Origin of the sequence: Micromonospora sp. NPDC053740, assembly GCF_040677775.1 — a bacterium.
Taxonomy (GTDB): Bacteria; Actinomycetota; Actinomycetes; order Mycobacteriales; family Micromonosporaceae; genus Micromonospora; species Micromonospora alfalfae.
This window is the reverse complement of the sequence record NZ_JBFASO010000002.1, coordinates 654,580-767,101: the sequence shown is the minus strand read 5'-3', so window position 1 is coordinate 767,101 and position 112,522 is coordinate 654,580. Positions and strand designations below refer to the sequence as shown.

General features: G+C 71.6%; 108 protein-coding genes, 1 tRNA gene and 1 pseudogene (2 of these 110 running past the window's edge). 72 read left to right on the top strand and 38 right to left on the bottom strand.

Features of this window, described 5'->3' with window-relative positions:
* Window positions 1-1,209: the 3' portion of an ATP-dependent zinc metalloprotease FtsH gene (gene ftsH / locus AB0K35_RS08215; RefSeq protein ID WP_238667228.1), read on the top strand. Its footprint begins 810 nt before the window's first position; 1,209 of the gene's 2,019 nt are visible here — the last part of the coding sequence; its start codon lies off the left edge, out of view; it ends in the stop codon at window positions 1,207-1,209.
* 35 nt (window positions 1,210-1,244) lie between these two features.
* Entirely contained in the window at window positions 1,245-1,910 is a 666-nt protein-coding gene (gene folE / locus AB0K35_RS08210; protein WP_091403265.1) for a GTP cyclohydrolase I FolE, read from the top strand.
* A gap of 107 nt (window positions 1,911-2,017) precedes the next feature.
* On the opposite strand, the gene AB0K35_RS08205 is transcribed toward folE, so the two are convergent.
* Window positions 2,018-2,662: a hypothetical protein gene (locus AB0K35_RS08205; RefSeq protein WP_363884516.1), complete on the bottom strand. Its 645-nt coding sequence runs from the start codon at window positions 2,660-2,662 to the stop codon at window positions 2,018-2,020.
* Window positions 2,663-2,765: 103 nt separating this feature from the next.
* Entirely contained in the window at window positions 2,766-5,327 is a 2,562-nt protein-coding gene (locus tag AB0K35_RS08200) for an FtsK/SpoIIIE domain-containing protein (protein ID WP_363884369.1), read from the bottom strand.
* Between the two features lie 195 nt (window positions 5,328-5,522).
* Here AB0K35_RS08200 and AB0K35_RS08195 point away from each other — a divergent pair, with 195 nt between their 5' ends.
* Window positions 5,523-6,077 carry a hypothetical protein gene (locus AB0K35_RS08195; RefSeq protein ID WP_363884514.1) on the top strand — a complete coding sequence of 185 codons (555 nt, stop codon included), beginning with the start codon at window positions 5,523-5,525 and terminating at the stop codon, window positions 6,075-6,077.
* Between the two features lie 6 nt (window positions 6,078-6,083).
* On the opposite strand, the gene AB0K35_RS08190 is transcribed toward AB0K35_RS08195, so the two are convergent.
* The 7 genes from AB0K35_RS08190 to AB0K35_RS08160 all read right to left on the bottom strand — a co-directional run bounded on the left by AB0K35_RS08190 (window position 6,084) and on the right by AB0K35_RS08160 (window position 14,572).
* Window positions 6,084-6,683 carry a hypothetical protein gene (locus AB0K35_RS08190; protein WP_238667226.1) on the bottom strand — a complete coding sequence of 200 codons (600 nt, stop codon included), beginning with the start codon at window positions 6,681-6,683 and terminating at the stop codon, window positions 6,084-6,086.
* 13 nt (window positions 6,684-6,696) lie between these two features.
* Window positions 6,697-7,875, bottom strand: a complete 1,179-nt coding sequence (locus AB0K35_RS08185; protein WP_363884367.1) for a M23 family metallopeptidase — start codon at window positions 7,873-7,875, stop codon at window positions 6,697-6,699.
* Window positions 7,872-8,429, bottom strand: a complete 558-nt coding sequence (locus tag AB0K35_RS08180) for a hypothetical protein (RefSeq protein ID WP_357363171.1) — start codon at window positions 8,427-8,429, stop codon at window positions 7,872-7,874. Before AB0K35_RS08180 ends, AB0K35_RS08185 begins: the two co-directional genes overlap by 4 nt.
* On the bottom strand, window positions 8,426-10,381 hold the full coding sequence (locus AB0K35_RS08175) for an MFS transporter (protein ID WP_363884365.1): 1,956 nt from the start codon (window positions 10,379-10,381) through the stop codon (window positions 8,426-8,428). Before AB0K35_RS08175 ends, AB0K35_RS08180 begins: the two co-directional genes overlap by 4 nt.
* 1 nt (window position 10,382) lies before the next feature.
* A complete protein-coding gene (locus tag AB0K35_RS08170) occupies window positions 10,383-13,811 on the bottom strand; it encodes an ATP-binding protein (RefSeq protein WP_363884363.1) in 3,429 nt (1,142 codons plus the stop codon).
* Window positions 13,812-13,881: 70 nt separating this feature from the next.
* Window positions 13,882-14,244 carry a hypothetical protein gene (locus tag AB0K35_RS08165; RefSeq protein ID WP_053654782.1) on the bottom strand — a complete coding sequence of 121 codons (363 nt, stop codon included), beginning with the start codon at window positions 14,242-14,244 and terminating at the stop codon, window positions 13,882-13,884.
* Between the two features lie 13 nt (window positions 14,245-14,257).
* On the bottom strand, window positions 14,258-14,572 hold the full coding sequence (locus AB0K35_RS08160; RefSeq protein WP_030327982.1) for a hypothetical protein: 315 nt from the start codon (window positions 14,570-14,572) through the stop codon (window positions 14,258-14,260).
* A gap of 356 nt (window positions 14,573-14,928) precedes the next feature.
* Between AB0K35_RS08160 and folP the strand changes: the two genes are divergently transcribed.
* The 7 genes from folP to AB0K35_RS08125 all read left to right on the top strand — a co-directional run bounded on the left by folP (window position 14,929) and on the right by AB0K35_RS08125 (window position 19,523).
* On the top strand, window positions 14,929-15,825 hold the full coding sequence (gene folP, locus AB0K35_RS08155; RefSeq protein ID WP_363884361.1) for a dihydropteroate synthase: 897 nt from the start codon (window positions 14,929-14,931) through the stop codon (window positions 15,823-15,825).
* A complete protein-coding gene (gene folB / locus AB0K35_RS08150; RefSeq protein ID WP_363884359.1) occupies window positions 15,822-16,190 on the top strand; it encodes a dihydroneopterin aldolase in 369 nt (122 codons plus the stop codon). The genes folP and folB overlap by 4 nt, the downstream gene beginning before the upstream one ends.
* Window positions 16,187-16,714, top strand: coding sequence for a 2-amino-4-hydroxy-6-hydroxymethyldihydropteridine diphosphokinase (gene folK / locus AB0K35_RS08145; RefSeq protein WP_238667219.1), 528 nt, complete (start codon window positions 16,187-16,189; stop codon window positions 16,712-16,714). Before folB ends, folK begins: the two co-directional genes overlap by 4 nt.
* A 19-nt stretch (window positions 16,715-16,733) precedes the next feature.
* Window positions 16,734-17,270, top strand: coding sequence for a DUF3180 domain-containing protein (locus AB0K35_RS08140; RefSeq protein WP_357363180.1), 537 nt, complete (start codon window positions 16,734-16,736; stop codon window positions 17,268-17,270).
* Between the two features lie 119 nt (window positions 17,271-17,389).
* Window positions 17,390-18,604, top strand: coding sequence for an ABC transporter permease (locus tag AB0K35_RS08135; protein ID WP_238667217.1), 1,215 nt, complete (start codon window positions 17,390-17,392; stop codon window positions 18,602-18,604).
* Between the two features lie 53 nt (window positions 18,605-18,657).
* Window positions 18,658-18,966: a hypothetical protein gene (locus AB0K35_RS08130; protein WP_091403607.1), complete on the top strand. Its 309-nt coding sequence runs from the start codon at window positions 18,658-18,660 to the stop codon at window positions 18,964-18,966.
* A gap of 53 nt (window positions 18,967-19,019) precedes the next feature.
* Window positions 19,020-19,523 carry a hypothetical protein gene (locus AB0K35_RS08125; RefSeq protein WP_363884512.1) on the top strand — a complete coding sequence of 168 codons (504 nt, stop codon included), beginning with the start codon at window positions 19,020-19,022 and terminating at the stop codon, window positions 19,521-19,523.
* A 52-nt stretch (window positions 19,524-19,575) separates the two neighbouring features.
* On the opposite strand, the gene AB0K35_RS08120 is transcribed toward AB0K35_RS08125, so the two are convergent.
* Window positions 19,576-20,553, bottom strand: coding sequence for an ATP-binding cassette domain-containing protein (locus AB0K35_RS08120; protein WP_238667216.1), 978 nt, complete (start codon window positions 20,551-20,553; stop codon window positions 19,576-19,578).
* 29 nt (window positions 20,554-20,582) lie between these two features.
* Between AB0K35_RS08120 and AB0K35_RS08115 the strand changes: the two genes are divergently transcribed.
* From AB0K35_RS08115 to AB0K35_RS08100, 4 genes are all read left to right on the top strand, one after another.
* Entirely contained in the window at window positions 20,583-21,269 is a 687-nt protein-coding gene (locus AB0K35_RS08115) for an ABC transporter permease (protein ID WP_091403225.1), read from the top strand.
* Entirely contained in the window at window positions 21,266-22,006 is a 741-nt protein-coding gene (locus AB0K35_RS08110) for an ABC transporter permease (protein ID WP_210780819.1), read from the top strand. The genes AB0K35_RS08115 and AB0K35_RS08110 overlap by 4 nt, the downstream gene beginning before the upstream one ends.
* Window positions 22,007-22,206: 200 nt before the next feature.
* Window positions 22,207-23,211 carry a glycine betaine ABC transporter substrate-binding protein gene (locus AB0K35_RS08105; RefSeq protein ID WP_238667215.1) on the top strand — a complete coding sequence of 335 codons (1,005 nt, stop codon included), beginning with the start codon at window positions 22,207-22,209 and terminating at the stop codon, window positions 23,209-23,211.
* 110 nt (window positions 23,212-23,321) lie between these two features.
* Complete coding sequence (locus tag AB0K35_RS08100; RefSeq protein WP_363884355.1) at window positions 23,322-24,986, top strand: hypothetical protein; 1,665 nt, start codon at window positions 23,322-23,324, stop codon at window positions 24,984-24,986.
* Between the two features lie 19 nt (window positions 24,987-25,005).
* Here the strand turns inward: AB0K35_RS08100 and AB0K35_RS08095 are convergent, their stop codons facing one another.
* From AB0K35_RS08095 to AB0K35_RS08085, 3 genes are all read right to left on the bottom strand, one after another.
* Window positions 25,006-26,193: an NADH-quinone oxidoreductase subunit D gene (locus AB0K35_RS08095; protein ID WP_181539454.1), complete on the bottom strand. Its 1,188-nt coding sequence runs from the start codon at window positions 26,191-26,193 to the stop codon at window positions 25,006-25,008.
* Window positions 26,190-27,467 (bottom strand): SAM-dependent methyltransferase, encoded by a 1,278-nt coding sequence (locus AB0K35_RS08090; RefSeq protein WP_363884353.1) that lies wholly within the window; start codon window positions 27,465-27,467, stop codon window positions 26,190-26,192. Before AB0K35_RS08090 ends, AB0K35_RS08095 begins: the two co-directional genes overlap by 4 nt.
* 67 nt (window positions 27,468-27,534) lie before the next feature.
* Window positions 27,535-28,446 (bottom strand): SDR family oxidoreductase, encoded by a 912-nt coding sequence (locus tag AB0K35_RS08085; protein ID WP_363884351.1) that lies wholly within the window; start codon window positions 28,444-28,446, stop codon window positions 27,535-27,537.
* 118 nt (window positions 28,447-28,564) lie between these two features.
* Between AB0K35_RS08085 and AB0K35_RS08080 the strand changes: the two genes are divergently transcribed.
* The 8 genes from AB0K35_RS08080 to AB0K35_RS08045 all read left to right on the top strand — a co-directional run bounded on the left by AB0K35_RS08080 (window position 28,565) and on the right by AB0K35_RS08045 (window position 36,069).
* Window positions 28,565-29,140 (top strand): TetR family transcriptional regulator, encoded by a 576-nt coding sequence (locus AB0K35_RS08080; RefSeq protein WP_238667211.1) that lies wholly within the window; start codon window positions 28,565-28,567, stop codon window positions 29,138-29,140.
* A 111-nt stretch (window positions 29,141-29,251) separates the two neighbouring features.
* On the top strand, window positions 29,252-30,226 hold the full coding sequence (locus AB0K35_RS08075; protein WP_357363191.1) for a Rossmann-like and DUF2520 domain-containing protein: 975 nt from the start codon (window positions 29,252-29,254) through the stop codon (window positions 30,224-30,226).
* Window positions 30,227-30,281: 55 nt separating this feature from the next.
* The gene (gene panC / locus AB0K35_RS08070; protein WP_363884348.1) at window positions 30,282-31,130 is read left to right on the top strand and encodes a pantoate--beta-alanine ligase; all 849 of its coding nucleotides are present in this window, start codon (window positions 30,282-30,284) and stop codon (window positions 31,128-31,130) included.
* 45 nt (window positions 31,131-31,175) lie between these two features.
* Window positions 31,176-31,604, top strand: a complete 429-nt coding sequence (gene panD, locus AB0K35_RS08065; RefSeq protein ID WP_363884346.1) for an aspartate 1-decarboxylase — start codon at window positions 31,176-31,178, stop codon at window positions 31,602-31,604.
* Between the two features lie 96 nt (window positions 31,605-31,700).
* Window positions 31,701-32,597: a septum formation family protein gene (locus AB0K35_RS08060; RefSeq protein ID WP_363884344.1), complete on the top strand. Its 897-nt coding sequence runs from the start codon at window positions 31,701-31,703 to the stop codon at window positions 32,595-32,597.
* A gap of 108 nt (window positions 32,598-32,705) precedes the next feature.
* On the top strand, window positions 32,706-34,400 hold the full coding sequence (locus tag AB0K35_RS08055; RefSeq protein WP_363884342.1) for an L-aspartate oxidase: 1,695 nt from the start codon (window positions 32,706-32,708) through the stop codon (window positions 34,398-34,400).
* Window positions 34,397-35,293, top strand: a complete 897-nt coding sequence (gene nadC, locus AB0K35_RS08050) for a carboxylating nicotinate-nucleotide diphosphorylase (RefSeq protein ID WP_357284850.1) — start codon at window positions 34,397-34,399, stop codon at window positions 35,291-35,293. The genes AB0K35_RS08055 and nadC overlap by 4 nt, the downstream gene beginning before the upstream one ends.
* 17 nt (window positions 35,294-35,310) lie before the next feature.
* Window positions 35,311-36,069: a type III pantothenate kinase gene (locus AB0K35_RS08045; RefSeq protein ID WP_363884340.1), complete on the top strand. Its 759-nt coding sequence runs from the start codon at window positions 35,311-35,313 to the stop codon at window positions 36,067-36,069.
* A 36-nt stretch (window positions 36,070-36,105) separates the two neighbouring features.
* Here the strand turns inward: AB0K35_RS08045 and AB0K35_RS08040 are convergent, their stop codons facing one another.
* Complete coding sequence (locus AB0K35_RS08040; RefSeq protein ID WP_363884338.1) at window positions 36,106-36,846, bottom strand: class I SAM-dependent methyltransferase; 741 nt, start codon at window positions 36,844-36,846, stop codon at window positions 36,106-36,108.
* 88 nt (window positions 36,847-36,934) lie between these two features.
* Between AB0K35_RS08040 and lysS the strand changes: the two genes are divergently transcribed.
* From lysS to AB0K35_RS08025, 3 genes are all read left to right on the top strand, one after another.
* Entirely contained in the window at window positions 36,935-38,443 is a 1,509-nt protein-coding gene (gene lysS / locus AB0K35_RS08035) for a lysine--tRNA ligase (protein WP_238667203.1), read from the top strand.
* Window positions 38,444-38,555: 112 nt separating this feature from the next.
* Window positions 38,556-38,900, top strand: coding sequence for an Lsr2 family protein (locus AB0K35_RS08030; RefSeq protein ID WP_036392792.1), 345 nt, complete (start codon window positions 38,556-38,558; stop codon window positions 38,898-38,900).
* Between the two features lie 513 nt (window positions 38,901-39,413).
* Window positions 39,414-41,957 carry an ATP-dependent Clp protease ATP-binding subunit gene (locus AB0K35_RS08025; RefSeq protein ID WP_355578660.1) on the top strand — a complete coding sequence of 848 codons (2,544 nt, stop codon included), beginning with the start codon at window positions 39,414-39,416 and terminating at the stop codon, window positions 41,955-41,957.
* A gap of 353 nt (window positions 41,958-42,310) precedes the next feature.
* On the opposite strand, the gene AB0K35_RS08020 is transcribed toward AB0K35_RS08025, so the two are convergent.
* Complete coding sequence (locus AB0K35_RS08020) at window positions 42,311-43,222, bottom strand: A/G-specific adenine glycosylase (RefSeq protein ID WP_238667201.1); 912 nt, start codon at window positions 43,220-43,222, stop codon at window positions 42,311-42,313.
* 96 nt (window positions 43,223-43,318) lie between these two features.
* On the opposite strand from AB0K35_RS08020, the gene AB0K35_RS08015 reads away from it, so the two are divergent.
* From AB0K35_RS08015 to AB0K35_RS08005, 3 genes are all read left to right on the top strand, one after another.
* Window positions 43,319-43,831 (top strand): ACT domain-containing protein, encoded by a 513-nt coding sequence (locus AB0K35_RS08015; protein ID WP_238667200.1) that lies wholly within the window; start codon window positions 43,319-43,321, stop codon window positions 43,829-43,831.
* Complete coding sequence (locus AB0K35_RS08010) at window positions 43,828-44,400, top strand: peptide deformylase (protein ID WP_238667199.1); 573 nt, start codon at window positions 43,828-43,830, stop codon at window positions 44,398-44,400. The genes AB0K35_RS08015 and AB0K35_RS08010 overlap by 4 nt, the downstream gene beginning before the upstream one ends.
* Before the next feature lie 106 nt (window positions 44,401-44,506).
* Window positions 44,507-45,223 (top strand): hypothetical protein, encoded by a 717-nt coding sequence (locus AB0K35_RS08005; RefSeq protein WP_238667198.1) that lies wholly within the window; start codon window positions 44,507-44,509, stop codon window positions 45,221-45,223.
* Window positions 45,224-45,229: 6 nt separating this feature from the next.
* Here the strand turns inward: AB0K35_RS08005 and disA are convergent, their stop codons facing one another.
* From disA to AB0K35_RS07985, 4 genes are all read right to left on the bottom strand, one after another.
* Complete coding sequence (gene disA / locus AB0K35_RS08000; protein WP_030327921.1) at window positions 45,230-46,414, bottom strand: DNA integrity scanning diadenylate cyclase DisA; 1,185 nt, start codon at window positions 46,412-46,414, stop codon at window positions 45,230-45,232.
* Between the two features lie 131 nt (window positions 46,415-46,545).
* Window positions 46,546-48,003, bottom strand: a complete 1,458-nt coding sequence (gene radA, locus AB0K35_RS07995) for a DNA repair protein RadA (protein WP_091403173.1) — start codon at window positions 48,001-48,003, stop codon at window positions 46,546-46,548.
* A gap of 85 nt (window positions 48,004-48,088) precedes the next feature.
* A complete protein-coding gene (locus tag AB0K35_RS07990) occupies window positions 48,089-48,868 on the bottom strand; it encodes a hypothetical protein (protein WP_363884334.1) in 780 nt (259 codons plus the stop codon).
* A gap of 140 nt (window positions 48,869-49,008) precedes the next feature.
* A complete protein-coding gene (locus AB0K35_RS07985) occupies window positions 49,009-49,896 on the bottom strand; it encodes a UbiA family prenyltransferase (RefSeq protein ID WP_238667196.1) in 888 nt (295 codons plus the stop codon).
* Here AB0K35_RS07985 and AB0K35_RS07980 point away from each other — a divergent pair.
* From AB0K35_RS07980 to AB0K35_RS07965, 4 genes are all read left to right on the top strand, one after another.
* On the top strand, window positions 49,895-50,668 hold the full coding sequence (locus AB0K35_RS07980) for a methyltransferase domain-containing protein (RefSeq protein ID WP_363884332.1): 774 nt from the start codon (window positions 49,895-49,897) through the stop codon (window positions 50,666-50,668). The genes AB0K35_RS07985 and AB0K35_RS07980 overlap by 2 nt on opposite strands.
* A 40-nt stretch (window positions 50,669-50,708) precedes the next feature.
* Entirely contained in the window at window positions 50,709-51,875 is a 1,167-nt protein-coding gene (locus AB0K35_RS07975; protein WP_363884330.1) for an acyl-CoA dehydrogenase family protein, read from the top strand.
* Window positions 51,876-51,966: 91 nt separating this feature from the next.
* Window positions 51,967-53,016, top strand: a complete 1,050-nt coding sequence (locus AB0K35_RS07970; RefSeq protein WP_210780839.1) for a type III polyketide synthase — start codon at window positions 51,967-51,969, stop codon at window positions 53,014-53,016.
* A 31-nt stretch (window positions 53,017-53,047) separates the two neighbouring features.
* On the top strand, window positions 53,048-53,695 hold the full coding sequence (locus AB0K35_RS07965; RefSeq protein WP_238667192.1) for a hypothetical protein: 648 nt from the start codon (window positions 53,048-53,050) through the stop codon (window positions 53,693-53,695).
* An 8-nt stretch (window positions 53,696-53,703) separates the two neighbouring features.
* Here AB0K35_RS07965 and AB0K35_RS07960 read toward each other — a convergent pair whose 3' ends face one another.
* The gene (locus AB0K35_RS07960; protein WP_238667191.1) at window positions 53,704-54,396 is read right to left on the bottom strand and encodes a hypothetical protein; all 693 of its coding nucleotides are present in this window, start codon (window positions 54,394-54,396) and stop codon (window positions 53,704-53,706) included.
* A gap of 328 nt (window positions 54,397-54,724) precedes the next feature.
* Here AB0K35_RS07960 and AB0K35_RS07955 point away from each other — a divergent pair, with 328 nt between their 5' ends.
* From AB0K35_RS07955 to AB0K35_RS07940, 4 genes are read left to right on the top strand one after another with little or no spacing between them, the layout of a single operon-like run.
* Window positions 54,725-55,210 (top strand): CarD family transcriptional regulator, encoded by a 486-nt coding sequence (locus AB0K35_RS07955; protein ID WP_088950500.1) that lies wholly within the window; start codon window positions 54,725-54,727, stop codon window positions 55,208-55,210.
* Between the two features lie 56 nt (window positions 55,211-55,266).
* A complete protein-coding gene (ispD, locus tag AB0K35_RS07950) occupies window positions 55,267-55,962 on the top strand; it encodes a 2-C-methyl-D-erythritol 4-phosphate cytidylyltransferase (RefSeq protein ID WP_363884327.1) in 696 nt (231 codons plus the stop codon).
* 13 nt (window positions 55,963-55,975) lie between these two features.
* Window positions 55,976-56,461, top strand: coding sequence for a 2-C-methyl-D-erythritol 2,4-cyclodiphosphate synthase (gene ispF, locus AB0K35_RS07945; RefSeq protein ID WP_124854979.1), 486 nt, complete (start codon window positions 55,976-55,978; stop codon window positions 56,459-56,461).
* 10 nt (window positions 56,462-56,471) lie between these two features.
* On the top strand, window positions 56,472-57,500 hold the full coding sequence (locus AB0K35_RS07940) for a tetratricopeptide repeat protein (protein WP_363884325.1): 1,029 nt from the start codon (window positions 56,472-56,474) through the stop codon (window positions 57,498-57,500).
* On the opposite strand, the gene AB0K35_RS07935 is transcribed toward AB0K35_RS07940, so the two are convergent.
* Complete coding sequence (locus AB0K35_RS07935; protein ID WP_363884323.1) at window positions 57,497-58,657, bottom strand: cupin domain-containing protein; 1,161 nt, start codon at window positions 58,655-58,657, stop codon at window positions 57,497-57,499. The two genes, AB0K35_RS07940 and AB0K35_RS07935, sit on opposite strands and share 4 nt — an antisense overlap.
* A gap of 94 nt (window positions 58,658-58,751) precedes the next feature.
* Here AB0K35_RS07935 and AB0K35_RS07930 point away from each other — a divergent pair, with 94 nt between their 5' ends.
* The 6 genes from AB0K35_RS07930 (at window position 58,752) to AB0K35_RS07905 (ending at window position 63,699) form a co-directional block, all read left to right on the top strand.
* Window positions 58,752-59,621 (top strand): hypothetical protein, encoded by an 870-nt coding sequence (locus AB0K35_RS07930; protein WP_238667186.1) that lies wholly within the window; start codon window positions 58,752-58,754, stop codon window positions 59,619-59,621.
* Window positions 59,618-60,814, top strand: a complete 1,197-nt coding sequence (gene fahA / locus AB0K35_RS07925; protein ID WP_238667185.1) for a fumarylacetoacetase — start codon at window positions 59,618-59,620, stop codon at window positions 60,812-60,814. The genes AB0K35_RS07930 and fahA overlap by 4 nt, the downstream gene beginning before the upstream one ends.
* A 246-nt stretch (window positions 60,815-61,060) precedes the next feature.
* Window positions 61,061-61,270 carry a DUF397 domain-containing protein gene (locus AB0K35_RS07920; RefSeq protein WP_030327888.1) on the top strand — a complete coding sequence of 70 codons (210 nt, stop codon included), beginning with the start codon at window positions 61,061-61,063 and terminating at the stop codon, window positions 61,268-61,270.
* Between the two features lie 144 nt (window positions 61,271-61,414).
* Window positions 61,415-61,897, top strand: coding sequence for an SRPBCC family protein (locus AB0K35_RS07915; RefSeq protein ID WP_091403139.1), 483 nt, complete (start codon window positions 61,415-61,417; stop codon window positions 61,895-61,897).
* Window positions 61,898-61,978: 81 nt separating this feature from the next.
* Window positions 61,979-63,235: a PQQ-binding-like beta-propeller repeat protein gene (locus tag AB0K35_RS07910; RefSeq protein WP_363884321.1), complete on the top strand. Its 1,257-nt coding sequence runs from the start codon at window positions 61,979-61,981 to the stop codon at window positions 63,233-63,235.
* 101 nt (window positions 63,236-63,336) lie between these two features.
* Window positions 63,337-63,699 carry an LPXTG cell wall anchor domain-containing protein gene (locus AB0K35_RS07905; protein ID WP_363884319.1) on the top strand — a complete coding sequence of 121 codons (363 nt, stop codon included), beginning with the start codon at window positions 63,337-63,339 and terminating at the stop codon, window positions 63,697-63,699.
* A gap of 67 nt (window positions 63,700-63,766) precedes the next feature.
* Here AB0K35_RS07905 and AB0K35_RS07900 read toward each other — a convergent pair whose 3' ends face one another.
* Window positions 63,767-64,561: a hypothetical protein gene (locus tag AB0K35_RS07900; protein WP_363884317.1), complete on the bottom strand. Its 795-nt coding sequence runs from the start codon at window positions 64,559-64,561 to the stop codon at window positions 63,767-63,769.
* Between the two features lie 262 nt (window positions 64,562-64,823).
* A complete protein-coding gene (locus AB0K35_RS07895) occupies window positions 64,824-65,378 on the bottom strand; it encodes a hypothetical protein (RefSeq protein ID WP_238667181.1) in 555 nt (184 codons plus the stop codon).
* A gap of 307 nt (window positions 65,379-65,685) precedes the next feature.
* On the opposite strand from AB0K35_RS07895, the gene AB0K35_RS07890 reads away from it, so the two are divergent.
* On the top strand, window positions 65,686-66,141 hold the full coding sequence (locus tag AB0K35_RS07890; RefSeq protein ID WP_363884315.1) for a hypothetical protein: 456 nt from the start codon (window positions 65,686-65,688) through the stop codon (window positions 66,139-66,141).
* Between the two features lie 98 nt (window positions 66,142-66,239).
* Here the strand turns inward: AB0K35_RS07890 and hisC are convergent, their stop codons facing one another.
* The 3 genes from hisC to hppD all read right to left on the bottom strand — a co-directional run bounded on the left by hisC (window position 66,240) and on the right by hppD (window position 69,733).
* Complete coding sequence (hisC, locus tag AB0K35_RS07885; protein WP_238667179.1) at window positions 66,240-67,343, bottom strand: histidinol-phosphate transaminase; 1,104 nt, start codon at window positions 67,341-67,343, stop codon at window positions 66,240-66,242.
* Window positions 67,340-68,332 carry an RDD family protein gene (locus AB0K35_RS07880; RefSeq protein ID WP_238667178.1) on the bottom strand — a complete coding sequence of 331 codons (993 nt, stop codon included), beginning with the start codon at window positions 68,330-68,332 and terminating at the stop codon, window positions 67,340-67,342. The genes hisC and AB0K35_RS07880 overlap by 4 nt, the downstream gene beginning before the upstream one ends.
* Before the next feature lie 195 nt (window positions 68,333-68,527).
* Complete coding sequence (gene hppD / locus AB0K35_RS07875) at window positions 68,528-69,733, bottom strand: 4-hydroxyphenylpyruvate dioxygenase (RefSeq protein WP_363884313.1); 1,206 nt, start codon at window positions 69,731-69,733, stop codon at window positions 68,528-68,530.
* A gap of 139 nt (window positions 69,734-69,872) precedes the next feature.
* Between hppD and AB0K35_RS07870 the strand changes: the two genes are divergently transcribed.
* From AB0K35_RS07870 to AB0K35_RS07850, 5 genes are all read left to right on the top strand, one after another.
* The gene (locus tag AB0K35_RS07870) at window positions 69,873-70,376 is read left to right on the top strand and encodes an Lrp/AsnC family transcriptional regulator (protein ID WP_238667176.1); all 504 of its coding nucleotides are present in this window, start codon (window positions 69,873-69,875) and stop codon (window positions 70,374-70,376) included.
* A 78-nt stretch (window positions 70,377-70,454) separates the two neighbouring features.
* Window positions 70,455-71,894, top strand: a complete 1,440-nt coding sequence (locus AB0K35_RS07865) for a PQQ-binding-like beta-propeller repeat protein (RefSeq protein WP_363884311.1) — start codon at window positions 70,455-70,457, stop codon at window positions 71,892-71,894.
* Window positions 71,895-72,020: 126 nt separating this feature from the next.
* Window positions 72,021-73,688 carry a fumarate hydratase gene (locus AB0K35_RS07860; RefSeq protein WP_238667174.1) on the top strand — a complete coding sequence of 556 codons (1,668 nt, stop codon included), beginning with the start codon at window positions 72,021-72,023 and terminating at the stop codon, window positions 73,686-73,688.
* 258 nt (window positions 73,689-73,946) lie between these two features.
* Window positions 73,947-76,925, top strand: coding sequence for a BTAD domain-containing putative transcriptional regulator (locus AB0K35_RS07855; RefSeq protein WP_363884308.1), 2,979 nt, complete (start codon window positions 73,947-73,949; stop codon window positions 76,923-76,925).
* A gap of 35 nt (window positions 76,926-76,960) precedes the next feature.
* Window positions 76,961-78,370 (top strand): class II fumarate hydratase, encoded by a 1,410-nt coding sequence (locus AB0K35_RS07850; RefSeq protein WP_238672052.1) that lies wholly within the window; start codon window positions 76,961-76,963, stop codon window positions 78,368-78,370.
* Window positions 78,371-78,385: 15 nt separating this feature from the next.
* On the opposite strand, the gene AB0K35_RS07845 is transcribed toward AB0K35_RS07850, so the two are convergent.
* Window positions 78,386-78,676 (bottom strand): hypothetical protein, encoded by a 291-nt coding sequence (locus tag AB0K35_RS07845; protein ID WP_363884306.1) that lies wholly within the window; start codon window positions 78,674-78,676, stop codon window positions 78,386-78,388.
* Between the two features lie 696 nt (window positions 78,677-79,372).
* Here AB0K35_RS07845 and AB0K35_RS07840 point away from each other — a divergent pair.
* From AB0K35_RS07840 to AB0K35_RS07830, 3 genes and pseudogenes are all read left to right on the top strand, one after another.
* Entirely contained in the window at window positions 79,373-80,185 is an 813-nt protein-coding gene (locus tag AB0K35_RS07840; RefSeq protein ID WP_238667153.1) for a helix-turn-helix transcriptional regulator, read from the top strand.
* Window positions 80,176-80,358, top strand: a complete 183-nt coding sequence (locus AB0K35_RS07835) for a DUF397 domain-containing protein (RefSeq protein ID WP_238667152.1) — start codon at window positions 80,176-80,178, stop codon at window positions 80,356-80,358. The genes AB0K35_RS07840 and AB0K35_RS07835 overlap by 10 nt, the downstream gene beginning before the upstream one ends.
* 96 nt (window positions 80,359-80,454) lie before the next feature.
* A pseudogene (locus tag AB0K35_RS07830) lies at window positions 80,455-81,053 on the top strand (GNAT family N-acetyltransferase).
* Here AB0K35_RS07830 and AB0K35_RS07825 read toward each other — a convergent pair.
* Complete coding sequence (locus AB0K35_RS07825) at window positions 81,020-81,565, bottom strand: CGNR zinc finger domain-containing protein (protein ID WP_238667150.1); 546 nt, start codon at window positions 81,563-81,565, stop codon at window positions 81,020-81,022. The pseudogene AB0K35_RS07830 and the gene AB0K35_RS07825 overlap by 34 nt on opposite strands.
* Before the next feature lie 86 nt (window positions 81,566-81,651).
* On the opposite strand from AB0K35_RS07825, the gene AB0K35_RS07820 reads away from it, so the two are divergent.
* The 3 genes from AB0K35_RS07820 (at window position 81,652) to AB0K35_RS07810 (ending at window position 85,272) form a co-directional block, all read left to right on the top strand.
* Window positions 81,652-82,608: a DMT family transporter gene (locus AB0K35_RS07820; protein WP_363884303.1), complete on the top strand. Its 957-nt coding sequence runs from the start codon at window positions 81,652-81,654 to the stop codon at window positions 82,606-82,608.
* A gap of 81 nt (window positions 82,609-82,689) precedes the next feature.
* Complete coding sequence (locus tag AB0K35_RS07815; protein WP_363884510.1) at window positions 82,690-83,385, top strand: HAD family hydrolase; 696 nt, start codon at window positions 82,690-82,692, stop codon at window positions 83,383-83,385.
* Between the two features lie 192 nt (window positions 83,386-83,577).
* Window positions 83,578-85,272: a S8 family serine peptidase gene (locus AB0K35_RS07810; RefSeq protein ID WP_238667148.1), complete on the top strand. Its 1,695-nt coding sequence runs from the start codon at window positions 83,578-83,580 to the stop codon at window positions 85,270-85,272.
* Between the two features lie 277 nt (window positions 85,273-85,549).
* On the opposite strand, the gene AB0K35_RS07805 is transcribed toward AB0K35_RS07810, so the two are convergent.
* On the bottom strand, window positions 85,550-86,155 hold the full coding sequence (locus AB0K35_RS07805; protein ID WP_363884301.1) for a DUF559 domain-containing protein: 606 nt from the start codon (window positions 86,153-86,155) through the stop codon (window positions 85,550-85,552).
* Between the two features lie 441 nt (window positions 86,156-86,596).
* Between AB0K35_RS07805 and AB0K35_RS07800 the strand changes: the two genes are divergently transcribed.
* Both AB0K35_RS07800 and AB0K35_RS07795 read left to right on the top strand, forming a co-directional pair.
* Window positions 86,597-86,737, top strand: coding sequence for a hypothetical protein (locus tag AB0K35_RS07800; protein WP_363884299.1), 141 nt, complete (start codon window positions 86,597-86,599; stop codon window positions 86,735-86,737).
* A 102-nt stretch (window positions 86,738-86,839) separates the two neighbouring features.
* Complete coding sequence (locus tag AB0K35_RS07795) at window positions 86,840-87,229, top strand: hypothetical protein (RefSeq protein ID WP_363884297.1); 390 nt, start codon at window positions 86,840-86,842, stop codon at window positions 87,227-87,229.
* Here the strand turns inward: AB0K35_RS07795 and AB0K35_RS07790 are convergent.
* Window positions 87,222-87,830: a helix-turn-helix domain-containing protein gene (locus AB0K35_RS07790; protein WP_363884508.1), complete on the bottom strand. Its 609-nt coding sequence runs from the start codon at window positions 87,828-87,830 to the stop codon at window positions 87,222-87,224. The genes AB0K35_RS07795 and AB0K35_RS07790 overlap by 8 nt on opposite strands.
* Before the next feature lie 306 nt (window positions 87,831-88,136).
* Between AB0K35_RS07790 and cysS the strand changes: the two genes are divergently transcribed.
* Together cysS and rlmB are read left to right on the top strand one after the other, a co-directional pair.
* A complete protein-coding gene (gene cysS, locus AB0K35_RS07785) occupies window positions 88,137-89,552 on the top strand; it encodes a cysteine--tRNA ligase (protein WP_238667145.1) in 1,416 nt (471 codons plus the stop codon).
* A complete protein-coding gene (gene rlmB / locus AB0K35_RS07780; RefSeq protein ID WP_363884295.1) occupies window positions 89,552-90,685 on the top strand; it encodes a 23S rRNA (guanosine(2251)-2'-O)-methyltransferase RlmB in 1,134 nt (377 codons plus the stop codon). The genes cysS and rlmB overlap by 1 nt, the downstream gene beginning before the upstream one ends.
* Window positions 90,686-90,828: 143 nt before the next feature.
* Here the strand turns inward: rlmB and ugpC are convergent, their stop codons facing one another.
* Window positions 90,829-91,920, bottom strand: a complete 1,092-nt coding sequence (gene ugpC, locus AB0K35_RS07775; RefSeq protein WP_091403085.1) for a sn-glycerol-3-phosphate ABC transporter ATP-binding protein UgpC — start codon at window positions 91,918-91,920, stop codon at window positions 90,829-90,831.
* A 342-nt stretch (window positions 91,921-92,262) separates the two neighbouring features.
* Between ugpC and AB0K35_RS07770 the strand changes: the two genes are divergently transcribed.
* The 6 genes from AB0K35_RS07770 (at window position 92,263) to AB0K35_RS07745 (ending at window position 95,601) form a co-directional block, all read left to right on the top strand.
* A tRNA-Thr gene (locus tag AB0K35_RS07770) sits at window positions 92,263-92,339 on the top strand.
* 131 nt (window positions 92,340-92,470) lie between these two features.
* Entirely contained in the window at window positions 92,471-93,250 is a 780-nt protein-coding gene (locus tag AB0K35_RS07765; protein ID WP_238667064.1) for a hypothetical protein, read from the top strand.
* A 398-nt stretch (window positions 93,251-93,648) separates the two neighbouring features.
* The gene (locus AB0K35_RS07760; protein ID WP_363884293.1) at window positions 93,649-93,852 is read left to right on the top strand and encodes a hypothetical protein; all 204 of its coding nucleotides are present in this window, start codon (window positions 93,649-93,651) and stop codon (window positions 93,850-93,852) included.
* A 114-nt stretch (window positions 93,853-93,966) separates the two neighbouring features.
* Window positions 93,967-94,368, top strand: coding sequence for an AraC family transcriptional regulator (locus AB0K35_RS07755; protein ID WP_112582884.1), 402 nt, complete (start codon window positions 93,967-93,969; stop codon window positions 94,366-94,368).
* Between the two features lie 35 nt (window positions 94,369-94,403).
* Window positions 94,404-94,823 (top strand): VOC family protein, encoded by a 420-nt coding sequence (locus tag AB0K35_RS07750; RefSeq protein ID WP_088952055.1) that lies wholly within the window; start codon window positions 94,404-94,406, stop codon window positions 94,821-94,823.
* A gap of 133 nt (window positions 94,824-94,956) precedes the next feature.
* A complete protein-coding gene (locus AB0K35_RS07745) occupies window positions 94,957-95,601 on the top strand; it encodes a histidine phosphatase family protein (RefSeq protein WP_238667061.1) in 645 nt (214 codons plus the stop codon).
* Here the strand turns inward: AB0K35_RS07745 and AB0K35_RS07740 are convergent.
* Window positions 95,589-96,140: a hypothetical protein gene (locus AB0K35_RS07740; protein WP_363884290.1), complete on the bottom strand. Its 552-nt coding sequence runs from the start codon at window positions 96,138-96,140 to the stop codon at window positions 95,589-95,591. The two genes, AB0K35_RS07745 and AB0K35_RS07740, sit on opposite strands and share 13 nt — an antisense overlap.
* Window positions 96,141-96,292: 152 nt before the next feature.
* Between AB0K35_RS07740 and AB0K35_RS07735 the strand changes: the two genes are divergently transcribed.
* From AB0K35_RS07735 to AB0K35_RS07720, 4 genes are all read left to right on the top strand, one after another.
* The gene (locus AB0K35_RS07735; protein WP_238667058.1) at window positions 96,293-97,060 is read left to right on the top strand and encodes an enoyl-CoA hydratase/isomerase family protein; all 768 of its coding nucleotides are present in this window, start codon (window positions 96,293-96,295) and stop codon (window positions 97,058-97,060) included.
* Window positions 97,061-97,178: 118 nt separating this feature from the next.
* The gene (locus tag AB0K35_RS07730; protein WP_238667057.1) at window positions 97,179-97,745 is read left to right on the top strand and encodes a hypothetical protein; all 567 of its coding nucleotides are present in this window, start codon (window positions 97,179-97,181) and stop codon (window positions 97,743-97,745) included.
* Window positions 97,746-97,777: 32 nt separating this feature from the next.
* Entirely contained in the window at window positions 97,778-98,152 is a 375-nt protein-coding gene (locus tag AB0K35_RS07725) for a hypothetical protein (RefSeq protein WP_238667056.1), read from the top strand.
* A 78-nt stretch (window positions 98,153-98,230) separates the two neighbouring features.
* Complete coding sequence (locus AB0K35_RS07720) at window positions 98,231-99,868, top strand: serine/threonine-protein kinase (protein ID WP_363884287.1); 1,638 nt, start codon at window positions 98,231-98,233, stop codon at window positions 99,866-99,868.
* Window positions 99,869-99,938: 70 nt separating this feature from the next.
* Here the strand turns inward: AB0K35_RS07720 and AB0K35_RS07715 are convergent, their stop codons facing one another.
* The 4 genes from AB0K35_RS07715 to AB0K35_RS07700 all read right to left on the bottom strand — a co-directional run bounded on the left by AB0K35_RS07715 (window position 99,939) and on the right by AB0K35_RS07700 (window position 104,003).
* A complete protein-coding gene (locus AB0K35_RS07715) occupies window positions 99,939-100,382 on the bottom strand; it encodes an HNH endonuclease (RefSeq protein WP_238667054.1) in 444 nt (147 codons plus the stop codon).
* 278 nt (window positions 100,383-100,660) lie between these two features.
* Window positions 100,661-101,869 carry a hypothetical protein gene (locus tag AB0K35_RS07710; protein ID WP_363884285.1) on the bottom strand — a complete coding sequence of 403 codons (1,209 nt, stop codon included), beginning with the start codon at window positions 101,867-101,869 and terminating at the stop codon, window positions 100,661-100,663.
* A 67-nt stretch (window positions 101,870-101,936) separates the two neighbouring features.
* Window positions 101,937-103,490: an FAD-dependent oxidoreductase gene (locus tag AB0K35_RS07705; RefSeq protein ID WP_363884283.1), complete on the bottom strand. Its 1,554-nt coding sequence runs from the start codon at window positions 103,488-103,490 to the stop codon at window positions 101,937-101,939.
* A gap of 24 nt (window positions 103,491-103,514) precedes the next feature.
* Entirely contained in the window at window positions 103,515-104,003 is a 489-nt protein-coding gene (locus tag AB0K35_RS07700; RefSeq protein WP_091403045.1) for an MSMEG_6728 family protein, read from the bottom strand.
* Window positions 104,004-104,098: 95 nt separating this feature from the next.
* On the opposite strand from AB0K35_RS07700, the gene AB0K35_RS07695 reads away from it, so the two are divergent.
* Genes AB0K35_RS07695 through AB0K35_RS07680 form a run of 4 tightly spaced genes read left to right on the top strand, consistent with a single transcriptional unit; the run spans window position 104,099 to window position 110,768 of the window.
* The gene (locus AB0K35_RS07695) at window positions 104,099-106,063 is read left to right on the top strand and encodes an NAD-binding protein (RefSeq protein WP_363884281.1); all 1,965 of its coding nucleotides are present in this window, start codon (window positions 104,099-104,101) and stop codon (window positions 106,061-106,063) included.
* 50 nt (window positions 106,064-106,113) lie between these two features.
* Window positions 106,114-108,966 carry a BTAD domain-containing putative transcriptional regulator gene (locus AB0K35_RS07690; protein WP_363884279.1) on the top strand — a complete coding sequence of 951 codons (2,853 nt, stop codon included), beginning with the start codon at window positions 106,114-106,116 and terminating at the stop codon, window positions 108,964-108,966.
* A 30-nt stretch (window positions 108,967-108,996) separates the two neighbouring features.
* Window positions 108,997-109,986, top strand: coding sequence for an ATP-binding cassette domain-containing protein (locus AB0K35_RS07685; protein WP_363884277.1), 990 nt, complete (start codon window positions 108,997-108,999; stop codon window positions 109,984-109,986).
* Window positions 109,983-110,768, top strand: a complete 786-nt coding sequence (locus tag AB0K35_RS07680; RefSeq protein ID WP_363884275.1) for an ABC transporter permease — start codon at window positions 109,983-109,985, stop codon at window positions 110,766-110,768. Before AB0K35_RS07685 ends, AB0K35_RS07680 begins: the two co-directional genes overlap by 4 nt.
* Window positions 110,769-110,771: 3 nt before the next feature.
* Here AB0K35_RS07680 and AB0K35_RS07675 read toward each other — a convergent pair whose 3' ends face one another.
* Window positions 110,772-112,007, bottom strand: coding sequence for an APC family permease (locus AB0K35_RS07675; RefSeq protein ID WP_363884273.1), 1,236 nt, complete (start codon window positions 112,005-112,007; stop codon window positions 110,772-110,774).
* A 10-nt stretch (window positions 112,008-112,017) separates the two neighbouring features.
* Window positions 112,018-112,522, bottom strand: partial view of a phosphatase PAP2 family protein gene (locus AB0K35_RS07670; RefSeq protein ID WP_238667170.1) — the 3' portion only. The gene runs 233 nt beyond the window's last position; 505 of the gene's 738 nt are visible here — the last part of the coding sequence; its start codon lies off the right edge, out of view; its stop codon occupies window positions 112,018-112,020.

The window sequence follows — 112,522 nt, the reverse complement described above, 5'->3', positions numbered from 1 at the left end:
GACGAGATCGACGCCGTCGGCCGGCACCGTGGCGCCGGCATGGGCGGCGGCCACGACGAGCGGGAGCAGACGCTCAACCAGCTGCTCGTCGAGATGGACGGCTTCGACACCAAGGGCGGGGTCATCCTGATCGCGGCCACCAACCGGCCGGACATCCTCGACCCGGCGCTGCTGCGTCCGGGCCGGTTCGACCGGCAGATCCCGGTGGACGCCCCCGACATGGAGGGTCGCAAGGCCATCCTGCGGGTGCACGCCAAGGGCAAGCCGTTCACGCCGGACGTCGACCTCGACGCGGTTGCTCGTCGTACGCCGGGCTTCAGCGGCGCCGACCTGGCCAACGTGATCAACGAGTCGGCCCTGCTCACCGCTCGCAAGGAGCAGCGGGCGATCTCCAACGACTCGCTGGAAGAGTCGATCGACCGGGTGGTCGCCGGTCCGCAGCGACGCACCCGGGTGATGAGCGACAACGAAAAGAAGATCACCGCGTACCACGAGGGTGGTCACGCTCTGGTCGCCTGGGCGCTGCCGCACGCCGCGCCGGTGCACAAGGTGACGATCCTGTCCCGTGGTCGCTCGCTGGGCCACACCCTGGTGCTCCCCACCGAAGACAAGTACACCCAGACCCGCGCCGAAATGATCGACACCCTGGCGTACGCGCTGGGCGGTCGCGCCGCTGAGGAACTGGTCTTCCACGAGCCGACCACCGGTGCCGGCAACGACATCGAGAAGGCCACCCAACTGGCCCGCGCGATGATCACCCAGTACGGCATGAGCTCCAAGCTCGGCGCGATCAAGTACGGCACCAGCGGGGACGAGCCGTTCCTCGGCCGCAACATGGGCCACGAGCGGGACTACTCGGACTCGGTGGCCGCCGAGATCGACGGCGAGATGCGGGCACTGGTCGAGCTGGCGCACGACGAGGCCTGGGAGATCCTGGTGGAATACCGGGACGTCCTCGACAACATCGTGCTGGAGCTGATGGAGAAGGAAACCCTCTCCACTGCCGACATGGCGCGGATCTGCTCCCGAGTGGTCAAGCGCCCGCCGCTGGCGCCGTACAACGGCTTCGGCAAGCGTCAGCCCTCCACCGAGCCGCCCGTGCTCACCCCTGCGGAGAAGGACAAGCTCAAGGCGCAGGCCCAGGCCGACGGCGCGCAGGCGTCGGTTGGCGGCGTGGCGCCGTCCAACAACTCGGACGGCACGCACTGAGCAAGGACCCGACGGCCAGCTCCCCACACCGGGAGCTGGCCGTCTCCGCGACCGAACCCGACGGCGACGACGAGCTGGACTACGTGGCCGCGCGGCTGATCAGCGGCAAACTGACCGGACGCCCCGTCGAGGACGCTGTCGACCTCGGCCGGATCGAGAAGGCCGTCCGGGAGATCCTGATCGCGGTCGGCGAGGACCCGGACCGCGACGGACTCCAGCAGACCCCGGCCCGGGTCGCCCGTGCGTACGCCGAACTCTTCGCCGGCCTGCGGGTCGACCCGGCCCAGGTGCTCAGCACCACCTTCGAGGCCAACCACGAAGAGCTGGTCATCGTCCGGGACATCGACGTGATGAGCCTCTGTGAGCACCACCTGCTGCCCTTCAGGGGCAGCGCGCACATCGGCTACATCCCCGGCCCCGACGGGCGGATCACCGGCCTGTCCAAGTTGGCCCGACTCGTCGAGGTCTTCGCCCGTCGTCCGCAGGTGCAGGAACGGCTCACGTCGCAGGTCGCCGACCTGCTGATGAGCAAACTCGCACCACGCGGCGTCGTCGTCGTGCTCGAATGCGAACACATGTGCATGGCGATGCGCGGCATCCAGAAATCCGGTGCCAAGACCATCACGTCGGCCGTACGCGGCATCCTGCAGTCCGACTCCAAGTCGCGGGCCGAGGCGATGGCGCTGATCATCCCCCGCTGACACCCCGACACACCACGGCCGGCCGACACCCATCCGGGACGGCCGGCCGTTGCGTTTCCCCACCCACCCCACGTTGTTCCGGCCGGGCGGCTTTCCGGCCCGGCCTGTCAGCCAGCGAGCAGCGCCAGCAGCAGGCCCGCCGTGGCCAGCACCGCCGGCACCAGGCACACCAACGCGCCGAAACGCACAGTACGGTCCAGCCGCTCGGCGGGGCTGACCCGGAACAACCGGCCAATGCCGATCCAACCGGCCACGAACGCGACCGCCGGCATCGGCAGCCCACAGATCAACGCCGCCACGCTGGCCGGTCCGACCCCCGTCGCCGCCAGAACCACGACCTGAATCAGCGGCACCAGCAGCGCGAACGGCCCGTACACGAGGAGGTTGCGCGCCCGCGCGGGCCAGGACCCCGGCCGGAACCGGCGGCGCGCGGCCAGCGCCGCGTCCGCCGCCTCGGCCCAACCCCGCGCGGTCCGCAGCGCCGCCAACACGGCCGCCGGTCCGCCCGCCATCGACCGGGACGCCTCGGTCAGCTCCGGCGGCGACGGCACCAGGGAGATCGCCGGTACGCCCAACTCGCGCAGTCGTTCCTGCTGACTCGCCAGCCCGGTACGGACCACCGTCAACTCCTCCCGGGCGGCTTCCGCCGACCGGGCCTGCTCACCGGCTGCGGCAGCCGCGCCCCGGCGTACCCCGTCCAGTTGGCGGGCGGCCGCAAGATACTCCGTCCAGGCCGTGCTGGGCTCGACCACCCGCGGCGTGGCATCCCCGGTCGCCGCAGCTGCCCGCTGCCGCCCCGGCCCGGTCACCGTCACGATCGGATCCACCTTGACACCCTCCACGCGCGCCACCCGATCAGCCGGCCTCGTCGGCGAACGGCACCAGGACGGTGCCCCGCTCGTCCGGCCCGTCCCAGAGCACCGCCCGGTCGGGGCGCAGCTGCCACTCGACCGGCCTACCGAAGACCGCTGTGAGCTGCGCGACCGGCACGTCCAGCACGGCCACCGCCGCCAACTTGTCGACCTCGCCCGCCGGCTCGAACAACGCGGCGAACGGCGGCACCGCACGCCACCAGCCCAGTAGATGCCGCCCCGCCGGCGGTCCGTCCCGCAGAAGCGACCGCAGCCGCTCCACCGGCAGCTCCCGCGGACCCGGCCGGTCCAACCCGAAGACCACCAGGTACGTCGGCAGGTCGTCGGCGGTGTCCGCGAGCAGTGTCGGCAGATCCACCAACTCGGCCGGATGCCGAGCCGCCAGATCCGCCGTCAACGCCTCCGCCAGGGCCCGCGCGCCCGGGTCCGGTGCCGCCACCAGGAAGCGGGCACCACCCGGCGCGTGGTGAGCCGACGTGCTCCGCGCCGCCGTCGCCAACAACCCGCCCGCCGCGGTACCCGAGCCCAGCACCGCGAGGTTGCGCCCGGCCGCCGGCCCCAGCGGCACGGCGACAGTCGAACGGGCCACGTCCACCGCCCGGCCCAGCAGAGCCGCCGGTCCGTGAGCCTGCCCCGCCAGGGCCGCCCGGTGGCGCGGATCGTTTCCCAGCAGCGGCCGGGCGTAACCCGCGAAGACCACCGGCGGCACCGACCCGGCCGGACGGGCCGCCCACAACTCGTGCCGCAGCGCCTCCACAACCTCCGGATGATCCAGCGGATCCGGGTGACGGATCAACCGTTCATGACCCCGGATCGCACCCCGTGGGCCGCCCAGCCCACCGGCCGTGTTCACCACCGCGCTGCCCACCGGCAGACCGGCTGCCGAATCGTTCGTCGGCTCCAACACCGGGCTGCCACCCGGAAGCGCCACCCGTACCGGAAACTGCCCGAGCATCGAATCCCGATGACCAGCATCCGCGCGCGCACTCAGCCCCAACTCGCCCGCGCCCGCCAGGACCAGGTGCACGCCGTACGCCCGACCCGCCCGGGCCAGCCCGTCCAACTGGGCGGCCACCTCGGCGGCCAGCCGGTCCCGTTCGGCGAAGAGCAGCGGCACATTGTCCACCACACAGACGATCCGGGGCAGCGGCTGGTGCTGACGCAGCTCCGCAAACCGTTGCCCCCCGGCCCGAGCGCCCGCCTCCGTGCGGCGCTGGACCTCGGCCGCCAACTCGTCCAGCAGATCCCGGACGTACTCCCGGTCGGCGGCCATCGCTGCCGCGCGCACCTGCGGAACCCACGATCGGTCCCGCTCGGTCTGCAAGAACTCCACGAAGGACTCGCCGTCGCCGAGATCCACCAGGTAGAAGGCCAGGTCGTCCGGCCCGTAACGGGCGGCCAGGCCGAGCAGCGCGGTGGTCAGGAACGCCGCCCGGCCCGCTGCGGACCGGCCACTCACCAGCCAGTGCGGGGTCAACTCGGTGAAGCCCAGCGGCACCGACCGGCCCCCGGCATCGCCGACGGTAGTGGTCAGCCCGTCGGCCGAATCCGACTCCCACAGTCGCTCGCCCGTCGGCGGCAGCAGAGCACCCAACGCCAACCGGGAACCCGCCTCCACCTGCTCGGCGAGCCGCCGACAGACAGCGTCGACCAGCTCGGCCGGCGGGTCCGACTCGACGAAGACCGGCGAGTTCAAACCGCCCGGCGGATCGGCGCCCGGCCCGGCGAACGACGCCCCCGGCGGATCGCCGAGCAACGCGTACGCATTCCGCAACGCCAGCGAAGTGGTGTGCGGCAGCGGTGCCCGGGCCGAGTACGGGCCCGCCGGCGGCCAACCCGCCACCACCAGGTGCAGCCCTGCGGTTGGCCCCTGCTCGGCCAACGTCTCAATGCGCGCCAGATCGCTCGGGCCGGTCGACTCCGGAAGCGCGGCCACCACGAGCAACAACGTCCGGTCGTGACGGCGTCGCCCACTCGCCCCCGGCGTCACCCACTGCTCCGCCTCGGTCAGCACCGCGCGCAGACCCGCCACGTCCACCGCCGGTGGCGGCAACAGGCCAGCATCCGCCAGTGCCCCGAACGGCGTCAGCACCGCCCCGGTGGCGTCCACCGCGCGAATCAGCAGGGCACCCGCCGGTGCCGCACCCAACAACCGCAGAAGTACGGCCCGGAGCAACCCCGCCACCCGTGGCTCCCGCGCGTCAGCGTCCACGCTGAGGTGACCGACGCCGACCAGCGGCACCAACGCGGGGAAACGAGCGTCGTCCAACGGCGCCGCAGTACCGACCCGGACGAACGGCGGCGGACCATCACCTGCCGGCGAGTCCACGGTGAGCGAATCCAGTGCCGCGCCCGACCAGCCCGGCGCCAGCAGGGCCGCAGCCGTCCGTAACCGATCGGCCACCTCGTACTGGCGGCGCTGATCGGCCGGAGCCGGCCGCGTCTCGTCCAGGATCCCGGCAGCCGCGGTCGCGACGGCCGCCGCCCGACGGTGCAGGGCTGCGGCGCGGTTCGTGCGAGCCTTCGGACCGGCCACCGCGTCCACCCCCTCTACCCGAGGTTGGCAACCCCTCCCCAAGCAGAGACGGTATCCCAGCCGACGGTCCTCCTCCGGGAGGTGCCTCGGTGCTGCGCCGGTGTTGTAGTGGATCTCACCGGTGGGGAGGGGTCCGTCACGATCCGCTGGATCTGAGGCATTGGCTCCGGAGCGTCCAGCCGATAACTTCAGGAGGTGGAATCAGTGCAGCCCCCCGCCGGTTCCCAGGTCTCCCGCGTACCGGCCCAGCGGACACCGTCCGAGCAGTTGCCGCCCGCCCCGGCAACGCCGGCACCGCAGCCGCCACGCCGCCGAATGCGGACGGTGCTCACTGTCGTCGCTGGCGTGCTCGCCCTGCTCTGCCTCGGCGGGGTCGCCACCGTTCTGATTTGGTACAACCGCGCCTCAACGCCCGACCGCAGCACACCGGACGTTGTCGTGGCTAATTATATTCAGTCATTTCTTGCAGACCGGAACGACGCGAGAGCAAGCGAATTCGTCTGTCAGAGCGGTGCAGATATCGATGCTCTGCGGCTTCTTCGGGAGGATCTGGTAGCGCGTGAACTGCGCTTCAGCGCAAAGATCTCGGCAAGTTGGGAGAATTTTGCTATTCAGCGGCAGGACGATTCAGCCAAAGTTGAGGTCGACCTTATCCTTTCGGCCTTCGTGGACGGGATCTCGCAAAGCGATCGTCAGCGGTGGCGGTTTGAGACACTGCACGAAGACGGCTGGCGGGTATGTAAGGCCGAACGATCTTGAGGAGGTTCACTCGATCCACAAGAGATGTACTGGAACCTCCAACGTGGTGGGTGACTGGCCGCGCCAGGCCCAGCGGTACCACTCCACCTCGGGTGTGACTCGCACGCAGATGTCCCCTTCGGCGCCCGAGTAGGTCTCGGTGACCGCCCGAAGGTCACGGTGTTCCAGGCCGCCCTCGACGTGCACCACCCGCCGACCGGTGACCGCGTCCGCTTCGAAGACCGGTGTGGGGGTCCGGTGTGCGGGGCCGTCCAGCGAGACCAACCGGATGCCCGTGTCCCGGGCGTCGTCCACACCCGGACGGCCGCCGACCGTCTCCACCCAGACCCGCTCCACCGGCACCAACGGCGCGAACACCTCGACCTGGTCGGCTTCGGCTCGGTACCACTCGTGCTCGGGGATCACCGGCACGTAGGTCCGGGCGCTCTGCACCACCCGGTCGTCCGCGCGCAGGTCCCCGCGCCACCCCATCCCGGGCAGCCCGACCAGCACCCGTCGACCGCGAAGCTCGACCCGCTGCGTCGCTGGGACGATGGTCAGTGGTCTCGGTGGCTGCGGTGCCCAGTCCGGCTGGTCTGCGAATGGGTCAGGTAACGGTCCGGTCATAGCCGTGATGGCCTCACCCGGCGGCGCGCAGCGGGGCACCCCGCTCGCGCATGAACGGGCCCGGGTTCACCGCCCCGGACGCGCTGCGGTCGTTGCGCAGGTGTACCTCGAAATGCAGATGCGGGCCGGAGGAGTTACCACTGCTGCCGACCTTGCCGATCACCTGACCGGCAGTCACGATCTGATCCTTCTTGACGAAGGGCTGAACCACCATGTGGCAGTACCGAGTGATGTAGCCACCGGCGTGCAGCAGGTCGACGAACCAGCCGCAGCCGCCCTTGCCGGGGAAGCCGTCCACGTTGCAGTCCTGGCGGCCGCGGCGATCCTCGTCGCAGGTGGAGACCAGCACCCGACCGGTTGCTGCCGCGCGGATCTCGGTGCCCTTGGCCGCGCCGATGTCGACTCCGTTGTGGCTGGGTCGGCTGGCGGTGCGGAAACCGGAGCCGACTCCGCCGGGGATCGGCGCGGTCCAGCCGGAGGCGGCGATCTGACCGCGTTCGGCCGCGTTGCACACCGCCTTGCCGTTGATCTCGACGGTGCGGGCCGCGCCGCCGGCCAGCGCGTCCACGATCCGGCTGGCTGCCTCTTCGTGCTTGGCGTACGCGTCCGGGTATGCGCTGACCTGCACCCGCTGCGCGACAACTGTCAGCGGTCGTTGCTGCCAGCTACCCACCTTGACGAGCTTCTCGTAGAACTTGCGGGCCGCGTAGGCGGGGTTCAACCGCTCGGCGACAGTGCCCCACCCCGGCCGCTGCTGAAAAAGGCCCAGTGAGTCGTGGTCCGCGCCTACTCCCTCGTGCGGCAGGGCCAGGGACTCGGGTACGCCGCTGTTGGCCAGGTTGCGTAGGGCGGACTCCTGCATCGCGGTGGCGAGGGCGACCACCCAACCTCGCGAAGGTACGCCCATGTCCTGGCCGACCTTGATGATGATCGAGGCATTGCGGACCTGGGTATCGCCGTACTGGGCGAATCGCGGCAGCTTGCCCGCGATGTTGACCGCTCGGACCGGCCCGCACTCCCTGCCTGCCATGGTGTCGCCGTTCTCGGCGTCGTCGCCTCCCAGCCCGGTGAGGAAGAACGCCGCAGTGCCGCCGGTGCAGCAGAGCAGAAGCAGCATTCCGGTGAGCACTGCGGCGACCACACCGAGCCGGAGGGGACCACGGCGGAGTTTGGCGCTACCAACGTCGGTCATGGCCGCTCCCAGTCCAGAACGTCGACCAGCCAACCATCATCGGAGGTGACCAGCTCCAACCGGAGCCCGCCGGCATCGAGGGGAAGCAGCAACTCGACGAACGTCTCGGTCCGCTCTCGCATGGTTGGCGGACCGGTGACCTTCTCGGCCGGCACGCTCTCTGGCTCGGCGCCGGTCAACTTGTCCCTCAGCGCCGGCGTGGAGAGTGGCCGTAGACCAGCCTGCCACTCTTCGGTGGTCATACCGGGACGGCCCAGCCAGGCCTTGGCGAAGCGGTCGGCGGTCTGTTCGGGCGTGCGGGCGCCGGGCGACGTCACGGGTGACGGTGGCGCCGCGCTGTTGAGCAGACCGTCGTCGCCGGCCGTCGGGTCCACTGTGATGATCGGCCCATCCGGACGGGTGCTCAACCCATCGGCTGAATCGCCCGGGTTGGAGATCAGCCTGGCCGCCCCGAGCACAGCGACGACCACCACTCCGATCACGAGCGCCACGCCCAGCCGGGACCGCAGCGCCCGGGTGAAGACGAATTCCAACGCCCGTCGCATCACCGTCACCTCGCCTCTGAGCGCACCCGAGGTCCGGTGCGATCCGTTACACGCTCGCTGGAGCCCGGGCGGTAGACCACGAACGACGGGTTCTCAGCCGGAACATCCGGCTCGGTCCAGGTCGCTGGCTGTCGGCGTCGGGGCTGCGGGGCCGTTGGGCGGCTCCGACCTCTGCCCTCCTCCGCCGGCGCCTCGTCGGGCCGCTCGCGACCGTCTGGGCGCACCGCGTCTGCGCGTCGGCCCTCGGCCGCGGCTGTCGGCACCGGGGCCGGGTCCTCCCGCCGCGCCTCGGGTCGTAGCCGGGTCTGCGTTGCGTCGGGCGACCGTCGACGTCCGCCCACCGGCTCGGCGGTGCCGCCCGGCTCGGCTACGTCCAGTCGTGCGGCGGTACGCATGTCGCGGAAGAACCGGCGGTGCCAGGACCCGGCCGAACTGACCGCTTCGCTGCTGTCCTTGCCGCCGAGTTGCGTGATCCGACGGTACGGCCGCAGCAACAGCCATCCGACCACCCCGCAGAGCCACACCAGCACCACCTGAAGCCAACCCGGCAGGGTGGGTGTGCTCATGATCAAATCGACCGCGAAGAGGTAGATCGCGGCACCAGTGCCGAAGATGGCGATGTTGAAGACTGCGGCAACGACCGCATTAGCCAGTCGGCGTAACCCGGCGCTGGCGGGTCGCAGTAGGCCGATCGTGCCGAGAATCGGAGCAGCGATCACCGCCCAGCGGAAGATCAGGAAGCCGAGCAGCACGAGCACCGACGCGGTGAGGTCGAACATTGCGAAGAGCACGGCCGCGAGCACCGCGATGAACCCGGAGCCAATCCGATCCATGTCGCGGGTTCCCGTTAGGAACTCATACGCCTCCGGGTCCTCGGCCTTAATCTGCTCGGCAACTGTCATCCACTGCTGTTGCTTGGCCCCGATCACTACATCACGAGTGGTGGGATTGGAGCGGATTGATTCCGCCTCACCCCAGCTAAGCGATTTGGCGTCGTAGAGTGCCCGGCCGTACTTTTTAGCGGTCTCGCTGTCGGCTGAGCCAAGCACACCACGTAGCCAGTTGCGGTAGAGCATCGATTCAGTAGCGGTGTCGCTGGCCCGGACGGCCGGTGGCCGCTTGTCGATGCAAGCGTCCGGATTGGGAAGCACGCACTTGTCGGTCGGGATATCTTTTGACGCCGGACCTAGCGCATCGTGTACGACGCCGAGCGAAGTGATCAGGGTGCCGTCGGCGATGTTCGCCGACTTGACGGGCCAGGCCGCCAGCGCGGTGACCGCCACCATCACCAGTAGCGCCCACCCTGCCGTCGTCATCGCATTGCTCATGTCCGACTGGCGGGAGCGCCAGAGCAGGTAGAGACCCACCACGCAGAGCGTGACGATTCCGAAGACGCTGAATACCTTCTCGTATACGCCTTTGGTGGCTTTCTCCACCAGCGGGTCAGCCCAATTCCACATCGAGCGGGGATCCCAGGCCCGCTCCCGCAGGGCGTTAGAGGCACCCACGACCGCCGTGGCGATCATGAGCTCACCGTTGGCGACGGTGGTGGTGAACTTGTAGTCCGGATGAAGGACGGTGGATGCACATCCACCCTCCACGTTGTAGGTGTTGAAGCTGTAACCGCCGTAGCCGTAGTCGCTGTAGATGCCCTTTGGCCCGGGCAGCTTGGACGAGTCCGGTCGGGAGGCGAACCAACCAGCCAAGCCCGAATCCGGGGCGGAAGGCACAGGTGGCTTGAGGCAATCGATCTCTGCCTTGCTGACCTGCTTCAGCTTTGCCACGCAGGCGCGGAAGTCGGCTTGCCATTCGGCGGTCGTGCAGAGGTCGGCGCGGGCCTGGGCAGTAGGCGGTGCGGCGGCTGCGGCCTCCGCACCGATCAGCGGCCAGCTGAGGGTGGCCCCGGCCAGTACGCCAAGGGCGAGCAGGAACGACACGGTCCTTGCCCAGGCCCTAGCCATGTCACGCCTCCAGATCCGGCAGGGGGATGCTCGGCAGGACTCCGGCCGCTGCGGCGATCGCGGCGGGCGTCGTGTCGAGGTGGTCCAGCAGCCCTTCGACGTACGAGACGTCGACTCGGACCTTCTGCACCCGGCCGTCGACGTCACGCATCACGAACTCCCGGAAGCCGAGGCGGGAGGCCGAGTTGGTGTCGGCGGCGGAGAGTGAGGCGAGGGTGGCCTCGTACCCGTCGTTCACCGGCACCCGCAGCAGCCGTAGCGCTTCGGAGGCGATCTCGGCGTCCTCGGCGATGCGACCGACGAAGACTGTGGAGACGAGGTTCTGTACGTCGAGGCCGAGGATGTCGCGGGGGTTCTGGGAGGCGACAAGCGCGGCAAGGTTCCACTTGCGGGAGTCGCGGGCGAGTCGGACCAGGAAGGAGCGCCCGGACCGCCAGCCCTCCATGAAGTGCGCCTCGTCGAGGCCGACGAGCTTGCGGGACGACATTGAGCCGCCGTAGCAGCGCCGGACGGCGAGCCGGTGCGCGGTGTGCAGCATCGGCAGGGCCAGTGCTTCCTCGGCTGACCAGTACTCGCGTTCGATCTTGAGGTCGGGCAGCCGTAGCCCGGCCATGGTGATCACGGTGAGTGCCGCGTCGGCACCGAGCAGCCCTTCCGGCGGTCGGCCGAAGAAGAGCATGGCCAGTGGCATCTCGGCGGTGTCCAGCAGCAGGTTGGCCAGTTCCTTGCCGGCGTCGTCGTCGAGCCGCCCGAGGCAGCTCACCACGTCGTCCAGGGTGGAGGTCTCCTCGGCGGGGACCTGGCGGACGGCGTGCCGGAAGAGGGTGGCTGTCGACGCTTCCCTGGCCACCTGCGGCGGGACGAGCATCATGCAGATGTCCTGGACCAGCATTCGCCGCTCGGCCCGGGCGTTGGAGACCGCGATCTCGAACTCCCGGTCGCCGGCGGCCCCGGTGCCGAACTCGGAGCGCAGCGGCGTCGGGATGAGCGAGTAGGGCGCCAGGGTGCCGTGCTCCGAGCCGGTCAGGTTCAACACCCGGGAGTAAGGCCGCAGCTCGGGCATCGCGCAGAGGCGGGCCAGCGGGCCGGACGGGTCGAGCAGGGTCACCTGGACACCTCGGCGGGCGGCCAGGTAGCCCAGGGCGCCGAGCAGGGTGGACTTGCCACCGCCCGGTTCGGCGACGAAGACCGCGAGCCCGGAGCGTTCCCGGACCTCCATGGGGAAGTGCAGGTCGAGGAAGACCGGGCGGCGGCAGGTGCCGGCGGTTCGGCCGATCAGGTCGCCCCGCCGGTCGCCCACGTTGGATGCGGCCTGGGGGAGCGCGGCGGCGAGCAGCGGTACCGGCATGCGACGCACGTAGCCGGTGTTGGCGATCGGCTCGCCGGGGATGAACTCGCGGGCCAGCCAGTCCTGGTTCTTCGGGTGCTGCAGTGAGATCCGTAGCTCGCGGGAGTAGAGCTGGATGAGCCGGCGGGCCCGCTCCAGGCATTCCTCCCTGGTCCGGCCGCCGACAGCGATCCGGTGCCAGCCGTGCGCACGGGCCGAGTCGACCGGCAGGCCGGTGGTCATCTCGTCGCCGATCACCAGGGCGCGCTTGGCCAGTCGCTCCAGCTCAGGGGGCGCGTCGATGCCGTGTTCGGCGTAGTCGAGCTGTTGCGAGCGGATCATCCGCAGCCGGTGTTCCAGATTGCGGAAGGAGTCGCCGGAGCCGAGGATGTCGACGCGGGTGGAGATCTCCATCGGCCACGGCAGCCGCTCGTGGAAGTGCAGCCAGGGCTCGTGTCGTTCCGGAATCTCCAGCGGTTCCATCCGGCCGACAGCGAGCACTGCCACGTGCCGTTCCTCGCCGGTCATCCGGTTGACCAGCTTGACCGTCGAGCCGTACGGGGTGCGGTAGCGCTCGACCTGCTCGGTCATGGCGAGCAGGTCGCCGCGTTCCCAGCGCCCGTCGGTGACGGGGGAGAGGGTGCTCGGCGGCGACATGCACAGCGCCACCGAGCGGTAGAGCAGCCATTCCAGCTCCTGGGCGGTGACCCGCCGGCCGCGCATGCCGAACGCCCCGAGCACCTCGTCGAACTGTTCCACTGTGCGGCCCAGCTTGCGGCGTTCCCCGTCGGCGGTGCCCCGGCCGAAGGTGCGCAGCAGCCGCTCGGTGAGCGAGTCGCCGAGGGAACGCCGGGCGAAGGTGACACCCAGGTAGGTCTGGCCCTCGGCGTGGTTGACCGCCATCAGGTGGCGTTGGGCGGCGACCAGATGATCGGCCCAGCCGGTGGTGCCGGGGACGTCGGGCAGCGGTGCCGAGGTGTGCGTGTCGATGGTGCGCGCCCACTCGTCGGCGGGGAACGGCCGGGTGGTGCGGCGCAGGTGCAGTCGGAAGCCGGCCAGGCCGGCGTACTGCTCGGAGATCGCCGACAGCAGCGCCTCACGCTCGGCGTCCGGCCGGAACGCCCAACGGACCTCGGGCAGCCAGTACCAGGCGGTGACGGTGTTCGGTGTGAAGGTGAGGTGGCCGGCGATCTCGGTGATGGCCAGTTCGACCGACGGATCCCGATCCCCGAATTTGATCTTTGGAGCGCGAACCCGGGTCGGCTTGATCGGTCGGTCCGGACGGCTCGCCGTGCGCTGTCGGGGTGCGGCCATCTCCTTGCCGGTGCTCCTGGGCCGATCCGCGTCGGTGGCCCGGCGCGCCGTACGTTCGAGAGCTGGCCGATCCGCAGCCGTGATCATGGCCGGCTGCTCCGTCGGAGCAGTGGACCGGCTGGCGGAGGCCGTCGGCTGGGGTGGCGCTTGAGCCGCCGGTCGGGCCGGCGACGTCGCTGTGGGGCGGCCGCCCGGCGCGGTGTTGGCGGGTCGGCGGACCGGGCTGGTGGTCACCGACGGCGACCCGCCGTCGGTGGGTGACTCGGACTCGTCCGGCGGACGCAGCATCGGCCGTCGATCGCCGGCCTGGTGCGGCACCCGGGACTCGTTGGTCGGGTGGCCGCCTCCGTGCCGTGGCTCGACGGGTCGGCCACCGTTGCCGGCCGGCGTCCACTGTGGCTCGACCTCGGGAACCGCGCGGGCTGGCGCCGGGCTGGCGGTGGGCGGCGGCTGGTGCGGGATCGCCGGCTGCTCGCGGGTGCTCGGGCCGGCGGTGACCGCTCGTGGCGAGGCGGGTCGCCCTCCGCCGCCGAAGAGGTCCAGGAAGGGGGAGTCGATGTCGGCGTTCTCGCCGGCCGAGACGGCGGTGGGCTCGGCCGGTGGCGTCCGGCGGGGAACGGGCCGGGGTGCCTGGAACACGCCGACGGCACCGTGGCCGGGTGACGTCACCAGCGCGGGGTCGAGGGCAACCTCATCCTCGTCCTCGGTGTAGTCGATTGAGTGCGCATGGTGACCGGCTGGTGCGCCCGGTCGGCCGGCCGGGGAGCCCGGCGTGGAGGAGCGGCTCATGCGATCGCCTCGGCGACTGTCGGCAGACCCATGCCCGCGTCCTGCGACGGACCGTTCGACGTACGTCCGGTCATGCCAGCTCCTCCCGAATCCTGATCCGGCTGCCGACCAGGCGCGGATCGCGCTGCTCGACCGCCGGCTCCCGGGTGCGTCGCCAGTCGGTCAGCGCGGTGCGGATGACCACCCGCGCCGGCCGATCGGGGTCGACGTGCCGGAAGATGAACGACGTGGTCACGATGGCGAGCGCGATCTCCCAGGCTGGGAAGAGCTCGACCGTCAACGTGAACAGCCAGTGGATGAACATGTAGAGGGGGACCAGCAGCATGAAGAGCCCGTACTGGGCGTAGGGCAGGTGAACCGGAAGGGTGTAGCCGGGCGGCCCGAGGTAGACCAGGCGGGCCCGGTAGATGTCGTCGTCGGTGCGTAGCCGCATCTGGTGAACGCGCCTATTCGAAGATCAGGTCGATCAGGTAATCGCCGACGAAGAAGAGTGTTGCCGCGCCCGCGATGAAGGCGAGCCCGACGATGGCGATCGCGGAGCTGGTCAGCACCTTGGAGATCTCGCCTCGGCTGGCGCGGCCGATGAAGATGACACCCAGGACGGCGAGCAGGATCGGCGCGATCTTGCTGGCGAAGAAGGTGACGACACTGTTCGTGTCGATCCCCTTCGGTGCCGGCTCCGCGAGTGGAGCCGACGCCAGGGTGGAGAGCGCGTGGGCGACGCCGGACGACGCCGTCTCCATGAGCTCGAAGGCGATCACTGGAACCTCCCCATAGCGCGGCCGGCGGTGCCGCGGCGGTGCAATAGGCAAGCCTGGCGGGAAAAGTGCTCCACAGGGCATGGCGTTCTTGACCCTGTGTTCGTTACTCACCACGGAGGGTGGCGAGGTTTGGGCGGTTTTCCCCCGCTTCGGCCCTCCCTCCAAGCTTCGCCATCTCGATGCTGGCCAATTCCAAAGCGTACGGGCCGCCCCGGATTGCGACAAGCCGCGAAGGGGCTGCCCGATACTGCCCAGATGACCGATCGTACACCTGTTCCAATCGGCACGTCAGGGGCAGTGGTGCGGGGCCTACCCGGGTCGCTGGGCACCGCCACCGCGACCGGTACCGTCTAGTCGTGACCGATCTGGTGCGGGCTTCGGGCCCGGTGGTGATGGGCGTCCTCAACGTCACACCGGACTCCTTCTCCGACGGCGGACGGTACGCCGACCTGGACGCCGCCGTCGGACACGGCGTCCGTCTACGGGACGCCGGTGCGCAGCTGGTCGACATCGGCGGCGAGTCGACCCGTCCGGGTGCCGAGCGGATCGACGCCGCGACCGAGGCCGAGCGGGTGTTGCCGGTCATTCGCGAGCTGACCGCCGCCGGTGTGGCGGTCAGCGTCGACACCAGCCGCGCGCGGGTCGCGGAGGCCGCCCTGGCCGCCGGCGCGGCAGTGGTCAACGACGTCTCCGGTGGCCTGGCCGACCCGGACATGGCCCGGGTGGTCCGCGACGCGCACTGCCCCTGGGTGCTGATGCACTGGCGTGGGCACTCCCGTGCCATGCGCGAGTTGGCCACCTACACGGACGTGGTGGCCGAGGTCCGGGCCGAGTTGGCCCAACGGATCGACGCGGCGCTGGCCGCCGGGGTTGCCGCCGACCGCCTCATCGTCGACCCCGGGCTCGGCTTCGCCAAGACGGCCGCGCACAACTGGGAGCTCAGCGCCCGCCTGCCGGAGTTGCTGGATCTCGGCTACCCGCTGCTCTTCGGCGCGAGCCGTAAGTCGTACCTCGGTGGGTTGCTCGCCGCCGCGGACGGTACGCCGCGACCGACCGCCGAACGGGAGGCGGCCACCGTGGCCACCAGTGTGCTGGCGGTCGCCGCGGGCGCCTGGGGCGTACGCGTGCACGACGTGCGGGCCACCGCCGACGCGCTCGCCGTCTGGGCGGCGACCGGCAGCCCCCGCCTGGCCGTGCCGCCGCACGACAGGATGCGGACGCAGGACGATCACGAGCAGGGGGTACGGCGATGACGACGGATCGGATCCAGCTGACCGGCCTGCGGGCGCGTGGTCGGCACGGGGTGTACGACTTCGAACGCGAACAGGGGCAGGACTTCGTGGTCGACGCCGTCCTGGAGCTGGACCTCGGCCCGGCCGCCGCCAGTGACGACGTCACCGCCACAGTGCACTACGGCGAGTTGGCCGAACGCCTGGTCGCGGTGGTGACCGGTGAGCCGGTCAACCTGATCGAGACCCTGGCGGACCGGCTCCTCGCGGTCTGCCTGGCAGACGTTCGGGTCGACGCCGCGACGATCACCGTGCACAAGCCGGAGGCTCCGGTGCCGCACACCTTCGCCGACGTGGCCGTCACCATGACCCGGGCGCGTTCCCGGTGACCCGGGCGGTTCTCTCGCTCGGCAGCAACCTGGGCGACCGCCTGGAGCACCTGCGCACGGCCGTCGCCACCCTCGGCGACGCGGTGCTCGTGCTCTCCGGGGTGTACGAGACTCCACCGTGGGGTGACACCGATCAGCCCGCGTACCTCAACGCGGTGGTGCTCGTGCAGGACGAGAGCGCGACAGCGCGCGACTGGCTGGAGCGGGCCCGCGACGCGGAGCGCGCGGCCGGCCGGGTCCGTGACCCGCAGCGGCGGTTCGGGCCGCGCACCCTCGACGTGGATGTGATCGCGGTCTGGGGCGACGACGACGAGCCGGTGCTCAGCGACGAGGAGGAGCTGACCCTGCCGCACCCCCGGGCGCACCTGCGCGCCTTCGTGCTGCGTCCGTGGATCGACATCCAGCCGTACGGTCGGCTGCCCGGTCACGGCTGGCTGACCGACCTGCTGACCACCGGCCCCGCCGCTGACGAGGCGTTGGAACTGCGTCCCCGGCCGGAGTTGGCGTTAGAGTCGACGGCATGACCGAGCGGAACCGGCCGGCATGACGCAGGCGAAGCCCCCACCCCGCGGGTCGGGCCCGGACGGGTCGCGGATGGGCCCCACCCGGATCTCGACCCTGGTCGTGGCAGGCCTGGCTGCGGCGGCGGTGGCCTGGCTGCTGATCAGCACCCTCTACTACAGCGGCATTCCCCGGCTGCCCTGGCTGCCGGTGGTGACGCTGGCCGGGCTCGCGGTGCTGGAGGCGTACGCCGCGATCAACACCCGGGGCCGGATCGAGCGTAAGCCGGGTCGGGAGCCGGTCAATCCGCTGTTGGTCGCCCGTTTCGTGGTGCTGGCCAAGGCGTCGGCACTGGCCGCCGCGATCTTCGCGGGCTTCTACGCGGGGCTCACCGGCTGGCTCTTCGTGGAGACCACCCGCGCCGCCCTGGACGATCGACCGGCTGCCGGCGGAGGCCTGCTCGCCTCGCTGGCACTTGTTGGTGCCGCGCTCTGGTTGGAGCGCTCCTGCCGGGTGCCGGAACGCCCTGACGACGAGCGCGAGCAGGACCAGCGGGAGAGCCGCCCCGGCCAGCGCTGAGCAGGGGGTTACGCCCGGCTGCGGTCGCGGGTACGGTGCCTGCGATCGGGGAGCAAGGGCCGCCCAGGGTCCGTCCGTGCGCCGGACTGGGGACGGTCGGCCACTGGGGAGGCGGCGTCATGGGGTACGAAGAAGCGGGCCGGGACCGGTCGGCCGAACCCTCGTCGGGGGTGCCGGCCGCCGTCCTGGACAACGTCTTCGACGATCCCGCCCACGGTGAGCCCGGCCGGGACCGGATCGGCGTACACCTGGGGTGGGAGCTGCTGCTGCTGGCCGGGCTGGCCGCCGTGAGCTGGCTGCTCTGGCGGGAGGATCCGGCCGCGGTGCGCGACGGCAACCTGCGCACGCTGCTGATCGACGCGGTCGGGCTGGGGTTGCTCGCCCTGGCCGCAGGGCTGAGCCTGCGGACGTCCGCGCCGAACCTGGCCGTTGGCCCGATCGCGGTGGCGGCCGCCCTGCACTACGCCGAGCAGGGTGACCGGGGCCTGCCGGCGTCGCTCGGCCCGGCCGTGGCGGTCGCCGCGGTGGGTGGGTTGGCGTTGGCGCTGGCAGTGGTGGTGCTGCACGTGCCGGGCTGGGCCGCCAGCCTGGCCGGCGCCGCCGCCGTGGTGGTGTACATCGAACGCCGCTCGGCGCCAGTGCTGGTGCAGGGCGACTACGACCCCACCAGCAGCGCCGGTTACCTCTTCGCCGGCTTCGCCGCGGTGGCCGTCCTGGGTGGGCTGTTCGGCGCGATCCGGGCGATCCGCAGGCTCGTCGGCAGGTACCGACCGATCGCCGACCCGGCCCGTCGGCGGGGCGCGGTGGCCGCAGTGGTGACCGCCGTCGCGCTTGTCGTCTCCACGGTGCTTGCCGCTCTGGCCGGCGTGCTGCTCGCCGCCAACGGCCCCGGGCCGGTGGCGCCCACCTCGGGGCTGGACTGGACGGTGCTGGCCATCGGGGTGGCCCTGCTCGCCGGCACCAGCGCGTACGGCCGCCGGGGCGGGGTGTTCGGCACGCTGCTGGCGGTCGGCCTGGTCACTGTCTTCCAGGTGTACGCGCCGGAGCGTGGCTGGACGCTGAGCAACTGGGTGGTCGGCGGGGCGGCGCTCGGCGTCGGGCTGCTGGCCACCCGGCTGGTCGAGACGCTCGGGCGGCCTCGACCGGGCGGCCCTGAGCGGCCCGAGCCGGTCAGCGACGGCACGATCAGCTCGGGCTGGACCACACCGCAGCCGCAGTCCGTCGACAACTGGCCTCCCACGCTGCCGACCCAGGCCGCGCCGCAACCGGTCGACCCGTGGCGGGATCCCCGGTGGGAGGACGGCCCGCGACGGTGGGACACCGATGAGCGGTGAGCCGCGTCGCGTCCGCCGAGCCGGAGCTGATCTCGACAGTTAGGCTCGGCGACATGACCGACTCACCTGCCGCCACCCCGGGCGGAACCTCGTTCGAGGAGCTTGACGCGCTGTCCACCGAGGAGTTGCGGGAGCGGGCGTTCGCCCGGGCCCGGGAGCACCGGGACGTGGGCTTCTTCTGGTCGGTGCTGCGCCACCTGCCGAACGCGGACGAGGCCACGGTGCTGGATGGCGCCCCGAACTCGATCGGCCCGACGATCGACGAAGCCAACGCGCTGTGGCGGGAGCTGACCGGTCACGGCTACGAGGAGTCGGCGCCGCTGCTGCGGGCCGCCTTCATCGACTACCTGATGAAGCACTGAGCCGCTCGGGGCAGCCCAGGTCCACCCGAGCCACCGGTTCGGGGCCTGGGCAGATCGCGTCGCTCGTCAACCGTTCCGGCCCGGTCAGCCGCTACGGCACGGCCGCCGGCACCGGCGCGCTCGCCGTGTTGCTGCTGGTCGGCATCTGCGGCAGTCCGGCGTACACCGGCTGGGCCGTCACCCTCACCAATCCGGAGTCGGCCGGGGCCTTCTACGCGCGCCTGCTCGCCTGGCCGGCCTGGCGGCTCGACGCGGACGGGCAGGCCGGCGGGTTGTTCGCCGCCGACCTGCGAGCCGTGCTGCTGGTGGTCCTCGCTGTGGCGCTGCTCTACCTGTTGCCCGCGGCCCAGGTCGCCCGGGTGCCCGGCCCGGTCAGCCAGTTCTTCTCCGGCTGGGCCGCATACGTGCTGGCTGGCGGGCTGGCCGCAGTGCTCGCGGCGCTGCTCGGCCCTGCGCCGTCGCTCCTGGGGGCACTGCAGGACGCCAGCACCGGTGCCGGTTACGGCTTCCTCACCGGGTGGATCATCGGCATCGCCAGCCTGGGCGGTCGCGCCTGACCTGGCCGAGGCGGGGTCAGGGCGCGACGGTCGTGCCTGCCCCAAACGGGGGTCAGCTGCTCGGGCGGCCGAGGTCGAGGAGGCGCTGTCGGCTCAACGCGCCCACCGGCCGGCCGGCGTCGGTCACCAGGAGCCGGTCGCGGCCCGAGGTGAGCAGGACCGCCAACGCGTCGTACGCCGAGCCGTCCACAGCGACGGTGGGCAGGTCCGGTGCGGCGTCCTCGGGCACCGGCTCCAGCGCCTCCCGGTCGAGCGGGGTGACCGCCAACCGACGGATGCCCCGGTCGGCGCCGACGAACTCGCGTACGAACGCGGTGGCGGGTGCGCCGAGCAGCGCGGCTGGGGTGTCGTACTGCTCCAGGTGCCCGCCCTCGGAGAGGACAGCGATCCGGTCACCGAGTCGGACGGCCTCGTCGAGGTCGTGGGTGACCAGCACGATCGTCTTGCGTACCTCGGCCTGGAGGCGCAGGAACTCCTCCTGGAGGCGGGCCCGGACGATCGGGTCGACGGCCGAGAACGGCTCGTCCATCAACAGCACCACCGGGTCGGCGGCGAGCGCCCGGGCCACCCCGACCCGCTGCCGCTGGCCACCCGACAGCTCGTGCGGGTAGCGACCGCCGAACTCCGCCGGGTCCAGTCCGACCAGGTCGAGCAGCTCGTCGACCCGGGCCCGGGTCTGGCTCTTGGGCCAGCGGAGCAGGCCCGGCACGGTGGCCACGTTGGCCCGCACGGTCTGGTGTGGAAAGAGACCGACGTTCTGGATCACGTACCCGATTCGACGGCGCAGTCGCACCGGGTCGACGTTCGTGACGTCCTCGTCGCCGAGCGTGATGCGACCGGCGGTCGGTTCGATCAGGCGATTGATCATCCGCAGCACCGTCGACTTGCCGCAGCCGGACGGGCCGATCAGCACCACCAGCTCGCCGGCCCGGACCTCCAGGCTGAGGTCCCGGACAGCTTCAGTGCCGTTCGGGTAGCGCTTCTGGATGCCCTCCAGGGAGATCGACGCCGCGCGAGGGGATTGGGCCACGCCGGCAGCCTCCGGGGTAACGTCCACGTATGTCCTTCCGCCTGAGCTACCGGGCCGACCCGGGTAACCCCTGGTTCTCCTGGCAGTACGTGCGGGACAACTCTGACACGATCCTCGCCGCGGTGCGCGAACACGCCTCCCTCACCGGGCGAGCGGTGCTGATCGCGGTGCTGATCGCCCTGCCGTTGTCCGTGCTGGCGTACTGGGTCCGTCCGCTTGCCGGTCCGATCCTCGCCGTCAGCGGGGTGGTCTACACGATCCCGTCGTTGGCGCTCTTCGCGTTCATCGCCCCCTACCTGGGCACCGGTGCGACCACTGTGCTGGTCGGGCTGGTCCTCTACGCGTTGCTGCTGATCGTGCGCAACGTGGTGGCCGGTCTCAACCAGGTGCCTCCGGAGGTTCGGGAGGCCGCCGAGGGCATGGGTTACGGTCGCTGGAGGCGGCTGTTCCGGATCGACCTGCCGCTGGCGCTGCCGGGCATCGTGACCGGCGTACGGCTGGCGACGGTCTCGACGGTGGCGTTGGTCACTGTCGGGGTGCTGGTCGGGCACGGCGGGCTCGGTCAGTTGATCTTCGCCGGCTTTCAGAACAACCTCTACAAGGCCGAGATCATGACCGCTGCACTGCTCTGCGTGGCGCTCGCCGTCGTGCTCGACCTGCTGCTCATCCTGGTCGCCCGACTGGTGACTCCCTGGTCCACCCGGAGGGCACGGTGACCGTGGCGGAAAACCCGATCGGGCAGGCCATCACCTGGATCAACGACCCACTGAACTGGACCAACCCCGGCGGCATGCTGGACCGGCTCGGCGAGCACCTGACGATCTCGGCCCTGGCGGTGGCGCTCGGCTGCCTCGTGGCCTGGCCGCTCGGGCTCTGGTTGGGGCACCTCGGTCGAGGTGGCGGCCTCGTGGTGCTGATCTCCAACGCCACCCTGGCCATCCCCACCCTGGCGCTGCTGACCATCCTCCCGGTCGTCTTCGCCAGCGGCTTCGGGAAGACACCGGTGGTGGTGGCACTGGCTGTCTTCGCCGTGCCGCCGCTGCTGGCCAACGCGTACACCGGGGTGCGCCAGGTGGACCCGGAGGCCCGCGACGCGGCCCGGGGGATGGGCCTGTCCGGCGGGCAACTGCTGCGCCGCGTGGAGTTGCCGCTCGCGGTGCCCTACCTGGCCGCCGGGTTCCGTACCGCTGCGGTCCAGGTGATCGCGACAGCGGCGCTGGCCTCCTTCGTCAACGGCGGCGGCCTGGGCCAGATCATCCGGACCGGCTTCGGCATCGGTATCGCGGCCGGCGGCGGACAGATCGTCGCCGGTGGTGTGCTGGTGGCCGGGCTCGCGTTGCTGGCCGAGGTGGTCCTCGGCGGCGTCGAACGGCTTGTCACCCCCAAACCGCTGCGGCGCGGGCGGCAGCGCCTCGGGCGGCCCCGGGCCGCCGACGCCACCGGCAGCGCCTGACCCGTCCGGGTGAGCCCGCGTCGAGCTGGCGACCCACGCCCGTCAAATCGGTGACGATGGGGTGACGAAGTCCATCCCAAGTTGTCGGTCGGTTCCGGAGCATGTTGGGTGGACATTCGCGGGCGGCCGACAGTCAGGATCGCCCGTCGGACACGCGGCCGGCCCGGGACGGGCCGCGCCGGGACACGGAAGGCGGGCACATGCGCGCACGTACACGTCTGGCGATCGGGGCGGTCAGCGCCGTCGCCGGGGCAGCACTCCTCACCGGCTGCGGTGACGCCGGCTCGTCCGGCACCGACGCACCCCAGACGAGCGCCTCCGGCGCCGGGTGCGCCCCGGTCGCCGGCCAGCAGCTCATCGCTCTGCAGGACGACAAGAAGCTCCAGAACTCTGACAACGTCATTCCTGCGGTCAACAGCAAGGCGGCCAACCCGCAGCTGATCGCCGCACTGGACAAGGTCTCCGCCACGCTCGACACTCCGAAGCTGATCCAGCTCAACAAGGCCGTCAACGAGGACCGCAAGACCCCCAAGGTGGCGGCCGAGGAGTTCGCCAGCGCCAACAACCTCACCGCGGGCATCGCCAAGGGCCCGGGCGGCGACATCACGGTGGGCGCCGGCAACTTCGCCGAGAGTCAGATCCTGGGCGAGCTGTACCGGATCGCGCTCACCGCCGCCGGCTACCAGGTCAAGGTGCAGCAGATCGGCAACCGGGAGCTCTACGCGCCGGCCCTGGAGAAGGGCGAGATCCAGGTCGTCCCGGAGTACGCGGCCACAATGGCCGAGTTCCTCAACACCAAGGCCAACGGCCAGAACGCCCAGCCGGTCTCCTCGCCGGACATCAACACGACGGTGACCGCGCTGAAGGCCGAGGGCGACAAGGCCGGCCTCACCTTCGGCACCCCGGCCGCCGCACAGGACCAGAACGCCTTCGCGGTGACCCAGGCCTTCGCCGACAAGTACGGCGTGCGGACCCTCTCCGAGCTGGCGGCGAAGTGCTCCGGCAGCGCGACTGTGCTGGGTGGCCCGCCGGAGTGCGAGCAGCGTCCCTTCTGCAAGCCGGGCCTGGAGAAGACCTACGGGCTGTCGTTCGGCAAGTTCTCCTCCCTTGACCAGGGCGGGCCGCTGACCAAGAGCGGGCTGCGCGACGGCTCGATCAGCGTGGGTCTGATCTTCTCCTCGGATGGCGCCTTCGCCACCAGCTGAGCGCTTTCCGCACGTGCTGCGGACGCCCTCGCCCCCGACCGGGCGGGGGCGTCCGCGCGTCCCGGGGACCCCGTTCCCTCCGGTGGATATCGTGGGTAGGCTGCACATCCATGCCAGCCCCGGCCACCTCCGACGCCCGGCGTCAACCACCGCTGCTGACCATGCTCTTCTGGGCCGGCGTCGCTCTCGCGCCGGTGGCGGCGCTGATTCTGCTGGTGGCCGACGGCAACGGCCCGTTGCGGTTCGCCGCGGTGCTCGCCATCCTCGCTGTGGTGCTGATCGGCCTCTCCATCGCGTTGCGTCCCGACGGCGAAGGCGCCTCGGCGCGGACCGACGAGTTGCTGGACGAGATCGAGGAGCTGCGTCGGGAGTTGCGCGGCGAAATCGTGGCCGCCGCCCAGCGCGGTAACCAGGCGCTCGACCAGGCCCAACGGGCCCAGGAGGGGATCGCCGCGGTGCGCCGCCGTCTCGACGCCAGTGGCGCCGCCCTCGCCGGTGCCGCCCCCGCAGTCGAGCAGGCTGGTGCCGGACGTGCGCGGGTGGCTGCCGTCGAGCCGCCGGTGGACGACACACCGGTGGCCCGTAACCGGGGCGACGCGCAGGGCGGCCGCGCCCGGGTGTCCGGCCCCGACGACGCGCCCCGGTGGGGGCGCCCCGAGCACCAGGACGACGAGCCGGCGTACGCCCGGGAAACCCCCGAGCCGCCGGCCGCCGCCGGGATGTACGGCGGGGAACGGGCGGCCGGCACCGCGTACGGCTCAGCCCGCCCCCGGGAGCACGACCGCCCCGAGGCGGCGCACCGGCCGGCCGGCGTGGTCCGACACACCGAGACCGTGCACGTCACCACCCGGCACACAGTGGTGGACGGTGGCCCGGCCGAGCCGCCCGGTCGCTACGGCGGCGGGTACGCCGGTCAGTGGACCCCACCCGCACAGGAGTGGACCCGGGGCGGCGACGCCGATCAGCCCCCGCGCCCGTCCGGCCGGGCGAGGAGCGAGCCGGAGCAGCACCCCAGAGCCGGGTACGGCGACGAGCCGGGCTGGACGGGCCGCCGCGACGAACCGGAGTGGACCGACCGGCGCGACGCGTACGCCCAGCCCGACGAGCCAGCCCCGGCAGCCCGGTCACACCGCACCCCGGAGAGGCCGGCGGAATCCTGGGACAGCCCGGACGATCGGGGCTGGTCGGAGCAGCGCGACCGGGCAGGCGTCCAGGCACCACAGGCCGGGCCGCCGCTGCGGGCCGACGACACCGGCGAGTACTGGTCGCAGCTGCGGGCCGGTGACCGGTGGGCCGCCGTCCGCGACGACGAGAACGGTCGCGAGTTGCGGGTCGGCGAACGTCGGGCCGAGGTGCACGCCGACGCCACCGGCACCGAGTACCGGGTGGCCGACCGCTGGGCCGCCGTCCGCCACGAGGAGCCGCGCCGTCACGAGGACGCGGCCCGCTACGAGGAGCCGCACCGCTACGAGGAGCCGCGCCGTCCCGAGGAGCCGCGCCGTCACGAGGACGCCGGCCGCTACGAGGACGCCGGCCGGTATGAAGAACCGCGCCGCCACGACGGTGGTCGGCGGGCCGAGCCGGGAAGGCCCGCGCTGCCGGTGGGCGGGGTGCCGGTGCCGGACGAGTGGCGTCCACCGCGCCAACGCGGCCACCAGGCGGAACCCGCCCCGGAACGGACCGGCCGGCGGCGGGTCGACGAGCGCTACGGCTACCCGCCGCAGGACGACGTTCCGCGTGCCGGCGGCGCGCCACCCACCGACCGCTGGCGGTGACCGGTCAGGCGGCCCGGGGTCACTTGTCGATGTCGCCGACCACGAAGAACATCGAGCCGAGGATCGCGATCAGATCCGGGACCAGGCAGCCGGGGAGCAGGGTTGCCAACGCCTGCACGTTCGCGTACGAGGCGGTGCGCAGCTTCAACCGCCACGGCGTCTTCTCACCCCGCGACACCAGGTAGTAGCCGTTGATGCCGAGCGGGTTCTCCGTCCAGGCGTACGTGTGCCCCTCCGGCGCCTTGAGCACCTTCGGCAGCCGGGTGTTGATCGGCCCGGTCAGCCGGTCCACCCGGTCGAGGCACTGCTCGGCGAGGTCCAGTGACGCGTACACCTGGTCGAGCAGCACCTCGAAACGGGCGTGGCAGTCGCCGGCGGTCTTGGTGACCACCGGCACGTCCAGCTCGTCGTAGGCCAGGTAGGGGTCGTCGCGGCGCAGGTCCAGGTCGAGCCCCGAGGCCCTGGCCACCGGGCCGGACGCGCCGAACGCGGCGGCGTCCGCTGCGGACAGCACGCCCACCCCGACGGTGCGGGCCAGGAAGATCTCGTTACGCCGGATCAGGTGGTCCAGGTCGGGCAACCGGCGGCGTACCTCGCCGATCGCCGCGCGGGCCCGCCCGGTCCATCCGTACGGCACCTCTTCCTTGAGGCCGCCCACCCGGTTGAACATGTAGTGGATCCGGCCACCGGAGACCTCCTCCATCACCGCCTGGATGGTCTCGCGTTCCCGGAAGGCGTAGAAGATCGGTGTGATCGCCCCGATCTCCAACGGGTACGAGCCGAGGAACATCAGGTGGTTGAGCACCCGGTTCAGCTCCGCGAGGGCCATCCGCAGCCAGGTGGCCCGCTCCGGCACCTCCATGCCCATCAGGCGTTCCACAGCGAGCACCACGCCCAGCTCGTTGGAGAACGCCGAGAGCCAGTCATGCCGGTTGGCCAGCACGATGATCTGCCGGTAGTCACGCACCTCGAAGAGCTTCTCAGCGCCCCGGTGCATGTAACCGACGATCGGTTCACAGGCGACCACCCGCTCGCCGTCGAGCACCAGCTTCAACCGCAGCACACCGTGGGTGGAGGGGTGCTGCGGGCCGATGTTCAGCACCATGTCGGTGCCGAGCTGCTGATCACCGGTGCCGGCGATCAGCCCGGCCCCGGTGCCGACGGTCAGTTCACGGAGGTCCCCGGCGTCGGTGGTCATGCCCGTCATCGTGCCACGGCCGGCCCGAGCGGGATGCCGACCGGCTGGCGCAACCACCAGTGCCCGCCGAGCCCGGCCGGGTCGGTCAGCTCGGCCACCGCCGACGCGGCGGCCAGCGCCCGCACGTAGCCGACCGGGTCGGTGCCGGCCAGGCTGAGCGGCGGTCGTCCGCCGTCGGCCCCGAGCGCCCGCAGCGCCTCCCGCTGCAGGACCAGGGAGTACGCGCACCGGGCGACCGCCGCACCGGCGGAGGCGACCGAGTCCATTGCTACGTGCGCTGTGACGTCACTCGACCCGTCCGGCACCGGGGGCACCTGCCGCCCACCCCGATACCCGGTCAACGTCCCGTCCACGGGCCGGCCCGTCTTCAGGTGCCCGTAGTCGACGGCCACCGCCAGCCCTCGGCTGATCTTCCGGACCGCGTTCGCCCAGGCTTCGTCCCTCGGTCTGCCGATCTCTGCTCGGTGGTCGCTGTGGGGGGTTTCGGGGCAGCCCGGCCGGCTCCGGGCGGTCAGGCTTGATCCCTGCGCCGGCCGGGCTGCCCCGAAACCCGACCCGCTTCCGCTGGTCGCATCGGTAGAGGTTGAACCACCGGTCAGGTCGCGGTCCGCATCGCGAGGGCTCGCGGGACCAGGCCACCAGGTGGTCAGCCAACCAAGATCGGTGGGACTGACCAGCTCACCAATCGATTCCGCGCCGCTGTCGGGGTCGACCAGCACATATCGCCAGCCATCGGCGGTGTGCACCGCCACGTCGAGTGGGACGTTGTCCAGCCATTCGGTAGCGATCAACAGTCCGGTGATCTCGTCGGGGATCTCAGACACCCAGTTGATCTCGTCAGGCAGGTTCTCGGGGCGGCTGGCGTACTCGACTGCTGTGAAACGCACCCGCTCCGCGAGCGCCGGACGATCGGCGACCAACGACGGATCGTCGGGCGACCGACGGGCGGAGGCCGTGGGAGTCAGGGTTTCCGGGAAGCCCGACCACGGAGGGATCAAGCCTGACCGCCCGGAGTGGGCGGGCTCCCCGGAAACCCCCACCGCGCCCCCGGCAAGAGAACGCAGCAGCTCCCCCCGCCCAGCCCCGACGTCGACCACGTCGAGCCGTGGCGGATGGCCGAGAGCGGCGTCGACCTGTGTGAGGAGGCGCAGCAGCGCGGTGGCGAAGGCCGGGGAGGCGTGCACGCTGGTCCGGAAGTGATCGGCCGGCCCGCTGCCGGCCACGAAGAAGCCGTCCGGCCCGTAGAGGGCGTGGCTCATCGCGTCCCGCCACCGGATCGACATCGTTCTCCTCAGGTTCAGCATGGGTAGCCGTGCCGACCCTACGGTCACCGCCGGGCGGCTTCGTGGTTCAGGCTTGGAAGTAGTGCCCTTCGTGCAGGTCCGCGATCAAGCCGGGGTGGGTCGGAGTCCAGCCCAGCAGTTCGCGGGTGAGGGCGGACGACGTGGGGTTGTCCATCTGTGCGAACGATCCGAGAAAGCCGAAGTGGTCGTTGGCCTCGGCGGGGCTGATGCTTCGGACCGGGATGCCGAGGTTGTCGCCGATGGCTGCCGCGATCTGCTGGAAGGGGACGCCCTCGTCGGCGGCTCCGTGCAGGCGCGTACCGGCTGGGGCTTTTTCGAGGGCGAGTCGGTAGAGCACTGCCGCGTCGAGCGTGTGTACGGCCGGCCACCGGTTGCTGCCGTCGCCGACGTAGGCGGCGTACCCCTTGCGGCGGGCCGCGGCGATGATGGCGGTGATGAAGCCGTAGTGGTCGAGTGAACTGTGCACTGTGGGCGCGAGCCGGACGATGGAGGAGCGCACGCCGCGGGAGGCGAGGCCGGCCACGAAGTTCTCCGCGTCGATCCGGTAGCCGCCGGACGGGAAGGTGTCGCGTTCGGTGCCGGGGCGGCCGACGATGCCACCAATCACGAGCATGGCCGTTCCGCCGGTGCCGACCAGCGGCTTGCCGGAGCCGGCCAGGCCGTCGGCGAGTGCCGTGAGGGCGTCCAGGTCAGCTCTGGCGGCGCCGGCCAGGTCGCCGTTGATCATGAGGTCGTGGCGGAACGCCAGGTGGATGACTCCGTCGGCGGCGGCTGCCTCGTCCCGGAGCACGTCGAGGTCGGACAGGTCGCCGCGGTGTGCCTGAGCACCGAGCTTCTCGATGGCGGCGGCGGACGTGTCGGAGCGGGCGAGGCCGACGACCTGGTGCCCGGCGGAGAGCAGTTCCGGGACGACCGCGGAGCCGAGGTGGCCGGAGGCGCCAGTGACGAATACGCGCATTGTGGTTCCTTCGTGAGTGCCGATGTCACCTTGCGACATAACCGTAGCTCGCGTGATGTCACACCGCGACATGTGGAACGAATTAATGTCGCGGTGTGACATCGGATACCATCGCCGCATGGCTCGCTGGCAACCTGACGCACGCGGCCGCCTGGAGGCGGCCGCCTTCGAGTTGTTCCGCGAGCGCGGCTTCGAACAGACAACTGTCGCGGACATCGCCGCCCGTGCCGGCCTCGACAAACGCACCTTCTACCGACTCTTCGGCGACAAGCGCGAGGCGCTCTTCAGCGGCAACGGGCACCTGGAGGAACTCCTGGTCCGCTCGGTGACCGAGACCGACGCCGGCCCCTTCGAGGCGGTTGTCGCCGCCTTCCGCCTGGTGGCGGAGGAGATCTTCGCCGACCGCCTGGAGCTGGTCCGAGCGCGGCAGACCATCATCGAGAGCAGCCCGGAGCTACAGGAGCGTGAACTGCGCAAGACGGGCTCACTGGTGGCCGCCGTCACCGCCGCCCTGCGCGCCAGGGGCCTCGACGAGACCACTGCCACCCTGGCCACCGAGTCGGGTGCCACGGTCTTCCGGGTCGCGTACGCCCGCTGGGTCGCGCCCGACAGCGACGCCCCGCTCAGCGACCTGATCGCCGAGGTGGCCGCCGAGCTACGCGCCATCACGTCGGCCCCGACCGAAACGCCCTGACGAGCCGTCTCGTCGGTGGTGAAGGTTTTCACACATGCTTGTCCCGGTTCGGCGGGCCGGGCGCATACTTGCGATCGACCGGTACCCCTTCTCGAGGACTGGATCATCGTCATGAGCGCACCGTTGCGCCCGCGTCCGGCCGGCCCACCCGGGCCCGCCGCCTCGTGGGATAGCGCCGTTCCCGGCGCCCGCGCCACCTCCCGTCTGCTCACCGTCGGTGTCGTTGGCGCCGGTCGGGTCGGCGCCGTGCTGGGCGCCGCGCTCGCCGCCGCCGGGCACCGGGTGGTTGCCGTCTCCGGCAGCTCCGGAGCCAGCCGCGCCCGCCTCGCCCTGCTGTTGCCCGAGGTGCCTCGCCGCCCGGTCGCCGCCGTGGCCGACGCCGCCGCCGACCTGCTGCTGATCGCCGTGCCGGACGACAGGCTGGCCGGTGTGGTGACCGGCCTCGCCGAGCAGGGCGCGCTGCACCCGGGCCAGATCGTCGCGCACACCTCGGGAGCGCACGGCCTTTCCGTGTTGGGGCCGGCCGTCGCGGCCGGCGCCCGGCCGCTCGCCCTGCACCCCGCGATGACCTTCACCGGTACGCCGGACGACCTGGCCCGGCTGGACGGCATCTCGTACGGGGTGACCGCCCCGGCCGAGTTGCGCCCGCTGGCGGCCCGGCTGGTAGCCGACCTCGGTGGCGTGCCCGAGTGGGTGGCCGAGTCGGATCGTCCGCTCTACCACGCCGCGCTGGCCCACGGCGCGAACCACCTGGTGACCCTGGTCAACGAGGCGACCGACCGGTTGCGGGACGCCGGGGTGTCCCGGCCGGAGAAGGTCCTCGCCCCGCTGCTGCGGGCCGCCCTGGAGAACGCGCTGCGGCTCGGCGACGACGCGTTGACCGGGCCGGTCTCCCGCGGCGACGCGGGCACCGTGCAGCGGCACCTGGCCCGGTTGGCGGCCACCGCACCGGAATCCGTTCCCGCGTACCTGGCGTTGGCCCGTCGTACCGCCGACCGGGCGATCGCCGCCGGCCGGCTGCGGCCGGTGGATGCGCAGTCGCTGCTCGGCGTACTGGCCGACAGTGGTCGGGAGGTGGCCGCGTGAGCATGAGGAGTGAGCCGATCCTGCGAGCCCCGCAGTCGCGAACCGAGGTGTCGCCGTGACCCAGGTGGTGCACACGCGCGCCGAGTTGGCCGAGGCCCGGGCCGGGCTGAAGGGCACCGTCGGGGTGGTGATGACGATGGGTGCGCTGCACTCCGGGCACGAGACGTTGCTGCGGGCGGCCCGGGAACAGGCCGACCACGTGGTGGTTACGGTCTTCGTGAACCCGTTGCAGTTCGGGCCGAACGAGGACTTCGACAGGTACCCGCGCACCCTCGACGCCGACCTGGAGGTGTGCCGGCGGGCGGGCGCCGATCTGGTCTTCGCCCCGTCGGTGGCGGACATGTACCCGGAGGGGCAGCCCCGCGTACGCCTCGATCCGGGCCCGCTCGGCGCCGAGCTGGAGGGGGCGAGCCGCCCCGGCTTCTTTCACGGGGTGCTCACCGTGGTGCTGAAGCTGCTCCAGCTCACCCGGCCGGGCCTGGCGTTCTTCGGCGAGAAGGACTACCAGCAGCTCACCCTGGTCCGGCGGATGACCCGCGACCTGGACGTGCCGGTCGAGGTGGTCGGCGTACCGACCGTCCGGGAGCCGGATGGGCTGGCCCTCTCCAGCCGCAACCGTTACCTGAGTGAGCCGGAGCGGGCCGCCGCGCTGAGTCTGTCCGCGGCGCTGCGGGCCGGCGCGCAAGCCGCCGACGACGGGCTGGACGCGGGCGCGGTGCTGACCGCCGCGCACGCCGCGTTCGGCGCCGGTACGCCCGGTGCCCGCCTCGACTACCTGGTGCTCACCGATCCCGAGTTGGAACCGGGGCCGGTGGCTGGGCCGGCGCGGCTGGTGATCGCCGCCTGGGTGGGTGCCACCCGGTTGATCGACAACGCGGCGATCCACCTCGCTCCGCGCCCCTGACCCGGCCGTACCACCCTCCACCGATACCCGCGAAAGGCCACTGCGATGTTGCGGACCATGCTCAAGTCGAAGATCCACCGAGCCACTGTGACCCAGGCCGACCTGCACTACGTCGGTTCGGTGACAGTGGACGAGGATCTGCTCGACGCCGCCGACCTGCTCCCCGGCGAGCAGGTGGCGATCGTGGACATCACCAACGGCGCCCGGCTGGAGACGTACGTGATCCCGGGCGAGCGGGGCAGCGGCGTGATCGGCATCAACGGCGCCGCCGCGCACCTTGTGCATCCGGGTGACCTGGTCATCCTGATCTCGTACGGGCAGATGGACGACGCCGAGGCGCGGTCGTACCGGCCACGGGTCGTGCACGTCGACGCCGACAACCGGGTGATCGAGTTGGGTGCCGACCCGGCTGCGGCTGCGCCCGGCACCGCCGGTAGCCCGGTGCCCAGCCCGTTGGCCGTGTCCGGAGTCTGATCCCGCGTACCGCGATTCCGGTCTGTTACCGGAAGGTCATTTCCGGTTACCCTGGGCGCGCTGGCGGAAGCCGGTCGGTGGCTGGGGGAGGCCGCGATGAGCCGTGCCATGACGACAGTCTTCGCCGCTGCCGTGACGGCAGTGCTGCTGGTGGGCTGCGCCGGGTCCGGCGGCCTGGACGGTGATCTGACCGACGACTGGGCGGCGTTGCCCGCGCCGTCGGCGTTCACCCCGGCCGCCGGTGTTTGTCACGCCGCCGACTTCACCGATCTGGTCAGCCTGGCCAACTATGAGCCGGTGGACTGTGCCGGGCCGCACCGTTTGGAGACCGTGCACGTCGGGGTTTTCCCGGCCGAGCGGACGGCCGCTCCGGCGGGTGGTTCGGCCGAGCTGCGGGGTGCGTTCGCCGAGTGCGACACCCGGGCGACCGGCTACGTGGGTGACGACTGGCGGTCCGGCCGGCTGCGGCTGTCAGTGGCGCTGCCCAACGGGCTGGGATGGGCGGCGGGTTCCCGGTGGTTCCGCTGCGACCTCACCGAACTGACCACCGTCGAGGCGGCGGCCACAGTTGTGGTCCGGTCGGGCAGTCTGCGGGACGCGTTGAAGGGGCCCACCGGGCTGCGCCTGGGCTGCCAGCAGACCCGCGGTGGCGCCGGCCGGGGTGTGCAGACGCTGACCCCGGTGGAGTGCGGCAAACAGCACAACGCCGAGTTCGTCGGGGTGTGGCGCGCACCGGACCTGGCGTACCCGACGCGGGACGCCGACTGGCTGCCGCTCTACACGGGTTGTCGTAGCGTCCTGGCCCGGTACGTGGGCGTACCTGACGACGCCACGCTGCGCTTCCGCAGCGGTGTGGTGGTCCGTCCGCCGGGTGCGGGGCGCTGGAGGGTCGGTGATCGGGGCGTCCGCTGCTACCTGTGGCTCAGCGACCGTACGGTGACCGCCTCGTTGAAGGGCGCGGGCCCGGCTGGTCTGCCGGTCCGGACGAAGTGACCACTGCCTGACTGTCGGCGCGGCGCGGAGCGCGCCGGACGAGGTCGCCCAAAACACTCGTCCCGCCCCCGCCGCCCCGGGCGAGGATGGTTCGGGTTGACTGGGGGGATGGACCTCCCGACCGTCGACCTGCCTGCCCTGCCCGCGCTGCTGGCCGCGCCCGCGCCCGGCTGGGTGGAGACCACCGACGTGATCGTGGTGGGCTCCGGCGTGGCCGGGTTGACCGCGGCGCTGCACCTGCGTGAGGCCGGTCTGCACGTCACGGTGGTCACCAAGGTCAACATTGACGACGGCTCGACCCGGTGGGCGCAGGGCGGCATCGCCGCGGTGCTCGACCCGGCCGACACCCCGGCGGCGCATGCCCGGGACACCGAGGTCGCCGGGGTCGGGCTGTGCGACCCGGCGGCGGTCCGGGTGCTGGTCGAGGAGGGCCCGACCCGGCTCCGTGAGCTGATCCGGATCGGCGCCGAGTTCGATCGGCACCCGGACGGCTCGTTGATGCTGACCCGCGAGGGCGGGCACCGGGCGGACCGGATCGTGCACGCTGGCGGCGACGCCACCGGCGCGGAGGTGCAGCGGGCCCTGCACGCCGCGGTGCAGCGCGATCCGTGGATCCGGCTGGTCGAGCACGCCCTCGTGCTGGATCTGCTGCGCGCGCCCGGCGACGGCCCGGACGGGCTCGGCCCGGCCTGCGGGATCACCCTGCACGTGTTGGGTGAGGGCAGCGAGGACGGCGTCGGCGCGCTGCTCGCCCGTGCCGTGGTGCTCGCCACCGGCGGCATGGGGCAGATCTTCTCGGCCACCACCAACCCGGCGGTCTCCACCGGGGACGGGGTGGCGCTGGCGCTGCGGGCCGGCGCGGCGGTGACCGATGTGGAGTTCGTCCAGTTCCACCCGACCGCCCTGATCACGCCGTCCGGCGCGGGGGTGCCCGGGGCGGGGCACGCGCAGCAGCCGCTGGTCTCGGAGGCGTTGCGCGGCGAGGGCGCGTACCTGGTGGACGCGGACGGCAAGAGGTTCATGGTGGGCCAGCACGAGTTGGCTGAGCTGGCACCCCGGGACGTGGTGGCCAAGGGCATCCACCGGGTGCTGCTGGCCACCGGCGCGGACCACGTCTTCCTCGACGCACGGCACCTGGGCGGCGATTTCCTGGCCGGTCGGTTCCCCACCATCGTGGCGTCCTGTCTGGCGATCGGCGTGGACCCGGCGACCGATCTGATCCCGGTGGCGCCGGCCGCCCACTACGCCTCCGGCGGGGTCCGGACCGATCTGCGCGGCCGCACCTCCATCCCCGGTCTGTACGCCTGCGGCGAGGTCGCCTGCACGGGCGTGCACGGCGCGAACCGGCTGGCCAGCAACTCGCTGCTGGAGGGTCTGGTCTTCTCCCGGCGGATCGCCGAGGACATCGCGGCCGGCCTGCCCGAGCAGGCCCAGCCGGCGGACACCGGCGCGTGGCGGGGCGGGACGGGCTGGGTGCTGCCCGCGGAGGTGACGCCGACCCTGCAACGGGCGATGACGCGGGGGGCCGGGGTGCTCCGATCCGCGGCGACGCTGGCTGGGACGGCCGGTACGTTGACCGACCTGGGCGTTGCCCGGGGCCGGCCGCGGACCGCCGACTGGGAGGCGACCAACCTGCTCACCGTGGCGTCGACGCTGGTTGCCGCCGCGTACGCCCGTGGTGAGACCCGGGGCTGCCACTGGCGGGAGGACTTCCCGACGGCCGACGAACGGTGGCTGGGCCATCTGGTGGGGGCGGTCGGGGCGCAGGGCCGGGTGACGCAACAGTGGGAGGGAAACTCGTGATCGAGTCGACGGAGACGGCGTTGCGGGCGGCTGGGTTGGATCCGGCGCACGTACGGCAGGTGATCGAGGGCGCGCTGGTCGAGGACCTGGGCCCGGATTTCCTTGACGTCACAAGCGTGGCCACCATTCCGGCGGAACAGACCGACACCGCCGACCTGGTGGCGCGCGCGGACGGGGTGTTGGCCGGGATGGCGGTGGCCGCCGCAGTGTTCGAGCTGGTGGGCGAGGTGACTGGCTTCGGTCGTACCGTCGAGGTGTCGGTGCTGGCCCGCGACGGCGAGCGGGTGGCCCGCGGCGACGTGCTGGCGACGGTGACCGGCCCGACCCGGCTGCTGCTGACTGCCGAGCGGACGGCGCTCAACCTGCTCTGCCGGATGTCCGGGGTGGCCACCCACACCCGCGCCTGGGCGGACGCGCTGGCCGGCTCGAAGGCGATGGTGTTGGACACCCGCAAGACGACGCCGGGCCTGCGGGCGCTGGAGAAGTACGCGGTGCGGGCCGGCGGCGGCACCAACAAGCGGATGGGCCTCTACGACGTGGCCATGATCAAGGACAATCACAAGCTGGCGGCCGGCAGCATCACTGCGGCCTACCGGCGGGTCCGGGAAGCGTTCCCGGAGGTGCCGGTGCAGGTCGAGGTGACAGGAGTCGACGAGGCGGTGGAGGCGGTGGAGGCCGGTGCGGACTTCCTGCTCTGCGACAACATGACGCCGGAGGTGCTTGCCGAGGCGGTGGCCGCGGTGGGTGACCGGGCGGAGTTGGAGGCGACCGGCGGGCTGACCCTGGAGGTGGCCGGACGGTACGCGGCCACCGGCGTGGACTTCCTCTCGGTGGGCGCGCTGACGCACTCGTCGCCGATCCTGGACATCGCGCTGGACCTGCGCGTCGACTAGTTGTCTAGGCTGCGTGCGTGCTGCTCTGCATCGACATCGGAAACACCAACACCGTGCTGGCGACCTTCGACGGCGACAAGCTGGTGCACTCCTGGCGGATCAAGACCGATGCCCGCTCGACGGCGGACGAGCTGGGTCTGATGTTCCGGGGTCTGCTCGCCGCGGACAACGTCGACATCACCGGTGTGGCCGCCTGCTCCACGGTGCCGGCCGCGCTGCGGTCGCTGCGCACCATGCTCAGTCGTTACTACGCCGACCTGCCGAGCGTGGTGGTCGAGCCGGGCGTGCGGACCGGGGTGCAGTTGGCGATCGACAACCCAAAGGAGGTCGGTGCCGACCGGGTGGTGAACACCCTGGCCGCGTACACCCTCTACGGCGGCCCGTCGATCGTTGTGGACTTCGGCACGACCACCAACTTCGACGTGATCAGCGAGCGCGGTGAGTTCCTCGGCGGCGCGTTCGCCCCGGGCATTGAGATCTCCTTCGACGCGCTGGCCGCCCGGGCCGCGCAGCTGCGCAAGGTCGAGGCCACCAAGCCCCGCTCGGTGATCGGCAAGAACACCGTGGAGTGCCTCCAGGCCGGCCTGTACTTCGGCTTCGCCGGGCAGGTGGACCGGATCGTCGAGCGGATGACCGAGGAGTTGGGCGAGGTGCGGGCGGTGATCGCCACCGGCGGCCTCGCCTCCCTGGTGATGAACGAGTGTCGCAGCATCACCCACCACGAGCCGATGATCACCCTGATCGGTCTGCGGATGGTCTACGACCGCAACCTGTGAGCCCGGCCGTCGTCGGGGCCGGCCTCCGCGCCGGTGTCAGCGCCGCCGCGTGCGCAGCACCAGCGTCCGGTACGGCAGTTCGATGGTGTCCCGGCCAACCAGGGCAGGGTGGGTGTTCAGGAGTTCGCTCAGTTCCCGCTCGACTCGTCGCCGATCGTCGGTGGAGGCGGTGAGCCAGTACGAGCGGGTGCGGACCATGCCGAGCAGCTCGTCCGGCGTGAGCGTGGTGCGGTGCGTGAACTCGCGCTTTTCGACGGCGTCGAACGCGGGACCGAAGTCGGGGCGCTCGCCGAAGACCTGGCTCGTCGACTTGTCCCCGAAGTGGGCGATGCGCCCCAGTTCGGCCACCCAGTCGACGCTGGCGTCCCGGATGTTCCAGATGGGGGCGAAGGTCCCTCCGGGGCGGAGCACCCGGACGATCTCGGCGTGCGCGGGCTCCCTGTCGAACCAGTGGTACGCCGTCCCGACCAGCACCGCGTCGACCGTCGAGTCGGGCAGCGGCATGGCCTCGGCGCTGCCCGCCAGCGCCGCCGTGCCCGGGGTGCTGGCGGCGAGCTGCGCCCGCATCCCCGGATCGGGCTCGACCGGCACGACCTCGTGACCCAGTGCCAGCACAGCACGGGTCAGGATGCCGGTGCCCGCGGCGAGGTCGACCACCCGGGCTTCGCTCAGCCCGTCGAGTGCCCAACGGACCGCAGCCTTGGGATAGCGTGGCCGAAACCGGTCGTAATCACTCGCTGCGGCACCGAACGACAGGGCGTGAGTGTGATCGACCATGACGGGCAGGTTATCCCGTAACGGCCTCCGGACCGCTTGAGTACGCTCGGGCCTGACCCCCTGTATCTCCGTGACGAGGAAGCGTGCCGTGACCGAGCAGAACCCCGTGCCAGTGGACCCCGCCGATGACCTTCCCGAGCAGATGAAGGTCCGCCGGGAGAAGCGGGACCGGATGCTCGCCGAGGGCGTCGAGCCCTACCCGGTCGGCTTTCCCCGCACCACCACCCTTGCGCAGGTCCGGGCGCGCTACGCCGACCTCCCCACCGACACCGCGACCGGCGACCAGGTGGCGGTCACCGGCCGGGTGATCTTCGTGCGCAACACGGGCAAGCTCTGCTTCGCCACCCTCCGGGACGGCGACGGCACCGAGTTGCAGGCGATGCTCTCCCTGGACCGGGTCGGGCCGGAGCGGCTGGAGGCGTGGAAGCGCCTCGTCGACCTGGGCGACCACGTCGGGGTGACCGGCGAGGTGATCACCAGCCGTCGGGGTGAGCTGTCGGTGTTGGCCCAGCAATGGGAAATGACAGCCAAGGCGCTGCGACCGTTGCCGGTTGCCCACAAGCCCCTCTCCGAGGAGGCGCGCGTCCGGCAGCGTTACGTCGACCTGATTGTCCGGCCGCAGGCACGGGAGATGGTGCGTACCCGGGCCGCCGCGGTACGCAGTCTGCGCGATTCACTGCACGGGCAGGGCTTCATCGAGGTGGAAACGCCGATGTTGCAACTGCTTCATGGCGGCGCGGCGGCCCGACCGTTCGTGACCCACAGCAATGCGTTGAACACCGATCTGTATCTGCGAATCGCTCCCGAACTGTTTCTCAAGCGCGCTGTGGTAGGCGGCGTCGATCGCGTCTTCGAGATCAACCGCAACTTCCGTAATGAGGGTGTCGACTCTTCGCACTCGCCGGAGTTCGCGATGCTGGAGACGTACCAGGCGTACGGCGACTACGGCACGATCGGCGAGTTGACCCGCAATCTCGTGCAACAGGCGGCGATCGCGGTGAGCGGCTCGACGGTGGTGACCCACGCCGACGGGCGCGAGTTCGACCTCGGTGGCGAGTGGCGGTCAGTGACGTTGTTCGGCGTGCTTTCCGAAGCGCTGGGCGAGGAGGTCACCGTCCGCACCGAACGCTCCCGCCTCGTGGAGTACGCGGACAAGGTCGGATTGGCGGTGGACCCGAAGTGGGGCCCGGGCAAGCTGGCCGAGGAGTTGTTCGAGGAACTGGTCGTTCCCGGCCTGGAGGCACCCACCTTCGTACGGGACTACCCGGAGGAGACGAGCCCGCTCACCCGGGGCCACCGCAGCGAGCCGGGGCTGGCCGAGAAGTGGGACCTCTACGTGCTCGGCTTCGAGCTGGGCACCGGATACTCCGAGCTGGTCGACCCGATCGTGCAGCGGGAACGGCTGGTGGCCCAGGCGCAGCTGGCCGCCCGGGGCGACGACGAGGCGATGCGTCTCGACGAGGACTTTCTTCGGGCGATGGAGTATGGAATGCCGCCGGCCGGCGGTATGGGAATGGGAATCGACCGGCTCTTGATGGCCCTGACCGGCCTCGGAATTCGGGAAACGATCCTCTTCCCGTTGGTCCGCCAGGAGTAGTCCCGTCCGAGCCTACGCCGAGCCGTAACCGGGTCCTATTGACGCGACGAGCGGCGCGCGGGTTATTGTGCTCTCGTTAGCAGGAGCACCCTGCTCGAAAGGAATGTGGGACGTGGCCAAGCAGATCATTCACAAGCTGGTCGATGACCTGGACGGCGGGGACGCGGACGAGACCGTCAAGTTCGCCCTCGACGGCGTTCAGTACGAGATCGACCTGTCGAGCGCCAACGCCGCGAAATTGCGCGATGCATTTGCGTCGTACGTGGGCGCCGGCACCAAGGTCGGTCGGGGTGGTGTCGTGATCGGTGGGCGGGCTGCCCGCGGTCGGGGTGGCGCGACAGCCGATCGGGAACAGAACAAGGCGATCCGGGAGTGGGCCAAGAAGGCCGGCAAGGACATCTCGGACCGGGGTCGTATCCCGCAGGAGATCGTGGACGAGTTCCACGCGAAGCGCTGATCCGTCAGCAGCTCGGTGGCCAGCCGCCACCGCAGGCGACACCGACGCCGGGCCGGAGGAGTTCTCCGGGCCGGCGTCGCCGTATCCGGACGGCGTCGTCGCGCCCGTCCGGGGTCGGGAAGCATTCCGGGCCCACCTACGTTGTCCACAACCAGTGGAACAGCTATCCACAGCCTGTGGACAACCTTCCCCAGGGGCCGGCGCAGCGCTCGTCGCGACCGCCGGTCCGCCCTCCGGGGCCTCCCGGAGCCCTTCCGGACCCCGGATCGGGCTTCCGTCGAGCCAGTCGGATTTCGCTCTGCGCGTAGCGACAGGGCTACCGGAACACCTCCTGAGCGCGGACGGTTGTTCAAAACGACGTGGAACCGACCCAGAGCAGAGACACACGACCTCAGCGGAGTCGGTCAGCGACGATAGAGTAAGGAGGCACGGACGCCCGTCCTGGACGTTCGTGCACCGGCCCCGCCAAGATCTTGACCATCAAGGCGCACGGCACGTGAGGAGCACGAGGGCATGTTCGAGCGGTTCACCGACCGAGCGCGACGGGTTGTCGTCCTGGCCCAAGAAGAGGCCCGGATGCTCAACCACAACTACATCGGTACGGAACACATCCTGCTGGGCCTGATCCACGAAGGTGAAGGCGTCGCGGCAAAGGCCCTGGAGAGCCTCGGCATCTCCCTGGAGGGCGTCCGCCAGCAGGTCGAGGAGATCATCGGCCAGGGCCAGCAGGCGCCGAGCGGGCACATCCCGTTCACGCCGCGGGCCAAGAAGGTGCTGGAGCTGTCGCTGCGCGAGGCGCTGCAGCTCGGCCACAACTACATCGGCACTGAGCACATCCTGCTCGGGCTGATCCGTGAGGGCGAGGGCGTCGCCGCCCAGGTGCTGGTGAAGCTCGGCGCCGACCTCAACCGGGTCCGCCAGCAGGTGATCCAGCTGCTCTCCGGCTACCAGGGCAAGGAGCCTGCCGCGGCGGGCGCCGCGCCGGGTGAGGCCGCGCCGTCGACCAGCCTGGTGCTGGACCAGTTCGGCCGCAACCTGACTCAGGCCGCCCGCGAGGGCAAGCTCGACCCGGTCATCGGGCGCGAGAAGGAAATCGAGCGGGTCATGCAGGTGCTCTCCCGCCGTACCAAGAACAACCCGGTCCTGATCGGTGAGCCCGGCGTCGGCAAGACCGCCGTGGTGGAGGGCCTGTCCCAGAAGATCATCAAGGGCGAGGTGCCCGAGACCCTCAAGGACAAGCAGCTCTACACGCTCGACCTGGGCGCGCTCGTCGCCGGTTCCCGCTACCGCGGTGACTTCGAGGAGCGCCTCAAGAAGGTGCTCAAGGAGATCCGCACCCGCGGCGACATCATCCTGTTCATCGACGAGATCCACACCCTGGTGGGTGCGGGTGCCGCCGAGGGCGCGATCGACGCCGCGAGCATCCTCAAGCCGATGCTGGCCCGTGGTGAGCTGCAGACCATCGGTGCCACCACGCTCGACGAGTACCGCAAGCACCTGGAGAAGGACGCCGCTCTCGAGCGCCGCTTCCAGCCGATCCAGGTGGGTGAGCCGTCGCTGGCCCACACCATCGAGATCCTCAAGGGCCTGCGGGACCGCTACGAGGCTCACCACCGCGTCTCGATCACGGATGCCGCTCTCGTGGCTGCCGCGACCCTGGCCGACCGGTACATCTCCGACCGCTTCCTCCCGGACAAGGCGATCGACCTGATCGACGAGGCCGGTGCCCGGATGCGGATCCGTCGGATGACCGCGCCGCCAGACCTGCGTGACTTCGACGAGCGCATCGCCCAGGTGCGTCGCGACAAGGAGTCCGCGATCGACGCGCAGGACTTCGAGCGCGCCGCCCAGCTGCGCGACAAGGAGAAGCAGCTCCTCGGCCAGAAGGCTCAGCGGGAGAAGGAGTGGAAGGCCGGTGACCTGGACGTCGTCAGCGAGGTTGACGACGAGCAGATCGCCGAGGTGCTCGGCAACTGGACCGGCATCCCGGTCTACAAGCTGACCGAGGAGGAGACCTCGCGCCTGCTGCGCATGGAGGACGAGCTGCACAAGCGCGTCATCGGCCAGGAGGACGCGGTCAAGGCGGTCTCGAAGGCGATCCGGCGTACCCGGGCCGGCCTGAAGGACCCGAAGCGCCCGTCGGGCTCGTTCATCTTCGCCGGCCCGTCCGGTGTCGGTAAGACCGAGCTGTCCAAGGCGCTCGCCGAGTTCCTCTTCGGCAGCGAGGATGCCCTCATCCAGCTGGACATGTCCGAGTTCCACGACCGTTACACGGTCTCCCGGCTCGTTGGTGCCCCTCCCGGCTACGTCGGCTACGACGAGGGCGGGCAGCTGACCGAGAAGGTGCGGCGTCGGCCGTTCTCGGTGGTCCTCTTCGACGAGATCGAGAAGGCCCACCCGGACGTGTTCAACACGCTCCTGCAGATCCTCGAAGACGGTCGGCTCACCGACGGTCAGGGTCGGATCGTGGACTTCAAGAACACGGTCATCATCCTGACCACCAACCTGGGCACCCGTGACGTCGCCAAGGCGGTGTCGCTGGGCTTCCAGCAGTCGGAGGACTCCGAGTCCAACTACGACCGGATGAAGCAGAAGGTCAACGACGAGCTCAAGACGCACTTCCGGCCTGAGTTCCTCAACCGGATCGACGACACCATCGTCTTCCACCAGCTGCGCCAGACCGAGATCCTCTCGATCGTGGACATCATGATCCAGCGGATCGAGGGCCAGCTGCGGAACAAGGACATGGGTCTGGAGCTGACCGACAACGCCAAGAAGTACCTGGCCGCGAAGGGCTTCGACCCGGTGCTCGGTGCCCGTCCGCTTCGTCGCACGATCCAGCGCGACATCGAGGACAACCTCTCCGAGCGGATCCTGTTCAACGAGCTGACCCCGGGTCAGATCGTCGTGGTGGACTGCGAGGGCGACCCGGACGACATCGACAAGTCCAAGCTCGTGTTCCGGGGCTCGGACAAGCCGGTCGAAGTTCCGGACGCCGTCCCGGCCGATCTCGGTGGCACTGCCGCTGGCACTGCCGCCGCGGGCGTGGACGAGTAAGACAACAAGCAAGGGGCGGGGCCCCGGTGGCGCAAGCCACCGGGGCCCCGCCTTTGTGCGCTACCCGCACGGGCCTCCGCCCGCAAGATCGCACTACATCCAGGATGTAGTGGCATCCGTCGCGCCTGACACCACTACATCCGGGATCGAGCACGATCTTGGGGTGAGCTGCGCCGAGCCCGCGCCACCGCCGCGGCGTGCGGCCAGCAGGTCGCGCGGTGTGCGGCGGCTCAGAGGACGCGGTGTGCGGCCGGCGGCGGGTTGGAGCGCGCGGCGTGCGGCCGGCGGCGGCTCAGAGCGCGCGGGTGGGCGGCCAGCGGGTCGCTGGGCGGGATGCCCGGGGTGGGGGCGGGTCAGGTGGTGAGGTCCGCGGTTGGCCGGGACGGGCCGTCACCGACCAGGCGGAAGGATTCAGTGCCGGCGGGTTCGACAAGCCCGTCCTGCACCAGCCCGGCGAGGGCGCGGGCGCGTTGCACGTCGTCGGTCCAGACCTGGTCCAACCGCTGGCGTGGGACCGGGCCGGTGCTGTCCCGGAGCACTCCGAGCAACAGACCGCGGACCTGCCGGTCGGTGCCCGCGTACCGCTGGGGTCGGCGGGTCGGCCCGGCCGGCGCCTCCTGGCCGGACGCCCGCCAGGCGCAGACCGACTCGACGGGGCAGGCGGTGCAGCGCGGTGACCGGGCCGTGCAGATCACCGCGCCCAGTTCCATGAACGCGGCGCTGGCCAGTGCCGCTGCGGCCGGTTCCGCCGGGAGTAGCTCTTCGGTGGCGACGAGGTCCGCTGGTCGGGTGACGGGCCCGGCGTCCGGTTCGCCGGCCACCGCCCGGCACACGACCCTGCGTACGTTGGTGTCGACCACCGGGTGCCGCTGCCCGTACGCGAAGGCGGCCACCGCCCGCGCGGTGTACGTGCCGACGCCGGGCAGTGCGAGCAGTTGCTCCAGCCGGTCCGGCACCTGGCCGCCATGCCGGTCGACGATCGCTACCGCGCATTCGCGCAGCCGGACCGCCCGACGGGGGTAGCCGAGGCGTCCCCACATCCTGATCGCCTCGGCTGGCGTGTCCGCCGCCAACGCGGCGGGCTCCGGCCAGCGGGCCAGCCACGCCTGCCAGGCCGGCACCACCCGGACCACTGGTGTCTGCTGGAGCATGACCTCGCTGACCAGGATGGCCCACGGGGTGACATCGGGCTCGCGCCACGGCAGGTCACGGGCGTGTTGCTGGAACCACCGGCTGACCAGGGAGGCGAAGTCGGGTTGAGTCATGGCGTGGTCGATGATGTCACGCCCGGTGTTCCCGTTGGGTGGGCGGCTCGGGCGGGGTGCCGCGTCCTCGTTCGGCGGACGGGGGAGAATGCGCGGATGAACGAGCTCGCGATCACCGTCATCGGTCGGGACCGGCCGGGCATCGTGGCCGACGTCGCGGAGGTGCTGGCCCGACTGGGTGCGAACCTCACCGACAGCACGATGACGCGGCTGCGGGGGCATTTCGCGATGACCCTCATCTGCACCGGTCCGGCCGCCGCCGAGGTCGAGGCTGCACTGGCGTCGCTGGCCGCCGAGGGTCAGCTGCTGGCGACGGTACGCGCGGTCACCCCGGACGGTGATGTTCCTCCGGCGGGTGAGCCGTACGTGATGGCTGTGCACGGTTCGGACCGGATGGGGATCGTCGCGGCGATGACGCGGGTGCTGGTGGATGCCGGGGGGAATGTCACCGACCTGAGTACCCGGTTGACCGGTGCGCTCTACGTGGTCCTGGCGGAGGTCGAGTTGCCGGCCGGTGTGGCGGACACTGTGCTCGACCGCCTGCACCGGACGGCAGCCGAGCTGGGCGTGGAGGTCACCCTCCGGCCGGCGGATCCGGATCTGTTGTGACCGGCGAGGAGCGCGGGCCGGACGTCGGCCTGGGGGAGTGGACGCCGGAGTCGCTGGACGTGCCGGGGGAGGTGCGGGCGGTGGTGTCCGCCCCGCATCCGGTGCTGAGTCGGGCCGCGGACGAGGTCGACCCAACGGCGAAGGAGACGGTCCAACTCGCGGCCGACCTGATAGCCACCATGAAGGTCTCGCCGGGCTGTGTCGGGCTGGCCGCGCCGCAGGTAGGGGTGGGCGCTCGGGTCTTCGCCGTCGACGTGACCGGCCACCCGAAGGCGGTGACGGTGCACGGCACCTTCGTGTTGTGCAACGCGCGCGTGGTCGAGGCGACGCGGTGGAAGCCGGGCCGGGAGGGCTGCATGTCGGTGCCGGACCTGACCGGTGACGTGAAGCGGGCCAGCCGGCTGGTGGTGGAGGGTGACCTGCCGGGCAGCGGCGTGCCGGTCCGGCTGGTGACCGACGGCTTCGAGGCTCGGGCGTTGCAGCACGAGATCGACCACTGCGCGGGGCTACTCTTCCTGGACCGGGTGGCCGGTGCGCACGCGGTCTATCAGCGCAAGGTCTACCTGTGATCGGGTGCCAGACTGTCCTCAATGGAGAGTGGTGCGGGCGCCTCGGAGTGGCTCCGGCGCGTCGCGCCGCACTGCCGGGTACGGCGCGGCTACGGTGGAGGGCATCATGCGTCTGACGGTCGGCCCCCTGCCACCCGCCGTGTACTGGCGGCGTCGCGCCGTCGTATTCGGAGCGGGCCTCCTTTTCCTGATTGTCCTGCTCTACTCCTGCACCGGTTCGGGCCGTTCCGGCGGGCAGCCGAAGGCGGGTGCGACACCGACGGCGACGTCCGCCGCGACGTCTGGCCCCGCTGGGCCGGTGCTGACTCCGCAGACCGGCGGTCCGTCGTCGTCCGCGTCCGCTGATTCGGGTGCGACGAGTCCGAGCCCGGCGATGACCAGTAACACGCCTCCGCTGGGCGCGGCCGCCGGTTCGGAGGACGACGGCGACACCTGCACCGACGAGGAGATCAGCGTGGTGTCGGCGGCGAGCCCTACCGCACTGCAGCGGGGGGCGGTGGCCGAGCTGCAACTCAGGATCAAGAACACGTCGGACCGGACCTGCAGTCGCAACGTGGGCGCGGACCTGCAGGAGATCTTCATCAAGTCCGGTGCCGAGAAGATCTGGTCGTCGGACACCTGCGGCAAGGTCAAGGGCTCGGAAGTGCAGTCGTTCACGCCGAACTTCGAGCGCTCCTACCAGGTGCCGTGGAACGGGCGGGACACCAGCCGCTGCGACGGCGCGTTGGCTGGCGGGCCGTTCCCGCCGGTCGGGTCGTACCAGGTGTTCGCCCGGGTCGGCACGAAGTACAGCGAGCCCGTGAAGCTCACCATCACCGGCTGAGCGGGGTCAGACGTAACGTTCCAGGATGGATGCCTCGGCGAGGCGGGACAGCCCCTCCCGGACGCCACGAGCCCGGGCGTCACCGACCCCCTCGACGGCCTGTAGGTCTTCCACTGTCGCCCCGAGCAGCCGCTGGAGGCTGCCGAAGTGCAGCACCAGGCGATCCACCACGGCCACCGGCAGCCGGGGCACCTTGGCCAGCAGTCGGAAGCCGCGCGGGCTGACCGCTGCGTCGAGCGCGTCGGAGGCGGCCGGGTAGCCGATCGCCTTGGCCACCGACACCAGGTCGATCAGCTCGGTGGCGCCGAGCAGGTCCAGCTCGACGAGTGCCTCGTCCAGCGTGCGCGACTTGCGGCCGACGGGGAGGTAGTCCCGGATGACCAGAGTCCGGTCGGCGTCCACGCCGGCCATCAGCTCGTCGAGTTGCAGGGCGAGCAGGCGGCCGTCGGTGCCCAGCTCCACCACGTAACCGGCGATCTCGTCGGCGATCCGGCGAACCATCTCCAGCCGCTGCACCACTGCCACCGCGTCCCGTACGGTGACCAGATCCTCGATCTCCAGGGCGGAGAGCGTGCCGGAGACCTCGTCCAGCCGGAGCTTGTAGCGCTCCAGGGTGGCGAGCGCCTGGTTGGCGCGGGAGAGGATGGCCGCCGAGTCGTCGAGCACGTGCCGTTGGCCGTTGACGTAGAGGCTGATGATCCGCATGGACTGGCTGACCGAGATGACTGGATAGCCGGTCTGGCGGGCCACCCGTTCGGCGGTGCGGTGCCGGGTGCCGGACTCTTCGGTCGGGATGGACGGGTCGGGCATCAGGTGCACTGCCGCCCGGACGATCCTGGTGCCGTCGCTGGAGAGCACGACAGCGCCGTCCATCTTGCACAGCTCGCGTACGCGGGTCGCGGAGAACTCCACGTCCAGCGGGAAGCCGCCGGTGCAGAGGCCCTCGACCACCTTGTCGTAGCCGAGCACGATGAGCGCGCCCGTGCGACCCCGCAGGATGCGCTCCAGACCGTCGCGCAAGGCGGTGCCCGGGGCCATCAGGGCGAGATTGGCGCGTAGCGGATCTCCGGCGCTCCCGGCGGCTCCCGCAGTCACGCTCACGCTGATCGGGCGGGCGGGCGAGCCCACGGCGCCGGTGCGGGCCTGGGGCGGCGCGCCGGCTGGCTTGGTGGTATCGCGGTCGATCGGCACGGGCACAGTCTACGGACTGCCGTGCGGTGGGTGCTGTCGTGGTTACTGTGATGTGTCACGATGCCGCCCTTTCCAACGTTTCCCGCTTGCCACGTGCTGTCCGGTTTCGCCGCCCTCGTCGGCACGGTGGGTCACTCGGCGGACGCGCGGGCCGCATGGTGCAGCGCCGAACGGACGTCGGTGACCTCGGTCACCCGCATCTGCTCGGGGCCCGCGCCGGTGCTGGCCGGGCCGCAGCCGGGCGGCACCAGGGCCACCTTGAACCCCAGCCGGGCGGCCTCGGCCAGCCGGCGCGGCACCGCCCCGACCCGACGCACCTCGCCGGTCAGTCCCACCTCACCGATCGCCACCAGGTGCGGCGCGATCGCCAGGTTGAGCCCGCCGGAGGCGACCGCCAGAGCCACCGCCAGGTCGGCGGCCGGCTCCACCACCCGGATCCCGCCCACTGTGGCGGCGAAGACCTCCCGGTCGTGCAGGGTCAGCCGCTCGGTGCGCCGTTGCAGCACCGCGAGCACCATCGCCAGTCGCGCCGAGTCGAGGCCGGAGACGGTGCGTCGGGGAGAACCCGCCACTGTCGCGCCGATCAGCGCCTGCACCTCGGTGACCAGGGCACGACGCCCCTCCATGGCCACCGTCACGCAGGTGCCCGGGACTGGTTCCGCGTAGCGGGTCAGGAACAGCCCGGACGGGTCGGCCAGGCTGCTGATGCCGCCCTCGTGCATCTCGAAGCAGCCGACCTCGTCGGCCGCGCCGAACCTGTTCTTCACGCCGCGCACCAGGCGCAGCGACGAGTGCTTGTCGCCCTCGAAGTGCAGCACCACATCGACCAGGTGCTCCAGCACCCGAGGCCCGGCCACCTGCCCGTCCTTGGTGACGTGCCCGACCAGCACCGTGGCGATGCCCCGCTCCTTGGCGACCGAGACCAGCGCGGCGGTGACCGCGCGGACCTGGGTCACCCCACCGGGCACCCCCTCGGTGCCGGTGGTCGAGATGGTCTGCACCGAGTCGAGCACCAACAGGCCCGGCTTGACCGCGTCGAGGTGACCGAGCACCGAGGCGAGGTCGCTCTCCGCGGCGAGGTAGAGCTGCTCGTGCAGCGTGCCCATCCGCTCGGCGCGCAGGCGCACCTGACTGACCGATTCTTCGCCGCTGACCACCAGCGACGGGCTGCCGGCGCCGATCGCCCAATGCTGCGCCACATCCAGCAGGAGGGTCGACTTGCCCACGCCGGGCTCGCCGGCGAGCAACACCACGGCACCGGGGACCAGGCCGCCGCCGAGCACCCGGTCGAGCTCGCTCACCCCGGTGGGCACGGCGCGGGCCGGAGCGGCGCTGATGGTGGCGATCGGTCGGGCCGGCTCGGACGGCATCCGGGAGCTGACCACCCGACCGGAGACGGTCGGGCCGGTCACCGTGTGCTCGACCACCGCCCCCCACTCGCCGCACTCCGGGCAGCGCCCCACCCACTTGGGCGGCTGGTGCCCGCAGGCGTCGCACTGGTAGGCCGGACGCGGATCGCGGGCGGCGGACCGACCACGGGCGGCACCGGCCGTGCCGCCACGCGGAGGGGTCGATCGGGAGGTGGTCACATCAGGACGCTAGCCCTCGCGTACGACGAAAACACCCCGGCGTGGTGGTCACCACGCCGGGGCGTTTGTCGATGTGCGGGTCGGGTCACTCGTGGGTCGTGCCGCCCTCGTTGCCCTCGTAGCCGCCCTCGCGCTCGATGATCGGCGGCGGAGGGGCCGCCGGGGTGAGCGGCACGGCGACCGGAGCCTGCCCGGTGACCGTGTTGCCGTTGCCGAAGTCGAAGGTCACGACGACGTTCTGGCCGGAGCGCAGCGCCTCGGTCAGGCCGATCAGCCGGAGCTGCGCGGTGGCCTTGGAGTTGAACTGGATGTAGCTCAACGGCGCCAGCTCGATCCGGGCCGGCTGGCCGGGGGCGGAGGGGCTGGCCGAACCGGACGCCCGCGCTGACTCCGGGGCGGACGGGGTGGCCGAGGACGATCCGGTCTCGGAGGGCGTCACCGACGGGCTCGGCGAACCGGACGTCGAGTTCGACGGGCTGGCCGAACCGGACGGCGACGGGCTCATGGAGGCGGACTCCGAGGCGGACGGCGACGGGCTCGCCGAGCCGCCGCTGATCACGACCTCGCGGGCGCTCTCCGTGGTGACGGTGACAGTCACCGTCTCCTTCGAGTCGTTGTAGATCACGGCTTCGAGCCCCGCGTCCTGGCCGGCCTTGTAGCCCTCGGTGCCCGGGTAGTCCACGAGCAGGCCACGCACGGAGAAGGATCCGTTGTTGGTGGTGAGGCTGACGCCCTGGACCGACGCCTCCTTGGTGGCGGTCTCGGCGATCTGACCGGTGCCGCAGCCGGACGTCAGCAGACTGGCCGCCGCAATCCCGGACAGCAACAGGGCCGCCCGCCGGGATCCCCTGATCGAGCGCGTCACGTCGGTCCTCCTCGTCACAATCCCCACCCGGGCCGTACGCCGGGCACGGTGGCCATACCCGCGCAGACCGCGCTCCAGGGTAGTTGGGACTGATCGAGGCCCGCACGCGGACCCGGCAATGCCACCTGCCCGGGTGGCGTTCACACCACCCGACCGCTCGCCACCAGCAGAACCACGTCGATGAGGGCCACCAGCATCACGGCCCGGAAGGCCGCCACCGGCCGCCGGCCGGCCCGGATCGCCGAACGCCCGGCGTACCAGCTCAGCGGCGGCACCACGGCGGCAGTGCCGACCGCCGCCCAGCCGATCGCCGACGGCGGCCCGGGTGGTCCGAGGACCAGGGTCGCGGTCGCCGCGAGGAGGAGACCCGCAGCGGCCACCCGGCTGCCGGCGGCGCCCAGCCGGTGGGGCAGGCCGCGCACGCCGGTGCGGGCGTCGTCGGCCAGGTCGGGCAGCACGTTGGCGAAGTGCGCACCGGCGCCCAGGCAGGCTGCCGCCGTCACCAGCCAGACCGGCGGGGCCGGCTGACCGGGCAGCGCCAGCACCACGAAGGCGGGCAGCGCGCCGAACGACACGGCGTAGGGCAGCACCGAGAACGCGGTGGCCTTGAGCGGCCAGTCGTAGAGCAGCGCGGAGACCAGGGCGAGCGTCAGCCAGAACGCCGCCACCGGGTTGGTGGTCAGCGCCAGCAGCGGGCAGGCCACCGCGGCCGCCGCGGCGGCCCAGGCGGTGACGCGCCGACCGACCGCGCCACTGGCCACCGGTTTGTCGGTACGCCCCACAGTGGCGTCCCGTTCGGCGTCCAGCGCGTCGTTGGTCCAGCCGACGGCGAGCTGGCTGGCCAGCACGGCGAGCACCACCGAGACGATTCCGGCCGGCCGGTGGCCCACTCCCCAGGCCAGCAGACCGGCCACCGTGGTCACCGCCGCGGCCGGTTCCGGATGGCTCGCTCTGACCAGCCCTAACACCCTCGACGACATAAGGGAAGTCTGGTCGTTACCGAGCAGTCGTGCCACGCTCGGTTCCATGCGAGACGTGGCTGCGGCCGGGGCTTCCAGCGGTCCGAGGGTGCTGCCGCGAAACGATCCGCGTCAGTACGACGATCTGGCCGGTGAGTGGTGGCGGCCGGACGGCGCGTTCGCGATGCTGCACTGGCTGGCTGAGGCCCGTGCCGCGCTGGTGCCGCCGGCCACCCGTCCGGGCGCGTTGCTTGTCGATCTGGGTTGCGGCGCCGGCCTGCTCGCGCCACACCTGGCCGGCAAGGGTTACCGCCACGTCGGGGTGGATCTGACCCGCTCGGCGCTTGTCCAGGCGGCCGAGCACGGGGTGCGGGTGGTTCAGGGCGACGCAACAGCGGTCCCGCTGCCTGACGGCTGCGCCGACGTGGTCTCGGCGGGTGAGTTGCTGGAGCACGTGCCGGCCTGGCCGCGCGCGGTGGCCGAAGCCTGCCGTCTGCTGCGCCCCGGTGGCGTGCTGGTGCTGGACACCCTGAACGACACGGCGCTGGCCCGGCTGGTCGCGGTCCGGCTCGCCGAGCGGCTGCCGACGGTGCCCCGTGGCATCCACGATCCACGGTTGTTCGTGGACGACCGGGCGCTGGTGGCCGAGTGCGCCCGACACGGCGTCGACCTGCGGCTGCGGGGCATCCGCCCGCAGGTCGGCGGCATGCTCGCCTGGCTGCTGCGCCGAGCTCGCGCGAGCCGAACGGCCGGTGCGGTGCCCGCCGGCCGCGCGCCGCGCATCGTGCCGACCCGCTCCACCGCCGTGCTCTACCAGGGCCGGGGGGTCCGCAAAGGATAGTCCGGCCGTGGCGGGGTATGGAACGCCGAGGAGGAACGAGATGACGGTGCACGCGCTCGAGGCAGCACGCCGGTTGGCGCCGCGGTTCGCCGCGCGGGCGGCCGAGCACGACCGGGACGGTTCCTTCCCAGTGGACGACTTCGCCGACCTGCGCGAGGCCGGCCTGTTCGGGCTGATGGTGCCCCGGGCGCTCGGCGGTCTGGGCGCCACCTTCGCCGAGTACGCCGCGGTGGCCACTGAGCTTGCCCGGGGCAACGGTGCGAGCGCCCTGGTGTTCAACATGCACGCCTCGGTGACCGGCGCGCTGGGCGCGGTCACCGAGGAGTTGGCCGAGGCGCTGGGCGTACCCGACGAGGCGCTGGCCGCCCGCGACCGGCTGCTCAGCGCGGCGGCGCAGGGCTCCTGGTACGCGGTGGCGATGAGCGAGCGGGGCGCGGGCGCGCGGCTGTCCCAGCTGACCACTGCGTACGAGCCGACCGACGGGGGCTGGCATCTCAAGGGCAGCAAGACCTTCTGCTCCGGCGCCGGGCACGCGGACGGCTACCTGGTGGCGGCACGCAGCACGGCCGACCAGTCGGTGGTCTCACAGTTCCTGGTGCCGGCCGGTGACGGGCTGACCGTGGAGCGGACCTGGGACTCACTCGGCATGCGCGCCACCTCCTCCCACGACCTGCACCTGGACGTCACAGTGCCCGCCGACCGGCTGCTCGGTGGGGTGGAGGGGCTTGCGCTGGTGGTCGCCCAGCTGATGCCGCACTGGTTGGTGGCCAGCTACGCGGCCGTCTACGTGGGGGTCGCCCGTGCGGCGATCGACGCGGCGGCCGAGCACCTCAACGCCCGCAACCTGGCCGGCCTGCCGGCGGTGCGGGCCCGGCTGGGTCGGGCGGACGCGGCGACGGCCGCCGCTCAGTTGGTGGTGGCCGAGGCGGCCCGCCGGGTGGACGAGGCGCCCGGTGACGAGGAGACCAACCGTTGGGTGTGGCGGGCGAAGCTGCTCGCCGGCACCACGGCCGCCGAGGTGGCGGCGTCGGTCCTGGAGGCGGCGGGCACCTCGGCGACCCGCCGTGGACATCCGCTGGAGCGGCTCTACCGCGACGCCCGCTGCGGCTCGCTGCACCCGGCCACGTCGGACGTCTGCGCCGACTGGCTCGGCATCGCCGCGCTCGGCGGCGACCCGGATCGTGACGGATCGGCACCGCGTTGGTGAGCCCGCCGCGGGCTCGCACGGAGGAACGACCAGCCGAGGTGGCTGGTGGGACGGCCAGGGGGAGGACAGCATCTGACGAGAGGTGGGGATCGTGTTCGTACCAGTGATCGCGGGGCTCGGGACAGCGCAGCCGCCGTCCGCTTCGCAGGACGAGTTGTGGGAGGGCTTCTTCTCCCGGCACTTCTCCGGCACCACCCGGTCGTTGGCCCAGCGGATCTTCGCCAACTCGGGGGTGACCCGGCGGCAGGCCGCTGTCAATCCGCTGCTGGAGGACGTCTCGGACTGGCCGACCGAGCGCCGGATGCGCCGCTACCAGGTGGAGGCGCTGCCGCTGGGCAAGGAGGCGGTGGGTCGGGCGTTGACGGCGGCCGGGCTGAGCGCCGGCGACATCGGGCTGTTCATCGTCTGCTCCTGCACCGGGTACGCCACCCCGGGGCTGGACATCCTGCTCGCCCGGGACCTGGGCATGGCCGCCGACACCCAGCGGATGTTCATCGGCCACATGGGCTGTTACGCGGCGTTGCCGGGGCTCGGCGCGGCGAGTGACTTCGTCACCGCCCGGGGGCGACCGGCGCTGCTGCTCTGTGCGGAGCTGACCAGCCTGCACATTCAACCGTCCAGCGCCCGGGTGGACACCCAGCAGATCGTCTCCCACGCGCTCTTCTCGGACGCCGCGGTCGCCGCGGTGGTCGTGCCGGGTGGCTCGGGGTACGCGGTGCGCGAGGTCACCGCCGTCACCGACACCTCGACCGCCGACCACATGACCTGGGACGTCACCGACGCGGGGTTCCGGATGGGCTTGTCGCCGAAGGTCCCGCAGGTGCTGTCGAGGCACGTACGGGGGCTGGTAGACGATCTGTTGGCCCGGCACGGCGTCACCAGCTCCGAGGTGGACGGTTGGGCGGTGCACCCGGGCGGGCCGCGGATCCTCAACGTGGTGGAGCGGGAGTTGGCGCTGCCCCCGCTGGGGCTGGCGGCGTCCCGGGCGACACTGGACGAGCACGGCAACTGCTCGTCGCCGACAGTGTTGCTGATCCTGGACCGGTTGGGTCGGGCGACACCGGCGGCTCGGCGCATCGTCATGCTGGCCTTCGGCCCCGGCCTCACCCTGTACGCCGCTCTGCTCGATCGACAGGACTGAACCTCGTCGGCCCGGCCGGTACGCTCAGGGGGTGGATGCGACAGCGGACGACCGGCTGCGCTCGGTGGTGCTGTTCGGTGCTGCAGTGGCCGTTCTGGTCGTCGGCGGCTGGTGGTGGCGTGCCGCCGCGCCAGCGTCGACGGCGGGGGCGACTGTCCCTTCGGCGGTGGCGGTGCCATCGGTCGGGCCGAGCGTCAGCACCCGGATGGAACGTCTCCTCGCGGCTGCGGAGCCTGACGAGCGGGTGACGGTGCGGATGAACCCGAGCACCGGCGAGGTCGTCCGGGTGGAGAGCGGTTCGCGGGTGGTGATCGACCCGGCGACGGGCTCGATCAGCGACATCGAGGGTGATCCCGAGGTGCTCTTCCCCGCGGGTGACCTGCCCACGTTCCGCGAGACGATCTGGCGAGAGCAGCGGGGCCTCGCTCCTGGCCAGGCACTGACCCGGCAGGCCGGCAACGACGGTGGGCGTTACCTGCTCCAGTACCGGTGCACCCGCCCGGGCACGATGGCGGTTACCAGCACCGGGGCCGAGATCGTCGGTCAGTCGCGCATCGACTGTGACGGCACGATCGCCAATGCCGAGGTGCTGCCCGGCGGCGGGCCGTTCCGGGTGTCGTTCTCGGCCGTCGACCGGCCCATCGACATTCAGGCGCAGCTCGTCGCGCTGCCGCTCTAGGCGCGGCGTCAGCCGGCCAGGACGCTCAGATCGTTCCGGTAGGTGTCGCTGGTGCCCAGCTCGGGCAGCACCCGCGTGACGAGGCCGGCCCGGTCGACGAGGAGGGCGGTCGCGGCACCGGGGCGGGCCGGCTGACCGAGGAACGAACGCAGGCCTCCGGCGGGGTCGGCCAGGGCGCGAGCCTGCCTCTCGATGGTGGGCCTGGCCGGCGGCGTCCGCCCTCCGGTGACGGTGACCACGGAGACGCCGCCGGGCGCGGCTGCCAGGGCGTCGCCGACCCGGTCCGGGCAGGGGCAGCCGTCCAACAAAATGATCATGGCGGGTAGCAGGCCGCGCAGTGGCACGGGTGCGTCGTCCGCGTCGACCAGGTCCAGTGCGGGCAGCGCCCGACCGACGAGGGTCGCGGGTGGCGACCAGGGGGCCGGGGTCGGCCGGTCGGCGCCGCGGTTGGCGCGGGGCCAGGTGACCGCCAGCAGGCCGGCCAGCGTGGTGAGGACCGCCACCAGCAGGACCACCAGCGGCAGGCCCAGGGCCTGGTGACCGCCCGGGAGGCTGCCGGCCCGGCGCAGCTCACGGCGGATCTGAGTGGCCTCGGCGGCCAGCGCGGAGGCGTCGTCGGGAACCACCACGCGGCCCCATTCGGGCGGGAGGCCGGGCAGGCCGTCGGCTGGCCCGTGCCCCTCTGCGTCCGGCTTGCCCATCGGACCTCCTGGAAGCGTCTCGAGAGCTGAGTGCGGCTCGGTCTCCAGGGTCGCGCACCAGGGGCTCCTCCCGCTACATCTGGGCGCGGTCCTGCTGGCCGGGCTACCATGGGAGGAGCGCATAGCCCTTGATCTCGACGTTCTGTTCACCCGTACCGGGCAGTCATTTGCGCGTTACGGAGCGTGTTCGAACCATCGGTTTGACCGCCTGTCAAGCTGAAGCAAGACCTCTCACAGGGCCCCTGAGCTGCGCCAACGGTCAGGACATCGGTGAGACATCGGTGCCTGAGCGTGTTACCCTAGACACAGCGAAAGGGGTTTCGAACCTATGGTTTTCAGTGTCGGCGAGACCGTTGTTTACCCCCACCACGGGGCCGCACTCATCGAGGCAATCGAGACTCGGATCATCAAGGGCGAGCCTAAGAAATATCTCGTCCTGAGGGTCGCGCAGGGTGACCTGACGGTCCGGGTGCCGGCCGAAAATGCCGAGATCGTGGGCGTCCGCGAGGTGGTCGGCGAAGAGGGCCTCGGGAAGGTCTTCGACGTTCTCCGGGCTCCGCACACCGAGGAGCCGACCAACTGGTCGCGGCGTTACAAGGCCAACCTGGAAAAGCTGGCTTCCGGCAACCCGCTGAAGGTCGCCGAGGTCGTGCGTGACCTGTGGCGCCGGGAGCGGGAGCGGGGCCTCTCTGCGGGCGAGAAGCGGATGCTCGCCAAGGCCCGTGACATTCTCGTCGGCGAGGTCGCGCTGGCCGAGAAGAGCACCAAGGACGAGGCGGAGACGCTGCTCGACAAGGTCCTCACCGAGGCCTAGTCGGCACAGCATCGTCGTACCCACTTCGTAGTGAACAAACCACCGAGGACCGCGACGTGACCGCGCAGCTCAATCCGCGCGGTGACGTCGCGGTCCTCGTGCCTGCGGCGGGTGCCGGCGTACGGCTCGGCCCCGGCCGACCCAAGGCGCTGCGCCTGCTCGCCGGTGAGCCACTGTTGGTGCACGCCGTGCGTCGACTGGCCGCCGCGCCGTCGGTGCACACCATCGTGGTGGCCGCGCCGGCGGCCGAGGTGCAGGCTGTCCGCGAGCTGTTGGCCCCGGTCGCACCGGTGATCGTGGTGCCCGGCGGTGCGGAACGGCAGGCGTCGGTGGCTGCGGCGCTGGCTGCGGTGCCCGCCGGCCCGACGATCGTCCTGGTGCACGATGCCGCCCGGGCGCTCACCCCACCTGAGCTGGTCGAATCCGTCGCGGCGGCGGTGCGTGGCGGGCGTGATGCGGTGATCCCGGTCCTGCCGGTCGTCGACACGATCAAGGAAGTCGGTGCCGACGAGGTGGTGCTCGGCACCGTCGACCGTTCCGCACTGCGCGCGGTGCAGACCCCGCAGGGTTTCCGTCGGGCAGTGCTCAGCGCCGCCCACGCCGCCGCCGGTGACTCCCTCACCGACGACGCCGGGCTGGTCGAGAAGCAGGGCGTCGCGGTGAGCTGCGTGCCCGGCTCGGAGTACGCAGTGAAAATCACCCGACCGTTCGACCTGGCTCTGGCCGAGCATCTGCTTGCCGCTGCCGGTTGACGCGTACCCTCTGATCATGATCGTTCCCCGGGTGGCCATCGGCACCGACGTGCACGCGTTCGAGCCGGGCCGGCCCTGCTGGGTGGCTGGGCTGTTCTGGCCCGATCAGGACGGTCTCGCCGGGCACTCGGACGCCGACGTGGCCGCGCACGCCGCCTGCAACGCGCTGCTCTCCGCCGCCGGTCTCGGTGATCTCGGTTCCGCCTTCGGGGTGGGCCAGCCGGAGTGGGCAGGCGCGTCCGGGGTGGCTCTGCTGACCGAGACGGCCCGTCGGGTGCGCGCCGCCGGCCTGGAGATCGGCAACGTGTCCGTGCAGGTCATCGGCAACCGCCCCAAGATCGGCCGGCGCCGCGCGGAGGCGCAGGAGGTCCTCTCCGCCGCCGTCGGCGCCCCGGTCACCGTCTCGGCGGCGACCACCGACGGGCTCGGCTTCGCCGGCCGCGAGGAAGGGTTGGCCGGGGTCGCGGTGGCCTTGGTGTACGACGCGTCGGCCGCCTAAGCTCGCCGCGATGTCCAGCGACCCCACCCCCGACCAGTCCGCCGCCGACGGCTACGTCCAGCGGGCCCAGCTCCTCGCCGAACTCGGCCGCTACGACGAGGCGGCCGGGGAGCTGGCCTACGGGTTGGCCCTCCAGCCGGATGACGTCGACGCGCTCACCATGCTGGCCCGGGTGCACCTGGCCGCCGACCGCCCGGCCGAGGCGCTCACCGCCGCCGACACGGCAGTGGCCGCCGCACCGGAGGCCCTGCCGCCGCTGGCCGCCAGGGGGATGGCCCTGGCCGACCTGGAGCGCTACAGCGAGTCGGCTGCCACCGCCGATCGGATCCTCACCCTCGGCCCGGCCGACGCGTACGCCCAGCGGAGCGCGGCGGCGATCCTGGCCGGCGCCCGCAACGGCCAGCCGGCGCTGAACGCGGCCTGGCGCGGTGTCGAGCTGGCCCCGCAGGAGCCGCAGGCGCACCTGGTGCTCAGCCTGGTCGCCGCCCGCCTGAACCTGTTCGACCTGGCCGAGCGGGCCTACCGGGAGGCGCTGCGGCTCGACCCACGGATCGGCGAGGCCGGCCACGACGTTGGCGTCATGCGGCTGGAGCAGCGCCGCTGGTCGGAGGCGTTGGAGCACGTCGCCGAGGCGGTGACGGTCAGCCCGAGCCGGATCGACTCGCCACGGACCCTCGCGTACGGGCTGCACCGCCTGGTGCTCTACGGCGCGGGGTGGTCGCTGGTCGCGGCGGTGCTGGTCGCGTTCGCGGCGTCGGCGAGCGACGGGTTCTCCCGCGTCCTGGCGGTGCTCGCCGCCCTGACCGGCGGGATCATCGTCTGGCAGCTCGCGGCTCGGCTGCCCGGGCTGACCCGGACCGTCCTGCCCGCCCTGCTGCACTCGGACCGGACGATGGCCCTGGCCATCTACGCCGTGGCCGCCGCGCCGCTGCTGCTGCTGGTGTACGCCATGGTCGGCTCCCCGTGGCCCCTGGTGCTGGCCATCGCCACCACGGCGGTGGCCGAGTTCGCCGTGTTCACGCGTACCGCCATCCGCTAGCGCGCCCAGGTCCAGGCGTACCCCTCGTCCTCGCAGGAGCTGGCGGCGTCGCAGAGATCCAGCGGGCGGAAGGTGTCGACCATGACGGCCAGCTCGTCGAAGTAGTCCGCGCCGATGGAACGCTCGGCGGCACCCGGCTGGGGGCCGTGGGTGAAACCGGACGGGTGCAGGGAGATCGAGCCCTGCTCGATGCCGGAGCCGCGCCGCGCCTCGTAGTTGCCCCCCGTGTAGAAGAGCATCTCGTCGGAGTCGACGTTGTGGTGGTTGTACGGCACCGGGATCGACTGCGGGTGATAGTCGACCTTGCGCGGCACGAACGAGCAGATGACGAAGTTGGGCCCCTGGAAGGTCTGGTGCACCGGCGGGGGCTGGTGGATGCGGCCGGTGATCGGCTCGAAGTCGTGGATGGAGAACGCCCACGGGTAGAGGTGCCCGTCCCAGCCGACCACGTCGAACGGGTGGTGGGCGTAGACGTAGCGGGTCCAGCCGCGCCGGTGCCGGACCAGCACCTCGACCTCCTCACCGTCGACGAGCAGCGGGGCGTCGGGGCCGCGTACGTCCCGCTCGCAGTACGGCGAGTGCTCCAGGAACTGGCCGCGCACGGAGAGGTAGCGCTTGGGCGGGCCGATGTGCCCGGACGCCTCGACGGCGAGCAGCCGGACGGGCTGGTCGCCGGTGGGCACCAGCCGGTGGATGGTCGAGGTGGGGATGACGACGTAGTCGCCGGCGACCGCGTCCAGCACGCCGAACGGAGACTCGACCCGAAGGGTGCCCGACTCGACGTAGAGGCAGTGGTCCCCGGTGGCGTCGCGGAACAGCGGTGAGGGTCGGTCGGCGACCACGTAACCGATCCGTACGTCGTCGTTGGCGAGCAGGTACTGCCGGCCGAGAATGGGGTCGGAACCGCCGGTGTCCAGTTTGTGGGTGCGCAGGTGGCGGGGCTTGAGCGGCAGGTTCGGCGCCCGGGTGAAGGCGGGTGGGGTGAACTCGTCGGCGGCCAGGATCGCGGTGGGCGCGTGCCGGTGGTAGAGCAGGGACGAGTCGGAGGAGAAGCCCTCCTGGCCCATCAGCTCCTCGGCGTAGAGGCTGCCGTCGGGCTGCCGGAACTGGGTGTGGCGCTTGCGCGGCACCTCGCCGACGCTGCGGTAGTACGGCATCTCGCCTCCCGATATTTCCCGTTCACCGGCCGAAGGCGTCCGATAATCGGACGCTGTTGTCCGTTCCTCGTAGCGTCCCGTACATTCTTGTTCCGTGTCAACGCAGGTGCCAGCACTCCTCCACGGCCTGGTGGACGACGCCGCCGTCTTCCCACCGGGCAGCGCCGCGCTGCACGACGCACTGGTCGCCCACCGCCAGCACCGCGCCGCCTGGTACGCCGACCTGGTCGGCCCACTGCTGATCCCCGCGTCGGACGTGGCCGCCGGTGCGCTGAGCGGTCTCGTCGACCCGGGCGAGGGCCTGGTGGTCGGGGTGATTGGCGACACCGGGATCGGGAATCTGCCGTTCGCGCTGTCGTTTCTCGCCCCCGACGGCGTCACCGCGCGTCAGGTCGAGGTGGCGGTCGCCAAGCGCGGCGAGGACCCGCTGCCCGGCATCGCCGAGTTGCTGCGCCTGACCGACGCGCTACCGGGCGTGGAAACCGTCTACGCCGAACTGCCGCTGACCTTCGGGCTGATGGGCGCACTGGACGCGCTCGTCGCCGCACGGGCCGACGGGGTGCCGATCGCTGCCAAGTTCCGCACCGGCGGCCTGGCCGCCGAACTCTTCCCCACCCCGACCGAGCTGGCCACTGTGATCTGCGCCTGCCGGGACCGGGGCCTGCCGTTCAAGCTCACCGCCGGACTGCACCAGGCGATCCGACACCTGGACCCGGAGACCGGGTTCACCCACCACGGCTACGCCAACGTACTGGCCGCGACACTGGCCGCCGCCGACGGTGACGGTGTGCGCTCGGTCGCCGAACTGCTCACAGTGGTCGACCCGCGCCCACTGGTGGAGCGCACGACGGCACGACTGGACGGGCCTCGCCCCCTGTGGGTGGGCTTCGGCTCGTGCAGCATCCTGGAACCACTGACCGATCTGATCCGGCTTGGGCTGGTGAACGGGGGCTACGACGCATGACCTGGGTGACCGGCGCCGACGGTTCGCCGTACGGGGTGACGAACCTGCCGTACGGGGTGTTCCGGCAGAACGGGGGCCCGTCGCGGATCGGCGTACGGATCGGGTCGTGGGTCTTCGACCTCGCGGCGGCCGAGGCCGCCGAGCTGGTGCTGGCCGCCGGCACGCTGTGCCGGCCCGTGCTCAACGACTTCATGGCCCTGGGGCGTCCGCAGTGGACGGCGGCACGGCAGCGGATCGCCGAGCTGCTGACCGACCCGGCGCACCGGGAGGCGGTGGAGCCGCTGCTGGTGCCCCTCGACGACGTGGAGTTGCTGCTCCCCATCGAGGTGGCCGACTACGTCGACTTCTACTCATCCGTTCACCACGCGTCGAACGTCGGGCAGATCTTCCGCCCCGGTCAGCCGCCGCTGCTGCCCAACTGGAAGCACCTGCCGATCGGCTACCACGGCCGGGCCGGCACCGTGGTCGTCTCCGGCACGCCGGTGACCCGGCCGACCGGGCAGCGGGCCTCCGCCGAGGGCCCGGTCACCGGCCCATCGGTACGCCTCGACATCGAGGCCGAGGTCGGCTTCGTGGTGGGCGTACCCAGCGCGTTGGGCGACCGGGTTTCCGTTGACGACTTCGCCGAGCACGTCTTCGGGGTGGTGCTGGTCAACGACTGGTCGGCCCGCGACATCCAGGCCTGGGAGTATCAGCCGCTCGGCCCGTTCCTCGGCAAGTCGTTCGCCACCTCGGTCTCGGCCTGGGTGACGCCACTGGACGCCCTCGCCGACGCCTTTGTGCCGGCCCCCGACCAGGACCCGCCGGTGGTCGACTACCTGCGGGACGTGCCGCACCTGGGCCTGGACCTGCGCCTGGCGGTCGAGTGGAACGGCGACCAGGTCAGTGAGCCCCCGTTCGCCACGATGTACTGGACCCCGGCGCAGCAGTTGGCGCACCTCACCGTCAACGGAGCTTCGCTGCGCACCGGCGACCTGTACGCCTCCGGGACCGTCTCCGGCCCGGACCGGGGACAGGTCGGGTCCTTCCTGGAACTGACCTGGGGTGGGGCCGAGCCGGTCACCGTGGGCGGCGAGAGCCGTACCTTCCTCAACGACGGCGACACGGTGACCATCACCGCCACCGCGCCCGGCCCGGACGGCACCACCATCGCCCTCGGTGAGGTGTCCGGCACTGTTCGTCCGGCCCGTTGAAGCCGGGGCTGCGGCCCAGCACGTCAACGGCTTCCACTGCCGAGTCGGATTACTGCGCCCCCTCCGGAGCGCTCTGACCATCTGGTCTTCGAGTCGTCTCGTTCACGGGACTCTTGATCGCACAGCGGGTGCGATCAAGAGCCCTCGTTGCGCCGTTGGTCACGCGGATCAAGTCGTCCCACACGAGCCGGGCCCACGCCCGGCCACAGCGGTGGGGCAATCCCGACGCACACGGAGGTAACGACGATGCACGATCTTGCGGGCGCGGTCTGGCGTACCAGCAGCCGCTCAAACGACCAGGGGCTCTGCGTGGAAGTGGCGGACAACCTGGTCGACGTCCATGGTCTGGTCGGAGTCCGCGACTCCAAGGACCAGGCCGGTCCCACACTCGCGGTCAGCCCGCCGGGGTGGACAGCGTTCATCGGCGCCATTCGGGCCGGTCGCTTCGAGCGCTGACCGGCGCTTCGGCGCCGGTCGACGACGACCGGTGCCGGAGCGACCGCCCAATCGGACAGCGTGGCCCCCGGGTGGTGGAAATTCCGCTCCGGGGGCCCCGTCCGGCCCTCACTCCGCGTACCGTCGGGGACACGGGAGGGTGGCATGTCGACGGTGGCGATTACCGGAATCATCGAGGCGCACGCTGTCGACGTCTGGCGTCTGCTGACCGACCTGCCCGGCCGCGCCGCCCGGTTGACCGCAGCCGGCCCGATCGAAGTGCTCACCCCGGGTTCGTTCGGGCCCGGCACCTCCTGGCGCGAGGAACGGGTCCAGCCGGGCGGCGGCACGCTGACCGAGGAGTTCCTGGTGGTCGAGGCGCTCGCACCGCAGCGACTGGTGCTCTGCTCCTCTGGCACCGGCGCCGACTACCGCATCACCTGGAGCCTGCGGCCGGTCCGCCGCCGCCGTCGGGGCTGCACCGCGATCACCGTCACCCACGAGGCGGTGCCGACCGCACCGTACGGTCGGGTGGTGGCACTGTTGCTCGGCGGGCTTGCCGCGCGGGCGGTCGAGGCGGCGCTCTGGCGTGATCTCGCCGACCTTGCCGTGGCGGCCGGTGCCACCGGCTCCGTCGAAGCCGCCTGAGTGCCAGGCCGTCAGCCGTCGCCGTGACCTGAACGGGGTCCGGCCCTCTCCGCTGGGTAGGGTGCCGGGCGGAGGTGCGGCATGAGGTTCCCGAGAGGCCGGCGACGGCTCGCGATCGTGGTCGCGGCGCTGCTCGCGACGGCAGCCGTCGCGGTCATCGTCCACCGGGTCCTCGCACCGGCTGAGGTGAGCACCGTGGCACGGGCCGACTACCCGGCCCCGGCCCGGCCTGCCGCCGGAGTGATCGGTCGGTTGCCGGTCGCCCCGTTGATCGTCGACGGGAGACTGCGGGTGTACGCCGCACACCGCCAGGTCTACGCCGACCGGCCGGTTGACGGCCGGTACCGGACCAGCCCGTACTGGTCGTACCGGCGGTGGCCGGCCGAGCTGACCGGTGTGGTGGCGAGCGGCAGCACTGTGGTCAGCCGCTGGTCCGACGGGCAGCTCGTCGCACTCGACGCCCGGACCGGCGGGGTGCTCTGGCGAGCCGATGGACCGGAGCCCGTGGAGAGCACGGCGCCGGTGCGGCGTACCTGGGCGGCGACCGTCTGGGATGCGCCAGGCCTCCAGCTCACCGACCTTCCCGACGGGCGGGTCGTGCTGGTGGTGACCGGGGATGCCCAGGCGCGTGGAGTCGAGCTGAGCGGCGGCCGGGAGCTGTGGCGGGTCGAGCTGCCCGGCAGGTGCCGTAGTGATGTCGGCACCAGCGCCACCGGGCTGCTCATCGGTCTGGACACCTGCGCCGGAGCGGCCACTGTCGAGTTCCGGGACGCGGCGACGGGCGAGGTACGTGAGCGTTGGCGTCCGCCGGGCGGCCCGGACGGGTTTGTGGTGACGCCACTCGGCTGTCGTACCGGTGGATCGGACTGTCTGGGGTTGCGGACCGCAGGGCCGGGTGACGAGGGCGGTCAGGGTTGGTTGTTGACTGCCCGGTCGCCGGTCGCCGCCCCCGCGTTGGATCCGGCCGGTGCCGCGCTGGTCGGTGAGCAGTCAGTCGCCGTGCTCGACGGCGTGGTGGTGGGTCGATCGGCGCGTACGGGCGGCGAGCTGTGGCGGTCCGCGGGCCTGGGCGCGGCTCGGGTACTGGCCGGGCAGCCTGGCCGGGTGCACCTGCTGACCGAGGCGAACGATCTGGTGACGCTGGATCCGGTGACCGGTAGGCAGTTGTCCCGCTTCGCGCTCAATGTCGGCTCGGACGGGACCGGCTGGGCACCCGGGGCGGTGACGGCCGAGGACGGGTTCGTCGCGATCGAGCGGCTCCGAAGGCCGGTCGACCCCACCGGCGACGACCGGCGCTACTACTACACCGGCGAGACGGTGATTCTGGCCGCCACCTGATCGTGGCGTCTTCGGCCTCGGAACACCGAACCATTCCATTCCTTTTGTCGTGAAAGGGTACATTTTTCACGGTTCAGGTTTCCGGTGGAAGGGGTCGGCGCATGGCCAGGACAGCAGCCAACTACCTCGTGGGCGGCGCGCTCGCCGCCACCGCGAGCCTGGCGTTGGCGGCGTCGCCGGTGCTGGCCGCCGACCCCACCTCGGCGCGGGGCTTCGGCGTCGTACGGGCCGAACCGTCGGCGGGCACGGGAGTCACCTTCGAGATCCTGCCGGCGTCGCCGACACCGCCTCCGACTCAGCCGCCGCCCACGTCCACGCCGACGGCACCACCCCAGCCCACACCGAGTCACGGCGGTGAGTTGCCGGTCACCGGGTCGGGCGGGTCGGTGCTGCTCCTCGCCGTGCTGGGCGCAGCCCTGCTCGCCGCCGGGTGGATCGCCGCCCGCCGGAGCAGGCCGAGCTGACGGGTCCCGGCCGGAGCAGGCCGAGCTGACGGGCCGGCCGGAGCAGGCGCTCGGGCTGCCCGCGCGATCATCGGCCGGCCGGGGTGCGCTCCCTCGGGCGGATGGTGGGAGGCCGAGGCTGCCCGGATCGGCGGGACCGGCGGGCCAGCATGGCGAGGCCGACGACCAGCAGCAGGCCCACGACCGCCGCGGCCACTGTCCACCCGGAGAAGATCCGGGAGACGACACTGCCCCGTTTCCCGACCTGACCAGCCTCGGGGAACGTGACCTGCGCGGTGACGCTCCGCTTCACCAGGCCGCTCTCCAGGTTCACCTCCGCCTTCCAGGGGCCGTTCGGCAACGTGGTCGGGAGTCGGGCGATGACCTGCCCGGAGGCGCCCGGCGCCAGCGTGACGCCCTGCCCGACCGGAAACGGGCCGGCCCGACTGCCGGCCGGGCCGTCGCTCAGGATGACCGCGCCGGTCAGGTCGATGGCACGGCCTCCGGTGTTGGTGACCTTGACGGTCAGCGACGGTTCGCCCTCGGGGCTGCGAGCCGGGCGCATCTCGCCGATCGAGAAGTCGGAGGCGGGTTCGCCGCCGGGCCCGACGTCGAGGTACATCCGGACTCCGACCCGGTGGACCTGGGTGATCTCGCCGCCGGCCCGAGGCGTCGAGGCGGTGGACGCCCAGACCACCCCGTACCGCTCGCCCCGGGAAGCGGCCGGCGGCACGGTGATGGTCGCTCGGACCCGGGTCTCTGCCCACGGTCCCAGCTCGACCGAGCGCTCGTCGAGGGTGACCCAGGTGGTCAGCTCGTTCTCGGCGCGACCCTCGCCGAAGCGGAACCCCGCGTCCTCCAGGGTCGCCGCCGCCGGGTACACGTCGACCCGACGGGTCTGGTCGGTGCGGTTGACGATCAGCAGTTGCCGCTTGATGGTGGTGCCCGGCGGTAGGTGGTCGACGATGTAGCGCAGCGCCCGGGGGTCGGTGCGGCGCTCGGTCGGGGCTTCCAGCAGCCGGATCCCGATGGTGCCGTCGTCCGGGCCCGCATCCGGTTCGACCGCGCCGGCCCGGGTCGACAGACCCGGACCGGCGAGGCAGAACAGGGCGAGCGCGACCGCGATGATCGACCGCCCCCGACGGCTACGCCACGGAATGTGTCACCGTGCCGGTGTAGACGCCCGCGATGCTGTCCAGCGGAACGTTGACCACCAGGGTGGGGTTCCAGGCGGCGGTGTTGCCGCCGGTGCCGCCACTGTGGGTGAAGGCGGTGAGCGGGGTGACGCTGTCCAGCGCTGCGGCGTCGCCGGCGGTGGCCTGCCCCGGCGTGAAGGTGCCGTCACCGGTGGTCGCCGTCGCCGGGCCGGACCAGTAGTCGATCTCGGACGGCAGCACCGTCTCGGGTGGCGAGCCGCCGCCGGTCTGGAAGACCGTCGCGGTCACCGAGGCGACCCAGGAGGCGTCGGCGGCACCTCGGGAGTCGTCGACCGTCACGACGCCGAGCTGGCCGGTGATGGTGCCACCGGGAGCGCCGTCACCGAGGTCGGCGGCGGCCGGCGCGGTGATGTCGAGGGTGCCGGCGAGCACCTCGAACGTGGTGTCGGTGGTGTCGGTGGGCGCGGCGGCAGCCGGCGCGGCGAGGAATCCCACCATCGCCGCTGCGGCCGCTCCGGCCAGAAAGATCTTGGCAGTGCGCACTGTTCGGTACCCCGTTTTCTCGAAGTGAGCCGGCGCGGTTCATCGGCAACCGGCTGATTCGGAATATAGGGCATAAAATACATCAACCCGGACAAACGTCCCCTAGTTCACGACGAAGGTGATGGCCGCCTGGCCGGGCCGGAGAACAACGTCTCCAGCAACTGCAGCACGGCCTCCGAGAACTCGGGCAGCGCGTACGCGCCCTACCGCGAAGCCTGGAAGCTGTACTGCTGGCCGTGCCCGCCCGGCGGCTTGACGAACGAGGTGAGGTTCATCAGGCTCGTCCGGCCTGGATTGGAGACGCGAAATGCGTGCTGGTCGTTACGCCGTATGCCTGGCCATCGGCATGGTCGTCCCCCTGCTGATGGTCAGCGGCTGCACCGGTGACACGGCGAGACGATCGGCGCCGCCGTCCGAACCCCCCTCACCCGCCGTGCCGAGCCGGCCTTCCCCCACTCCGGAAGCGCCGACGGGGTGGTTTCCGGCCGGTCGGGCGCTGCTGGCCGGCCCGCTGGCAGAGCAGAAGGAAGCAACAATCGCCGATGTCGTTCCCAGTGAGGCCAGCTTCACTGTGTATTTCGTCTGCACCGGAGGAGGTCGGATCGCACTGGACGTGAAGACCGCCGCTCCGCTGCGATATCCCTGCGACGGAGTGCCCAACCTGTCCCAGGTCTTCGTCGACAAGGGCGTCTCGACCGATCTTGCCGTCGGGGTCGAGGGTGACGCGCAGTGGCGACTGGCGGTGGTCGACGGAGCGCCCTAGTCGGCTACTGGCGGGCGGAGCAGCTGAGTGCTGTCCCGCCCGCCCCGTCGTTCGTCCCCTGCCCGTGGGCGGTACCGCCCACGACGGCGAGCTGTCCCTCAGGCCAGCGCGGCCTCGGCCGCAGCCAGGAACGCGTCGTTCTCGGCCGGGGTGCCGATGGTGACCCGGACCCCGTCCCCGGCGAACGGCCGCACGATCACACCGCGCGCCTCGCACGCCTTGCCGAACGCCACGGCCCGCTCGCCCAGCGGCAGCCAGACGAAGTTGGCCTGGCTCGCCGGCACCTCGGGCACGAACTTGCGCAGCGCCTCGGTGACCCGGTCCCGCTCGGCCACGACAAGGGCGCAGCGGCGCTCCATCTCCGCCACCTGGGTCAGCGCGGCGAGCGCCCCGGCCTGGGCTGCCGTGCTGCTGGAGAACGGGGTCGCCACCTTACGGATGGCGGCGGCCACCACCGGCTGGGCAACCAGCCAACCCATGCGCAGCCCCGCGAGCCCCCACGCCTTCGACAGCGTGCGCAGCACCGCCACGTTCGGCCGGTCCAGGTAGTCGAGACCGTCCGGCACCTCCGCGTCGGTGACGAACTCCCGGTACGCCTCGTCGATGACCACCAGAACGTCGTCCGGCACCGCGTCGAGGAACCGGTCCAACTCGGCCCGGCGCACCGCCGTACCGGTGGGGTTGTTCGGGTTGCAGACGAAAATCACCCGGGTCCGGTCGGTCACCGCCGCAGCCATCGCCGCCAGGTCGTGCCCGTGCCCGGCGTCGTTGGGCACCCGCACGCTTGTCGCGCCGCTGGTCGCCACGATGATCGGGTACGCCTCGAAGGACCGCCACGAGTAGAGCACCTCGTCACCGGGCAGGCAGGTGGCCCGCACCAGGTGCTCGGCCAGCGCCACCGAACCGCAGCCGGTGGCGATCCGATCGGCGTCCACCCCGTACCGCTGGGCCAGCGCGTCCCGCAGCGCGACCACACCCATGTCCGGGTAGCGGTGCGAGGTGGTGATCGCCTCGGTGACCGCCTCCACCACGCCGGGCAGCGGCCCGTACGGCACCTCGTTGCTGGCCAGCTTGATGGCCTCCGGCAGGCCCAACTCCCGGGCCAGGTCGGCGGGGCTGCGCCCCGGCACGTAGCTGGGCAGCGCGTCCAGGTCGACGCGGGTCAGCCGCAGCGCCGGCTGGTGACGTCCGGAGTCGGTCATGGGGTGTCTCCCGGGGGCTGGTTACGGTCGTTCGAGGGGGCGGTATCGATGTGCTGGGGGACCTCGACGACCACCGTCTGCGCGCGCTTGTCATGCAGCGCCTGGCGCAGGGGGTGGTCGAAGAGGGGAGAGAGAGAATCGACCAGTTGCAGCACCAGGCCCAGCCCGGCGCAGTACCAGAGCAGAGTCGGCAGGCCCAGCGTGCTCCACCGGCTCAGCGCGCGGCGGACGCCCAGCGGCTGGTCGGCGGCCATCGGCACCGCCCGGATCCGCATCACCCGCTTGCCGACGGTCTGCCCGCCGGAAGCCATCGTCGGCACCTCGTACGCCAGCCAGAGCGCCGTGGCGATCAGCAGAATCGCCACCAGCAGAGAATTCGCCTGCTCACTGGGGAGCGGCAGGCCGTCGGCGGAGGTGTCGCCGCGCGACGCGCGCCGGAAGACCTCCTGCCAGTACGGCGCCCACTCCTGAGCCCAGCGCCAGACGAACCAGCCGTTGACAACCACGTTCAGTGCGAAGACGAGGCCGAAGTCGATCAGCCGGGCGACCAACCTACGGCCGTAGCCGGCCAACCTGAAACCGTGCGGTAGGGGCTCCGGCGGTCGTCCGGGCCAGCCGGGGTGACCGGCCGGAGGCGCCCAGCCGGGAGGGGCACCCGGCGGGGTCCAGCCCGGCGGACCGCCCTGCGGGCCCCAGCCGGGAGGGCCGGCCTGCGGTCCCCAGCCCGGGCCGTGCCCCGGCTGCTGGCCGTACCCAGGGGGTGGGCCCTGCTGGGGTGACCAACCCGGCGCGCCGGTCGCCGACTCGGGGGTAGTCGCCGCCGCGGGTGCGGCCGGGGTGACCGGCGCGGGCGGCGGCTCGGGCGGCGGCGGACCATCCGGTGGGGTGGCGTCGACGGGAATGGGCGCACCGAGCCAGCCCTCGCCGTCCCAGTAACGCCGGGTCTCGGTGTCGGAGGGGTCGACGTACCAACCAGGTTGAACGCTCACGCCGCCACCAGTCCGCTTTGCTCGCTCACGGGGACACCTTAACGACGACTGCTCGCGTGAACTCGGCATGGCGGTACTGCGGGGCGTACCCCTGGAGGTTTGGTCCGGGCTGCGGCGCGAAGCCGCCGGCGGTGGGTCGGGGCCCACCGGCCGGCGGCGTCGGGTACGACGGAGGTTGCGTCACGCTTGCAAGTGTTACAGGTTGCCGCGGGCTTCCTGCTCCCGCTCGATCGCCTGGAAGAGCGCCTTGAAGTTGCCCTTGCCGAAGCCCAGCGAGCCGTGCCGCTCGATCAGCTCGAAGAAGACAGTGGGACGGTCCTGGACCGGCTTGGTGAAGATCTGGAGCAGGTAGCCGTCCTCGTCCCGGTCGACCAGGATCTTGCGGGCCTTCAGCTCCTCGATCGGCACCCGCACGTTGCCGATCCGCTCGCGCAGCTCCGGGTCGTCGTAGTACGAGTCCGGGGTGTCCAGGAACTCCAGACCAGCAGCGCGCATCGCGTCGACGCTGGCGAGGATGTCGTTGGTGGCGACGGCGATGTGCTGCGCGCCCGGGCCCTGGTAGAACTCCAGGTACTCGTCGATCTGGGACTTCTTGCGGGCGATCGCCGGCTCGTTGAGCGGGAACTTCACCTTGCGGGTGCCGTTCGCCACGACCTTGCTCATCAGCGCCGAGTAGTCGGTGGCGATGTCGTCGCCGACGAACTCCGCCATGTTGGAGAAGCCCATCACCCGCTTGTAGAACTCGACCCACTCGTCCATCCGGCCCAGCTCCACGTTGCCGACCACGTGGTCGACGGCCTGGAAGAAGCGCTTCGGCTGAATGCCGGCGTCGATCATCGGCTGCCGGTCCACGATCGGGCCCCGGGCCACGAAGCCGGGCAGGAACGGGCCGGTGTAGCGGGACCGGTCGACAAGCGTGTGCCGGGTGTCGCCGTACGCGGCGATGGCTGCCATCCGGACGGTGCCGTGCTCGTCGGTCACCTCGTGCGGCTCGACGACGCTGGCGGCGCCCTGCGCGATGGCGTGCGCGTACGCGGCGTCCACGTTCGGGACCTCCAGCGCGATGTCGCTGATCCCGTCGCTGTGTCGGGCCACGTGCTCGGCGCCCTCGGCGTCCGGGCGCACCGCACCGGTCAGCACGAACCGGGCCGAGCCGCTGGTCAGCACGTACTGGGCGTGGTCCCGGTAGCCCTGCTCGGGGCCGCGGTACGCCACGCAGGTCATGCCGAAGGCGGTGGAGTAGTAGTGCGAGGCCTGCTTGGCGTTGCCGACCAGGAAGTGCACGTGGTCGAGGCCCCGCACCGGGAACGGGTCGTGGCTGATGTCGTGGTCGACAGCGCCGACGAGCCGGTCGACGTCGACGTCCTCGGTCGACTGGGGTCGGTCGATCGCCTGGGTCATGGTGGGCTCCCTCGCGTACCGGCCGGCCTTGTGGGCCGCCGTGGTCGGTTCTTGTGGCGAGGATCGCTGCCCCGGCATCGAGTGGGCAACTGTTGGCAGAAACGCTGGTCAGGTTGCGCATTCGGTATGGTCGTCACTCATGAATGGTGAGCAGAATGTACAGCTCGACGTGCTCGATGTGCGCTTGATCGAACTGCTCGCCGAGGAGCCGCGGATCGGGGTGCTGGAGTGCTCCCGGCGGCTCGGGGTGGCCCGGGGCACAGTGCAGGCGAGGCTGGACAAGCTCGTCGAGCGGCGGGTCATCGAGGGCTTCGGCCCCGAGATCGCGCCGGCCGCGATCGGGTTCGGGGTGACCAGCTTCGTCACCCTGGAGATCAGTCAGCGGCACGGTCACGACCCGGTCACCGCTCACCTCGCCGCCATCCCCGAGGTGCTGGAGGCGCACACCATCACCGGCTCCAGCGATCTGCTCTGCCGGATCGTGGCCCGTTCCAACACCGACCTGCAACGGGTCATCGACCAGATCGTCTCGTCCGCCGGCATCACCCGCGCCTCGACGATCATCGCGCTGGCCGAGCAGATCCCCTACCGCACGCTGCCGCTGGTGCGTAGCGCTGTTCGGGCGGAGGGAAGGGCGCTGTAACACCTCCGAGCGCAGAAAGCGCGGCGACACGGCGGCGCGGGCGTACGGAAGATCCGTGATCGTGGCTACGGTGTGCGGGTGGCGAAGGGGAGCGTGCGCGGTGGGCTGCTGCTCGGCCTCGCCGTGGTCGTCGCGCTCGCCGCCACCGGCGTGTGGAATCCGTTCCCCGGCCTGTGGGACTGGGTGGACCGCAGCGAACCCATCTCCGAGCCCGACGTGGTCTGGCAGCAACGGGTCGGCGGCACCCCGCGCAGCGTGACCATCGCCGGCGACGCCGTAGTGGTCGAGCAACGCACCCGGGTGGAGGCTCGCAGCCTGGCCACCGGCGCCCAGCTCTGGGAGCGCAAGGCGGACTGGGCGGCGGTCGCCGGTGGCGACCGGGACCCGGTAGTGGCCGTGGGCAAGCTCCTGGTCAAGGGGTACGAGCTGCTCGACCCGACGACCGGGGCGACCCGGCGGCGTGACGATGACGCGGTGGCCGTCTGGACGTACCGCAACCTCCTCCTCGACGCCAGGTGCACGGACGCCACCGACTGCACCCTGAGCGCCTGGGACCCGCGTGGCACGGCGCCGCTCTGGACGGCCTTCCTGCCCGGGGTGCACAGCGGCCTGCTCGCCGACAACCCCGGTCTGCGGGGCACCCGCCGGCTCACCGCCACCCGCATCGACGACGGTGTGGCCGGGGCGGAGGCCGCGCCACCGCTGCTGGGCTTCCCGGTCGACGGTCGGGTCCACGTGGTCGACACCGCCACCGGCCGGGTGCTGCAGAACGTCGAGCCCGACCGGGAGGAGCGGCTCTCCGTGGTGGGCGGCCGGCTGCTGCGGATCGCCGCCCGCTCCCAGGACGGCACCTGTTACTTCGCCATCTCCGCCCGGGACTCGGCGACCGGGCAGGAGGCCTGGCAGCGGGCCGGCATCAACCTGCGCACCGCCGACTCCGCCGGCTGCGTGCAACGCGAGGACCCGCAGGGTGCGCGGAACGTCATTATCGGCGTCGCCCCGGACGGCCGCGAGGCGGTCATCGACGGGTACGACGGAAGGCTGCTCTGGGTCGGTGAGGCGGGCACCAAGTTGATCGCGGTGGACGATCGTTCGGCGGTGTTCCGAGCCGCCGACAAGCGCTCGGTCATCGCCCGTGAACTGGGCACCGAGAAGGTGCTCTGGACGCGACAGGCCAGCGGCAAGGCCACAGCCGCCCTCACCCCGTACGCGGCGGTGGTGGCCGACGAGAAGCCGTCCCGGCTGGCGGCACTGGACCCGCGCACCGGCCGGGAGCTGGCCGCCCTGCGCACCTCGGCGAACGCCCTCGCCGTCGGGTCCCAGGGGATGATCATCGGCGAGGGGCGGGAGATCGGGTACGTCCGCTTCGGCGGCGCGTCCGGAAGCTCGCCCGCCCGACCGCCCGGCGATGGTGGGAATCCCGGCCCGGGCGGCCCCGGCCCCGACGGGCCGAACAACGGCGACTGCGGGCCGAAGAGGGAACTCTGCCCCGAGCCGGGCGGTGGCAAGGACGGTTGAGCGGGGCGGTTCGCCCGATGATCCGGATCGCGGACGGGCTCGGCACGCCCGGTGGATGAGAGCGGCGTCCCAGGACCCGCCCGGCGGGTGGGAGTGATCGACCGGTCTGCCCTAGGCTTGCCGCTCATGAGCAGTGCCGCCGCATTCTCGTACGCCCCTCTGCTGCCGACCGGCCCGGACCAGACGGACTATCGCCTGGTCACCGACGAGGGCGTGGACGTCGTACACGGCCCCGGAGGTCGTCGGTTCCTCACCGTGGAGCCGGCCGCGCTCACCGCGCTGACCGCCGAGGCGATGCACGACATCGCGCACTTCCTGCGCCCCGCGCACCTGGCGCAGCTCCGGGCGATCATCGACGATCCGGCCGCCTCGCCGAACGACCGGTTCGTCGCGCTGGACCTGCTGCGCAACGCCAACATCGCCGCCGGCGGTGTCCTGCCCATGTGCCAGGACACCGGCACCGCCATCGTGATGGGCAAACGCGGTCGGCACGTGCTGACCGACGGTGCCGACGCGGAGGCCATCTCCCGAGGCGTCTACCAGGCGTACACCAAGCTCAATCTGCGCTACTCCCAGCTCGCCCCGCTGACCATGTGGGACGAACGGAACACCGGCAGCAACCTGCCCGCCCAGGTGGACCTGTACGCCGAGGACCCGGACGGGCACCCCGACGCGTACAAGTTCCTGTTCATGGCCAAGGGTGGTGGCTCGGCCAACAAGTCGTACCTCTACCAGGAGACGAAGGCGCTGCTCAACCCAACGCGGATGATGCAGTTCCTGGAGGAGAAGCTGCGGCTGATCGGCACCGCGGCCTGCCCGCCGTACCACCTGGCCATCGTCATCGGCGGCACCTCCGCCGAGTACGCGCTGAAGACCGCCAAGTACGCCAGCGCCAAGTATCTCGACGCGCTGCCGACCTCTGGTTCGATGAGCGCGCACGGCTTCCGCGACCTGGAGCTGGAGGCGGAGGTGCTGGAGCTGACCCGCAACTTCGGCATCGGCGCGCAGTTCGGTGGGCGGTACTTCTGCCACGACGTACGGGTGGTCCGGCTGCCCCGGCATGGTGCGTCCTGCCCGGTGGCGATCGCCGTCTCCTGCTCGGCGGACCGCCAGGCCGTCGCGAAGATCACCCCGTCGGGCGTGTGGCTGGAACGGCTCGAAACCGACCCGGCGCGGTTCCTGCCCGACGTCACCGACGATTCGCTCGACGCGGAGCTGGTGGTCCGGGTCGACCTCAACCGGCCGATGGACGAGATCCGCGCGGAGCTGTCGAAGTACCCGGTGAAGACGCGCCTCTCGCTCTCCGGGCCGCTCGTGGTCGCCCGGGACATCGCCCACGCCAAGATCGCCGAGCGGTTGGACGCCGGTGAGCCGATGCCGCAGTACCTGCGTGACCACGCCGTCTACTACGCAGGCCCGGCGAAGACCCCCGAGGGGTACGCGTCCGGCTCGTTCGGCCCGACCACCGCCGGCCGGATGGACGCCTACGTGGAGAAGTTCCAGGCGGCCGGCGGCTCCCAGGTGATGCTGGCCAAGGGCAACCGGTCGGGTCAGGTGACCCGCTCCTGCCAGCAGCACGGCGGCTTCTACCTCGGCTCGATCGGCGGCCCCGCCGCCCGCCTCGCCCAGGACTGCATCAAGCACGTCGAGGTGCTCGAATACGCGGAGCTGGGCATGGAGGCGGTCTGGAAGATCGAGGTGGAGGACTTCCCCGCCTTCATCGTGGTCGACGACAAGGGCAACGACTTCTTCGCCGAGGTCACCAAGCCGGTGCTCACCGTCGGTCGCCGCTGACTCGACAGGTACGCGATCGGGCGCCGGGCGAATTCGCCCGGCGCCCGTTCTGTCGCCTGTGCTCTGCCGACATCGGTACGCCCGCCCCCTGGGGTGGGACGGGCGCACCGCCCCCGTCGGATGCCGTCACCGACAACTCGGAATGAGTGTGCGGCGCACCGCTGTCGATCCGCTCTCAGATCACTATCGCCTGACCGAGGCGGTCCGTTACCACCGGACTACTCTGCTGGAAGTTGCACCATTGACGCGGGAGAGCAGATGCGGTTCGGGATCCTGGGGCCCCTGCGGGTGGGCGGTGGCGAGTCCACTGTCACCGCCGGGCGCGACCGGATCGTGCTCGCCACGCTCTTGTTGCGGGCCGGCCGGCTCGTGCCGGTCGACGAGCTGGTCGACGCGGTGTGGGAGGACCGCCCGCCGGCCACCGCCCGGGCGCAGTTGCAGACCTGCGTGTCGCGGTTGCGCCGGCGCTTCACCGAACTCGGGCTGGCACCGGACCTCATCGTCACCGACCCGGCGGGGTACGGGGTGCGTACCGGAACGACCGACCTGGACGCCGAGGTCTTCACCCGGGGCGTGGAGGCGGCCCGAGCCGCCGCCACTGCCGGTCGTCTGGTCGACGCGCGTGCCGAATTCCGCGCCGCCCTGGCGTTGTGGCGTGGGCCGGCGTTGGGCGGAATCCCGAGCCGGAGCGTCCGCCGCCGTGCACAGGCACTCGACGAGCAGCGTCTCACCGCGCTGGAGGAATGCGTCGATGTGGAGCTGCGCCTCGGGCGGGCCGCCGAGCTGATCGGCGAACTCGCCGAGAGCGTCGACCAGCACCCGGTGCGGGAACGGCTGCGCGGACAACTGATGCTGGCACTGTCCGCGGTCGGGCGGCAGGCCGACGCGCTCGCGGTCTACCGGGAGGGCCGGCGGACCTACGCCGACGAGCTGGGCATCGAGCCGGGCGCCGAGTTGCAGGAGCTGCACCAGCGGGTGCTCGCCGGTGACCTGGCCCTGGCCGGTCGGGAAGCGCGGCCGTCCGCTCCGGTCCGCTCGCTGCCCCGCGCGATCGGCGACTTCACCGGCCGGCAGCAGACGATGGCCCGCCTGGTCAAGGAGGTGGAGGCCGGGGCCCGGATCCAGCTCATCGACGGCATGGCGGGCAGCGGGAAGACCACCCTCGCTGTGCATCTCGCCAGCACTCTCGCAGGCGACTATCCGGACGCCCAGCTCTACATCGACCTGCACGGGCACAGCGAGCGCACCCCGTTGACGCCGGCCGCGGCGGTCGCCACGCTCCTGCGGCAGCTCGGTGTGCCCGCCGAAAGGGTGCCGACGAGCCAGGACGACCGGTTGGCGCTCTGGCGTAGCGAACTTGCCGGTCGACGGGCCCTGCTGGTGCTCGACAACGCGGCGACCGCCGACCAGGTGACACCACTGCTGCCCAACGGCTCGCACTGCCTGATCCTGATCACCAGCCGCCGCCGGCTGGTAGGGGTGGATGAGGGGCGACCCTCGTCGCTGCCCGTGCTCGACAGCGACGAGGCGGTCGAGTTGCTCGGGCGGGTCGTCGGCGTGGCCCGGGTGGCGGCGGAGCCGGAGGCGGCCGCCGAGGTCGTCCGACGCTGCGGACACCTGCCGCTGGCCATCCGGCTGGCCGGCGCCCGGCTGGCACACCGGCCCCGTTGGCGAATCGCCGACCTGGCCGAGCGGTTGACCAGCCGACCGGATCCCCTGGCCGAGTTCGAGGTGGGCGAGCGGTCGGTCGGCCGCGCCTTCGCCCTGTCGTACGCCCAGGTGTCCCCTGTCGCGCAGCGCGCGTTCCGGTTGTTGGGCCTGCACCCGGGGGTGCGGTTCGACACCCCGGTGGCCGCCGCCCTCACCGGGCAGTCGCTTCCAAAGGCGCAGGACCTGCTCGACGAGCTGGTCGACGCGAACCTGGTCGAGGAGACGGAGCCCGGCCGCTACCGGTTGCACGACCTGGTGCGGGAGTATGCGCGGACGCTCGTCGCCGAGCCGGGGTGGGCGGGTGAACGGCGGGACGGCATCGAACGTCTGCTCGACCATCACCTGCACGTCGCCACGGTGATCGCCCGCAAGAGTGAGCTCTCCTCCAACTTCAGCCTGACGCTGCTGCCCGAGCCGGCGCGTCCCGATCTGGTCCTGCCCGTTGCCGAGCAGGGCCGAGGATGGTTCGACGACAACCTGGCCGCGATCACCGCCCTGGTCCGCCTGGCCGAAGCTGAGGGTTTCGGCCGGCACTGCTGGCAACTGGCGAGGGCCAGCTGGTACGCCCAGTTCGAGGGTGGCCACCTCGACGAGTTGATCGAGACGCATCTGGTCGGACTGCGTATGGCCGAGGAACTTGGTACCGAGGAGGCGGTGGCGATGATGCTCAACTACCTCGCCTCGGCCCACTACCGGTTGGGCCGGTTCGGCGAGTCGAACCGGCTGATGGAGAGGGCGCTCGACGTCTACCGCCGGCTCGGGTTGCGGAGCGATGTGCGCAACACCCTGGGTAACCTGGGCAACTCTTACGTCGCCAGTGGCGACTACCGCCGGGGTTGGGAGTGCCTGGAGGCATCCGCGGAGCTGGCCCGGCGGATGCAGGAGCAGGTGCCACTGGCCAACACCCTTAACAATCTTTCGGTGACCCTGCTGCTGTGGGGACGGTATGACGAGGCGCTGCGTACGTGTCGGCGGCACCTGGCGCTGGCTCGCGAGCTCGGCGACCCGCGCCAGATCGGCAACGCGTTGGGGCACCTGGGCATGATCCGCCACCGGTCGGGTGACGATGAGCCGGCGCGTCGGCTGCTGCGGTTTGCCCTACGCCTCAAGCGGAAGGCCGGCAATCGGTTTGGCGAAGGTGAGCTGCTGAACGAGATCGCCGTGCTGGAGCGCAACGCCGGACAGCCGGACCATGCCGCCGGGCTGCACCGGGAAGCGTTGGTGGCGATGGTCGACGCCGGCGACCGCATCGGCCAGTGCGCGTCCCGCAACCTGCTGGCCCGGGCAATCCTCGAACAGGGGGACGCGGCCAGCGCGCTCGACCTGCACCGTCGGGTGCTCGTCGACGCCAGCGGGCTCGGTGCCCGCTACGAGAAGGCCCGGGCGTTGGAGGGCATCGCCCGCTGCGTACGGGACACGGATCCGACGGCGGCCCGCGCACACCTGGAGCAGGCGTTGGCGCTGTTCCGGCAGGTCGAGTCGCCGGACCAGCGCGAGGTGGAACGGCTGCTCGCCGAGTTGGGCTGACGGATCATCTGCGAGTCGGCCACGGGCGCGGCAGGATGGTACGCGTGACGACTCCAGAGGCGACCGGTTACCGCATCGAACGCGACTCGATGGGCGAGGTGGAGGTGCCCGCCGAGGCGCTGTGGCGGGCGCAGACCCAGCGTGCGGTGCAGAATTTTCCCATCTCCGGCCGGGGCCTCGAACCGGCCCAGATCAAGGCCCTCGCCCAGATCAAGGGCGCGGCGGCCGAGGTCAACGGCGAGCTGGGCGTGATCGACGCCAACGTGGCCGCCGCCATCACCGCCGCCGCCGCCCACGTCGCCGACGGTGGCTACGACGACCAGTTCCCGGTGGACGTGTTCCAGACCGGCTCGGGCACGTCGTCGAACATGAACACCAACGAGGTGATCGCCACCCTGGCGAGCCGTGAGTTGGGCTCACCTGTGCATCCGAACGACCACGTGAACGCCTCCCAGTCGAGCAACGACGTCTTTCCGTCCTCGATCCACCTGGCGGCCACCCAGTTCATCGTGGAGGACCTGCTGCCGTCGCTGGCGCATCTGGCAGCCGCGCTGGAGGCCAAGGCGGCGGAGTTCGAGACGGTGGTCAAGGCGGGGCGTACGCACCTGATGGACGCCACACCGGTCACCCTCGGGCAGGAGTTCGGTGGGTACGCCGCCCAGGTCCGCTACGGGATCGAACGACTGGAGGGCGCGCTGCCCCGACTGGCCGAGCTGCCGTTGGGCGGCACCGCCGTGGGGACCGGGATCAACACCCCGCTCGGCTTCGCCGCCGCCGTGATCGACAAGCTGCGCGAGTCGACCGGGTTGCCGCTGAGCGAGGCGCGTAACCACTTCGAGGCGCAGGGTGCGCGGGACGCGCTGGTGGAAACCTCGGGGCAGTTGCGGACCGTGGCGATCGGTCTCTACAAGATCGCCAACGACATCCGCTGGATGGGCTCCGGACCCCGCGCCGGTCTGCGCGAGCTGCGCATCCCGGACCTCCAGCCCGGCTCGTCGATCATGCCGGGCAAGGTCAACCCGGTGGTCGCCGAGGCAATGCGGCAGGTCTGCGCCCAGGTGGTCGGCAACGACGCGACAGTCGGCTTCGCCGGCTCACAGGGCGACTTCGAGCTGAACGTGATGCTCCCGGTGATGGGCCGCAACCTGCTGGAGTCGATTCGGCTGCTCTCCGCGGTGAGCCGGCTCTTCGCCGACCGGCTGGTGGTCGGCCTGGTCGCGGACGCCGAGGTCTGCCTGGCGTACGCCGAGGGCTCACCGTCGATCGTCACCCCACTCAACCGCTACCTGGGGTACGACGAGGCCGCGTCCATCGCCAAGGAGGCGCTGGCAAAGCAGACCTCGATCCGCGAGGTGGTCATCTCCCGGGGTCACGTCGACTCCGGCAAGCTCACCGAGACCCAGCTCGACGAGACGTTGGACCTGCTTCGGATGACCCACCCCTGATCCGGAGCGCCCCGCTCAAAGCATCTGTCGCGGTCTCGCCCAGCCGAGGAAGCGGGTGAAGAGCGCCGCGGGCTCGGGGCCGTCGTGCGGGTTGAGGCGGTAGAGGTCGGCGGCGGCCTCGTGCAGAACCGCGCACAGGTAGACGCTCAACCCGATCCGGTCGTCCGCGTACTCCTGACAAAGAGCGAGTCGGGCGACCGAGCACGGCCAGGGTGCGGCGCAGACCCGGCAGAGCCAGAGCGGACGCAGCGGCAGGTGCGGTCGGCTCGGTGTGGTGGCGCGGTCGGGCACTGTGGTCCGGGACATGGTGTTGCGGTCCTTTCGAGCTGACTCGTTTGTGGCATCACTCCGCGCCCCTGCGCCTTGCGCCCCTGCGCCTTGCGCCCCTGCGCCTTGCGCCCCTGCGCCCCTGCGCCCTTGCGCCCCTGCGCCTTGCGCCCCTGCGCCCTTGCGCCCCTGCGCCTTGCGCCCCTGCGCCCTTGCGCCCCTGCGCCTTGCGCCCCTGCGCCCTTGCGCCCCTGCGCCCTTGCGCCCCTGCGCCCTGCGGCCCTGCGGCCCTGCGGCCCTGCGCCCTGCGGCCCTGCGCCCTGCGGCCCTGCGCCCTGCGGCCCTGCGCGCCCTGCGCCCTGCGCGCCCTGCGCCCCGCGCCCTCCGGCGGCGGCGGTCGCCCAAGATCGTGCTCGATCCTGGATGTAGTGGTTTCCGCACGTCAGGACCCCACTACTTCCACGATCGAGCACGATCTTGAGCGGGCGAGCGGTCGAGCGGGCGGGCGGGCGGCTTGGGTGGGGATGGGACCGCCTGACACGGGGGATCAGGCGGTCCCGTGCGGTGCCGCCGGGCCCGGGGGACGGGGAGCGGTGCCGCGCTTCACAGTCTGGTGATCGGACGACTACGGTCGGAAGGGTTCGGCCCAGCTGTCGTAGCTGCCCTGTTCCCGGGTCGCGCCGGCTCTGTTGGTCGGCTGGAGTTGATCGTCGGCGGGTTGGAGGGTGGCTGGGCATGGCCGATGGACAGATGACGGCGGCGGTGTTCCTGATCGCGGAGCTGCGCCGGGCGCGGGCGCGACGCGGCTGGAGTCAGGACGAGTTGGCCAAGGCGGTCAACTACTCGGCGTCGATGGTCAGCGCCGTCGAGCTGGGCCAACAGCCGCCCACCGCCAAGTACCTGGAACTCGTCGACCGCGCCCTGGACACCGGCGGTCTCTTCGGCCGCATGTCCACCGAACTGGTCAGCCTGGACCGGGCGCAGCCCTGGCTACGCGGCTGGCAGGCGATCTTTGCCCAGGCGCGCACGCTCCGGTGGTACGAGCCCCGCTACGTGCCGGGGCTCTTTCAGACGGAGGACTACGCCCGTGCGGTCTTCGAGGCTGGCGGCCTGCTCGCTCCCGAGGAGGTCGACCGGCGACTGGCCGACCGGATGAGCCGCCAGGAGGTGCTGCACAGCGAGCGTTCGCCGCACGTCGTTGCGGTGCTGGATGAGGCGGTGCTGCGACGTCGGGTGGGCGGGCGGAAGGTGATGCGCGACCAGACGCTGCACCTGGTACGCATCGCCACCGAGCACCCTCGGGTCCGGCTGCATGTCGTCCCGCGATCCGCCGAGGAGTATCCGGGGCTCGGCGGGCAGTTCGCGCTCGCTGCCCTGCCCGACGGCACGGAGGTGGCCTACCTGGACTGTCAGGTTCGCGGCCAGGAGTTGGACCAGCCGAAGGATCTGTTGCGGTTGCAGCGGGTCTGGGAGGCTACCTTGGGTGAGGCCCTGCCCCCGCAGGCGTCCATCGAGTTGATGAACGAGGTGGCCGAGTCGTGGAGCTGATCGGCGCTGAGTGGCGCAAGAGCAGCCGCAGCAACCAGGACGCCAACTGCGTCGAGGTGGCTACGAATCTGGGGAGCGTGGTCGGGGTGCGAGACAGCAAGGACTCGGGCGGGCCCGTGCTCGTTGTCGACGCGTACTCCTGGCGGCTCTTCGTGGCCGCGCCCCCGCGCTGACCGACCACCTCGCCCGCGACGGCGGTCTGGGTTTCCGCGCACCTGGCCCCGATAAACGGCTCGACGTGGTCCGGAGCGGGACGGATGATCCGGGCCATGGGTGACGATGGTGCGGGTGTGCCGATGGGGACCGAGCGGTTGCGGTTGCGGCGGCTGACGATGGCCGACGTGGACGCGCTGGTCGAGTTGGACAGCGGCCCCGAGGTGATGCGTTTCCTCACCGGGGGCGTCGCGACCCCGCTGGCCACGGTGCGCGACGAGCAGTTGCCGAGGCTGCTGGCCCAGTACGACAGGCATCCCGGGCTTGGTCGGTGGGCGGCGCATGATCGGCAGTCCGGCGAGTTCCTGGGCTGGTTCGCGTTGGACCCGTCGGCGGACGGCACCGAGGCCGAGTTGGGCTATCGGCTGCGCCGCGCGACGTGGGGCGAGGGCTGGCCACCGAGGGGTCGCGGGCGCTGGTCCGGTACGCCTTCGACACCGTCGGGGTGCGTCGGGTCTGGGCCGAGACGATGACTGTCAACGAACGCTCCCGGCGGGTGATGGTGAAGGCCGGGCTGCACTACGTGCGGACCTTCCACCTGCAGTGGGACGACCCGATTCCGGGCACCGAGCAGGGCGAGGTGGAGTACGAGGTGCGGGCCGAGGAGTGGGCGACCGTCGGTCAGGAGCGACCGGCGGCCCGGCGGGCGCGGTAGGCGGTCACCGCGGCGCGATTGCCGCAACCGGCCTCGCAGAACCGGCGGGACCGGTTGCGGGACAGGTCGACGACGACGTTGTCGCAGTCCGGGTATTCGCAGATCCGCAGCCGGCTCAGCTCGCCGGTACGGACCAGGTCGGCCATCGCCATGGCGGCCTCGACCGCGATCCGGGTGGCCAGCGGCGCGTCGCGGGGGACGGCGTGCAGGTGGTACGGCTCGTCGTCGTGCTCGATGAGCTGGGGCAGCGCCTTGTGTTCCAGCAGCAGACCGTTGACCACCGCGACGATCTCGGGTGGTTCGGCGTACCAGATGCGGCGCAGTTGGGGCCGTAGCTCCCGTACGGCGTGCAGCTCGGCCTCGGTGTGCTCGTGCCGGCCGCTGTAGGAGTGGCGGACGAAGAACGTGTCCAGCGCAGCGATGTCGGGCAGCAACTCGCCGTCCCGACCTGCGGTGTTCACCAGCGCCGCGGCGGCGATCAGCGAACACTCGGTGTCATGAGCGAATAGCAACTTGACTCCTGTCATTGCCCCCGCCTAGCGTCATCAGTACAAGGATAGTTTGCTCATGACACGGTGCCCATTGCGAGGAGCGCGAGATGCACTCACGACCTGCTGCCGGCGTCGGACTGGCGCTGCTCTCCGCAGTCACCTTCGCCACCTCCGGCACCTTCGCACGGTCGCTCATCGAGGCCGGCTGGTCTGCCGAGTCCGCGGTGATCGCCCGCGTCGGCATTGCCGCCCTGGTGCTGGCGATCCCCGCCCTGCTGTCGCTGCGGGGCAAATGGGACGTGCTGCGAAGCAACGCCGCGGCCATCGGGGTGTTCGGGCTCCTCGGGGTGGCGGTGGCCCAGGTGTGCTACTTCAACGCCGTGCGCTACCTGCCGGTCGGTGTCGCGCTGCTGCTGGAATACCTGGGCATCATCCTCGTCGTGGTCTGGATGTGGCTGCGGCACGGGCAGCCGCCCCGCCGGCTCACCATCGCCGGGGCAGTGGCCGCGCTGGCCGGGCTGGCGTTCGTGCTCGACCTCGCCGGCACCGCCGACTTCCACCCGGTGGGCGTGCTCTGGGGGCTGGGCGCGGCGTTCGGCCTGGCCGGATATTTCGTGCTCGCCGGCCGGGTCGACCCCCGGCTGCCCTCTGTCGCCTTGGCCAGCGGTGGAATGGCCGTCGGTGCCGCCGTGCTGCTCCTCATCGGGCTGACCGGCCTGCTGCCGCTACACGCCACCTTCGGTGAGGTCACCTTCGCCGGGCAGCCCACCAGCTGGTTGGTGCCCATCGCCGGGTTGTCGCTGGTGGCAGCCGTCATCGCGTACCTCACCGGCATCGCCGGCACCCGGATCCTCGGGCCCCGACTGTCGTCGTTCGTCGGGCTGACCGAGGTGCTCTTCGCGGTGCTGGTCGCCTGGCTGTTCCTGAACGAGCTGCCCACCGGCTGGCAGTTGTTCGGCGGTGCGCTGATCGTCGCCGGCGTCGCCCTGGTACGCCTCGACGAGCTGCGCGGATCGCCCGCGCCGGCCACGCCCGAGCCCGAGCTGGCGCTTGACGGTCGGTGAGAGTCGGCGGTCGGTGTGCTCCTGATGGCCGGCCCTTGCCGGCAGGCGGCGAATTCCGCTGGCGGTGAGAGGGTGGGTGTCGTGCTGACCACTGTGGTGTTCGACGCTGACGAAACGCTGTTGGACCTGCGTCCAGCGGTCACGGGTGGGCTGGTGGCGGTCCTCGACGAGATGCGGCGACACGCACCCGCGGCGGCCGGCGTGACGCTCGCCGAACTGGAATCGGACTGGGGCGCCGTCTTCGGCGAACTGAGCGCCGCCCCGGTGGCGGAGATCCGGCGCGCCGCACTGGCCCGGTCGCTGGCCCGCGCCGCGCTGGTCCACCACCTGGACGAGATCACGGACCTCTTCTTCGCCCAGCGCTTCGCACTCACCCGACCGTTTCCTGACGTACCACCGGCGCTGGCCACGCTGCGCGGCCGGTACACGCTGGGCTTCGCCACCAACGGCAACAGCCGCGCCGAACGGTGCGGACTCGCCGGCGAGTTCACCTTCGAGCTGTACGCGCACGAGAACGGCCTGCCCAAGAAGCCGGCCCCGGAGTTCTACGCCGCTGTGGTCGCGGCGGCAGGGGTGCCAGCCGGGCACATCGTGTACGTCGGCGACTCGTGGGAGCACGACGTGGTGGCACCCCGGCGGGCCGGCCTGCGATCGGTGTGGCTGAACCGGCTCGGCCTGCCTCGCCCGCCCGGCTGCCCACCCGACGCCGAAGTCGCCAGCATGGCCGAGCTGCCGGCCGCGCTGGCGAATCTGGGTGCCGTCGCGGTAGGTGAGTAGATCGAGGCGGCCGGCGCGTGTTTCTGTGCGGCGTGTGTCTGCGCGGCGTGAATCTGTGTGGCGTGTGTCTGCGCGGTCGGGGGTGCGGCTCGAACTGGCGAGATTCACTGCCATAACGGGCGCTCAACTGGCGTAATCCGGATCGTTGTTGTGTGATGGCTGCCACGTCCCTCAACGAGAGGATCCGATGTGGTGAGCAAGCGCTTCACCGCCCGTACGGTCGCGACCGCGGCTGTGCTGGCACTTACGGCTACGGGGTTGGGTGTGCCGGCCAACGCCGCGCCGAGCAACTCCCGGACCTTCACCGTCGTCGCCGAGGATGGCGTCGCCATCGACACGGCCGTCGCCGCGATCCGGGCAGCTGGTGGCACTGTGGTGTCCCGGTCCGATGAGGTCGGCATGTTCCAGGTCAGCAGCGACCGGGCCGACTTCGCGGCCAGGGCGACCGCCGCGCCGACGCTGATCGGCGCCGCCGAGCAGAAGGCCATCGGCCGCAAGCCGAAGTTGGACCGGGTCGAGCAGGAGCACCTGCTGGCCGCTGCCGGTGCTCGTGCCGGTGCTGCCGGCGCCGCCAAGAAGGGCGCCAAGCTCGATCCGCTCGATGACAAGCTCTGGGGCCTGGAGATGATCCGGGCCGACAAGGCTCGCAAGATCGAGCCGGGCGACCGTCGGGTGACCGTCGGCGTGCTGGACACCGGCGTCGACGCCAGCAACCCGGACATCGCGCCGAACTTCAACTGGTCGCTGTCGCGCAACTTCGCGCCCGACCTGACCGATGTGGACGGCCCCTGCGAGGTGCCGAGCTGCCTCGACCCGGTCGGCACCGACGACGGCGGGCACGGCACCCACGTGGCCGGCACCATCGGCGCCGCGGCCAACGGCTTCGGACTCTCCGGCGTCGCCCCGAACGTCTCGCTGGTCGAGCTCAAGGGTGGCCAGGACTCCGGCTACTTCTTCCTCGACCCGGTCGTCAACGCCCTGGTCTACGCCGGCCGGTCCGGGATCGACGTGGTCAACATGTCGTTCTATGTCGACCCGTGGCTCTACAACTGCACCGCCAACCCGGCCGATTCCCCCGAGGACCAGGCCGAGCAGCGGGCCATCATCAAGGCGATGAAGCGGGCGCTGGTCTTCGCGCACAACAAGGGCGTGACCCTCGTCGGCGCGCTCGGCAACAACAACGAGGACCTGGGTGCACCGCGCACCGACGTCACGAGCCCCGACTACGGCGCCGACCCGTACCCCCGGCCGATCGACAACGAGAGCTGCTGGGACCTCCCCACCGAGGGCCCGCACGTGATCGGCGTGTCGTCGGTTGGCCCGTCCGGCAAGAAGTCGGACTTCTCCAACTACGGCACTGAGCAGATCTCGGTCGCCGCGCCGGGAGGCTGGTTCCGGGACGGCTTCGGCACCGACACCTTCCGTACCGACGCCAACATGATCCTGTCCTCGTACCCGAAGCACGTCCTTCAGGAGGAAGGATCGGTCGACGCCGACGGCAACATCGTCCCCGGCTTCGAGAATTCGGTCTTCAAGCAGTGCAAGGCCAACGGTGAGTGCGGCTACTACACGTACCTCCAGGGCACCTCGATGGCGTCCCCGCACGCCGCTGGTGTCGCCGCGCTGATCGTCAGCCGGCACGGCAAGGCGCAGGGTCGGACCGGCTTCGGGATGTCCCCGGACCAGGTCGAGCAGCACCTCTACCGCACGGCCGCCGAGCACGCGTGCCCGGAGCCGCGCCTCCAGCAGTACCGCAACGAGGGCCGGGACGAGACCTACGACGCGTACTGCGCCGGTGGTGTCAACTTCAACGGCTTCTACGGCTACGGGATCGTCGACGCCTACGCGGCGGTGAAGACCCCGCTCAAGCCGAACGCCCGCCCGTAGCGCACATCGCACTGCGGTGGCCCAACCGCCACCGCGACTCGGGGCCCGGTCGACAAGCTTGTCGACCGGGCCCTGCGGCCGTCCAGGGCTGGCATCCGTCGTCTTGGGCTGGCGCCCGTGGTCCCTGCCTTCGCCGTCCGAGCAGGGTGCTCGCCGTCCCGGTCGCTCTTGCGGGGCACGGTGGCTGAACTCGGTCATGATCGACTCGGGTTTCTTGAAGGCGCGGTGTTGGTGCATGAGGGACGGCGCGGCTTTCAGGAACCCGGGATGATCTTGGTCATGTTGACGATCCTCGCCGCCACCCTCGGCTGACCAGCGCGTTGCGCACCTCTCGGAGCACCGCCGGGAACTCGCCGTGCAGCCGACGGCTGGTCACATGCAGGACCAGCCAACCCGCGCCGACCAGCTGATTCAACCGACGGCGGTCGCGGTGCAGCTGTTCTGCGTCGGCGTGCCACTTCCCGTCGTACTCGACCGCCACCCGATATTGCGGCCAGGCCAGATCAGGGTGCAGGACAACGCCGACGGGCAGGCGTACCGGATGTTGAACGGCTGGGCGTGGCAGCCCACCCAGCACCAACCGCACGCGGAGGTGCGACTCCGGCGGAGACTCGGCTTTGCCGTCGGCCAGGCCGAAGACCCAGCGCGCCCGTCGTCCACCGGGCCGGTCGGCATTGCGGGCAGCAATGACGGCCAGGGTGTCGCGCTCGGCCAGGCCCTGCCCGAGCAACGAGTCGACGATGGCGACCGCCCGGACGGGGTCGAGCCAGACAGCCGTTTCCCAGGCGGCCCGCCCGGGGTCGGACCGGGGGATCGGGAGATCCCGCGCGCTCGACCTGCGCGGGCCGGCCGCCGCCCACCCATCGCCCGCGTGGGCCGTCACGATCCCCCCTGCTCTGACAGACACCGCGGCCTGGCGGGACAGCAGCGGCGCTGGCCGTGGCGACATTCGGCCGGCAGGTGGGCGCACTGCTCCCGTAGGTCGCGCCGCATCACGTGGACGGCCAGCGCTCGACGCGCGCCCCGTATCTGGCACTCGCCCCCCGCTTGGCGGCCGTCCTGGGTCGGGCTGTGGTCCGGGGTCTGGTGGTCGTGCTGGGTCGGGCTGTGGTCCGGGGTCTGGTGGTCGTGCTGGGTCGGGCTGTGGTCCGGGGTCTGGTGGTCGTGCTGGGTCGGGCTGTGGTCCGGGATCGGGTGGTCGGCCAACGGTCGCCGGACCACCCGCCATCGGCATTCGTCCGGCGGTTGGTGGTCGTTGTGCGGTTGGTGGGGTCGCGGCTCGCTCCGGGGCCCCGCTCACCGCGAGCGGGGTGATGGTGTTGACGTGCACGCTGAGGCCGCGCTGCGGGCCGACCCGCAACGGTCGGGGTACGAGGACGTGCACGTCGTCGGTGAAGCTCGCGGCGTGTTGAACGCCGTGCAGGTAGGCAGCCGACGGGCCGCCGACCACCACTCCGGGCGGTAGCCGCAGGAGGGCGGCGCGACACGCGAGGGCGTGATCACGGTCCAACCGCGAGTCGGCGTAGATGTCGTGGCGCAACCGCACCCAGGCAGAGTTGCGCAGCTGATGTTCGGTGAGCAGGCCGTCCCGGACAGCGTCGGAGCCGCGGAAGACCTGCCAGGCCAGGGCATCGGGGCGATGCGGACGTGGGGGCATGCAGAGAAGCCTGCCGAGCACCGACTGGCCACCGAAACCCCTGTGGACAACCCCGCCCGCGGTTGCCGCTGGACCTGTGGACAACCACGAATCCGCCCGCCGGTCGTGCTATGGCAGCGGTCAGAACGGCCGACCAATCGGGCATTGTGGCCGCCGATGGGCGGTGATCCACTCGCGTTCCTGAAAGTCGGGCGGTTGCTGGCCTTGGGATACCGCGACTTTCGTGAACCCGAGTTGATCAAGCCGCGCGGGGTGGGGCGCGCGGCGGTGGGGTGGGGTGGGGCGGTCGGGGTCAGCTGAGGGCGGTGGCGATGGTTCGGGCGGCGGCCAGCACCTGCGGGCCGATGGTGTCGACGTCCAGCGGGGCGAGCGCTACCACGCCGACGCTGGCCTCCAGGCCGGGTACGCCGAGCACCGGTGCGGCCACCCCGTACGCCCCGGCCTGCAACTCTCCGCTGCTACTCACCGGCTCGGGCACGCCGGCGCGACCTGCCAGGATCGCCCGGCCGGCCGCCCCCCGGTCCAGTGGATGCCGTGCTCCGGCCCGGTACGCGACGTGGAACGACGTCCAGCTCGGCTCGACCACTGCCAGTGCGACGCCCTCGCCACCTTCGACGACGGTCAGGTGCGCGGTCGCGCCGGCCTGCTCGGCGAGGCGGCGTAGCGCGGGCAGCGCGCCCTCGGCGAGCAGCGGCTGGGCGCGTCGGGCCAGGTGCAGCAACCCGGCACCGAGGCGAAGTCGACCGTCTCCGTCGCGACGCAGCATGCCGTGCCCGGTCAGCGCACTGACCAGCCGGTAGACGGCGGCCCGGCCGATGCCGAGCTGATTCGCTGCCTCGGTCACTGTCAGACCGCCGGAGGCGTCGGCGACCAGGTGCAGCAGCCGCAACCCCCGGTCCAGCGTCTGCGACGTCTCCCCGCCGCGCCCCGCAACCGCGTCGGCCCGCCGCGCGCCAGCCTCGGTCTGCCCGAGGGTCGCGTCGGCCGAGCCGGAGCCCCGCCCGAGGGTTGCGTCGGCCGAGCCGGAGCCCTGGCCGAAGGTTGCGTCGGTCGGCCCGGAAGCCCGCCTGCGTGCCGGGTCGGCGGGGGCGGTGGGGTTGGCTGGCGGGTCACCGGAGCCACTGGAGCGTGCAGTCGCATCCACGCCTGGCAGCGTACGACCCGGCACCGGCGGACCCGGACAGGCACGGACAGCTACCCTTGTACGGTGACGCTACGCCTGTATGACACCGCCACCCGATCGGTGCGGGACTTCGTCCCGCGGGAAGCCGGCAAGGTGGGGGTCTACCTGTGTGGTCTCACGCTTCAGGCCCCGCCGCACATCGGTCATCTTCGCTCCGGCGTCAACTATGACGTCCTGCGCCGTTGGCTGTTGGCCGCCGGCTACGAGGTCACCTTCATTCGCAATCTGACCGACATCGACGACAAGATCCTGGTCAAGGCGGGCGAGCAGGGTCGTCCGTTCTGGTCGATCGCGTACGCCAACGAGTTGCTGCTCGCCGAGTCGTACCGGTCGTTGAACGTGTTGGCGCCCACCTACGAGCCGCGCGCCACGGGGCACATCCCGGAGATGCATGAGCTGATCACGAAGTTGATCGCGGACGGGCACGCCTATCCGGCGAGTGACGGCTCCGGCGACGTCTACTTCGACGTGGCGTCCTGGCCGGCGTACGGGTCGTTGTCGAACCAGTCGCCGGACGCGATGCAGTCCGCCGGGGACGCGCCGGACCGGGGCAAGCGGGATCCGCGTGACTTCGCGCTGTGGAAGGGTGCCAAACCGGACGAGCCGGCGGACGCCTACTGGCCTTCGCCGTGGGGTCTGGGCCGTCCGGGCTGGCACATCGAGTGCTCGGCGATGTGCTGGCGCTATCTCGGCCCGGAGTTCGACATCCACGGCGGTGGCCTGGATCTGACGTTCCCGCACCACGAGAACGAGATCGCCCAGTCCCAGGCGGCCGGGTTGCCGTTCGCCCGCTACTGGGTGCATCACGGCCTGCTGAGCATCGGCGGGGCGAAGATGGGCAAGTCCGCCGGCAACGCGCTGGGCCTGGCGTACGTGGAATCGCTCGGGGTGCGGCCGGTGGAGCTGCGTTACTACTACGCCGCCGCGCACTACCGCTCGGTGATCGACTACTCGGAGGATTCGCTGCGCGACGCGGCCACCGCGTACCGGCGGATCGAGGGTTTCGTGCAGCGGGCCGCCGAGCGGGTCGGTGCCGGGCAGTTCGGTGAGCTGCCGGCCGGCTTCGTCGCCGCGATGGACGACGACCTCAACACGTCCGCCGCGCTGGCCGTGCTGCAACAGCACATTCGGGACGGCAACACCGCCCTGAGCGTCGGCGACGATGTGACCGTCCGCACCACGCTGGCCGTGGTGCGGGCAATGCTGGATATTCTCGGGGTCGACCCCCTCGACCCGGCCTGGACCGGTGGCGGCCGATCGGACGACCTTCGCGCCGTGGTGGACTCCCTGATCGCGCTGGCCCTGGAGCAGCGTGCGCAGGCGCGGGGCCGCAAGGACTGGGCCGCCGCGGATGCCGTGCGTGACCAGCTCAAGCTGGCCGGCGTGGTGGTCGAGGACACCCCCCAGGGCCCCCGTTGGACTATTGGAGAGCAGGACTGATGGCCGGCAACTCGCAGCGCCGTGGCCGGCGACTGACGTCGAAGGCAGGCGCCCCCAAGGGCACCGGCGGCAAGAACAAGGATTCGTTGGCCGGGCGGGGTCGCACCCTGCCCGCTGACGAGCGGCCGTGGCACAAGGGCTACTCGGGCACCGAGAAGCTGCCCCAGCGCACCGCCTGGAAGCAGGACAAGGAGCGTCGCGCGGCGGTTGAGGAGGGGCGCGCCCCCAAGATCGGCCAGCCGGGCAGCAAGGACACCACCTGGGGTCGGGGTGGCGGTCGGGGCGTACCGGTCGGTCGGGGTGCCGCCACCGGCGGGCGGGGCGGCAAGCCCACCAGCCGGTCCGGCCCTCGGGTCACGCCGGGGCGCAAGTCCAACCCGTCCAAGGACACCCCGGAGCTGTTGGTCGGGCGTAACCCGGTGCTGGAGGCGCTGCGCGCCAACGTGCCGGCGACGGCGCTCTACACGGCCCAGGGCATCGACATGGACGACCGGATCAACGAGATCATCCGGACCGCCGCCGACCGGGGCATCGCCAACCTGGAGATCAGCCGCGCCGAGTTGGACCGGATGACCGGCGGGGTGCTGCACCAGGGCGTCGGCTTGCAGGTGCCGCCCTTCGCGTACCAGCCGTTCGAGGACATGGTGGCCGCTGCCCTGGAGCAGCAGGCCCCGCTGCTGGTCGCGCTGGACGGTGTCACCGACCCGCGCAACCTGGGTGCCGTGATCCGGTCGGCTGCCGCGTTCGGCGCGCAGGGTGTCTTCGTACCCGAGCGTCGTGCCGCCGGGATCACCGCGACCGCCTGGCGGACCAGTGCCGGCGCGGCCGCGCGGGTGCCGGTTGCGCAGGTGACCAACCTGACCCGGTCGTTGAAGGCGTGCCGCGACGCCGGCTTCATGGTCGTCGGCCTGGATGCCGACGGCGACACCGACCTCTACAACCTGGAGGCCGCTGTCGGTCCGCTGGTGGTGGTGGTCGGTTCCGAGGGGCGCGGTCTTTCCCGCCTGGTCGGGGAGACCTGCGACCTGACCGTCAGCATCCCGATGATCTCCGAGGTCGAGTCGCTCAACGCCAGCGTGGCGGCGGCGGTCGCCCTGGCCGAGGTCGCCCGTCGGCGCTCCGTCGAGCTGTAACGCACGTCGAACGAAGGCCCTCTCCCGCCGAGCGCGGGAGGGGGCCTTCGTCGTCCGGCGCCCAGGCACTGTGAAGAGCCCTTTCGAGTACGACGAAGGGGCGGCCCGCCGAAGCGGACCGCCCCTGTCGGTACGGCGTTACGTCAGATCCGGCCACCGGTGGCGGCGTGGAAGACGTGGCTGCGACCGGCAACCGGCTTGACGAACACGGTGTCACCCATGTTCGGCATGTTGCGCCGGTCGGTGCGGACGACGAAGCGCTCCGAGTTGCCACCCAGCGCGGCGTGGCCGTAGACGTTGGCGTCCGAGCCGAGGTCCTCGACCAGCTCGACCACGACCGGCATGCCGCCCTCGGTCGGGCTGACCAGCTCGCAGTCCTCCGGGCGGAAGCCCACGGTGACCTTGCCGTCGCCACCCTCGGCGCGGGCCGCCTCGACCTGCTCGCGGGTCAGCGGGATCTGCAGCTCGGCGAACTCGGCGCCCCGCTCGTTCAGCGGAACGGTCTTGATGTTCATGGCGGGCGAGCCCATGAAGCCGGCGACGAACACGTTGGCCGGGGTGTCGTAGAGCGCCCGCGGGGTGTCCACCTGCTGCAGGACGCCGTCGAGCAGCACCGCGACCCGGTGACCCATGGTCATGGCCTCGACCTGGTCGTGCGTGACGTAGACAGTGGTGACGCCCAGCTTGGCCTGGAGCGACGCGATCTGGGTACGGGTCTGCACGCGCAGCTTGGCGTCGAGGTTCGACAGCGGCTCGTCCATGAGGAAGACCTGCGGCTCGCGGACGATCGCCCGGCCCATCGCGACACGCTGACGCTGACCACCGGAGAGCGCCTTCGGCTTACGGCTGAGGTACTCCTCCAGCTGGAGCAGCCCGGCCGCTTCCTTGACCCGCCGGTCGATCTCCGACTTGGAGGTCTTGCGCAGCTTGAGGGCGAACGCCATGTTCTCGTACACCGTCATGTGCGGGTAGAGGGCGTAGTTCTGGAAGACCATCGCGATGTCGCGGGCCTTCGGAGGAAGGTGGGTGACGTCACGCTGGTCGATGTAGATCGAACCGGCGTCCACGTCCTCCAGGCCGGCGAGCATCCGCAGGCTGGTGGACTTACCGCAACCGGAGGGGCCGACCAGGACGAGGAACTCCCCGTCGCCGATCTCGAGGTCCAGCTCGTTGACGGCGGGACGCTCTTGGCCCGGGTAGACCCGGGACGCCTTGGAATAGGTGACCGTAGCCATGGTGAAGCGCTTCCTTTCACCGGCAGGAACGTGCCGGACGATCCGAGTGAAGGAGCAACCGGCACGTGTCCGTGCCGGTTCAGCGGACGGCGGCGCGGTCGCGGGGGCGCCCGGGTCGTCGTCCGTGTCAGTGAACCGTAAACGCGTTTACCCGTGCTGCCAAGGTGGGGGGCCGCCCAGCCCACCAGTCGGGCTACGCATTCCGGTCACTCGGGCACGGTCAGACATCAATCGCCGCCGTGTCAAACGAGTCTGCGTCGGGTTCTTGACGATTCCCGTGCTCGGGAGGCCTCGGGATCGGGATTACCGAACGTCAGTCGCTATGCTGACCTCGACGCACGCGCCCCTGTAGCTCAGCTGGCCAGAGCACTCGCCTTGTAAGCGAGATGTCGCCGGTTCGATCCCGGCCGGGGGCTCCAATTACATCAGACCTTTCCGAGCGGCACTGCCGTGTGTCTGCCGGTCCGCCCCGAGGGGCAACCGGACGTCGACCACGTTCGCTATCGTGCCTCCGTCCCGCCATCAGGCGGCGGTCCACGGGGGAATCACAATGAAACACGGCACCACTCTGCTCGTGCTGGGTCTGACCGGCAGTCTGTTCTTTGCTGCCGGCTGCACTCCGACGACTGAGCCCACCCGCACCGACAAACTGGTTCAGGCCACCGCGACTGCCACTGCCGTGCCGTCCCCGACGCCCGACGTCCGCGTTGAGCTGGTCGCGGCATTGCAGCGGTCGCAGGGGGCTGCCCACCGGTACGCGGTGCGCGGCAACCTGCCCGAGGGGCAGAAGGTCAACGGCACGGGTGCCTTCGATCCGAAGAAGCGCCGTTTCCAGACCACGATCTCGGTCACCGGCGGGAAGTACCCGTCGGCGGGGAGCCGGATCGTGATCGGCAACGACAGTTACTCGCGGCCGTCCGACGAGAAGGACTGGGTGCACGTCGATCTGAAGCGAGTGAAGCCCGACGATTTCTTCCTCCGCTTCGACTGGGCCGACCCGACGGGCCTGAAGGCGTTCACAGCGTCGATCGTCTCGGTGGACCGCGTCGACCCGCACACCTACACCGGCCGTTTCGACCCCACCGGCAAGGACACCACGTCGTTCCTCCCCGTGGGCGCACCGAGCATCGTCTCGATCGGCGTACGCCTGTCGCCGTTCACGATCACCACCGACGACCAGGGTTGGGTCACCTCGATCAAGGTGGAGCTGAGCCCCAGCGATGGCCCGAAACTGACGCTGACCACCACCATGAAGGATCACGGGAAGTCCTTGAAGATCAACGCGCCGGCACGCGCTGGTGAGGCCGCCGACTTCTACTACGGCAAGTAACAGCTCAGCCGTACCGGGCAAATGTCACTGTGTCCCACAGCGGTCAGCCAGCGCGGCGCGTCGTTCGCCTCGGGTGTGGGCACCTGGGATCGGCCGGGATCAAGGACAATCGCCACCGGTGCTCCAGACCCTGGTCGTCCAGGTACGGACCGGCTGAGGGCGCTGGTCGAGCATTGGCGGAGGGGCGGCAATGAGATACGTCAGCCTTGAACGAACCAAGGACGGCATCCTTCTGGATCCCTGGGCATACGTCGAGCAGTTGTCATCGCTTGCTGACTCGTTGCCCGATGGAGCTCGCAGGTTCGCTACGGACCCCGACCACTACGACTTCACTGGCCAGCGCTGCGTCAAGAGCCTGAAGCCCGCACGAGGAAGACCTGACCATTCGCTACCCGGGCGTGCGGAGCCTGACGATTGAGCCCGCTGACCGTGAGCTGGACGTGGCCCAACTCCAGGACGTGATGTTGGACGAGGTGCTGCCGCACGAACAGGGGTGCCGGCACGAGATCGCCTGTCTCGCCGGCAGGATGATCGTGACGAGTCAGGACCTCACCGCGACCTGGCAGTACGCCGACTGTTCGGAGCGCGAGGCCAACCAGTAAGTCGACGCCGCCGGTGGTCCGGCGAGGAACGACGAGGAGCCGCTACCCGACCGGACGACGGGGCGCCCGGCGCTAGCCTGGGGGCCGGAGCAGCGCGGAGCGGGACAGGGGCAGATGAGTCGGGCGGTGGAGGAGTCGAACCGGGCGATGCTGCGCGCCCGGGACGCGATGGACCGGGCGTACGCCGAGCCGCTGGACATCCCCGCGTTGGCCCGGATCGCGCACGTCTCGCAGGCGCACTTCATCCGTACCTTCCGGGCCACCTTCGGTGAGACCCCGCACCGCTACCTGCAACGCCGCCGGGTGGAGCGGGCGATGTCGTTGCTGGTGGAGACCGACCGGGACGTGACGGACATCTGCTACGCCGTCGGCTTCGGCAGTCTGGGCACGTTCAGTCGGACGTTCCGGCAGATCGTCGGGGAGTCGCCCTCGGATTTCCGGCGTCAGCGCGTCGCGCCGGCCAACGTGCCGTCGTGCTTCACCAAAGCCTGGACCCGACCCAGCAGTTTTGGATAAGCCGCAGGTCACGGTCTACCTCTAGCGTCATGGGCATGACGATGAACGCGATCAGCCGCTCCCAGATCTACGTCCTCGACCAGGACGCCGCGCTTGACTTCTACGTCAACAAGCTCGGCATGGAGGTCAACACCGACCAGGACCTCGGCTTCATGCGGTGGCTCACTGTGAACCTGCCCGGCGACCCGGAGCGCGAGATCCTGTTGGAGAAGCCGGGCCCGCCCGCGCTGGACCCGGCCACCGCCGAGCAGGTCCGGGAGCTGCTCACCAAGGGTGCCCTCGGCGGGTACCTCTTCATGACCACTGACGACGCCCGCAAGACGCATGAGGATCTTGTGGCCAAGGGCGTCGAGATCACCGACGAGCCGACCGAGCGCCCGTACGGGATCGACTTCGGCATCCGGGACCCGTTCGGCAACCGGATCCGCATCGGCCAGATGTTCCCCCGGGCGTAGGGGGCGGGCGATGAGCCAGGCCGTGGCGTTTCCCGTGGTACGGGCGGTGTCCGGCCGGGTCGACTGAGCCGACTGCCGCAGGCCGGGAGGTGCGGGTCGAACTCGTACCTCCCGGTGTGTTGAGGTGGGGGTCATGGTGACCCGTTTGCTGTACCTGACCCGACACGCCGAGCAGGATCTCTCCGAGCCGAGTGGGCCCGATGCCGGCGAACCGGACACCGGCCTGTCGGAGCGCGGCCGACGGCAGGCCACCCTGCTGGGCGAACGCCTACGGGCCCGGCGGTTCGCCGCCGTCCACCACGGGCCGCTGCGCCGGGCCGCGCAGACCGCCGAGCTGGTCGCCAAGTCGCTGCCCGACGTTCCGGTGTACGAGACGGAGCTGGCCGGTGACCACCTCCCACACGACACGGATCCGGCTGGCCTGCCGCCCGCGTACGCCGAATTTCTGACCCAGTTCTCGGCGGCCGAGCGTGTCGACGGGCCGCGGGTGACGGCGGACGCGGTGCGGCGGTTCGCCGGCCCGGTCGCTGAGGGTCCCGCCGGTGGCGAACCGGTCCGCGAGTTGGTCGTGACGCACAGCTTCCTGATCGCCTGGCTGGTGCGGCACGCCCTCGACGCTCCGGAGTGGCGGTGGCTGGGTTTCAACTCGCACAACGCGGGGCTGACCGTCATCCGGTACAGCGCGGGCGGCCCGCCGAATCTGGTCGCCGTCAACGACGTGGCCCACCTACCGCCGGAGCTGCGGGCCACCGGCCTGCCCCCGGACTATCTGACGTAGGAGCCGGTGGCCCGCAGGAGCAGCTTGACCACCGCCTGGGTGGCCGGCGGCGGGGTCCCGTCGGCCGGGCAGTCGGCGTACCCGGTGTCGTTGCTGGCCACGGTGAGGCGGTAGTGCATCGCGTCCGAGCAGTTGGTCGCTGTGGTCGGCCGCCGTGCCTCGGTGGCGAGCCTGGAGTCGGCGGCCAACCCTGCCAGGATGCCCTGATCGGCAGGGGTTAGCCGGCCGTTGCGGCGGCTGCCGGCCCGGTCCGTCACTGTCCACTGACCGTCCGGCTCGACGACGATGGAGTCCCCGCGCCCAGCGAAGCCGCCGGAGATTCGCAACGCCACTCGGGGGGCCACACCGCTGGCCCCGGCGCTGACAGTGGGGGCGGTGGTCGGCTGCGCGGTGCCGGTGGCCGGGGCGGCCGGGCCGGTAGCTGTGGTGGCCGAGGGCTCGGCAGGGGTGGTGGTGGGGGCTCGGTCGACGCTGGTGCAACCGGTCAGGAGCGCGCCCAGGAGCGCGGCCGTGACGACTGTCGTCGATGCGGGTCTCATCTCCGTCGGACGCGCGAGCCCAACCGGTGGTTCCCCCGTCCGCGCCCGCGCCGGGTCCGACCGGTCGTCTTCGCTATGGTCGCCGCACCGGCGCGCGGCGTCGACGGCCAGATCGGCGGCGTCGCTCCAGGTGGCGCGGGAAAGGAGCGGACGTGTCGGACGCGGAGTTGACGGTCGAGGTGACCGGGCCGGTCGCCACAGTTGTCATCAGCAACCCGGCCCGGCGCAACGCGATGACCGCTGCCATGTGGCGTCAGCTCCCCGAACTGCTCGACCGGCTGGAGCCCGACCCCGACGTACGGGCGTTGGTGCTGACCGGCGCCGGTGACGCCTTCTGCGCGGGTGCCGACCTCGGTGACCTGGCCGAGTTGCTGGACGCCGGTGACGCCAGCATCGCGGTGGCCGCCGAGGAACGGCTCGCGCGGTTCGCCAAGCCGACAATCGCGGCCATCCGGGGTGCCTGCGTCGGCGGTGGGGCTCAACTCGCGGTCGCCTGCGACCTGCGGATCGCTGCCGACGACGCCCGTTTCGGCGTACCGCCGGCCCGCCTCGGGCTGGTCTATCCGGCACCGACGACGCGCCGGCTGGCCCGGCTGGTCGGCCCGTCCGCCGCCAAGCTTCTGCTGTTCACCGCCGAGCTGATAGACGCCGAGCGCGCCCTGCGGATCGGCCTGGTCGACGAGCTGCTGCCGGCCGACCGGCTCGCCGGACGGGTGGACGAACTGACCGCGACGATCGCCCAGCGATCCCCGCTGAGCATCGCCGCCGCGAAGGAGATCATCGACGAGCGCGCCGAGGCCGCGCGGATCGCCTGGTGGCACCGGAAGGTGACGACGACCGGTGAGGCCCGGGAGGGGGTGGCGGCGATCGCCGAACGCCGACAGCCCCGCTTCGCCTGGCGGCCACCGACCGACGACTGAGCGCCTCGGCCTCCGCGGGTGCCATGACAACGCGGGGACCCGGGGGCGAGACAGCTGATCGCGTTTGTCGTACGACCATCGATGGGTATCCCGGGACCAACCAGGGGCGGGGGCCTTCATGGAGATGGTGACTTCACCGCAGAGCCGCAGTCGTCGGCGGCTGGTGCTCGTGGTACTGCTGTCGGTTCTGGCGGCCGCCGTCATCGTCGGCGCGGTCGTGGTTGGCCGCGACACCGAAATCCTCGACGGTGAGCCGCCGGCCTGGGCGAACACTCTCGGCGGCGTCCTGCAACTCGCCGGGCTCGCCCTGACGATCGCCACGATCGTCTGGCTGGTGCGCAGCGGCCGGTTCCGCGCCGACCGGGAGTCGTCGCTGCGGCGGCTGAGCCCGTCGGACAGCCGGAGCCTGCAGCAACAGGTCAGGCGGTGCGCGCCGCAGGACGAGGCGGACTTCGGACTACTCCGGGACACCGCGCGGATGATGATCAACCAAAGTTGGTATTCGCTGATGCTGGTCGGTTTCGTGATCACCAGCTTTGGTCAGGCGCTGCTGAAGTTCACACCGCTGTTCACCGGTCTCTTCGCCGTACTGGCGGCGCTGGGCGTCGGTGCCGTCGCGTTCTCCTTTCGTGATGCCCGTCTGGCCAAGGTCTTCCTCTGCGCCCATCCGGCGCCGGATGGGTAGCTCCCGATCCACGCGGTGCTCAGGAGGCCACTATGGACGCGACAGCGATGAATCCGGACCGGGCCGGACAGAAGCAACGGCGACTCCGTCTGATTCTTGCCTTGAGCTGGTCGCACCGTCGGCGGCTGGCGCGGCAGGTTCGACGCGGCACGCCCGAGGCCGACGAAGACCCGGCCCTCCTCGTGGAGACCGCCCGACAGTTCACCGACCAGCGCTGGTTTGTAGTACTGGTCGCCGGATTGGCGATGACGAGCGTCGGTCAGGCATTCCTGGGGTTCGCGCCGTTCTTCGCGGTGATCGGCGGGTTGCTGCTGCTGATCTGGACAGTGCTGAGCGTGTCGGTCCTGCGAAACGCCCGCCGGGGCGAGGCGTTCCTGCGGGACCACCCGGATCTGGGCGGACGGTAGCCGCACACCGGTCCCACTCATCGCGAGATTTCGATCCCGGGTACCCGATCCTCAGGCCGGTACGGCAGGCTGTCCGTCGTGCAGCGTGATCAGTTGCTTGCGGGCCGCTATCGGCTCCTGGAGCGCCTCGGCAGTGGTGGCATGTCGGCGGTGCATCGGGCGTACGACGAGGTGCTCGAACGGGACGTGGCGGTGAAGGTGCTGGTCACCTCGGACACCAATGCCCCACAGCGGATCCGAGGCGAGGCAAAGGCCGCGGCCCGGCTGTCGCATCCCCACGTCACAAGCGTCTACGACTACGGCGAATCGGCGCTGGACGGTGTCCAGGTTCCGTTCGTGGTGATGGAGTTGCTCGGCGGTCACACCCTCGAACACCGGTTGGTGGCCGGGCCGTTGCCGCCGCGCGCGGGTCTACGGGTGTGCGCGGAGGTGGCCTCTGCCCTCGCCGCCGCGCATGAGCAGGGGTTGGTGCACCGCGACATCAAGCCGAGCAATGTGATGCTCACGCCGACCGGCGCGAAGGTGCTCGACTTCGGCATCGCGGCAGCCGCCGGCGCGCCGGAGATCGACTTCGAGGGGCGGCTGCTGGGCACGCCGGCGTACCTGGCGCCGGAGCGGTTGCAGGCCGGCGAGGTGCTGCCGGCCAGCGACGTGTACGCCCTCGGCCTGCTGCTGTACCGGGTGCTCACCAGCCGGTTGCCGTGGCCTGCCGAGGCGCGGACCGCCATGTTCCGCGCGCACACGCACGTCGAGCCGGACCCGCTGCCCCCGATCGACGGTGTACCGCCCGAGGTGCACCGGCTCTACCGCTGGTGCCTGGCCGGCGACCCGGCCGACCGGCCGTCGGCCGCGGACGCGGCCCGCATATTGCTCGCCGCCGCGAGCGGGGCGGCCCCCGAGGCGGCTGCCGTTGCCGCTGCCCCGGCGGCAAACGTCACCGAGCAGACCGGTGCCGCAACAACTGCCGGGCAGGCCGGCACCGAGCAGGCCGGCACCGAGCAGGCCGGCACCGAGCAGGCCGGCACCGAGCAGGCCGGAGCCGAGCAGGCCGGCACCGAGCAGGCCGGAGCCGAGCAGGCCGGCACCGAGCCGGCCGGGGCCGGGCAGGCCGGGGGCGCGCCGAGCGGCGATTCGGCGGCGCGGGTGAGGCGCGGGCCGTGGCGTCGGGGGCGAGCCATTCTGACTGTCGGCGGAGCGGTGATCGCCGCTGTGGCGCTCGCCGGCTCGCTCGGTGACTTCAGCAATCGTCGACAGGGGCAGAGCGCCGGGCCGACCGGCAGCGGCCCGGGCACCACCACCGTGGGGATGCCCCGCATCGAGGAGCCGGCCGATCCCGGACCAATCGCCGTGCCGCCGACCACTCACACACCGTCCGCTACCCGGATCATCCCTCCGACCGGTCCGCGCGGGACGGTGCTCCCGGGCCCGACGGCGGCGACTTCCGGCCCGATCCCGACCACTGCCGCGCCGACTCCCACGGCTGCCGCCGGTGTCCCCGTCGACGCGCGCGGCGGGACTGTCACCGCTCGCTGCGTGGGAAAGTCGGTCGAGGTGCTCACTGTGGTGCTTGCGCCCGATTTCCGGGTCGAGGCGTACGACCCGGGGCCGGCTAGGCAGATAGTGGTCGAGCTGACCTCCGCGGAGCACCGCAGCGAGATCCGGGTGCAGTGCCCCAGTGGCCAGCTGAAGTCGAGGGTGAAGGAACGCGCTCCCTGATCGGGGGCCGGCGGGTGCCGCGCCCGGGACGTACCCGGGACGCGGCCCCCCGTTCCCGCCGGCCGGTCCGTCACCGCCCGGCCAGCGCCGCCCAGCCCGGGTTCACCGGTTCACGGCGCAGCGGCATGCCCGCCTCCGTGGGCGTCCGGTCCCCCTTGCGCTGGTTGCAGGCGTAGCAGGCGGCGGTGGTGTTCCGCCAGGTGTTCCGGCCGCCGCGCGAGCGGGGCAGGATGTGGTCGATGGTGGAGGCCGGGCCGCCGCAGTACGCGCAGCACCGGTCGTCGCGGCGCAGCACACCGGCGCGCGACCAGGCCGGCCCGGAGTTGAACCTCCAGCGGGTGACCACGAAGCGGACCAGCCGCACCACCCGGGGCATCGGGAAGACCCCGATCACCCGGTCCGGCTCGGCCTCGTGGATCTCGGCCACCCGACGGCAGAGCATGCGGACAGCGTGTTGAACGGTGACCCGGTGCAGCGGGCCGAGGTCGGCGTTGATGACGAGGACGGCGTCCACCGGGATCTCCCTCCGTGCTGGTGACGAACAAGACGACGACGAACAGAGCGACGACGAACAGAGCGACGACGAACAGGGCGACGCCAGGACGGACAGCAGGAAGCCGCCCGGTCCGGCTGTCGGACGGGGCGGCTCAGCGCGTTCGGGTACGCGTCAGTCGGGCCGGCCCGCCCGGGGACCTTCCGCTCGGTGACAGTCACCGGGCAGCGTCGACAGCACGGTGCTGACGTGCCACATCGTCATGAGCTGCTCCTGCGGTGGTGGTTGACAGTGCGCGCTCACGGTAGGTCGACCCGGGACACACGGGCAACGTATTTCGATCGGCTGGTCTCCTCGGGACGCCGCTGGCGGCGGGTGCGGGGAGCTGCCTTCGCCGAGACCTGGGCCGTGGTCAGCGGACGGTTCAGCCGCAGGGCCATCCGCGCGGTGAGTTCGCTGTCCAGCAACGGCCGGTTGACCTCACCGGCTACCGCGAGGGCGGGCCCGGAGACCGACCGCCAGATCGCTGCCAGCCCGGCGCCGAGGCCCACCAGGGCGACGGTTGCCCGGGTGGTCGGTGAGCCGGCGGCAGCGGCGGCACTCACCCCGACGACAGCGAAGAGCACAAGCAGCAGGGGTACGAGCACCGGCCAGAAGATGCCCCGGGCCGCCTGCGCCACCAGTCGCCGGTCCCGGATGATCAGGTTCCTGGCGATCACCGCGTAGTCCTCCTCGTCGAGCAGGTCGCGCGGGTGCAGGCCGCCGGTGAGCACGTCGCGCCAGAGGTCACCCTGACCGCGCAGCGCCCGGCTCAGGGTGGCGGGCGTCGGCTCGGTCGGGTCCCCGTGGCCGGCGCTGTCGACAGCGCTCGCCCAGGCGGCCATCGAGCGGCGCACCACTGCTGCCGAGTACGGCGGCAACACGCTGGCCAGCTCGTCCAGCCATCGGCTGATCTGGACCTGCCGGCCGCCGAACTGTCGCAGCAACTGCGTGACGTCGCCGGCTCGGACGGTGTCGGCCACTGATCGGCCCAGTCGGTAGGCCAGCCCGACCCGGTGGTTGGCGGCCATCGCCCAGCGCAGCACCTCCACGTTGAGGTCGTCGAGGGCGAGCAGCAGCGGCACCGGATCGGCGGGTTCGGGCTGGCCCAGGTCGGGGAGCAGGGCTCGGGCGGCCGACGTGTCGGGTACCGGCCCGGTGTGCCGGGTGAGGTCGGCGATCTGGGCCAGAGCGACGTCCACCCCGTCGAGGTACATCCGCATCCGACGGTGGGCGGACATCTCGGTGAGGTTGGAGAGTTTGGCCGGCGGTACGGCAGGGCGGGCCTCGACGAAGGCGCGGGGCTCCGCGTGTTGTCCGTGGTGGTAGGCGTCCGCCATCCACCAGCCCAGCCGTAGCGCGGTGACGATGCAGGCGCGCTCGTCGTGGATCAGCGGGTACGCGTCGTCGCGGCCGATCTCGTCGAGGGACGAACCGTTCTCCGCGCCGACGCGGTGCAGTGGTGACATCTCCCGCTGCCCTCCCGCCCGGCCGATCGACGGTTGATCATTCGAGCGTACGGCAGCGTACGGTGGCTTATGTTGTGTTTTGTCGATTTGGCCTGGTGCGACCGGCCAGCAGCCCACGCGGTCGGATCGAGCGCACCGGCTCGGCCGCGCCACCCACGGCGCGCAGGATGTGGTTCGCGGCGATGATGCCGGTGGCGGCCGAGCGTTCCATCAACGCGCTCGGGAAGTCCGTGGCGATGCCGTCGCCGGCCAGGTAGATGCCGTTCGCGTCGGTGCGTACCCCCGGTCGCCAGGCGTGGCTGCCCGGCGTGAACGCCGGCGCCTGCGCCTCCACCCGGGCCCGCAGCTCGCGGACCCGCAGGTCGGCGGCCTCCGGCCAGAGCGCGACCAGCTCGCGGCGCATCCGCTCGGCCAGCTCCTCGGCCGGCACGCCGGGCTCGCAGGCGTACGCGTGCAGCTCGACGACCGACCCGCCGGTCTGCTGTGCCCAGCGCCGCGGCTCGTTCTCCAACCGGTGGTAGAGCGTCACCGAATCCAGAGTGGGCTGACGGGACACGCCGCTGAACACCGCCCGCTCGGCGGCCACGTCCCCGTCACACCAGTACCGCGCCACAGCGTACGGCGGGCCGGGGGTGCCGAAGGCCGGCATCCGTGCCGTCAGCTCGGGTGCCTGCTCGGCCAGGTCCGGGGAGGCCGCCACCAGCGCGGCGAGCGCTGGCGGGTCGACGGCGAGCACGATGTGACCCGCCGGATGGCTGCCGCCGTCGGTGGTCGTCACCCGCCAGCCCTCGGCGTCGCTGTGCACTCCGGTGGCGGCGCAGTTGGTGAGGACCCGGCCGCCGTGCTTCTCCACGTGCCGGGTCAGCGGCTCCCAGATCGCCGTGGCGTAGTCCTCGTCGGGGCAGTCGAAGGCCAGCCCTTCCGGGTTGCCGAGCAGATAGAAGTGGAACTGGGCGACCATCTCGGCGGCCGACATCTCCGCCTCGTGGTTGAAGAACGAGTGCGAGAAGACCTCGAACAGCATCGCCCGCGCCCGGTCCGGCAGTCGCAGCGACGCCAGCAACTCGTCGGCTGTGGTGTCGTCCAGGTCGGCGTAGGTGCGCACCGGGTCGTAGCTGAGCAGCGGCAGCGCCGCGTCCCGGTCCATCAGTCGCAGGTCGGCCAGGCGCAGGCTGGGGCTGCGCAGCAGCAGAGCCAGCAGGTTCGCCGGCGGTGCGGGCGGCAACCTGCCGAACTCCTCGGTCGGCCACTGCTCGCTGAGAATCGGATAGCCAGGAATCGGCTTGAGGAAACCCAGATCAGCGTCGATCCGGCGGAGGATGGACCGCCAGTTGTAGTACTGCCGGAAGAACGCGTGGAAACCGTGCTCGTTCTGCTGGTGACCGTCGGCGAGCGCCTCCGGCCAGGCGCCCAGTCGACCACCGAGCGTGGGTGCCGCCTCCAGCACCGTGACCGCCACACCCCGCTCGGCCAACACCACCGCCGCCGACATCCCGGCGATGCCGCCGCCCACCACCAGCGCCGTGGTCGGTCGCGGCACGCGGTCGGCGCCACCGCCGCCCGGGTCCACCTGGTGCTGCCGTACGCCGATCAGTCGACCTACCACTTGCGACAGCGCCATGGACCCAGTCTGCCCCACCTCAGCTCAGTCGGCCGGTAAGCAACGGCGGGGGCGGTCGGAGGCCGGCCAGACGTACTCCAGATCCTCCGGCACGTCGTCGCCGAACAGCGGGCGGTAGTGCGTCGGGTCCTTGCGCAGCAGCGAGGAGCGGTGACTCAGGTGCAGGTCGTCGCGGCCCAGCCACGGTGGCAGCTCACCGGCTCGGGCCAGCTCGTCCTGGGTTCGGATCACTCCGGCCCCGCAGGCGGCGGCGAGGTCGACTGTCATCGTGGTGGCGCAGGTGTCGGCCCGCCCCGGTTCCGTCCAGACCGCGCACATGTCCAGCCCGTAGCGGACGAGGGCCTCCTCGTACCCGGCCCACATCTTCACCGCCGGGTGGTTACGCCAGCCGTACCCGGGTCGGGTGAGTCCACGCAGCACCTGGATGGCCTCCACCCGTTGCTTGCCGAGTCGCTTCTGGTCCAGCGTGCGGGCGCTGGCCAGAAAGCCCGGGTACGGGAGGAACGTCTGCATGTCGCTGCTCTACCCGTCGCCGGGGCGGACATACCTGGCCACGGGATGATCCGGACGGGGTCGCCCACCGTGGCCGTGCTGATTACGATCCGGGCATGGCGGAGCCGTGGCGGGACCGGGCGCGACGGGCGGTCGAGTGGAACTGGCGGCTGCGATCCGTCGGTGATCCGCGCCCGCACTACGTGATCTGTGGCAAGGACGCGCTCGCCTACTACGTGGCCCGGGCGATGCTCGAATCCGAGCTGCCGGCCGGTGGGGCTCGGGTGACAGTCGTGGTGCCGGAGCGTTACCGCAGCAACGGGCCGGACGTGGCCGGGCTGCGCGGCGTCCGGGTGGTCCGCTCGGACCGACTGGACGTGGCCACCTTCGAGGCCGCCGGTCTGGCCGGCGCGACCGGGCTGGCCCTGTTGCACCAGGACGACGTGGGCAACCTGCACGCCGCCCTCTGCGCCCAGGCCGTCGACCATCGGGTCCGCCAGGTGCTGCGGATGTTCAACGGCACCCTCGCCGACGGCGTACGCAAGCTGCTCAAGGCCCCTGTCGAGGTGCTCTCCGACGCCGAGATGGCCGCGCCGGCCTTCGTGGCCGCCGCGCTCAACGAGGTCGACCCGAGTTCCTTCCAGCACCGGGACAAGACGCTGCGGGTGGCGCGGCGGGCCGACGTCCGACCGCAGGACGTGGTCTGCGCGTTGGCGCACCTCAGCGAGGCGCAGGGGGTGGAGCTGCTGCCGGCCGAGCAGGCCGGCGCCGACCTGGTGCTCGCCGAGGCGACAGGTCAGCCGCCGGGCACCGAGGTCGCCGCCCGCCGGTTGGTCCGGGCACGTCGGCGGCGTCGTCCGGTAGCTGTGGTGCTGGGAGCGGTACGTGGCTTCGCCACCCGCAAGATCGGCATCGCGGTGATGGCGGTGCTGGCGCTGATCGCGGTGCTGGGGGCGCTGATCTCCCGGGCCGAGGACGTCTCCCCGCTGGAGGCGTTGTACCTGACGCTTGTCACCACGCTCAGCGGCGCCGACCCGGACACCACAAAGGCGGCGGACGCCCAGATCATGCAGGTGGTGCTCAACCTGGCCGGGTTGGCGCTGATCCCACTGATCACCGCCGTCGTGGTGGACGGCATCGTCAACGCCCGGCTGGCCCTGCACACCGGCCGCCTGCAACCCGCTCGGGTCGGGCACGTGGTGGTTATCGGCCTGGGCAATGTCGGCACCCGGGTGATGGCACAGCTACGCGAGTACGACGTCGAGGTGGTGGCGATCGACAAGGATCCGGAGCCGCGCGGCGCCGCCCTGGCCCGCCAACTGGAGGTGCCGCTGATCGTCGGCGACGCCGCGTTGCCGGAGACACTTGTCGCCGCCTCGGTGGCCGACTGCCAGGCGCTGGTGGTGGCGTCCACCGACGACGTGGCCAACCTGGAGGCGGCGCTCGCTGCCCGCGACCTCCGCGCCGACCTGCGCGTGGTGCTTCGGTTCTTCGACGGTGACTTCGCCGAACGGGTGGAGGAGACCTTCGCGCTCGGCGTGTCCCGCTCGGTCTCCTACCTGGCCGCCCCGGCCTTCATCGGGGCGCTCACCGAACGCGCCGTGATCACCACGATCCCTGTCGACCGGCACGCGTTGCCGGTCGCCGAGGTGCCGGTCGCCGCCGGCTCCGAGCTGGACGGTCGACCGCTGGACGTGGTCAACCGGGACGGGCAGGTCCGGTTGATCGCCCGCACCCCGGCGGGCGGCGCGAAGACGATCTGGTGGAAGGACCTCGATCCCCGGCAGGTGATCTTCGCCGGTGACCGGTTGACAGTCGTCGCCCGGCGGCGCGGGTTGGACTGGCTGACCCGGCAGTGCGCCCCGCCGGCCCACCCGATCCCTCGGCCGGCCGGGTCGGTCCACGGGGGAGTGCCCGCCCCAGCGGCGGCGTCTCCGCCGGTGCCGGGCCAGACGGGTTCCGGAGTTGGCGCGGCACATCCCGTTCCGCCCGCCGGGGAAGTGCCCTCGACGACAAACGGTGGTCAACCCGACGAACTGGAGCTGACCCGCCGGCATGACGGGCCCGGCGAGGTGAGCTGACGCCACCCGGCGCGGCCGGAACCGGCCGGCGGTGGGCGACAATCCATGGCATGCGTTTCCGCATCCTGGGGCCTACCCAGGTCGTGCTGGCCGACGGGCGAGAGGTCCCCGTCGGCGGTCCGCGGCTGCGCGCCCTGCTGGCGCTCCTCCTGCTCGATGCGGGCCGGGTGGTCTCCGCGGACCGCTTGATCGACGGCCTGTACGGGGAGCATCCGCCCCGGAGTGCGGCCAACGCGCTCCAGTCCCAGGTGTCGCGGCTGCGCAATGCCCTGCCGGCCGGGCACGACCCGATCGAGTTCCACCCTGCCGGTTACCGCCTGGCCGTGGATCCCGAGGATGTCGACGCGTACCGGTTCGAACGGCTCACCGAGGTGGGACGCCGTGCGCTCGTCGACGGCGACTGGCCCCGGGCGGCGACGGTGTTGCGCGAGGCGCTGGAGCTGTGGCGTGGTCCCGCCCTCGCCGATGCCATCGGCCCTGCCGGCGCACCCGTGCAGGCGGCCCGGTTGGAAGAGCTACGGCTGGCCGCCATCGAGGATCGCGTCGAGGCGGACCTGGCGTTGGGCGCACAGAGCGCGCTGATCGCGGAGCTGCGGGAGTTGGTCGTCGCGCATCCCCTGCGGGAGCGCTCGCGGGGCCAGCTCATGCGTGCCCTGGCCGCCCTGGGTCGGCCGGCCGAGGCGCTGGCCGAGTTCGAGGACGCCCGGCACACGCTGGCCGAGCAGCTCGGCGTCGACCCGTCGGCGGAGCTGGCCGCGATCCACCTCGCGGTGCTGCGCGGTGCGGAACGCGGGCCCGCCGAGGCGGTGCTGCCGAGTCAACTCACCACCTTCGTCGGGCGGGAGGAGGAACTCAAGCGCGTCGGCGACCTGCTCGGCGAGCGGCGGCTCGTCACCCTCACCGGCCCCGGGGGCGCGGGCAAGACGCGCCTGGCGATCGAGGCGGCGGGCCGGGTCGACGGGGAGGTCCGTTTCGTCGAGCTGGCCGGGCTGGCCGATGGTTCCGACGTTCCGCAGGCGGTGCTGAGCGCGCTCGGCCTGCGTGACGCGGGCCTGCGCGCCCCGGCCGAGGCGGGCTGGCAGACCACCGACCGGCTGGTCGAGGCGCTCGCCGAGCGGCGACTGCTGCTGGTGCTCGACAACTGTGAGCACGTCCTCGTCGACGCGGCCCGGCTGGCGGCCCGGTTGCTGAGCGCGTGCCCGGCGTTGCGCGTCCTGGCCACCAGTCGGGAGCCGCTGGGGCTGGCCGGTGAGGCGTTGTGCCCGCTGTCCGGGCTCGCAGTGCCACCACTCGGCGCGTCCGCGCTGGATGCCGACGAGTACGCGGCGGTCGGCCTCTTCGTCCAGCGGGCCGTCGACGTCGCGCCCGACTTCACCGTCACGCCGGTCAACGTCGAGATGGTGTTGCGGATCTGTCGCAGCCTGGACGGGCTGCCGCTGGCCATCGAGTTGGCCGCCGCGCGGCTGCGGGCGCTGTCCGTCGCCGAGGTGGCCGCCCGTCTCGACGACCGGTTTCGGCTGTTGTCGACTGGCAACCGGGCCGCGTCGCCGCGACACCGCACCCTCCGGGCCGTTGTGGAGTGGAGTTGGGATCTGCTCGACGACGCCCAACGGGAAGTGGCCCGACGGCTGACAGTCTTCGCCGGTGGGGCCACGCTGGAGGCGGCCGAGCGTGTCTGCGGCCTGCCCACCGCCGAGTTCGTCGACGCGCTCACCGGGCTGGTCGACAAGTCCTTCGTGGAGATGACCGGTGGCCGGTACCGGATGCTCGAAACGGTTCGGGCCTTCTGCGCCGAGCGGCTCGCCGAGGCCGGTGAGGCCGGCCAGCTCCGGCGCGCGCACACCGCGTACTTCCTGGAGTTCGCCTGGACCGCCAGCGACCACCTCCGCTGCGCGGAGCAACTGCACTGGCTGCGACGGCTCGACGCGGAGCGGGACAACCTGCACGCGGCGTTGCGCCGGGCCACCGCCGCCGGTGACGCGTCCGACGCGGCCGGAATGGTCGCGGCCCTGTCGTTCTACTGGTGGCTGCGCGGCATGCGCGGGGAGGGGGCGCGGCTCGCCGCGGACGTCCTCGACCTGCTCGGCACCGACGCGCCGCCGGGGATGGGTGAGGAGTTCGCCCTCTGCGTCTACAACGCCTCGCTAGCCGGCTCCGGCCCTCTGCCCTCCCTCGGGACGCAGTCGTCCGTGATCCGCAGTCTGGACCGGGCACCCCGACAGCCGTTCCTGCTGTACCTGTCGGGGATCTCGACCGGGCCGCCGTCCGGCGGTGCCGAGGATGTCGACGAGCTGATGGGGGAGCTGCGACGACTGGTCGGCCCGGACCCGTGGATCAACGCGCTCGGCGCGATGGGCAGCGGCTCGGCGCTGATGTGGAGCGGCCAGTGGGACCAGGCCCGGGCCGCGCTGGCCACCGCGCTCGACGGCTTCCGCAGCACCGGGGACCGGTGGGGCACCATGATCACGCTCGGTGCGCTCGGCGAACTGGCCGCCTGGCAGGGCGACCCGGAGACGGCGGGTGCCCACATGGATGAGGCCATGGGACTGGTCGAGGCGCTCGGGTCGGCCGTCGACCAGGCCGACATGCTGCGTACCCGGGGGGAGATAAGGCTGCGCGCCGGTGACCTCGCGGCGGCGCACGACGACTTCGCCGGTGCGCTGCTCCTCGCGCAGCGCAGCGGCGCGCCCGAGTTCGTGGCCAGCGCCCGGCTCGGTCTCGCCCAGGTGGCCCGCGTGCGCGGGGACCTGGCCGCCGCGAGGCGGTTCTGCGAGGAGGCGCTGACCGGCGGCCTCACCGGCTGGTACGTCGGCGACGCCGCCCGTGCGGAGATCGTTCTCGTCCTGAAGGAGATCGCCGAGGCGGAGAAGGTCGGTGCGCCGCCGTCAGCGGACGGTGCGTGACCCGTCAGCGCCCGGTCGCACAGTGGGGGCATGACGACATTCGAGGTGGTCGCCGAGGGTCTGGGCAAGCGGTACGGCCCGACCCGCGCGCTTGACACGTTCGACCTGACGGTGCCGCCCGGCACTGTCCACGGACTGCTGGGACCGAACGGCGCGGGCAAGACGACTGCCGTACGGATCCTCACCACGCTGCTGCGCTTCGACACGGGACGAGCCACAGTGGCCGGGTACGACGTGCTGCGCCGGCCGGAAGAGGTGCGCGCCCGGATCGGGCTGACCGGGCAGTACGCGGCTGTCGACGAGATCCTCAGCGGCCGGCAGAACCTGGAGCTGTTCGGCCGGCTGTTCCGGCTCGGCCGACGGGAGGCCCGCCGACGCGCCGGCGAGCTGCTGGAACGGTTCGGGCTGGACGAGGCGGCGAGCCGGTCCGCCGGTGAGTACTCGGGTGGGATGCGCCGCCGGTTGGACCTCGCCGCCAGCCTGATCCGTACGCCGCGGGTGCTGTTCCTGGACGAACCGACGACCGGCCTGGACCCGCGCAGCCGCAACCAGGTGTGGGACCTGGTCCGTGGTCTCGTGCGGGACGGGACGACTGTGCTGCTCACCACGCAGTACCTGGAGGAGGCCGATCAGCTCGCCGACCAGATCTCGGTGATCGACGCCGGTCGGGTGGTGGCCGAGGGCTCACCGGACCAGCTCAAGGCGATGACCGGCGGCGACCGGATCGAGGTGGTGGTCCGCGACGTGGCCGAGCTGAGCCGCGCTGCCCGCCTCGTCGCGTCGATCTGCGGCGCGGAGCCCGAACTCGACAGCGAGGTCCGACGGCTCAGCGTGCCGGTTGTCGATCGCGTCGCCGGCCTGGTCGACGTGGTTCGCGCGCTGGACGACGCCGGGATCGCGGTCGAGGACATCGGCCTGCGGCGCGCGACGTTGGACGAGGCATTCCTGCACCTGACCGGGCACCGGCCGGACGACGCCCGCGAGCCCGTCGGGGCCGGACGAACTGTGGAGATGGCATGACCACCGTGATCGCCGACGGCTGGACGATGACCAGGCGGAACATGACCCACGTGGTCCGCGCGCCGGAGGAGCTGATCCTCTACTTCTCGCTGCCGATCATGTTCGTGCTGGTCTTCGGGTACGTGTTCGGCAGCGGCATGCAGGTGGCGGGTGGCGGCAGCTACCGCGAGTTCCTGCTACCCGGGGTCTTCGTGATGACGATGCTGTACGGGCTGGGGGCCACCGCGACCGGCGTGGCGCTGGACCTCAGCCGGGGCGTGGTCGACCGGTTCCGGTCGATGCCGATGGCACGGTCCGCCCTGATGACCGGTCGCAGCGCCGCCGACCTGCTGCGCGCACTGCTGGAGATGTCCACCCTGCTGGTGTGTGGCCTGCTCGTCGGGTGGCAGTGGCGACAGGGCGTCGGCAAGGCGGTGCTCGCCGTCGGTCTCCTCCTGCTGCTGCGAATCGCGATCACCTGGGTCGGGATCTACCTGGCGTTGCTGGTCCGCAACCCGGAGACGGTCGGTGTGATCGTCTTTCCGGCGGCGTTCCCGTTGAGCGCGATCTCCAACGTCTTCGTGTCGCCGGAGCTGATGCCTCCGGTCATCGGGACGATCTCGGAGTGGAACCCGTTGTCGGCGACCGTCGCGGCGATCCGTGAACTGTTCGGCAACCCGGGCCTGGGCGGCGACTCCTGGCCGGCCGAGCACGCGATGCTGTTGGCGGTGCTGTGGCCGGTGCTGCTGATCGCGACGTTCGCCCCGCTGGCCGTGCGCCGCTACCAGCGGTTGAGCCGGTGACGGTCAGCGGCGGGCCCGCACGGCGTAGAAGGCGGCACCGACGGCGAGCACACCGAAGCCGGCGAGAACGCTGCCCAGTGGCAGGTTGACAGCCAACAGCAGACAACCGAAGAGCCCCAGACCGGCGAGCACCCGGACCGGCAACCGCCGGTCCGGGTCCCGGCCCAGTGTGAGCGCAGCCGCGTTGGTGATCGCGTAGTAGACGAGCACAGTGCAACTGGAGAAGCCGATCGCGTCGCGTACGTCGCCGAGCAGCACCACCACGATCACCACGGCGGCGACCGCCAGCTCGGCGCGGTGCGGCACCTGGTGCACCGGGTGCACGGCTGCCAGCGCACCGGGCAGGTCACGGCGGCGGGCCATGGCGAGGGTGGTCCGCCCGACCCCGGCGACCAGGGACAGCAGCACCCCGACAACGGCGATGGTGGCACCGGCGCGGACCACCCACGCCAGGCCGGGCAGCCCGGCGGCGGTCACCACGTCGGCCAGGGGCGCGGCGGAACCGGCCAGCCGGTCGGCGCCGAGCACACCGAGGGCGACCACGGCCAGCACCAGGTAGATCACGAGCACCACCCCGAGCGCCAGCGGCACCGCGCGCGGGATGGTCCGCTGCGGGTCGCGGACCTCCTCGCCGAGTGTGGCGATCCGGGCGTACCCGGCGAAGGCGAAGAACAGCAGCCCGGCGGCGGTGAGCACGCCCCGCGCCGAACCGCCGGGCTCGCCGAGCCGGCCCAGATCCACCGGCCCACCGACCAGGCCGACGACCGTGACCACCGCCAGCACCACCAGCACCAGCGCGACCAACGCCCTGGTCACTGTGGCGGTCTTGCCGATGCCACGCAGGTTCACCGCGGTGACAGCGAGCACCGCGCCGACGGCGACCAGCCGGGCCTGGCCCGGCCAGAGGTACGCCCCGATGGTCAACGCCATCGCCGCACAGCTCGCCGTCTTGCCGACAACGAAGCCCCAACCGGCCAGGAACCCGGCGAACGGCCCGAGGCGCTCCCGGCCGTAGACGTAGGTGCCACCGGACTCCGGGTAAAGGGCAGCGAGTCGCGCCGAGCTGGTCGCGTTGCAGAAGGCGACGAAGCCGGCCAACGCCAGCGCGGGCAGCAGGCCGGCACCGCCGGCCGCCGCCACCGCCGGGCCGAAGACCACGAAGACGCCCGCGCCCAACATCGAACCCAACCCGATGACAACCGCATCGGGTACGCCCAGCCGCCGCGACAGTTGATCCACGAACTAGAACCTAGGGGTACGAGGTGAACGGCCGGTCCCACTCGCGTAACCGGCCGGGGAGCGGCACACCGTCCCACGGTGCCCGGTGCAGCAGCCGGTCCAGGAGCAGGCCCAGCAGCAGCCCCGCCACCGAGTCGGTCAGCCAGTGCCAGCCGAGGTACGTGGTGGTGGTGAGGACGACCAGCGGCGGCACGACGCGGATCACCGTGACGAGCCGGGCCGGCAGTTGGCGACCGAAGCTGCGGGCCAGCGGGGCGAGCAGCAGCGCGATGACCCCGTACCAGACGATCGCGTTGGCGACGTGCCCCGACGGGTAGGACTGGGCGAACCGCACCGGCAGGTCGTCGTGGAACAGCGGCACTGTCTGCTCGGGCGTCAGGAACGGCTCCTTGACGCTGGCGCTCGGTGCCGCCCGCGCGGTCCAGATCTTGAGTGGGCCGATCGTCAGGTTGGTCAGCACGAACGCGACAACCGGCGGCAGGATCGGCCGCACCGACCGCAGCCGGACGGCCAGC

What these genes read in the sequence shown, in the direction of transcription:
- AB0K35_RS08190 (WP_238667226.1), bottom strand. Translation starts at nt 6,683, where the DNA reads ATGACCGGACCGTTACCTGACCCATTCGCAGACCAGCCGGACTGGGCA.
- AB0K35_RS08185 (WP_363884367.1), bottom strand. Translation starts at nt 7,875, where the DNA reads ATGACCGACGTTGGTAGCGCCAAACTCCGCCGTGGTCCCCTCCGGCTC.
- AB0K35_RS08175 (WP_363884365.1), bottom strand. Translation starts at nt 10,381, where the DNA reads ATGGCTAGGGCCTGGGCAAGGACCGTGTCGTTCCTGCTCGCCCTTGGC.
- AB0K35_RS08170 (WP_363884363.1), bottom strand. Translation starts at nt 13,811, where the DNA reads ATGAGCCGCTCCTCCACGCCGGGCTCCCCGGCCGGCCGACCGGGCGCA.
- AB0K35_RS08165 (WP_053654782.1), bottom strand. Translation starts at nt 14,244, where the DNA reads ATGCGGCTACGCACCGACGACGACATCTACCGGGCCCGCCTGGTCTAC.
- folB (WP_363884359.1), top strand. Translation starts at nt 15,822, where the DNA reads ATGACGACGGATCGGATCCAGCTGACCGGCCTGCGGGCGCGTGGTCGG.
- AB0K35_RS08140 (WP_357363180.1), top strand. Translation starts at nt 16,734, where the DNA reads ATGACGCAGGCGAAGCCCCCACCCCGCGGGTCGGGCCCGGACGGGTCG.
- AB0K35_RS08135 (WP_238667217.1), top strand. Translation starts at nt 17,390, where the DNA reads ATGGGGTACGAAGAAGCGGGCCGGGACCGGTCGGCCGAACCCTCGTCG.
- AB0K35_RS08130 (WP_091403607.1), top strand. Translation starts at nt 18,658, where the DNA reads ATGACCGACTCACCTGCCGCCACCCCGGGCGGAACCTCGTTCGAGGAG.
- AB0K35_RS08115 (WP_091403225.1), top strand. Translation starts at nt 20,583, where the DNA reads ATGTCCTTCCGCCTGAGCTACCGGGCCGACCCGGGTAACCCCTGGTTC.
- AB0K35_RS08105 (WP_238667215.1), top strand. Translation starts at nt 22,207, where the DNA reads ATGCGCGCACGTACACGTCTGGCGATCGGGGCGGTCAGCGCCGTCGCC.
- AB0K35_RS08100 (WP_363884355.1), top strand. Translation starts at nt 23,322, where the DNA reads ATGCCAGCCCCGGCCACCTCCGACGCCCGGCGTCAACCACCGCTGCTG.
- AB0K35_RS08095 (WP_181539454.1), bottom strand. Translation starts at nt 26,193, where the DNA reads ATGACGGGCATGACCACCGACGCCGGGGACCTCCGTGAACTGACCGTC.
- AB0K35_RS08090 (WP_363884353.1), bottom strand. Translation starts at nt 27,467, where the DNA reads ATGTCGATCCGGTGGCGGGACGCGATGAGCCACGCCCTCTACGGGCCG.
- AB0K35_RS08085 (WP_363884351.1), bottom strand. Translation starts at nt 28,446, where the DNA reads ATGCGCGTATTCGTCACTGGCGCCTCCGGCCACCTCGGCTCCGCGGTC.
- AB0K35_RS08080 (WP_238667211.1), top strand. Translation starts at nt 28,565, where the DNA reads ATGGCTCGCTGGCAACCTGACGCACGCGGCCGCCTGGAGGCGGCCGCC.
- AB0K35_RS08075 (WP_357363191.1), top strand. Translation starts at nt 29,252, where the DNA reads ATGAGCGCACCGTTGCGCCCGCGTCCGGCCGGCCCACCCGGGCCCGCC.
- panD (WP_363884346.1), top strand. Translation starts at nt 31,176, where the DNA reads ATGTTGCGGACCATGCTCAAGTCGAAGATCCACCGAGCCACTGTGACC.
- AB0K35_RS08060 (WP_363884344.1), top strand. Translation starts at nt 31,701, where the DNA reads ATGAGCCGTGCCATGACGACAGTCTTCGCCGCTGCCGTGACGGCAGTG.
- AB0K35_RS08055 (WP_363884342.1), top strand. Translation starts at nt 32,706, where the DNA reads ATGGACCTCCCGACCGTCGACCTGCCTGCCCTGCCCGCGCTGCTGGCC.
- AB0K35_RS08040 (WP_363884338.1), bottom strand. Translation starts at nt 36,846, where the DNA reads ATGGTCGATCACACTCACGCCCTGTCGTTCGGTGCCGCAGCGAGTGAT.
- AB0K35_RS08025 (WP_355578660.1), top strand. Translation starts at nt 39,414, where the DNA reads ATGTTCGAGCGGTTCACCGACCGAGCGCGACGGGTTGTCGTCCTGGCC.
- AB0K35_RS08020 (WP_238667201.1), bottom strand. Translation starts at nt 43,222, where the DNA reads ATGACTCAACCCGACTTCGCCTCCCTGGTCAGCCGGTGGTTCCAGCAA.
- AB0K35_RS08015 (WP_238667200.1), top strand. Translation starts at nt 43,319, where the DNA reads ATGAACGAGCTCGCGATCACCGTCATCGGTCGGGACCGGCCGGGCATC.
- AB0K35_RS08005 (WP_238667198.1), top strand. Translation starts at nt 44,507, where the DNA reads ATGCGTCTGACGGTCGGCCCCCTGCCACCCGCCGTGTACTGGCGGCGT.
- AB0K35_RS07980 (WP_363884332.1), top strand. Translation starts at nt 49,895, where the DNA reads ATGCGAGACGTGGCTGCGGCCGGGGCTTCCAGCGGTCCGAGGGTGCTG.
- AB0K35_RS07985 (WP_238667196.1), bottom strand. Translation starts at nt 49,896, where the DNA reads ATGGAACCGAGCGTGGCACGACTGCTCGGTAACGACCAGACTTCCCTT.
- AB0K35_RS07975 (WP_363884330.1), top strand. Translation starts at nt 50,709, where the DNA reads ATGACGGTGCACGCGCTCGAGGCAGCACGCCGGTTGGCGCCGCGGTTC.
- AB0K35_RS07960 (WP_238667191.1), bottom strand. Translation starts at nt 54,396, where the DNA reads ATGGGCAAGCCGGACGCAGAGGGGCACGGGCCAGCCGACGGCCTGCCC.
- AB0K35_RS07955 (WP_088950500.1), top strand. Translation starts at nt 54,725, where the DNA reads ATGGTTTTCAGTGTCGGCGAGACCGTTGTTTACCCCCACCACGGGGCC.
- AB0K35_RS07940 (WP_363884325.1), top strand. Translation starts at nt 56,472, where the DNA reads ATGTCCAGCGACCCCACCCCCGACCAGTCCGCCGCCGACGGCTACGTC.
- AB0K35_RS07935 (WP_363884323.1), bottom strand. Translation starts at nt 58,657, where the DNA reads ATGCCGTACTACCGCAGCGTCGGCGAGGTGCCGCGCAAGCGCCACACC.
- fahA (WP_238667185.1), top strand. Translation starts at nt 59,618, where the DNA reads ATGACCTGGGTGACCGGCGCCGACGGTTCGCCGTACGGGGTGACGAAC.
- AB0K35_RS07920 (WP_030327888.1), top strand. Translation starts at nt 61,061, where the DNA reads ATGCACGATCTTGCGGGCGCGGTCTGGCGTACCAGCAGCCGCTCAAAC.
- AB0K35_RS07915 (WP_091403139.1), top strand. Translation starts at nt 61,415, where the DNA reads ATGTCGACGGTGGCGATTACCGGAATCATCGAGGCGCACGCTGTCGAC.
- AB0K35_RS07910 (WP_363884321.1), top strand. Translation starts at nt 61,979, where the DNA reads ATGAGGTTCCCGAGAGGCCGGCGACGGCTCGCGATCGTGGTCGCGGCG.
- AB0K35_RS07905 (WP_363884319.1), top strand. Translation starts at nt 63,337, where the DNA reads ATGGCCAGGACAGCAGCCAACTACCTCGTGGGCGGCGCGCTCGCCGCC.
- AB0K35_RS07890 (WP_363884315.1), top strand. Translation starts at nt 65,686, where the DNA reads ATGCGTGCTGGTCGTTACGCCGTATGCCTGGCCATCGGCATGGTCGTC.
- hisC (WP_238667179.1), bottom strand. Translation starts at nt 67,343, where the DNA reads ATGACCGACTCCGGACGTCACCAGCCGGCGCTGCGGCTGACCCGCGTC.
- hppD (WP_363884313.1), bottom strand. Translation starts at nt 69,733, where the DNA reads ATGACCCAGGCGATCGACCGACCCCAGTCGACCGAGGACGTCGACGTC.
- AB0K35_RS07870 (WP_238667176.1), top strand. Translation starts at nt 69,873, where the DNA reads ATGAATGGTGAGCAGAATGTACAGCTCGACGTGCTCGATGTGCGCTTG.
- AB0K35_RS07860 (WP_238667174.1), top strand. Translation starts at nt 72,021, where the DNA reads ATGAGCAGTGCCGCCGCATTCTCGTACGCCCCTCTGCTGCCGACCGGC.
- AB0K35_RS07855 (WP_363884308.1), top strand. Translation starts at nt 73,947, where the DNA reads ATGCGGTTCGGGATCCTGGGGCCCCTGCGGGTGGGCGGTGGCGAGTCC.
- AB0K35_RS07850 (WP_238672052.1), top strand. Translation starts at nt 76,961, where the DNA reads ATGGTACGCGTGACGACTCCAGAGGCGACCGGTTACCGCATCGAACGC.
- AB0K35_RS07845 (WP_363884306.1), bottom strand. Translation starts at nt 78,676, where the DNA reads ATGTCCCGGACCACAGTGCCCGACCGCGCCACCACACCGAGCCGACCG.
- AB0K35_RS07840 (WP_238667153.1), top strand. Translation starts at nt 79,373, where the DNA reads ATGGCCGATGGACAGATGACGGCGGCGGTGTTCCTGATCGCGGAGCTG.
- AB0K35_RS07820 (WP_363884303.1), top strand. Translation starts at nt 81,652, where the DNA reads ATGCACTCACGACCTGCTGCCGGCGTCGGACTGGCGCTGCTCTCCGCA.
- AB0K35_RS07795 (WP_363884297.1), top strand. Translation starts at nt 86,840, where the DNA reads ATGTTCGGTGAGCAGGCCGTCCCGGACAGCGTCGGAGCCGCGGAAGAC.
- rlmB (WP_363884295.1), top strand. Translation starts at nt 89,552, where the DNA reads ATGGCCGGCAACTCGCAGCGCCGTGGCCGGCGACTGACGTCGAAGGCA.
- ugpC (WP_091403085.1), bottom strand. Translation starts at nt 91,920, where the DNA reads ATGGCTACGGTCACCTATTCCAAGGCGTCCCGGGTCTACCCGGGCCAA.
- AB0K35_RS07765 (WP_238667064.1), top strand. Translation starts at nt 92,471, where the DNA reads ATGAAACACGGCACCACTCTGCTCGTGCTGGGTCTGACCGGCAGTCTG.
- AB0K35_RS07755 (WP_112582884.1), top strand. Translation starts at nt 93,967, where the DNA reads ATGAGTCGGGCGGTGGAGGAGTCGAACCGGGCGATGCTGCGCGCCCGG.
- AB0K35_RS07750 (WP_088952055.1), top strand. Translation starts at nt 94,404, where the DNA reads ATGACGATGAACGCGATCAGCCGCTCCCAGATCTACGTCCTCGACCAG.
- AB0K35_RS07745 (WP_238667061.1), top strand. Translation starts at nt 94,957, where the DNA reads ATGGTGACCCGTTTGCTGTACCTGACCCGACACGCCGAGCAGGATCTC.
- AB0K35_RS07740 (WP_363884290.1), bottom strand. Translation starts at nt 96,140, where the DNA reads ATGAGACCCGCATCGACGACAGTCGTCACGGCCGCGCTCCTGGGCGCG.
- AB0K35_RS07730 (WP_238667057.1), top strand. Translation starts at nt 97,179, where the DNA reads ATGGAGATGGTGACTTCACCGCAGAGCCGCAGTCGTCGGCGGCTGGTG.
- AB0K35_RS07725 (WP_238667056.1), top strand. Translation starts at nt 97,778, where the DNA reads ATGGACGCGACAGCGATGAATCCGGACCGGGCCGGACAGAAGCAACGG.
- AB0K35_RS07710 (WP_363884285.1), bottom strand. Translation starts at nt 101,869, where the DNA reads ATGTCACCACTGCACCGCGTCGGCGCGGAGAACGGTTCGTCCCTCGAC.
- AB0K35_RS07705 (WP_363884283.1), bottom strand. Translation starts at nt 103,490, where the DNA reads ATGGCGCTGTCGCAAGTGGTAGGTCGACTGATCGGCGTACGGCAGCAC.
- AB0K35_RS07700 (WP_091403045.1), bottom strand. Translation starts at nt 104,003, where the DNA reads ATGCAGACGTTCCTCCCGTACCCGGGCTTTCTGGCCAGCGCCCGCACG.
- AB0K35_RS07695 (WP_363884281.1), top strand. Translation starts at nt 104,099, where the DNA reads ATGGCGGAGCCGTGGCGGGACCGGGCGCGACGGGCGGTCGAGTGGAAC.
- AB0K35_RS07690 (WP_363884279.1), top strand. Translation starts at nt 106,114, where the DNA reads ATGCGTTTCCGCATCCTGGGGCCTACCCAGGTCGTGCTGGCCGACGGG.
- AB0K35_RS07685 (WP_363884277.1), top strand. Translation starts at nt 108,997, where the DNA reads ATGACGACATTCGAGGTGGTCGCCGAGGGTCTGGGCAAGCGGTACGGC.
- AB0K35_RS07680 (WP_363884275.1), top strand. Translation starts at nt 109,983, where the DNA reads ATGACCACCGTGATCGCCGACGGCTGGACGATGACCAGGCGGAACATG.